The organism is Streptomyces sp. NPDC001536 (genome assembly GCF_042894505.1).
GTDB lineage: Bacteria > Actinomycetota > Actinomycetes > Streptomycetales > Streptomycetaceae > Streptomyces.
Genome location: NZ_JBIAVQ010000018.1, coordinates 57672 through 170268, shown reverse-complemented (window position 1 = coordinate 170268; position 112597 = coordinate 57672). Strand labels below are relative to the sequence as shown.

The 112597-nt window shown below is 69.5% G+C and carries 100 protein-coding genes and 6 pseudogenes (1 of these 106 running past the window's edge); 58 read left to right on the top strand and 48 right to left on the bottom strand.

The genetic code is table 11. The features are described 5' to 3' along the window. The first annotated feature begins 429 nt into the window (after window positions 1–429). Both ACFY0U_RS38290 and ACFY0U_RS38285 read left to right on the top strand, forming a co-directional pair. On the top strand, window positions 430–1590 hold the full coding sequence (locus ACFY0U_RS38290) for an LLM class flavin-dependent oxidoreductase (RefSeq protein ID WP_388643972.1): 1161 nt from the start codon (window positions 430–432) through the stop codon (window positions 1588–1590). Window positions 1591–2113: 523 nt separating this feature from the next. After that, complete coding sequence (locus ACFY0U_RS38285; protein WP_388643968.1) at window positions 2114–2980, top strand: GNAT family N-acetyltransferase; 867 nt, start codon at window positions 2114–2116, stop codon at window positions 2978–2980. Window positions 2981–3021: 41 nt separating this feature from the next. Here ACFY0U_RS38285 and ACFY0U_RS38280 read toward each other — a convergent pair whose 3' ends face one another. Further along, window positions 3022–3198 (bottom strand): hypothetical protein, encoded by a 177-nt coding sequence (locus ACFY0U_RS38280; RefSeq protein ID WP_388643966.1) that lies wholly within the window; start codon window positions 3196–3198, stop codon window positions 3022–3024. 268 nt (window positions 3199–3466) lie between these two features. Between ACFY0U_RS38280 and ACFY0U_RS38275 the strand changes: the two genes are divergently transcribed. Then, window positions 3467–6511, top strand: coding sequence for an FG-GAP-like repeat-containing protein (locus tag ACFY0U_RS38275; protein WP_388643963.1), 3045 nt, complete (start codon window positions 3467–3469; stop codon window positions 6509–6511). A 93-nt stretch (window positions 6512–6604) separates the two neighbouring features. Here the strand turns inward: ACFY0U_RS38275 and ACFY0U_RS38270 are convergent. Both ACFY0U_RS38270 and ACFY0U_RS38265 read right to left on the bottom strand, forming a co-directional pair. Next, window positions 6605–6953 (bottom strand): annotated as a pseudogene (locus ACFY0U_RS38270) (transposase); the annotation flags it as partial. A 41-nt stretch (window positions 6954–6994) separates the two neighbouring features. After that, window positions 6995–7801, bottom strand: a complete 807-nt coding sequence (locus ACFY0U_RS38265) for an SDR family oxidoreductase (protein WP_388643961.1) — start codon at window positions 7799–7801, stop codon at window positions 6995–6997. 63 nt (window positions 7802–7864) lie between these two features. Here ACFY0U_RS38265 and ACFY0U_RS38260 point away from each other — a divergent pair, with 63 nt between their 5' ends. From ACFY0U_RS38260 to ACFY0U_RS38250, 3 genes are all read left to right on the top strand, one after another. Further along, complete coding sequence (locus ACFY0U_RS38260) at window positions 7865–8650, top strand: helix-turn-helix domain-containing protein (RefSeq protein ID WP_388643958.1); 786 nt, start codon at window positions 7865–7867, stop codon at window positions 8648–8650. 228 nt (window positions 8651–8878) lie between these two features. Beyond that, window positions 8879–9283 carry an RICIN domain-containing protein gene (locus tag ACFY0U_RS38255; RefSeq protein ID WP_388643955.1) on the top strand — a complete coding sequence of 135 codons (405 nt, stop codon included), beginning with the start codon at window positions 8879–8881 and terminating at the stop codon, window positions 9281–9283. Between the two features lie 341 nt (window positions 9284–9624). After that, window positions 9625–10131, top strand: a complete 507-nt coding sequence (locus tag ACFY0U_RS38250) for a hypothetical protein (protein WP_388643953.1) — start codon at window positions 9625–9627, stop codon at window positions 10129–10131. Between the two features lie 61 nt (window positions 10132–10192). On the opposite strand, the pseudogene ACFY0U_RS38245 reads toward ACFY0U_RS38250, so the two are convergent. The 4 genes and pseudogenes from ACFY0U_RS38245 to ACFY0U_RS38230 form a co-directional block, all read right to left on the bottom strand. Further along, window positions 10193–10966: pseudogene (locus ACFY0U_RS38245) on the bottom strand (IS5 family transposase). A gap of 292 nt (window positions 10967–11258) precedes the next feature. Then, window positions 11259–12293 (bottom strand): SDR family oxidoreductase, encoded by a 1035-nt coding sequence (locus ACFY0U_RS38240; RefSeq protein WP_388643950.1) that lies wholly within the window; start codon window positions 12291–12293, stop codon window positions 11259–11261. Window positions 12294–12303: 10 nt separating this feature from the next. Beyond that, window positions 12304–12954 (bottom strand): DUF998 domain-containing protein, encoded by a 651-nt coding sequence (locus ACFY0U_RS38235; RefSeq protein ID WP_388643948.1) that lies wholly within the window; start codon window positions 12952–12954, stop codon window positions 12304–12306. 66 nt (window positions 12955–13020) lie between these two features. After that, window positions 13021–14070 (bottom strand): aldo/keto reductase, encoded by a 1050-nt coding sequence (locus ACFY0U_RS38230; protein ID WP_388643945.1) that lies wholly within the window; start codon window positions 14068–14070, stop codon window positions 13021–13023. A gap of 75 nt (window positions 14071–14145) precedes the next feature. On the opposite strand from ACFY0U_RS38230, the gene ACFY0U_RS38225 reads away from it, so the two are divergent. Next, window positions 14146–14682, top strand: coding sequence for a TetR/AcrR family transcriptional regulator (locus ACFY0U_RS38225; protein WP_388643943.1), 537 nt, complete (start codon window positions 14146–14148; stop codon window positions 14680–14682). A gap of 744 nt (window positions 14683–15426) precedes the next feature. Here ACFY0U_RS38225 and ACFY0U_RS38220 read toward each other — a convergent pair. The 3 genes from ACFY0U_RS38220 to ACFY0U_RS38210 are packed head-to-tail and all read right to left on the bottom strand — an operon-like array spanning window position 15427 to window position 18974. Continuing rightward, entirely contained in the window at window positions 15427–17304 is a 1878-nt protein-coding gene (locus ACFY0U_RS38220) for a M48 family metalloprotease (RefSeq protein ID WP_388643940.1), read from the bottom strand. Beyond that, window positions 17301–18065, bottom strand: coding sequence for a hypothetical protein (locus ACFY0U_RS38215; RefSeq protein WP_388643938.1), 765 nt, complete (start codon window positions 18063–18065; stop codon window positions 17301–17303). The genes ACFY0U_RS38220 and ACFY0U_RS38215 overlap by 4 nt, the downstream gene beginning before the upstream one ends. Before the next feature lie 42 nt (window positions 18066–18107). Then, entirely contained in the window at window positions 18108–18974 is an 867-nt protein-coding gene (locus ACFY0U_RS38210) for a hypothetical protein (protein ID WP_388643936.1), read from the bottom strand. A gap of 588 nt (window positions 18975–19562) precedes the next feature. On the opposite strand from ACFY0U_RS38210, the gene ACFY0U_RS38205 reads away from it, so the two are divergent. From ACFY0U_RS38205 to ACFY0U_RS38195, 3 genes are all read left to right on the top strand, one after another. Continuing rightward, window positions 19563–19856: a hypothetical protein gene (locus tag ACFY0U_RS38205; RefSeq protein ID WP_388643934.1), complete on the top strand. Its 294-nt coding sequence runs from the start codon at window positions 19563–19565 to the stop codon at window positions 19854–19856. Between the two features lie 295 nt (window positions 19857–20151). Beyond that, window positions 20152–21156 carry a TIGR03885 family FMN-dependent LLM class oxidoreductase gene (locus ACFY0U_RS38200; protein WP_388643932.1) on the top strand — a complete coding sequence of 335 codons (1005 nt, stop codon included), beginning with the start codon at window positions 20152–20154 and terminating at the stop codon, window positions 21154–21156. Beyond that, window positions 21147–22847: an alpha-amylase family protein gene (locus tag ACFY0U_RS38195; protein ID WP_388643931.1), complete on the top strand. Its 1701-nt coding sequence runs from the start codon at window positions 21147–21149 to the stop codon at window positions 22845–22847. Before ACFY0U_RS38200 ends, ACFY0U_RS38195 begins: the two co-directional genes overlap by 10 nt. Before the next feature lie 314 nt (window positions 22848–23161). Here ACFY0U_RS38195 and ACFY0U_RS38190 read toward each other — a convergent pair whose 3' ends face one another. Then, on the bottom strand, window positions 23162–23527 hold the full coding sequence (locus ACFY0U_RS38190; protein WP_388643928.1) for a VOC family protein: 366 nt from the start codon (window positions 23525–23527) through the stop codon (window positions 23162–23164). A gap of 93 nt (window positions 23528–23620) precedes the next feature. Here ACFY0U_RS38190 and ACFY0U_RS38185 point away from each other — a divergent pair, with 93 nt between their 5' ends. Then, a complete protein-coding gene (locus ACFY0U_RS38185) occupies window positions 23621–24586 on the top strand; it encodes a helix-turn-helix transcriptional regulator (RefSeq protein WP_388643926.1) in 966 nt (321 codons plus the stop codon). Between the two features lie 58 nt (window positions 24587–24644). Continuing rightward, window positions 24645–24812: a hypothetical protein gene (locus ACFY0U_RS38180; protein ID WP_388643925.1), complete on the top strand. Its 168-nt coding sequence runs from the start codon at window positions 24645–24647 to the stop codon at window positions 24810–24812. Window positions 24813–24992: 180 nt separating this feature from the next. Here the strand turns inward: ACFY0U_RS38180 and ACFY0U_RS38175 are convergent, their stop codons facing one another. Next, the gene (locus tag ACFY0U_RS38175; RefSeq protein WP_388643923.1) at window positions 24993–25643 is read right to left on the bottom strand and encodes a DUF7019 family protein; all 651 of its coding nucleotides are present in this window, start codon (window positions 25641–25643) and stop codon (window positions 24993–24995) included. A 26-nt stretch (window positions 25644–25669) separates the two neighbouring features. On the opposite strand from ACFY0U_RS38175, the gene ACFY0U_RS38170 reads away from it, so the two are divergent. Continuing rightward, a complete protein-coding gene (locus ACFY0U_RS38170; protein WP_388643920.1) occupies window positions 25670–29293 on the top strand; it encodes a protein kinase in 3624 nt (1207 codons plus the stop codon). A gap of 151 nt (window positions 29294–29444) precedes the next feature. Here the strand turns inward: ACFY0U_RS38170 and ACFY0U_RS38165 are convergent, their stop codons facing one another. Then, a complete protein-coding gene (locus ACFY0U_RS38165) occupies window positions 29445–29966 on the bottom strand; it encodes a hypothetical protein (RefSeq protein ID WP_388643917.1) in 522 nt (173 codons plus the stop codon). A gap of 46 nt (window positions 29967–30012) precedes the next feature. Between ACFY0U_RS38165 and ACFY0U_RS38160 the strand changes: the two genes are divergently transcribed. Then, complete coding sequence (locus ACFY0U_RS38160; protein WP_388643915.1) at window positions 30013–30549, top strand: dihydrofolate reductase family protein; 537 nt, start codon at window positions 30013–30015, stop codon at window positions 30547–30549. Window positions 30550–30795: 246 nt separating this feature from the next. Then, window positions 30796–31284: a GNAT family N-acetyltransferase gene (locus tag ACFY0U_RS38155; RefSeq protein ID WP_388643912.1), complete on the top strand. Its 489-nt coding sequence runs from the start codon at window positions 30796–30798 to the stop codon at window positions 31282–31284. Between the two features lie 101 nt (window positions 31285–31385). Here the strand turns inward: ACFY0U_RS38155 and ACFY0U_RS38150 are convergent, their stop codons facing one another. From ACFY0U_RS38150 to ACFY0U_RS38140, 3 genes are all read right to left on the bottom strand, one after another. Next, window positions 31386–32945: a mucoidy inhibitor MuiA family protein gene (locus tag ACFY0U_RS38150; RefSeq protein WP_388643910.1), complete on the bottom strand. Its 1560-nt coding sequence runs from the start codon at window positions 32943–32945 to the stop codon at window positions 31386–31388. A 6-nt stretch (window positions 32946–32951) separates the two neighbouring features. Next, window positions 32952–35015: a DUF4139 domain-containing protein gene (locus tag ACFY0U_RS38145; protein WP_388643908.1), complete on the bottom strand. Its 2064-nt coding sequence runs from the start codon at window positions 35013–35015 to the stop codon at window positions 32952–32954. A 577-nt stretch (window positions 35016–35592) separates the two neighbouring features. Continuing rightward, a complete protein-coding gene (locus ACFY0U_RS38140; RefSeq protein WP_388643907.1) occupies window positions 35593–35802 on the bottom strand; it encodes a hypothetical protein in 210 nt (69 codons plus the stop codon). A gap of 330 nt (window positions 35803–36132) precedes the next feature. Here ACFY0U_RS38140 and ACFY0U_RS38135 point away from each other — a divergent pair, with 330 nt between their 5' ends. Continuing rightward, window positions 36133–37422, top strand: a complete 1290-nt coding sequence (locus tag ACFY0U_RS38135) for a vanadium-dependent haloperoxidase (RefSeq protein WP_388643904.1) — start codon at window positions 36133–36135, stop codon at window positions 37420–37422. A 508-nt stretch (window positions 37423–37930) separates the two neighbouring features. Here the strand turns inward: ACFY0U_RS38135 and ACFY0U_RS38130 are convergent. Further along, entirely contained in the window at window positions 37931–38593 is a 663-nt protein-coding gene (locus ACFY0U_RS38130; protein WP_388643901.1) for a response regulator, read from the bottom strand. Continuing rightward, window positions 38568–39740 (bottom strand): sensor histidine kinase, encoded by a 1173-nt coding sequence (locus ACFY0U_RS38125; RefSeq protein ID WP_388643899.1) that lies wholly within the window; start codon window positions 39738–39740, stop codon window positions 38568–38570. The genes ACFY0U_RS38130 and ACFY0U_RS38125 overlap by 26 nt, the downstream gene beginning before the upstream one ends. Before the next feature lie 175 nt (window positions 39741–39915). Here ACFY0U_RS38125 and ACFY0U_RS38120 point away from each other — a divergent pair, with 175 nt between their 5' ends. From ACFY0U_RS38120 to ACFY0U_RS38095, 6 genes are all read left to right on the top strand, one after another. After that, the gene (locus ACFY0U_RS38120) at window positions 39916–42186 is read left to right on the top strand and encodes an MMPL family transporter (protein WP_388643898.1); all 2271 of its coding nucleotides are present in this window, start codon (window positions 39916–39918) and stop codon (window positions 42184–42186) included. 283 nt (window positions 42187–42469) lie between these two features. Continuing rightward, window positions 42470–45124, top strand: a complete 2655-nt coding sequence (locus tag ACFY0U_RS38115) for an RICIN domain-containing protein (protein WP_388643896.1) — start codon at window positions 42470–42472, stop codon at window positions 45122–45124. 216 nt (window positions 45125–45340) lie between these two features. Then, window positions 45341–47101, top strand: a complete 1761-nt coding sequence (locus tag ACFY0U_RS38110) for a S8 family serine peptidase (protein ID WP_388643893.1) — start codon at window positions 45341–45343, stop codon at window positions 47099–47101. A gap of 498 nt (window positions 47102–47599) precedes the next feature. Beyond that, window positions 47600–48163, top strand: coding sequence for a GNAT family N-acetyltransferase (locus tag ACFY0U_RS38105; protein ID WP_388643891.1), 564 nt, complete (start codon window positions 47600–47602; stop codon window positions 48161–48163). Between the two features lie 222 nt (window positions 48164–48385). After that, window positions 48386–48901, top strand: coding sequence for a hypothetical protein (locus ACFY0U_RS38100; protein ID WP_388643889.1), 516 nt, complete (start codon window positions 48386–48388; stop codon window positions 48899–48901). A 536-nt stretch (window positions 48902–49437) separates the two neighbouring features. Beyond that, complete coding sequence (locus ACFY0U_RS38095; RefSeq protein WP_388643886.1) at window positions 49438–50043, top strand: dihydrofolate reductase family protein; 606 nt, start codon at window positions 49438–49440, stop codon at window positions 50041–50043. 159 nt (window positions 50044–50202) lie between these two features. Here ACFY0U_RS38095 and ACFY0U_RS38090 read toward each other — a convergent pair whose 3' ends face one another. Continuing rightward, entirely contained in the window at window positions 50203–50775 is a 573-nt protein-coding gene (locus tag ACFY0U_RS38090) for a TetR/AcrR family transcriptional regulator (RefSeq protein ID WP_388643884.1), read from the bottom strand. Between the two features lie 232 nt (window positions 50776–51007). On the opposite strand from ACFY0U_RS38090, the gene ACFY0U_RS38085 reads away from it, so the two are divergent. Beyond that, entirely contained in the window at window positions 51008–51307 is a 300-nt protein-coding gene (locus ACFY0U_RS38085; protein WP_388643882.1) for a hypothetical protein, read from the top strand. Between the two features lie 271 nt (window positions 51308–51578). Here ACFY0U_RS38085 and ACFY0U_RS38080 read toward each other — a convergent pair whose 3' ends face one another. From ACFY0U_RS38080 to ACFY0U_RS38065, 4 genes are all read right to left on the bottom strand, one after another. Further along, on the bottom strand, window positions 51579–52646 hold the full coding sequence (locus ACFY0U_RS38080; RefSeq protein ID WP_388643880.1) for an alkene reductase: 1068 nt from the start codon (window positions 52644–52646) through the stop codon (window positions 51579–51581). 223 nt (window positions 52647–52869) lie between these two features. Beyond that, window positions 52870–54759 carry a propionyl-CoA synthetase gene (locus ACFY0U_RS38075; protein WP_388643879.1) on the bottom strand — a complete coding sequence of 630 codons (1890 nt, stop codon included), beginning with the start codon at window positions 54757–54759 and terminating at the stop codon, window positions 52870–52872. Between the two features lie 184 nt (window positions 54760–54943). Continuing rightward, window positions 54944–55855 carry an alpha/beta hydrolase gene (locus tag ACFY0U_RS38070; protein WP_388643878.1) on the bottom strand — a complete coding sequence of 304 codons (912 nt, stop codon included), beginning with the start codon at window positions 55853–55855 and terminating at the stop codon, window positions 54944–54946. Window positions 55856–56312: 457 nt separating this feature from the next. Next, window positions 56313–57152: an alpha/beta fold hydrolase gene (locus ACFY0U_RS38065; protein ID WP_388643877.1), complete on the bottom strand. Its 840-nt coding sequence runs from the start codon at window positions 57150–57152 to the stop codon at window positions 56313–56315. A gap of 66 nt (window positions 57153–57218) precedes the next feature. Here ACFY0U_RS38065 and ACFY0U_RS38060 point away from each other — a divergent pair, with 66 nt between their 5' ends. Further along, entirely contained in the window at window positions 57219–57890 is a 672-nt protein-coding gene (locus ACFY0U_RS38060) for a TetR/AcrR family transcriptional regulator (protein WP_388643875.1), read from the top strand. Between the two features lie 148 nt (window positions 57891–58038). Here the strand turns inward: ACFY0U_RS38060 and ACFY0U_RS38055 are convergent, their stop codons facing one another. Then, window positions 58039–58662, bottom strand: coding sequence for a TetR/AcrR family transcriptional regulator (locus ACFY0U_RS38055; RefSeq protein WP_388643873.1), 624 nt, complete (start codon window positions 58660–58662; stop codon window positions 58039–58041). A 150-nt stretch (window positions 58663–58812) separates the two neighbouring features. Between ACFY0U_RS38055 and ACFY0U_RS38050 the strand changes: the two genes are divergently transcribed. The 4 genes from ACFY0U_RS38050 to ACFY0U_RS38035 all read left to right on the top strand — a co-directional run bounded on the left by ACFY0U_RS38050 (window position 58813) and on the right by ACFY0U_RS38035 (window position 62523). Then, window positions 58813–59808, top strand: a complete 996-nt coding sequence (locus tag ACFY0U_RS38050; protein ID WP_388643871.1) for an NADP-dependent oxidoreductase — start codon at window positions 58813–58815, stop codon at window positions 59806–59808. A gap of 66 nt (window positions 59809–59874) precedes the next feature. Next, window positions 59875–60741: an alpha/beta hydrolase gene (locus tag ACFY0U_RS38045; protein ID WP_359817706.1), complete on the top strand. Its 867-nt coding sequence runs from the start codon at window positions 59875–59877 to the stop codon at window positions 60739–60741. Between the two features lie 31 nt (window positions 60742–60772). Beyond that, complete coding sequence (locus ACFY0U_RS38040; RefSeq protein ID WP_388643868.1) at window positions 60773–61579, top strand: strictosidine synthase; 807 nt, start codon at window positions 60773–60775, stop codon at window positions 61577–61579. Window positions 61580–61692: 113 nt separating this feature from the next. After that, window positions 61693–62523: an enoyl-CoA hydratase/isomerase family protein gene (locus ACFY0U_RS38035; protein ID WP_388315852.1), complete on the top strand. Its 831-nt coding sequence runs from the start codon at window positions 61693–61695 to the stop codon at window positions 62521–62523. A 316-nt stretch (window positions 62524–62839) separates the two neighbouring features. Here ACFY0U_RS38035 and ACFY0U_RS38030 read toward each other — a convergent pair whose 3' ends face one another. Further along, the gene (locus ACFY0U_RS38030) at window positions 62840–63553 is read right to left on the bottom strand and encodes an SDR family oxidoreductase (protein ID WP_351613369.1); all 714 of its coding nucleotides are present in this window, start codon (window positions 63551–63553) and stop codon (window positions 62840–62842) included. 167 nt (window positions 63554–63720) lie between these two features. On the opposite strand from ACFY0U_RS38030, the gene ACFY0U_RS38025 reads away from it, so the two are divergent. The 4 genes and pseudogenes from ACFY0U_RS38025 to ACFY0U_RS38010 all read left to right on the top strand — a co-directional run bounded on the left by ACFY0U_RS38025 (window position 63721) and on the right by ACFY0U_RS38010 (window position 65982). Continuing rightward, window positions 63721–64323 carry a TetR/AcrR family transcriptional regulator gene (locus tag ACFY0U_RS38025; RefSeq protein ID WP_388643866.1) on the top strand — a complete coding sequence of 201 codons (603 nt, stop codon included), beginning with the start codon at window positions 63721–63723 and terminating at the stop codon, window positions 64321–64323. Then, window positions 64320–64607, top strand: a complete 288-nt coding sequence (locus ACFY0U_RS38020; protein WP_388644022.1) for an iron-containing alcohol dehydrogenase — start codon at window positions 64320–64322, stop codon at window positions 64605–64607. Before ACFY0U_RS38025 ends, ACFY0U_RS38020 begins: the two co-directional genes overlap by 4 nt. After that, a pseudogene (locus ACFY0U_RS38015) lies at window positions 64565–64906 on the top strand (iron-containing alcohol dehydrogenase); the annotation flags it as partial. The gene ACFY0U_RS38020 and the pseudogene ACFY0U_RS38015, both read left to right, overlap by 43 nt. Before the next feature lie 65 nt (window positions 64907–64971). Then, complete coding sequence (locus ACFY0U_RS38010) at window positions 64972–65982, top strand: enoyl-CoA hydratase/isomerase family protein (RefSeq protein WP_388643864.1); 1011 nt, start codon at window positions 64972–64974, stop codon at window positions 65980–65982. A 257-nt stretch (window positions 65983–66239) separates the two neighbouring features. Here ACFY0U_RS38010 and ACFY0U_RS38005 read toward each other — a convergent pair whose 3' ends face one another. Together ACFY0U_RS38005 and ACFY0U_RS38000 are read right to left on the bottom strand one after the other, a co-directional pair. Further along, window positions 66240–67253, bottom strand: a complete 1014-nt coding sequence (locus ACFY0U_RS38005; RefSeq protein WP_388643862.1) for an NADP-dependent oxidoreductase — start codon at window positions 67251–67253, stop codon at window positions 66240–66242. Window positions 67254–67836: 583 nt separating this feature from the next. Beyond that, complete coding sequence (locus tag ACFY0U_RS38000) at window positions 67837–68415, bottom strand: TetR/AcrR family transcriptional regulator (RefSeq protein WP_388643860.1); 579 nt, start codon at window positions 68413–68415, stop codon at window positions 67837–67839. Between the two features lie 264 nt (window positions 68416–68679). Here ACFY0U_RS38000 and ACFY0U_RS37995 point away from each other — a divergent pair, with 264 nt between their 5' ends. From ACFY0U_RS37995 to ACFY0U_RS37980, 4 genes are all read left to right on the top strand, one after another. Then, window positions 68680–69471, top strand: coding sequence for an SDR family NAD(P)-dependent oxidoreductase (locus tag ACFY0U_RS37995; RefSeq protein WP_388643858.1), 792 nt, complete (start codon window positions 68680–68682; stop codon window positions 69469–69471). A 73-nt stretch (window positions 69472–69544) separates the two neighbouring features. Beyond that, window positions 69545–69973, top strand: coding sequence for an ester cyclase (locus tag ACFY0U_RS37990; RefSeq protein ID WP_388315834.1), 429 nt, complete (start codon window positions 69545–69547; stop codon window positions 69971–69973). 168 nt (window positions 69974–70141) lie between these two features. Further along, complete coding sequence (locus ACFY0U_RS37985; RefSeq protein WP_388643856.1) at window positions 70142–70957, top strand: oxidoreductase; 816 nt, start codon at window positions 70142–70144, stop codon at window positions 70955–70957. A 447-nt stretch (window positions 70958–71404) separates the two neighbouring features. Beyond that, a complete protein-coding gene (locus ACFY0U_RS37980; protein ID WP_388643853.1) occupies window positions 71405–71914 on the top strand; it encodes a winged helix-turn-helix transcriptional regulator in 510 nt (169 codons plus the stop codon). Between the two features lie 15 nt (window positions 71915–71929). Here the strand turns inward: ACFY0U_RS37980 and ACFY0U_RS37975 are convergent, their stop codons facing one another. Further along, window positions 71930–72535: a CGNR zinc finger domain-containing protein gene (locus tag ACFY0U_RS37975; protein WP_388643852.1), complete on the bottom strand. Its 606-nt coding sequence runs from the start codon at window positions 72533–72535 to the stop codon at window positions 71930–71932. 67 nt (window positions 72536–72602) lie between these two features. Here ACFY0U_RS37975 and ACFY0U_RS37970 point away from each other — a divergent pair, with 67 nt between their 5' ends. Then, a complete protein-coding gene (locus tag ACFY0U_RS37970) occupies window positions 72603–73487 on the top strand; it encodes an alpha/beta fold hydrolase (protein ID WP_388643851.1) in 885 nt (294 codons plus the stop codon). Between the two features lie 251 nt (window positions 73488–73738). Here ACFY0U_RS37970 and ACFY0U_RS37965 read toward each other — a convergent pair whose 3' ends face one another. The 3 genes from ACFY0U_RS37965 to ACFY0U_RS37955 are packed head-to-tail and all read right to left on the bottom strand — an operon-like array spanning window position 73739 to window position 77148. Beyond that, a complete protein-coding gene (locus tag ACFY0U_RS37965) occupies window positions 73739–75214 on the bottom strand; it encodes a class I adenylate-forming enzyme family protein (protein ID WP_388643848.1) in 1476 nt (491 codons plus the stop codon). A gap of 35 nt (window positions 75215–75249) precedes the next feature. Continuing rightward, entirely contained in the window at window positions 75250–76173 is a 924-nt protein-coding gene (locus ACFY0U_RS37960) for an alpha/beta hydrolase (RefSeq protein WP_388643846.1), read from the bottom strand. 6 nt (window positions 76174–76179) lie between these two features. Next, complete coding sequence (locus tag ACFY0U_RS37955) at window positions 76180–77148, bottom strand: enoyl-CoA hydratase/isomerase family protein (protein ID WP_388643845.1); 969 nt, start codon at window positions 77146–77148, stop codon at window positions 76180–76182. A 261-nt stretch (window positions 77149–77409) separates the two neighbouring features. Here ACFY0U_RS37955 and ACFY0U_RS37950 point away from each other — a divergent pair, with 261 nt between their 5' ends. After that, on the top strand, window positions 77410–78093 hold the full coding sequence (locus ACFY0U_RS37950) for a TetR/AcrR family transcriptional regulator (protein WP_388643843.1): 684 nt from the start codon (window positions 77410–77412) through the stop codon (window positions 78091–78093). Between the two features lie 39 nt (window positions 78094–78132). On the opposite strand, the gene ACFY0U_RS37945 is transcribed toward ACFY0U_RS37950, so the two are convergent. Beyond that, window positions 78133–79029: a short-chain dehydrogenase/reductase gene (locus ACFY0U_RS37945; RefSeq protein WP_388643840.1), complete on the bottom strand. Its 897-nt coding sequence runs from the start codon at window positions 79027–79029 to the stop codon at window positions 78133–78135. A gap of 107 nt (window positions 79030–79136) precedes the next feature. Here ACFY0U_RS37945 and ACFY0U_RS37940 point away from each other — a divergent pair, with 107 nt between their 5' ends. The 3 genes from ACFY0U_RS37940 (at window position 79137) to ACFY0U_RS37930 (ending at window position 81337) form a co-directional block, all read left to right on the top strand. After that, a complete protein-coding gene (locus tag ACFY0U_RS37940; RefSeq protein WP_388643838.1) occupies window positions 79137–79634 on the top strand; it encodes a winged helix-turn-helix transcriptional regulator in 498 nt (165 codons plus the stop codon). Between the two features lie 108 nt (window positions 79635–79742). Then, complete coding sequence (locus ACFY0U_RS37935) at window positions 79743–80276, top strand: SRPBCC family protein (protein ID WP_388644019.1); 534 nt, start codon at window positions 79743–79745, stop codon at window positions 80274–80276. Then, a complete protein-coding gene (locus ACFY0U_RS37930) occupies window positions 80276–81337 on the top strand; it encodes an LLM class flavin-dependent oxidoreductase (protein WP_388643836.1) in 1062 nt (353 codons plus the stop codon). Before ACFY0U_RS37935 ends, ACFY0U_RS37930 begins: the two co-directional genes overlap by 1 nt. 64 nt (window positions 81338–81401) lie before the next feature. Here the strand turns inward: ACFY0U_RS37930 and ACFY0U_RS37925 are convergent, their stop codons facing one another. After that, window positions 81402–82031 (bottom strand): TetR/AcrR family transcriptional regulator, encoded by a 630-nt coding sequence (locus ACFY0U_RS37925; RefSeq protein ID WP_388643833.1) that lies wholly within the window; start codon window positions 82029–82031, stop codon window positions 81402–81404. Between the two features lie 100 nt (window positions 82032–82131). On the opposite strand from ACFY0U_RS37925, the gene ACFY0U_RS37920 reads away from it, so the two are divergent. Together ACFY0U_RS37920 and lpdA are read left to right on the top strand one after the other, a co-directional pair. Then, complete coding sequence (locus ACFY0U_RS37920; protein ID WP_388643831.1) at window positions 82132–83310, top strand: saccharopine dehydrogenase NADP-binding domain-containing protein; 1179 nt, start codon at window positions 82132–82134, stop codon at window positions 83308–83310. A gap of 184 nt (window positions 83311–83494) precedes the next feature. Then, window positions 83495–84907, top strand: a complete 1413-nt coding sequence (gene lpdA / locus ACFY0U_RS37915; protein WP_388643828.1) for a dihydrolipoyl dehydrogenase — start codon at window positions 83495–83497, stop codon at window positions 84905–84907. Between the two features lie 542 nt (window positions 84908–85449). Here lpdA and ACFY0U_RS37910 read toward each other — a convergent pair. Further along, window positions 85450–86277 carry an SDR family oxidoreductase gene (locus tag ACFY0U_RS37910; RefSeq protein ID WP_388643827.1) on the bottom strand — a complete coding sequence of 276 codons (828 nt, stop codon included), beginning with the start codon at window positions 86275–86277 and terminating at the stop codon, window positions 85450–85452. Window positions 86278–86340: 63 nt separating this feature from the next. On the opposite strand from ACFY0U_RS37910, the gene ACFY0U_RS37905 reads away from it, so the two are divergent. From ACFY0U_RS37905 to ACFY0U_RS37895, 3 genes and pseudogenes are all read left to right on the top strand, one after another. Then, entirely contained in the window at window positions 86341–87567 is a 1227-nt protein-coding gene (locus tag ACFY0U_RS37905) for an acyl-CoA dehydrogenase family protein (protein WP_388643825.1), read from the top strand. Between the two features lie 165 nt (window positions 87568–87732). After that, on the top strand, window positions 87733–88197 hold the full coding sequence (locus tag ACFY0U_RS37900; protein WP_388643822.1) for a MarR family winged helix-turn-helix transcriptional regulator: 465 nt from the start codon (window positions 87733–87735) through the stop codon (window positions 88195–88197). A 98-nt stretch (window positions 88198–88295) separates the two neighbouring features. Continuing rightward, window positions 88296–88438 (top strand): annotated as a pseudogene (locus ACFY0U_RS37895) (IS3 family transposase); the annotation flags it as partial. Window positions 88439–88690: 252 nt separating this feature from the next. Here the strand turns inward: ACFY0U_RS37895 and ACFY0U_RS37890 are convergent. From ACFY0U_RS37890 to ACFY0U_RS37875, 4 genes are all read right to left on the bottom strand, one after another. Further along, complete coding sequence (locus tag ACFY0U_RS37890; RefSeq protein ID WP_388643820.1) at window positions 88691–89494, bottom strand: hypothetical protein; 804 nt, start codon at window positions 89492–89494, stop codon at window positions 88691–88693. 279 nt (window positions 89495–89773) lie between these two features. Then, entirely contained in the window at window positions 89774–90490 is a 717-nt protein-coding gene (locus ACFY0U_RS37885; RefSeq protein ID WP_388643817.1) for a GAF and ANTAR domain-containing protein, read from the bottom strand. 226 nt (window positions 90491–90716) lie between these two features. After that, a complete protein-coding gene (locus ACFY0U_RS37880) occupies window positions 90717–91373 on the bottom strand; it encodes a hypothetical protein (RefSeq protein ID WP_388643814.1) in 657 nt (218 codons plus the stop codon). Further along, on the bottom strand, window positions 91370–91795 hold the full coding sequence (locus ACFY0U_RS37875; RefSeq protein WP_388643811.1) for an STAS domain-containing protein: 426 nt from the start codon (window positions 91793–91795) through the stop codon (window positions 91370–91372). The genes ACFY0U_RS37880 and ACFY0U_RS37875 overlap by 4 nt, the downstream gene beginning before the upstream one ends. A gap of 668 nt (window positions 91796–92463) precedes the next feature. On the opposite strand from ACFY0U_RS37875, the gene ACFY0U_RS37870 reads away from it, so the two are divergent. Continuing rightward, entirely contained in the window at window positions 92464–92997 is a 534-nt protein-coding gene (locus tag ACFY0U_RS37870; RefSeq protein WP_388643809.1) for a hypothetical protein, read from the top strand. 126 nt (window positions 92998–93123) lie between these two features. On the opposite strand, the gene ACFY0U_RS37865 is transcribed toward ACFY0U_RS37870, so the two are convergent. Further along, window positions 93124–93249 carry a hypothetical protein gene (locus ACFY0U_RS37865; protein ID WP_388643806.1) on the bottom strand — a complete coding sequence of 42 codons (126 nt, stop codon included), beginning with the start codon at window positions 93247–93249 and terminating at the stop codon, window positions 93124–93126. 167 nt (window positions 93250–93416) lie between these two features. Between ACFY0U_RS37865 and ACFY0U_RS37860 the strand changes: the two genes are divergently transcribed. Then, window positions 93417–94244 (top strand): NAD(P)H-binding protein, encoded by an 828-nt coding sequence (locus tag ACFY0U_RS37860; protein WP_388643804.1) that lies wholly within the window; start codon window positions 93417–93419, stop codon window positions 94242–94244. A 25-nt stretch (window positions 94245–94269) separates the two neighbouring features. Here the strand turns inward: ACFY0U_RS37860 and ACFY0U_RS37855 are convergent. Continuing rightward, window positions 94270–94428 (bottom strand): annotated as a pseudogene (locus ACFY0U_RS37855) (IS5/IS1182 family transposase); the annotation flags it as partial. A 297-nt stretch (window positions 94429–94725) separates the two neighbouring features. On the opposite strand from ACFY0U_RS37855, the gene ACFY0U_RS37850 reads away from it, so the two are divergent. Continuing rightward, window positions 94726–94986, top strand: coding sequence for a three-helix bundle dimerization domain-containing protein (locus ACFY0U_RS37850; protein ID WP_388643802.1), 261 nt, complete (start codon window positions 94726–94728; stop codon window positions 94984–94986). Window positions 94987–95222: 236 nt separating this feature from the next. On the opposite strand, the gene ACFY0U_RS37845 is transcribed toward ACFY0U_RS37850, so the two are convergent. Genes ACFY0U_RS37845 through ACFY0U_RS37835 form a run of 3 tightly spaced genes read right to left on the bottom strand, consistent with a single transcriptional unit; the run spans window position 95223 to window position 97877 of the window. Then, window positions 95223–96236 carry an NAD(P)/FAD-dependent oxidoreductase gene (locus tag ACFY0U_RS37845; RefSeq protein WP_388643799.1) on the bottom strand — a complete coding sequence of 338 codons (1014 nt, stop codon included), beginning with the start codon at window positions 96234–96236 and terminating at the stop codon, window positions 95223–95225. Further along, window positions 96233–96772, bottom strand: a complete 540-nt coding sequence (locus tag ACFY0U_RS37840) for an isoprenylcysteine carboxyl methyltransferase family protein (RefSeq protein WP_388643798.1) — start codon at window positions 96770–96772, stop codon at window positions 96233–96235. The genes ACFY0U_RS37845 and ACFY0U_RS37840 overlap by 4 nt, the downstream gene beginning before the upstream one ends. Before the next feature lie 37 nt (window positions 96773–96809). Beyond that, the gene (locus ACFY0U_RS37835; protein WP_388643795.1) at window positions 96810–97877 is read right to left on the bottom strand and encodes a type III polyketide synthase; all 1068 of its coding nucleotides are present in this window, start codon (window positions 97875–97877) and stop codon (window positions 96810–96812) included. A 148-nt stretch (window positions 97878–98025) separates the two neighbouring features. Here ACFY0U_RS37835 and ACFY0U_RS37830 point away from each other — a divergent pair, with 148 nt between their 5' ends. After that, entirely contained in the window at window positions 98026–98895 is an 870-nt protein-coding gene (locus ACFY0U_RS37830; RefSeq protein WP_388643794.1) for a UbiA family prenyltransferase, read from the top strand. A 547-nt stretch (window positions 98896–99442) separates the two neighbouring features. Here ACFY0U_RS37830 and ACFY0U_RS37825 read toward each other — a convergent pair. The 5 genes from ACFY0U_RS37825 to ACFY0U_RS37805 form a co-directional block, all read right to left on the bottom strand. Next, the gene (locus tag ACFY0U_RS37825) at window positions 99443–102769 is read right to left on the bottom strand and encodes a S8 family serine peptidase (protein ID WP_388643793.1); all 3327 of its coding nucleotides are present in this window, start codon (window positions 102767–102769) and stop codon (window positions 99443–99445) included. A gap of 135 nt (window positions 102770–102904) precedes the next feature. Continuing rightward, window positions 102905–103954, bottom strand: coding sequence for an ABC transporter (locus ACFY0U_RS37820; RefSeq protein WP_388643790.1), 1050 nt, complete (start codon window positions 103952–103954; stop codon window positions 102905–102907). Then, window positions 103951–104895 carry an ABC transporter ATP-binding protein gene (locus ACFY0U_RS37815; protein WP_388643789.1) on the bottom strand — a complete coding sequence of 315 codons (945 nt, stop codon included), beginning with the start codon at window positions 104893–104895 and terminating at the stop codon, window positions 103951–103953. Before ACFY0U_RS37815 ends, ACFY0U_RS37820 begins: the two co-directional genes overlap by 4 nt. Next, on the bottom strand, window positions 104888–105331 hold the full coding sequence (locus tag ACFY0U_RS37810; protein WP_388643787.1) for a GntR family transcriptional regulator: 444 nt from the start codon (window positions 105329–105331) through the stop codon (window positions 104888–104890). The genes ACFY0U_RS37815 and ACFY0U_RS37810 overlap by 8 nt, the downstream gene beginning before the upstream one ends. A gap of 685 nt (window positions 105332–106016) precedes the next feature. Continuing rightward, window positions 106017–106175, bottom strand: coding sequence for a hypothetical protein (locus ACFY0U_RS37805; RefSeq protein ID WP_388643785.1), 159 nt, complete (start codon window positions 106173–106175; stop codon window positions 106017–106019). A gap of 238 nt (window positions 106176–106413) precedes the next feature. Here ACFY0U_RS37805 and ACFY0U_RS37800 point away from each other — a divergent pair. The 8 genes and pseudogenes from ACFY0U_RS37800 to ACFY0U_RS37765 form a co-directional block, all read left to right on the top strand. Continuing rightward, window positions 106414–106679 (top strand): annotated as a pseudogene (locus ACFY0U_RS37800) (IS630 family transposase); the annotation flags it as partial. 232 nt (window positions 106680–106911) lie between these two features. Further along, window positions 106912–107217, top strand: coding sequence for an MSMEG_0570 family nitrogen starvation response protein (locus tag ACFY0U_RS37795; RefSeq protein WP_388643783.1), 306 nt, complete (start codon window positions 106912–106914; stop codon window positions 107215–107217). Continuing rightward, the gene (locus tag ACFY0U_RS37790) at window positions 107214–108527 is read left to right on the top strand and encodes an MSMEG_0569 family flavin-dependent oxidoreductase (protein ID WP_388643781.1); all 1314 of its coding nucleotides are present in this window, start codon (window positions 107214–107216) and stop codon (window positions 108525–108527) included. The genes ACFY0U_RS37795 and ACFY0U_RS37790 overlap by 4 nt, the downstream gene beginning before the upstream one ends. 16 nt (window positions 108528–108543) lie before the next feature. Then, window positions 108544–109359 (top strand): amidohydrolase family protein, encoded by an 816-nt coding sequence (locus ACFY0U_RS37785; protein ID WP_388643780.1) that lies wholly within the window; start codon window positions 108544–108546, stop codon window positions 109357–109359. A 44-nt stretch (window positions 109360–109403) separates the two neighbouring features. Beyond that, the gene (locus tag ACFY0U_RS37780) at window positions 109404–109925 is read left to right on the top strand and encodes an MSMEG_0572/Sll0783 family nitrogen starvation response protein (protein WP_210590169.1); all 522 of its coding nucleotides are present in this window, start codon (window positions 109404–109406) and stop codon (window positions 109923–109925) included. Between the two features lie 10 nt (window positions 109926–109935). Next, window positions 109936–111042: an MSMEG_0568 family radical SAM protein gene (locus ACFY0U_RS37775; protein ID WP_388643777.1), complete on the top strand. Its 1107-nt coding sequence runs from the start codon at window positions 109936–109938 to the stop codon at window positions 111040–111042. Further along, complete coding sequence (locus ACFY0U_RS37770) at window positions 111012–112559, top strand: MSMEG_0567/sll0787 family protein (protein WP_388643775.1); 1548 nt, start codon at window positions 111012–111014, stop codon at window positions 112557–112559. The genes ACFY0U_RS37775 and ACFY0U_RS37770 overlap by 31 nt, the downstream gene beginning before the upstream one ends. After that, on the top strand, window positions 112556–112597 hold the start of the coding sequence (locus ACFY0U_RS37765; RefSeq protein WP_388643772.1) for a carbon-nitrogen hydrolase family protein. It continues 807 nt past the right edge of the window; 42 of the gene's 849 nt are visible here — the first part of the coding sequence; its start codon is at window positions 112556–112558; its stop codon lies off the right edge, out of view. The genes ACFY0U_RS37770 and ACFY0U_RS37765 overlap by 4 nt, the downstream gene beginning before the upstream one ends.

Below are 112597 nucleotides of genomic sequence, written 5' to 3'. Positions count from 1 at the left end.
CGGCGGATGTCGTCGCCCTCGTGGCCGACAGGCGGTCGGGACGCCGTTGTTCGGCCCAGCCCGAGCCCGCGGTGGGCCGGGTACCGCGTAGAACATCCGTGATCGCCGCCCTGGCTGGTAGCAGACCATTCCTGCCATCGACACCCGGCCCGATCCTCGGGCATGGGTCGCCGGGGCAGCACGCCCGTGGTGCGGGTGCGCGGAACGCCCAGCCTGGCCCGAGGGCAAGGCCGAGATGCTGCGTACTGCTGCCGCAACCTTGAGTTCCGACAGGGGGCGACGCGTCGCTGTAGGAGTGGTCGCACCAGGCGTGCTCAGGGGCGGTTTCCGGAATTGGGTGAACGGGATGATCTATGGGTGTTCGTCAGGCGATCATGGGTACGGTTGCGGAATTTCGTGTTCCGTATGTGATGTGAGGAGCAAGTCCCCATGAAGGTAGACGTCTTCAGCGAGATCCAGGACCCCCGCCCCTGGCAGGACGAGGATCACGAGCACCGGCGGCTGGACCAGGCGATAGAACAGGCCGTGCTGGCGGACGAGTTGGGCTACGGCTGCTGGTGGCAGGTCGAGCACCACGGCGCGGAGGAGTTCAGCCTGTCGTCCGCGCCGGAACTTCTGCTCGCGGCGCTGTCGCAGAGAACGTCGAGGATCCGCCTGGGCCACGCGGCCGTGTTGGCCCCGCGTGAGATCAACCACCCCATCCGGATTGCCGAACGCGCCGCGATGCTGGATCAGTTGAGCGGCGGGCGAGCCGAGATCGGCCTGACCCGTTCCACCCCGCCGGAGTGGCGCCTGTTCGGTGCGGACCCGGCGACGGTACGGGACCGGACGAGCGACGCCTTCGACGTCGTACCGCGGATGTGGACGGGGGACACATCGGTGAGCGGCGGAGTGCGGGTGATCCCGGCCCCGTACCAGAAGCCGCACCCGCCGCTGTGGCAGGCCGCGTCGAGCCCGGCGTCCTTCGAGGAGGCGGGCCGGCGCGGGGTGGGGGTGCTTGGTACGACGCTCTGGGAGCCGCTGGACCGGGTGGCGCGGCTGGTGGGGCTGTACCGGGAGGCGGCGGCCGCGTGTACCGACCCGGTTGGTGCGTTCGTGAACGACCAGGTCGCCTTCTTCACGTTCGTGCACTGCGCGGAGACCGACGAGGAGGCGATGCGCACGGGCGCCGCCGCGGCGGCCGCCTGGTACACGGCCCGCGCTCTCACGTTCTTCGAGGCCGCGGACGCCTTCATGGAAACGATGGCCAGAGAGCAGGCCCTGATGTCCGACCCGTCCGGCGGGGGACTCGCGGGAGAGTTCCTCCGCAAGGAGGCCTCCTCCGGGGCCGGCCCCAGCGCGGCCATGCTCGTCATCGGCCGCTTCCTCCAGGGCGAGCGGGTACCCGACGACGAGGTCTACGAGGCCCTTGCCGAACAGGACTCCTTGATCGTCGGCAGCCCCGAGACCTGCCGCAAGAAGCTCCGCGCCTACGCCGACCTCGGTGTCGACCGGCTGATGTGTTTCCATCAGGTGGGAGCTCTTCCGCATGAGAGTGTGATGCGGAGCATCCGGCTGGTGGGGGAGCTGATCCCGGAGTTCGACGCCTGACGTCGACCCGTGTACGAGGAGAGGCCACCGGTGGCCAGGCCAGGTCATGGTGGCCCTCCTCTCCCCTCCTGGTGCCGGCGACATGGGCGGCCCGGCCGCGGGTCGCTAGAGGCCCTAGCGGCGTGCGGACCACCGCTGTCTGCTGCTCCAGGCGTCGGTACCCGCCGCCGGCGCCACGGCCGAACCGCTGGCCGCAGCCAGTGCCACCAACGGCTCTCCCGACATCCCCGGCCCCCTTCGCCTCATGCCGACATCCCGACCGCAGCGCCGGGCTCGGCCCCCAGCACGGCCTCTACGACACCCGTAGGCCGGTGAGGCCGTCATCCCGGCCCCGCGGCGCAGGGGTAGGCAACCTCGAGACGCTGCCAAGAAGAAGGGCGTCGCGGCTCTGCAGGTCCGTACGGAGGGCGAGCGTCTCGTCGGCAGGACCGGACTCGCCATCGACCTCCCACGACCAACACCTTGAGGCGCCGGGTCAGTTAATCGGTTGCACGCCGGCGAGACGGCGTGTCTGATCCCGGCTATGACGATGGTGCTGAAGACGCCGACGGTGGACGCGGTGCGCGAGGCCATGGCGGCGCTGCGGGAGTGGCAGCACGACGAAACGCCGATGCAGCTGCATCCCGGCGACATCGGCTGGAACTACCGGTTCGGAAAGGCCGAGACGGCCGCGGCGGTACGGACCTGGAGCCGCGACGGACGGATTCTCGCCGTCGGGATGCTGGATACACCGACGCTCGTGCGGATGGCGGTCGCTTCCGACGCCTTCCATGACGAGGACCTGGCGCGGCGGCTCGTCGAGGACTTCTCGCTGCCCGAGCGCGGCGTGCTGCCCGAAGGGGCGGTGTCCATCGAGGCGCCGCAGGGCCTGCTGCTCCACGACCTGCTGACCAAGGAGGGCTGGGGCGTCGACGATCCGTGGACGCCGCTCTTCCGTGACCTCACTGAAGCCGTGGAGGACCCCGGCGTACCGATCAGGGAGATCGGCCTTCAGCAGGCACAGGACTTCGCCGACGTCCTGCGGTCCGCGTTCAACACCACGAAGCCCACGCGCGAGTACCGGCACAAGATGTCCGAGGCGCCGTTCTACGCCGACGCCCGCTGCCTGGGTGCTTACGACGACCAGGGCAACCCCGCGGCGGTGGTGACGGTCTGGTCGGCCGGTCCGGGCAAGCCGGGACTGGTCGAGCCGATGGGCGTCCACTCGGACCACCGTGGCCGCGGCTACGGGCGGGCGATCACGGTTGCCGGGGCGGCCGCCCTGCGGGAGATGGGCTCGTCAAGCGTGCGCGTGTGCACGCCGAGCTCCAACGTCGGCGGCGTCGCCACATACAAGGCGGCCGGCTTCGCGGCGAGGCCGCAGATCGCCGACCGGATCCGGAAGGTCTGACGTCGGAATCTGCGGACCATCTCACCGAGCCGCAGCACCTCCTACAGCGGCCGTGCGCGCCAGAGTCTCGTGCGGCAGTCGTACGAGGCTCTGCTCTGCCCGCGGATGTCGTCGAGGACGACGAAGTAGCTCACCAGGTGCATCGCGGGAACGTCCGGCTTGCGCAGCCGGTAGAGCCGATCATCGGTGTGGGCCGCGGACGGGCCTACCGACCTCAAGGGTGCGCCGCACTCCGCTGCAACGGCTACGGCAGAACGGCTCCCACTGACCCGCCCTGCCCACCGACCTCGCCGCCCCATCGGCGAGAGTGGCGGCAGGGGGAGTGCCCGGCACGGCTGCACAGGCTGGTGTTAGCCTCATGCGGCTGTGCTTGGGGGACGGCTGGGGGGCCGGGGACATTCCAGCGTTCTTGTGACGTGCGCCTGTTGGGCCGCCGTCGTCCCGTCATGCTCTGCCTTTTCCCGACCAGAGGCCCAGGAGCCGACGTTGGCCAGACGTACCACTACCCGCGGGGTCATAGCCGCACTGGCGGTCCTCGCCGTGACCGCCGGAGGGATCACCGGCACGGCGACCGCCTCCGCCGGCACCGCCCTCGCGGCGGAGAAGGTCTTCCAGTCCAACCGTTACGCCCCGCGCGCGGACCGGATCCGCAGCGCGGGGCCCAGTGGCTATCTGCATGCCCAGGAGGGCCGTTCCGGCTACTTGTGGACGTCGTACGGCACTGGCGCGACGACCGAGCTGGGCGACCTGCGCTTCCTGGAGATCCCCGGGTACCTGGGCTCGTCGTCCGACGTCGTCGCCGAGGTCGTCTCGCCCACCGAGAAGGTCGTCCTCAGAGACATGGCCGCCGGTACCAGCACGGACGTAGCCCTCACCCACGGCACCTACCAGGCCACCTTCGGCACTCACGTGCTGACCCAGGCCCGGGACACCGACGGCAACCGCACGCCGTGGCTCTACGGCGCGGGCGCACCCGCCGACGGCACCCCCGTCGAGGGATGGCCGACCGGCATCACCACCAACTTCACCGTCCTGGGCGGCGACAGCACCACCGCCGTCCTCAACTACGCGCAGCCCAACGGTGTGCAGCACCTGATGCTCGTCGACCTGGCCACCGCGAAGGTCACCGGCGACGTGGCCCTGAACGTCCTGCCGACCGGCGTCGCGCTGAGCGCGGACCGGCTGGTCTGGTGGTCCGGTGGCTGGTCGGCCCATGTTCTGGACCGCGCCGACCTCGCCGCCCCCGGGACGGCGCTGAAGCTGCCCGGCACGGAGGGCACCCCGTCCGTGGGCATCGCCGGGAACTGGCTGGTGGTGGCTCGTTCCGTGCCGGCGAACCCGCAGGACTGGGTCGACAAGTCCGGCGAGCGGCTGATGGCCGTGCCCCTGACGGGCGGTGACCCGGTCACCCTGCTCCGGCACGCGAACACCTCCCTCGTCACCGCGCCGGACGGCGGCCTGCTGGCCGTGGGCGGCACCGACTCCGGCAGCTGGGCGGTACGCCGGGTCGCCGACACGGGGGCGGCCGCGCCGACGCTGACCGGGCTGACCGCTGTTCCGCCCGTCGCCGCGAGGATCGACCGGCTGTCGCTTCAGAACGGCACGCTGGCCACCGACGAGGCCGACGCCAGTTTCATGGGCGCGTACTACACCCGGCCGATCGCCGCCGACGGCACGCCGGGCGCACCCACCTGGCAGGCCTGGGACGGCAACAACGTGGGCCCGTACGCCACCGGTGACGGCCGCGCGGTGACGTTCACCGCCGACTCCGACCCCACGAGTGGCTCGTACGTCCAGTCCGTCTTCAAGAACGACGCGGCGGGCTTCTTCCGGGTGCCCTCCACCTCCGGAGCCCTCCTCGACGTCACCGGCCGCTACGCGATCGTCAACGGCTCCTCCCCGGCCAAGCAGTACATCGGGGACCTCGGCGTGTACTCCGATCTCCAGCCCATCGTGACCCGCTCGGTCACGGCCGCCTCCGTCTGGGGCACCAAGGTGTGGACGCCGGGCTCCGGCACGGGGGTCGTCACCGCGAAGGACCTGAAGACCGGCAAGGTCACCGACACGATCGCCACCGGCGCCCCGTGCGCGGCCAAGGAGCTTCAGGTGGTGGGCCGTTGGATCTACTGGTCCTGCGGCCCGACCTCGACGGCCGGGGTGTGGGACCGTACGGCGAAGAAGAACATCGCACTCCCGTCCGGCGAGGCCCTGCTCGGCGACGGCTATGTCGTACGGCACGACACCGCGGCCGGCGCGCTCCTGCTCACCTCCTTCGCCGACGGCACCGCGGACACCCGGAAGATCGGCGACCTCGCGGCGAGCGGCTCCAGCCGGCGCGGGGTGACCTGGACCGTGGACAAGTTCGGCGGTCCTGCGGCCTACGTCGACGCGGACCGGCGGATCCACCTGGTGCCCAGCGGGACCGCCACCCAGGCTCTCGGAGTGATCGAGTCCGAGGTGACGAGCAGCTTCGGCGGCGAGTCGTGGTGGCAGTGGCGCGGGCTGCTCTCCAAGCCCGCCGCCTCCTGGAAGGCGACGCTCACCAGCAAGGCCACCGGCGCGTTGGTCCGCACGCTTTCCGGCGGCGCGGTGTCGGGCAACCTGACCGCGCGGTGGGACGACCGCGACGGGAAGGGCGCGTACGTCCCCAACGGCACCTACACCTTCAGGCTGACGGCCCAGCCCGCCGACGGGTCGGGGCCCGCGTTGACGGTCACCAAGACGGTGCGCGTGTCCTACGGAGCCGTCGTACGCCGCGACTTCACCAACTACGACACCTGGTCGCCCGACGGGATCGGCGACGTGCTGACCCTCAGCCCGTCCGGTGTCATCAGCTACCGTCCGGGCAACGGGACGGGAGGCCTCGGCAAGGCCATGTCCGCCTCGGGCTGGCCCTCCTCGGTGACCCTGGTCCCGTTCGGTGACCTGAACGGCGACCGACAGAACGACGTCCTCGTCCGCTTCAGCAGCGGTGAACTGCGGGCGTACCGGACCTGGCGAGGCCAGGCCTTCCTCACCAACACCCCGCGCACCTCGCTCGGCAAGGGCTGGAACCAGTACGACGTCCTGACCTCGCCGGGGGATGTGAACAGCGACGGACGGCCCGACCTCATCGCCCGCAACCGCACCACCGGCGCCGTGTACCTCTACAAGGGCACGAGCGCGGGGAAGCTGTCGGCGCGGGTGAAGCTCTACGACAACTGGAAGACGTACAAGAAGATCGTGGGCGTCGGCGACTTCAACGGCGACGGCCGCGGGGACCTGTTGGCCCAGGACAAGTCCAACACGCTGTGGCGGTACGACGGGAACGGCACCGGCGGCTTCAAGGCGCGCGTGAAGCTCGCCGCGAACTGGGGCTCGTCGTACAACGTCGTCGTCGGCGTCGGCGACATCACCGGCGACGCCCGAGGGGACATCATCTCCCGGGACACCTCGGGCGCGATGTGGCGCAACACCGGTAACGGCAAGGGGTCGTTCGGGGCCCGTACGAAGATCGCGACCGGGTGGCAGGGGTACAAGAGCGTGTACTGACCGGACTTCAGCCGAGGCCCGTCGACTCCCGGGCGACCATCGTGCGGAAGTCGTGCGATGGCCGCCCGGTGAGGCGCGCCGTAGGTCTCGTAGCCGCGGGCCGGCCCAACGTTTGGGTATCGGGGTGAACCCCCTGGTCCCGGTCTTGCGGTAGCCGCCGTCCGCCCCGGTCTTGCGGATCGTGGGGTGGTCGGCGGCGACCTGGTCGAGCAGGCGGGTGACGGCATACCCGTGTGCCCTGGCTCCTCGTAGCGGGCACGCTGCTGGAGGTCTTCACGCTCTGCGAGTCGGTCACGCAGGCCGAGGGCTCGGCGTCCCGGCCCTCCTGCGCGCGGACCAACTCCCGTAACAGACCGTTGAGCTGGGCGAAGATTCTGTCCTGCTGCCACTTGGCGAAGTAGCCGTAGACGGAGTTCCAGTGCGGGAAGTCGTGCGGCAGGTGATGCGCGCAGGTCCTGGATGCCGCGGAGTGCTTAGGGCCGGTCATGCCCGGGACGCGAGGTACCGCCAGTCGTTCCACGTGTCGAGCCGCTCCCTGTATGCCGCCTCGACCACCGGATAGGGGTAGGTGCCGAGGAAGAGCCGCAGGGGTGGTGCGTCGGTATCGACGAGTTCGAGGACGGCGGCGGCGGTGGCTCGCGCGTCCTGAGGCGTGCGGGCGGATGCGCCGGCCCGGCGTGCGGCGCGGACGGGTTCGTACGCGGGGAGCGGCTCGGTGTGCACCGCCGAGGCGCCCGACCAGTCGGTGCCGTAGGGGCCGGGTTCGACCAGGGTCACGTTGATCCCGAACGGAGCGATCTCCTGGGCCAGGGCCTCGCTCATGCCCTCCAGGGCCCACTTGGACGCGTTGTACAGACCGAGCGTGGGGAAGGCGGCGAGGCCACCGAGGCTGGAGACCTGCAGAATGTGGCCGCTGCCCTGGGCCCGCAGGTAGGGCAGGGCCGCCTGCGTCACCCACAGCGGGCCCAGCAGGTTGGTGTCGAGCTGGGCGCGAGCCTGTTCCTCGGTGGTTTCCTCGACCATGCCGAACAGGCCGTAGCCCGCGTTGTTGACGACCACGTCCAGGCGGCCGAAGGTTTCCGCAGCCTGGCGCACCGCGGCGGTCGCGGCGGAGCGGTCGGTCACGTCGAGGCGGAGCGGGAGGATGTCGTCCCCGTGGGCATCGAGGAGGGGCCGCAGGGTCTCGGGGTCGCGTGCGGTGGCGGCGACGCGGTCGCCGCGGTCGAGTGCGGCTTCGGCCCAGATACGGCCGAAGCCGCGGGACGCGCCGGTGATGAACCAGGTCTTCATGACATGGAGCCTGCGCTGTCCGCGCATCGGCAGCCAGCACCCCCGGAGGGTTACCCTCGCACCATGGCGGCCGACAACCTTCTGGGAGATTTCCTCAAGGCCCGGCGCGGGCGGGTCGCTCCGGCGGACGCGGCGGTGGCCGGCACCGGACGACGCCGGGTGGCGGGGTTGCGCCGGGAGGAACTGGCCCGGCTCGCCGGAATCAGCGAGCCGTACCTGGTCCGGCTCGAACAAGGCGTCGACCGGCAGCCCTCGTCCCAGGTGCTGCGCGCCCTTGCGCGGGCGCTGGAGCTGGACGCCGACGCCTGGGCACACCTGCTCGCACTCGCCGGCCCCGGCCCCGTGCCGCCATCGCGGACCGAGGTCTCGACGGACGTGCACCGGCTGCTCGACGCGTGGGCGGGCCGCCCTGCATACGTGCGCGACCGGTGCTTGGACGTGCTGGCGGCGAACAAGTGGGCCCGCGCGCTCAGCCCGATGTACGAGCCCGGGCGCAACCTGGCCCGGGCGGTGTTCCTCGACCCGGCGTCCCGCCGGCTCTTCCCCGACTGGGCGGAGGTTGCCGCGCAGACCGCGGCGGCCCTGCGCGCCGAAGCCGACCTGCGCGACTCCAGAACCGTCCGCCTGGTCGCCGAGCTGGAGACGGACGAGGAGTTCCACCGTCTGTGGGTGCGGCACGAGACGCGGCCCGCCCGTGACGAACTCAAGCGCTTCGCGCATCCAGTCGTTGGCAGCCTCGCCCTGCGAAGGCAGGCACTCACCATCGGCGGGGCCGAGCAACAGGTGATCATCGTGTACCAGGCGACAGCCGGGAGCGCGTCCGAGACGGCCCTGGCGCGTCTTCTGTGACGCACCAGGCGCTTTTGCCGCTATCAGGGAGCCTCGACCTCCGTTCTGGCGTGACAGAAGGCCTGCTGAATGAGTACTTGTGACACGTCGGGTGCCTCGCCGGTGACACACCAGGCCGCTTCGGCTGTTCCCATCCGCCGGCCCACCCGGCCCCACCGGTGACAACTCCCGAGCTCCCAGTCAAAGGGTTGAGCCCACTCTCGTCATGCCGCTGAAGCGGACGGGGCGTTGATCACGCGAGTTTCGGCAGCAGCAGCCTCGGCGGCCTGCGCCTCGGCCTTCTCCACGCCAGCTGACGCGATCGGCTACGGTCCGTTCGAGAACCTCGGAACCGGCAAGTGCCTGGCTGTCCCCCACGACAGCAGTGCCGACGGTATCGGTCTGATCCAGTGGACCTGTAACAGCGGCAGCGAACACCTGCGGGAGCTGACGAAGGTGCCGGGCGGAAACAATGCCCGGTTCGTCATCGCGAAGTGGCCTGGCTCGAAGTGCCTGGCCATACCCAACTCCAATACGGCCAACGGCACCCAGGCCATTCAGTGGACGTGTGACTACCACGACAGCGATCAGATAGGGATCTACGACAGCAGGCCCGCGAACTCCAGGGCCAGCTCGATGCGCTCGCCACGGTGACCACTCACCTGTACGCCGAAAACCTCACCCCTCACCACCACAGCCCGTCCGCCACTGCCGCAGGCCCAGCAGGGGCGCTGTGCCGTCCCATGCCGACCGAATGACGCGGCGGCCTCGCCGGTTGCCCGACGCCCTCCGGCTGCCTTGCGCTTGGCAGCGCCGCCGGGTGCGCTGACAACGGCTAACACAATGAAATAGCAGAGGGCGGCCCCCGCAACTGCCAAACGAACTGGGCGGTCTACTGACGGGTGAGGTCGTCATCGATGGTTGTGTTGGATGCCAGGAGATCAGTCTGCCTTTGCGCTGTACCGTCTTCGGAGACGATCAAAGGGAGGGGCACGGTGACCAATGATCTCCAGTTCAGTTGGGAACTGAGTGGCAGCGGGTGGGCGACGTGTCTGATCAAGGACGACTCTTCGGAGCGGAAGGACATCGTCAGCTACTGCACAGATGCTCTTGCCGACTTGCTTCGCGGTGTGGTGGGTCTGTACGGCCCCACACCTGTCCAGCGCTTCTCCTTTGACCTTGAACCGGCTGAAGTGAGGTGGGTACTGCGAGGCACGGGTTCGGACGTTGATCTGGCGATCTACCGCTTCCCTGACATGTCCGCGAGCTTTGATGCGCCTGACCAGGAAGGCACGCTCGTCTGGGGATCCACACAGTCGCGAGGCCTTCTTGGTCATGTCGTCATGGAGGCCGCTCAGGCAGTACTGCAGGTTCACGGCGAGGACGGCTATCGGGCGAAGTGGGTTCAGCACTCCTTTCCCGTCGCTGTACTGCAAGACCTCCGCCGACTGCACCTTCAGCACGACAGGTGTGAACTGCAGCATGGTGTTGCCATCTCATAGGACGCTGGATGCTTCCCTGGGCAGATCTGCACGGCAACAGCGCCCAGCCGCTCGATGACCTCTATCGGCGGCAGCGCAATACGCCGAGCTGCCGGTGAGTGATCAGGCAGCAGGCGAGTTTGAGGAATGCCTCGTGAATGTCGGCTCGCCGTTCCCATCGGATGCGCAGACGTCGGAAGCCGTCCAACCACGCGAAACTCCTCTCCACGCCCCATCGGTAAGCGCCCAGACCGGTGCCGTGCGGGGTGCCGCGGCGGGCGATCGCTGGCACGATGCCGCGGGCGCGGACCTGGTCGCGGTAGATGTCGTGGTCGTAGCCCCGGTCGGCGAACAGCGAGTCCGGCTTGCGGCGGAGCCGGCCGCGGACCGGCGGGATCGCATCGAGCAGCGGTAGGAGTCGGGTGACGTCGTTGCGATTGCCGCCAGCCGACAGGACCGCGAGCGGGGTGCCGTGCCCGTCGGCGATGAGGTGATGTTTGGAACCGGCTCGGCCGCGGTCGACCGGTGGGGGGCCCGTGTGCTGCCCCCCTTTTAGGGCCCTGACATGGGACGAGTCGACCACGCAGCGGGACCAGTCCAGCAGCGGGGACGAGGCATTGAGTTCGGCGAGCAGGACCTCGTGCAGTCGCTGCCGGACTCGGGCCTCGTTCCAGTCCCGGGCAGGTACTCCCACTGGATTCCGGTGTGCAGCACATACAAGATCCCGCACAGCACTTCCCGGTCCGGCAACGGCTTGCGGCCGGTCGGGATACCGGAACCTGCGCCCACGCTGCGGCAGCAGGGGCTCCAGGTGATCCCGCAGCTCATCCGACACGATCCGCGGCGCCGTCCCCACACAAGGCCCGAACGCTCAACTCCCGCGCCGGACACGGCCATCAGGACCGATCCACCTCATTGTGTCAGCCGTTGTAATGGCAGCCAGGGCCCGAGTCGATGATCACGCAGGCGGCCACCACCCTGATGACCAGGCGCATCACCCGCCGGACTTACCACCGCACCGGCCAGCAGCCCTCCCGAGGGCACGAACGAGAGTGATCACCATGGTCCGGCCGACGGGCAAGGCCACCTTTCCCGGCCGCGAGGCCAACGCCGTCGCCCGGTCGACGGAGGGCTGCCGGGGCGGTCTGTTACGCGGCGGTTTTCGTCCCGATGCCGTGGGCGAGGAGGCTCTCGGCGGTATCCGCGATGGTGTCCTCGATGGGGCGCGCTCGCCACCCGAGGAGCTTCTTCGCTTTGGCGCTGGTGGCGTCGAGATCCCGGCCGAGCTGGTGTTTGAGCAGGCGCAGTTCCGGGTTCACGATGCCCAGTGTGCGGGCGACCCACACGGGCAGTTCACGCGTCGGGGCCTTCGCGGCCCGCTCACCGAGGCGGTCGTGCAGGGTGTGTGCGATGTCGATGACGCGCAGGCTGTGCCCGGCGATTGCAAGGAAGCGTTCGCCGGCGGCTGCCGGATCGGTCATCGCGCGCAGGTGGAGATCCGCGACGTCCCGTACGTCGACGAAGCCCATTCCGAAGGGAGGGCACGCGGGGACCTGTCCTTCGAGCATCCTGCGGACCAGTCGCAGGGACGGCGGGTCGTCCAGGCCGAGCAGGGGGCCAAGGACCCCCACGGGGTGGACCGCTGCCAGTTCCAGACCGCCGCCTTCGTCCTGGATGAACTGCCAGGCGGCGCGTTCGGCGAGTGTCTTGGAGCGCTGGTAGGGCGGGATGTCGCTGTCGACGTTGGTCCAGTCCTCCTCGGTGAACGGGGTCGTGCGCGGGGGGTGCCCGATCCCGACGGCGCCGAAGGCGCTTGTCAGGACGACCCGGCGCACACCGGCGTCGCGGGCGGCGCGCAGCACCCGCAGGACGCCCTCGCGTGCCGGGACCACCAACTCGTCGTCGTTCGCCGGCGTATGGCGCAGTGTCGGCGAGGCGACGTGCAGGACGAACTCGCAGCCGGCGACGGCGGCATCCCAGCCCTCGGGCTGTTCGAGGTCGGCGCGTACGACCGTGAGGCGGTCGTCGTCGAACGGTGTGGCCGCGTGCAGCCAGGACCGTAGTGCCGGTTCGCGCCGCAGGTCGCGGACCGTGGTGCGGACGGTGTGCCCGGCATCCAGCAGGGCGTGGATGCACCAGCTCCCGATGAATCCGGTTCCTCCGGTGACCAGTACCTGTGTCATCTGTCTCTCCTCAGCTCTCGGCTCGTGCGGTAAGGGGTGCCAGCGGGTGCGTCGCACGGTGGCGCTGGGTGGCGGCCACGCTGCTGCCGAGGAGGGCGTGGCCGATCATGATCGGGTAGATGACGGCGCGCTCGAACAGGCCGATGTTCCACATCCAGCCGGTGAACACGTCGGTCATGAAGAGGGGGAACGCGATCAGTCCGGCGGTGCCGAGCGCGGTGCTGGCGATCGAGCGGCCCCTGGTGAGGCCGATGCGGGTTCCGCTGGTTCCGACGGCGATCGCCATGATGTTGCCGGCGAGCATGACGCCCTGCGCGCCGAAGGTGTGGAAGGCGATCAGGCCGTTGTCGACGTTGGTGTTGGAGCCCTGGACGATGCCGACGAGTGAGACTCCGACGCCGGCGAGAACGGCGAGGCTCATGATGATGATCGGGCGGGTGCCCTTGCGCGGGTCGAACAGGAGGAATGTGCCGACGATCAGGAGGGCGCCGTAGATCACCCAGCCGGTGTCCATGACGGCGCCGAGGGGGGAGTTGGCGACCTGGCCGAACGCGGTCTGCGGAGGACCGGTCAGGCCGAGGTGGCTGACCCAGTTGTACAGGGGTGAGTACGGCGGGTCCTGCCAAGCGGCGGCGGTGATGAACTCGGCGACCCAGGACACGAGTGGGCCGAGAAGGATGAGGAGGGCTCCGGCGCGAGCAGGGGGCGCCGGAGCGGACGATGGGGTTCATGCGAGAGCCATTCCGGGAACGCGCTGGCGGATGGCCTCCATCTCGGCCTCGTCCGAGACGCCCTGCCAGTCGTAGCGGGGGGTGTACGGGGCCTCCAGGGCGCGCACTTCGTCGTCGGTGAGCTCGATGTCGAGGGAGGCGACAGCCTCGTCGATCTGCCGGATCGACCCGGCGCCGACCAGCGGCGCGGTGACGACCGGCTGGCGTCGCAGCCAGGCGAGCGCGACCTGTGCGCGGCTGACGCCGTGTGCGGCGGCGACCTGCCCGACGGCGTCGACGATCGCGTGGTTGGATGCCTCCTCGGCCGGCGAGTAGAGCAGGTCCGCGTAGGCTGCGTCCGTCTGGGAGCGCACCGTCGAGCGGGCGTCGTCCCACGCGCGGGTGAGGCGGCCGCGGGCCAGCGGCGACCAGATGATCGTGCCGACGCCCTCATCCAGGCACAGCGGGATCATCTCGCGCTCCTCCTCACGGGCGAGGAGGTTGTAGTGGTCCTGCATCGACACGAACCGTGCCCAGCCGTTCTCCTTCTGCAACCGCAGCGCCTTCGCGAACTCCCATGCGTGCATGGACGAGGCGCCGAGGTAGCGGACCTTGCCGGCCTTGACGAGATCACTGAGCGCTTCGAGGGTCTCCTCCCAAGGGGTGGAGTGGTCGTTGCGGTGGATCTGGTAGAGGTCGATGTAGTCGGTGCCCAGGCGGCGCAGTGAATGGTCGACCTCGGTCATGATCGCCTTGCGTGACAGGCCGCGGCCGTTGGGTCCCAGCCGCATCGGATGGCGAAGCTTGGTCGCGATCACCACCTCGTCGCGGTCTGCGAAGTCCTTCAGGGCGCGGCCGAGGATCTCCTCGCTGGAACCGTTGGAGTACATGTTCGCGGTGTCGAAGAAGTTGATCCCCGTCTCCAGCGCGTGCTTGATGAGCGGGCGCGCGTCCTGTTCGCCCTTCGACCAGACGGGGTGCCCGCGGTCGGGCTCGCCGTAGGTCATCGCGCCGATCGCGATCGGGGATACGTCGAGGCCGGTGGTGCCGAGCTTGATGTATTGCATGACGCTCCGTAGAGTAGGTGGAGAGCTCTCCGGATAACGTAACGGAGAACTCTCCACTTAGCAAGGTGAGGTCCCGTGGTCCGCTCGGACGCCCGTGAGAACAGGGCGCGCATCCTCGCCGCCGCACGCGAAGCGCTCGCGGCGGACGGCAGTACGTCGATGAACCAGATCTCCCAGCGCGCGGGAGTCGGCGCGGGCACCCTCTACCGCAACTTCCCCACCCGCGAGTCGCTGGTCCTGGCCGTCTACCAGGACGAAGTGGCACGCATCACCGGCACCGTGCCCGACCTGCTGGCCCAGATGCCGCCGCTGGAAGCGCTCCGCCACTGGACGACCGACCTCGTCGAGGCCATGCGCAGAAAGCACGGCCTCGGCGACGCCCTGGGCCCGGGCGCGCACCAGGCGATCAGCGAGCAGAGCTACGGTCCGGTCATCGCCGCGATCACCCAGCTCCTCGACGCAGGCAAGAAGGACGGGAGCATCCGCCCGGACGCCGACCCAGGAGACTTCCTCCAGCTCACCGGCGCCCTGTGGCGCGCCGCGGCCGGCCCCGAGGACCGGGCGCCCCACATGCTCGCGCTCATCCTCGACGGACTCCGCGCGCACCGGTGAACGACGCCCACGCGACAGGGCCCGTCAGATGAACGACTCTTCTGCGGAATCGGATTTATCAAGCTGGCGCTGCTTTGCCCTGTCGGACGTCGGCGATCGACAGCAGCTGAGCCCTGCCGGGTGCCGTGATCTGCTGAGGTGGCCGGCTCTCCGGGTCGATACCGAAGCTCTCCAGGAGGCAGCGCTGCGAAGGCCAGGCCCCGTCCGGGCCGGACCTCTGCCCTGGACTATTCAGCACTGTGCGGATTCCGGGGCGTGATGAGTACGGGCACGGGGGCGTCTGACGGCACGTCGGGCGTGGTGTACGGCCGAGTCGGAGCGTCCGTCGATGCACCTGATCCCACTGCGAGCCGGGGAGCGCCAAGAAGTCGCCCTCGCCGCACTGCGAGAGCTGTGCCCTGGTGAGATTCGGCGGGGACCTCGACTACGCGAGCGGCTGGTTCGTTGCCGACTGCTGCGAGATCTTCGGACGCAGGGCCGTGTGCACCAACGTGGTTGTCTTCGAGGAGGCGGCCCCGACGGCGTACTGCTGGTGGATCATTCCCTCGACGAGGCGACGACGGCCACGCGCGCGACGGTGAACCCTCCGGATCAGTGACCGCCACGATCCAGGGCGGTCCACCGCGCGCCCGGCCCGGACGTGCGCACCGCCCGTTCTCACCCCGATGCCTGGCTGAAGCGTCGGGAATCCGGATCCGAGAGCCGGGACCGCCCCGCCGGACAGCGGGCACCGGCTGATTGCACTCATTGCTCTTCGAGTTGCACGGCCAGCCGGGCGGCGGCGGTGACGGTGGAGTCGAACTCCCGGCAGGCGACCACGGCGTGTGTGACGCCGGTCGCCGCGCGGATCAGGTCGAGTCGTGCGGTCTTGCCCGCCTGTGCGTGCAACCGGGCGTCCAGCCAGGTGGTGGTCGTGCTGACGTCCGTGGTCCGGGTGTGTTCGCCGTGCAGGAGGCGTGTGCCGTCGTGCACCGCAGTGGTGCGCAGTTCGGGAAGGCCAGTGTCCTCGGTGGCGAGTGTCCCGTCGGGGCTCAGTGTCCAGCGGGCATGGGCGAGGCGGTCCGCGATGTCTTGAGCCTGCGTGAGTGACCCGGACAGCGGTTCGACCGAGGTGACGCGGAGTGTGCGGAAGGAGCGCATCCGGGTGTCGGCGGGTGCGGCGGAGCCCGTGGTGTCCGGTACCCGCGGGGCGTCGAAGGACGGGAGTCCTTCGGGTCGGCCGGGAGCCGCGGGCCTCGAAGGGCTGGGGCACGGCGTCGGCAGAGTGGGCCCTGCGGCTGTGCTGCCGCCTGCCGGAGGGGCGGCCGTGGCATCCGGGGCCCGGGAATCGGCCTGGGAGGGCGCGCCAGGTTTCGGGCCGGCCGGGAGGAGGCCGAGGACCAGGATCAGCAGGGGGAGCAGGGCGGAGGTTGCGTACACGGCGGGTGAGAGGGTGCCAGCCGCTCGCCCACGCCACCCCCACAGCCGTGCCCACACGCCGGCAATCAGGGGCCAGACGGCGAGCGCGACCAGCACCGCCCACCACGTGGGGCCCCAGGTGAGCTGTTCATGGGAGAGTGACACGGCCTTCCAGGTGGCGTCGCCGGATGACGGGTCGCCGAGCAGGTGGTAGGCCAGTGCGGCGCCGAACAGGTCCAGCAGGTTCTCGGTGAGCACCGCCGCGGGCCACAGGAGGACGAGCAGGAGCTGGGTCACCGGCTGTTCGGTACGGGTGGTGAACCACAGGCGCATGCGGACGGGCGGGTGGTAGAGCCGGGCCAGAGCGTCGCGGGGGGAGTGCGCCAGAGCGTTCAGTGCCCGCTGTTGCGCTGCCCGTACGGCTGTCCCGGCCGCGTACCGGTCGGCTGTCAGTTCCGCCGACCACAGGGCGCTGACCACGATCAAGAGGATCTTGGGCACGCTCAGGACCACCAGGACGATCTGAGCGGACATCAGGGGAGTGGCGGCGTTCCCGGAGGCGAACAGCAGTGCCACGGGCAGCAGGCCGAACACCGCGAAGACGTACGGCCAGGCCCTGACCAGGCCGGTGAACGGGCTGCCGAGCCCGGCGACATGCTGTTCGCCGTACCGGAGGTGGCCGATCTCGTGCAGCAGGACTGCTTCGGCCGCCTCCCGGTCCCTCTCCCACAGGCTGACCAGCGGGCTGAAGACGCCGACCCGTGTGGTGCGCCAGCCACTGGGATAGACGCGGGCGAGCTGGTCCCGGCGCACGGTGACCCGCAGTTCGGTGCCGGGCGCCCGGTCGGTGAGGAAGCGCCGCATCTGGTCGTAGACGTGCGGTGTGCCGTCCGGCTCGTGGTCCGGCGGCTTCAGCTTGTAGCGCCGTTCGACCCACCGTGTGCGTGGTTGGGGCGGGACCACAGAGAGCGCACCTGCCAGGAGGAAGACCAGGGGGAGCAGTTGTACGAGGGTCAGCGCCAGAGCCGTGAACAGGCCGCGGCCGCGGCCGTGCTGGGGCCCGGTCCAGGACGCCGTCCAGATCAGCCAGTCGACCAGGAACGGGACTTGTATGGCGAACAGCGCCAGGGTCAGCCAGAGCCAGGGCGGCGGTCCCCACAGCCGTGTGGCCCGGCTGGCGGGCGTGGTTGGGGCTGGGCGGCGAGCGGGGTCCGCCGGGTTCATACGCCGCCCGTCTCCTCCGGCGTCGTGGGAGGCCTTCCCTGCATCGGGTCGGCTCCGGGCACCGTGCGGCGGCGCAGCAGGCCGAAGACCGCACCGGTGCGACGGCGCACGGGGGTGAGCAAGCGCGGGGTTCTGCGTACGGCCGGTTCGGGCGGCTCGTTCGCGACCAGGGCGTCGAGGAAGGCCGCGACGCCTCCGCGGTCCTCCGCGGCCAGGAGTTGGGCGGTCAGCTGGGCCACCAGTTCCTCGGCCGTGGCGGCGTCGACTCCACGGGCGCGCAGCCGCCCGCACATGCGCAACGCGGCCAGCACGGCCTCGCCGGAGGGCTGCGGCGGCGCGCCCGGAGTCCGGCTGTCCGCGTTCTCCTCGTCGGTGGGCCCGGTGCCGCCCTCTTGCGCCTGCCCGTCGGCGGCGTCCGCGCCAACGGGACCCGTCGTCGGGCGCTGGTCCAGCCCGGTGCGCTGCGCCCGCAGACTGACCAGCAGGGCCGCCGCGGAGACGGCATTGGCGAACTGCTGGCTGGCCAGGGCCGCCTTCACCGCGTCGGCGGCGTAGGCCAGCGCGTCCAGCAGCTCGGGCAGCAGGGTGGCGATCTCGCCGCCGAACCCACCGGGCGCGAACCCTCCGGTCCGGAACAGCTCCCGGCGCCCCGTGCCTCCGGCGGCGTAGGCACGGGTGATCTGCGCGGCGAGAACGGTTTCGTCAGGAGCCGCCCATCGTGCTATCTGCACGCCCCAGCGGTCGAAGTCCTCACCAGTCACAGAACTCTCCGTCCCCCGTTGCCGTGCGTCCCCTCGCGCGGATCACGTCGAAGCCCCGGCGAACTCGAAACGGAACTCCAACTGGCCGTCGCCGGTGCTGCCTTGCGCTGCCAGGTTCGCGCTGCCGCCCTCGACCTCACCGTCAAGCGTCGTGCCCTCGGCTACGGCGTGCGGGTATCCGCCCGGCAGTTCGCCGAGGTCGGAGCGGCAGGGGACAAGGAGACTGGGCCAGTTGAGCAGGTTGAGGGCGACGGCCTGCTCGGTGTGGGGGTCGGTGAGCCGTCCGCTCAGTTCCCCGTCGTCCCACGCCAGCTCCCAGTAGGTGAGCAGCAGGTTCGGGTCACGCGGGTTCCCCGCCAGATCCTGGCTCGAACCGGTACTGACGGCCGACGACCAGAACGACACCGCGCCCGCCTCGGAGGGCTGCCCCACGGCGAGCAACAGGGAGAACGGGTTGGTCTCGGTCTCGCCCCCGCCGGTGCGCGGGCGGGCGAGGTCCAACGTGGCGTTCATGGAGTACGTCTTGGTGTCCGCGAACCGCCGTGAACCGTCGGCGCTGCAGTAGTCGTACACATCGACCGTGACCTGCGCCGTCCCGCTGTACTGCTTCCCCCACAGTGCGGCAGCGCCGGTCGGCTCACTCGGCACAGTGTCGGCCGTGGAGGGCACGGGGGACGGAGTCGCGGTCTCGACCGTAGGGGAATCCGTGGGCACGACGGTGGGTTCGGTGGTGGCGGGTGACGGTGGGGCGTTGTCCGCCGCGGACGTGGACGAACCTTCCGGCTCCGCTGAGTTGGACGATCCGTCAGCCGAGCAGCCGGTCAGCAGCACACCGAGCAGCCCCGCGCACACACCGGCCGCCACTACGGCGCGGGCGCACCGCACCCCCGCCCCAGAAAGGAATGTCACAACGCCCCCCTGCCCCCACCGGGTCTTCAAACGCGACGACCCGGGGCAGAGATGCTACGGTGCGCAATCGTTCAACTACGCATGATCAGTGCTTCGTTACCGTTCCGTGCTCGACCATCCGGCCCGTCCACTCTGTCGCTTGGTGCGACATGGTTGCCCAGCGCGAGGCACACCACCCTCGAGTCCGCGCGTGACTGCTGAGGCTGCCCTGCCCATGTCCGCCGTCGGCCGGCGAGTCAGGGCAACGCTGCGCCGCCCGCAGGAAGGACGTCCCGCGGGTACGGGGAGCAGAGGTTGCGGGTCTCGAGGATCTGGTTGGCGGCTGCGGCCGTCGCCGGACTCGCCGTCGTCACGCTCAGCGACTTGTTCGCCTCTTCGGCCTCAGCGTCCTTTTGGACCGGGTGGCGGGGACGACGTTCGGCAGCGCCGAGAGCCTGACGGAGGTGAGGGTGGGCGTGGGGCAGTGCACGGCCGCCGACGCGCTGCGCCTCGCCGCCGTTGCCGCCGTGTAGATCGTCGTCCACTACCCGCTGCGACAAATCCCCCTCAGGCTGATCGAGAGGAGAAATAAGGGGTACACGGCCGCGCATGGCACCGAAGAACGATCACTCCAAGCTCCTACGGGCGGTACGGCAGATGCGCCGCATCCGAGCCTTCTACGCGCTGGGCGCTCTTCTCTGGGCGGCGACGGCCGCCTGGGGAGGCTGGCAGAACCCGGGCAGTCGGCAGATGTGGGTGCCCGTACTCCTGTTGGTCGTCTTCGCCGGGCTGCTGTCCGCCACCACCCTGTGGCTGCGGCAGCACCGGTCCGAGGACGCCGACCGGCCCGCCCACCACGCGGCTCCACGGAGGCCGGCGGTCCGTCGCCACGCGAGCGCCTGACACGCGGACCTGCGCGCCCGGGGTCTGAGGACCCGCGGCGGAGCTCGGCCGGGCACGAAGCCGTCGGCGCCGAGGACGACGCGGTCGCCGACGCGTGGCGCAGACGGTTCTCGCCGGAGCGGGCCTCCTGAGGCCGGCCGAGGTCGCTCCCCGTGGACGTCCTCCGAGGGCACCTGCCGAGGCCCCGTGCCCGGCAAACCCACCACGCGCATCGTGCGGCGCGGGAGTTGCGACGGCGCCGACACCCGTGGGGCCGGCGCCCGCTGAGGGGCCGCCCGGGGGGTAGTCGCTTGCCATGACTGTCTACGGATTACACGCCTCGCACGAGCAGACTCCGCCCGCGAGTCTGCTCGACGCCGTGGTACGCGCGGAGCAGGCGGGCTTCACCGCCGCCATGTGCTCGGACCACTTCTCGCCGTGGAGCGTGCGTCAGGGGGAGTCCGGCTTCGCCTGGGCATGGCTCGGAGCCGCCCTCCAGGCCACCGACCAGGTGCCGTTCGGCGTGGTGAACGCGCCCGGCCAGCGTTACCACCCCGCCGTCATCGCCCAGGCGATCGCCACGCTCGCGTCCATGAACCCGGGCCGGTTCTGGACCGCGCTCGGCACCGGAGAGGCCTCCAACGAACACATCACCGGCGCGGGTTGGCCCCGCAAGGACACCCGGTCAGCGCGCCTGCGGGAGTGCGTCGACGTCATCCGGGCGCTGCTGCGGGGCGAGGAGGTCAGCCACGACGGGCTGGTGACCGTGGACCGGGCCCGGCTGTGGACGCTGCCGCCCGAGGAACCGCCGCTGGTAGGAGCCGCGTGCAGCACCGCCACCGCGGCCTGGTGCGCCGAGTGGGCGGACGGACTGATCACGGTCAACGCCCCGCCCGAACGCCTGCGCGCGATCATCGGCGCGTACCGTGACGCGGGCGGCCGTGGACCCCTCCACCTCCAGGTGCACCTGAGCTGGGCGCCCGACGAGGCCGAGGCGCTCGCCCTCGCGCACGACCAGTGGCGGACCAACGTGCACGCCCCGCCGGTCAGTTGGGACCTCGACTCCGCGGAACTGTTCGACGCCGTCAGCGAGCACGTCACCCCCGAGCAGGTGGCGCAAACGGTCAACGTCTCCTCCGACCTCGGCCGGCACACCGCCCAGCTCCAGGAGTACGCCGACCTGGGGTTCGACGCGGTGATGCTGCACCACGTAGGCCGGGAACAGACCGCGTTCATCGACGCGTTCGGCGCCGAAGTGCTGCCGCGCCTCGACGTGACCCGCCCGATCCCCGCCACGGCCAAGGAGTACCGATGCGTCTGACCCGCACGTCCGACCTGTGGTGGAAGAACGCGGTGGTGTACTGCCTGGACGTCGAGACGTACCAGGACGGCAACGGCGACGGCATCGGAGACTTCGCGGGGCTCACCCAGCGCATCGACCACCTGGTGCGCCTCGGCGTGACCTGCGTGTGGCTGATGCCCTTCTACCCCACGCGGGAGCGCGACGACGGCTACGACATCACGGACTTCTACGGCGTGGACCCGCGCCTGGGCACCCTCGGCGACTTCGCCGAGTTCGTCCGCACCGCACGCGACCGCGGCATCCGCGTGATCGCCGACCTCGTCGTCAACCACACCTCCGAGGACCACCCCTGGTTCAAGGACGCCCGCTCCAGCAGGGACTCCGCCCACCGCGACTGGTACGTCTGGAAGGACGAGCCCCCCGAGGACGGCCCCCAGGGCGTGGTCTTCCCCGACGCGGAGGACAGCCTGTGGGAGTACGACGAGGGCAGCGGCCAGTACTACCTGCACCGCTTCTACAAGCAGCAGCCCGACCTCAACGTCGCCCACCCCGAGGTCCGTGACGAGATAGCCCGCATCATGGGCTTCTGGACCCAACTCGGCCTGTCCGGCTTCCGGGTCGACGCCGTGCCCTTCCTGCTGGAGACCGACGGACAGAGCGACGCGGAGGAACTGCCCGACCCGCACGAGTACCTCGCCGACCTGCGTGCCTTCCTCGGACGCCGCAACGGCGAGTCGGTCCTGCTCGGCGAAGTCAATCTGCCCTACGACGGCACCACCCGCTTCTTCGGCGACCCCTCCTCGGACCGCGGCGACGAACTCACCATGTGCTTCGACTTCGTCGCGATGCAGCAGATGTACCTGTCGATGGCACGCCACGACGCCAGGCCGCTCGCCGCCGCACTGCGCGACCGCCCCGCGGCACCGCGCGACGCCCACTGGGCCATGTTCGTGCGCAACCACGACGAACTCACCCTCGACAAACTCAGCGACGCCGAACGGGCCGAGGTGTTCGCGTCCTTCGGCCCGGAGAAGGACATGCAACTGTACGACCGAGGGCTGCGCCGCAGGCTGCCGCCCATGGTCGACGGCGACCGCCGCCGCGTCGAACTGGCCTACAGCCTGCTGTTCACCCTGCCGGGCACCCCCGTGCTCTTCTACGGCGAGGAACTCGGCATGGGCGAGAACCTGGCCGCGGAGGGACGCCAGGCCGTACGCACCCCGATGCAGTGGACCCCGGAGAAGGCCGCCGGGTTCTCCACCGCCGAGCCGGACGCCTTCCCCAACCCGTTGGTGGACGGCGCGTTCGGTCCCCAGAAGATCAACGTGTACGAGCAGAGCCGCGATCCTGCTTCCTTGCTGAGCCGCATGCGTCTGTTCATCGAACGCTACCGGGAGGCCCCCGAACTGGCCTGGGGCGACTACCGTTTGCTCACGACGGGGGAGGACGCCGTGCTGGCGCACGTCTGCCGCGACGGTGACGGCACCGTGCTGGCCGTACACAACTTCGCGGACCGGCCTCACACCGTACGGCTGGAACTGGCCGAGGCCGGATCCGGCGGACGGTTGACGGACCTGCTCGACGAGGCGCACACCGGTCTCAAGGCAGGCGAGGACGGCATGTTCCACGTCGACCTGCCCCCGTACGGCTATCGGTGGCTCCGCGTCGGCACCCCGGCGGACGACCCCGAAAGCATCGCCTCCGGCTGACAGGCCGCTGTCGAAGAGCCTCTTGCCTGTCTTCGCAGGTCAGATGAGCGTGACTGGCTGAGGGACGTAAGGTCAGTCTCGTTGGTGACGCTCTCGCGGCCGTGTCCGGACTCCGGTGCGGACTCGACGGCCGGTCTTGCCATTCCGCATCACCGTGTAGCCGCCGGCGATGGGACGTGTCTGGCACCGCTTCACGTGCCGCCTACGGCCCTCGACGCTCAGGGGCGCATTCGCGTGGCGCACTCGTCGTCCCCTCGAAGTCGGACGACGTCAGGCGCGACACCTGTCCTGCGCGCCTGCCGACGTGCGGCCTTTCAGTCCCGCGGTGCGACGCGGATACGGTTCCCGTCAGGATCGGCTGCGAGGAAGGTCAGCCCGAACCCCGCATCATGAGGCTCGCGCAGGATCGTGACTCCCTTGGACTTCCACCTGTTGAAGGTCGCGTTGAGCTCGTCGGGTCCACCGTCGATGGCCAGGCAGATCTCACTGGCGCGCGGGACGTCCGGTGACAGATCCTCGAACTGGCCGGACCACAGACCGAGGTCAGCGCCCGGCCCCAGGGCGAAGGTGATGTATCCCGAAGTCTCGAACGAGGGGCTCATGCCGAGAAGGTCGCCGTAGAAGCGAGCTGCGGCGGGAGCGTCGTTCACGTAGATGATGGACACGACGGATGTGGTCATGGTTGTTCCCTCTCGCAGGTGGTAGGTACGCGTCCACCAGCCTGACCGGGATATGCGCCGCATCGTGTCGCAATTCGCTGAGAAAATCGGTGGGTGACCCCAGATCGCTTCTTCGCCCTGATGCTGCTCCTCGAATCGCGGGATGCCGTGACCACACAGGAACTCGCCTCAGCGCTCGGAGTGTCCCTTCGCACCATCAACCGAGACCTGAACTGGCTCCGCGACGCCGGTCTGCCGGTGACCGCACACCGGGGCCGCCTCGGAGGCGTGACCATGCTCCCCGGCTCCGGGCTCGACCTCACGCGACTCACACCGGGCGAGCGTGATCATCTGTCGCTCACCGGGCTCGATGAGAGGCAACGTGCGGAGCTCGACGCATCGGCCGAAGGCCGGCGCGCGCTCTCCAAGATCGCCGCTACACAGGCACGTCGAGGTGATGAGCTCTTGCCGCTCACCGACGTCGTGCATGTGGACAGCCGTCCCTGGGGTCAGGCACGAGCTTCCGGTACGAGTCCGGCTTCGCTGATCAGCGCGGTGCGGCGAGGCCGCCGGCTACGGATCGAGTACGCCAGCCCACGCGAGTCATGCCCACGCGGCCTGGTCGTGGATCCCTATGGGCTGTTCGCCAAGGCCGGCATCTGGTACCTGGTCGCCGACTGTGCACGAGTGCCACGGATGTACCGACTCGAACGCATCACGACGTGGAAAGAAGCCGACCAGCCACGGCGGATCCGCGATAGCCAGACCCTGGCAACCGTCGCTGCAGGGCTCATTGATCAGTGGGAGCACAACCATGCGATAGAGGTCAGCGCCACCATCGACCAGACTCAGATCGAGCGGGCGCAACGGATCTTTGGCCAACGACTCGTCCCGGACGACCATGAAGAATCCGCCACCGGCCGCAAGGTGACGATCCGCTTCCTGTATCTGGAGGACGTGCGAGCCCTACTGCCGTTCGGGAGCGCCATCACTGTGCACGGCCCCACCGAAGCCAGGGCTCACCTCCGCGACCTCGCCACCGACCTCGCCCACCACTACGCGCCGTCACCAACGCCCTGACCCACAACACGCTCGAAGCTCGCGGCCGTTGTCAGTGCCTGGAGCTACGGTCCACAGCATGACGTCGGCATCCGACTTCAAGACTGGGCGCTGGCTGCTGGGGGTCGCCGCGTGGTGGGCGCAAATCGGCGCCCTGGACATCCGGGCGCTCGATGTTCTGCAGCGCCTGTGCGAGGCCGCCCGGCGGTTCGGGACCGAGATCCAGGTGCAGGCCGTCCGCTCCTGACGCCTGGAGGGGACCCAGCTCTCTGACGCCGGCGAACTGGCGAGCTTGTGACGGCACGGGCTGACCGTGGGCGGGTACGGGGGCAGCTCCCCGTCTCCTCACGGGCCGCGACCACGTCGGGACGCAACCGAAGACCGTTTGGGTCTTGCGGAGTCGGCGGTGGAAAGCGGTGGCGCACGCTCAGTCGATGAGGGCGAGGTACAAGGGCGAGCCGAGGAGCACCGGTTGGCCCTCGATTGTGCCGTGGAGGAGGCGCTTGGCGACAAATTCGACGTTCTGGGCCGGCCCGGTGAGCCTGTCGACTGCCCGGCGGACGGTGGCCAGCGCGGTCAGGTCTCCGCGGTCGAGGCGGTCGCCGGGCTGTTCGGCGGCCTCCACGAGGATCTCGTCTTCCAAGTCGGAGGCCAGTCCGTCGAGCAGGGGAGGTAGGTGTGACCACGCGGGGTCGGCTTGGTCGATGTTCGGTACGGCTCCGAGGAGGTGCCGGCCGGATCCCCCGAGCCCGATCACCGTCTGGTCGGTGAGGCCCCCGGCGAAGACCATCGAGGCGGCTCCGGGGAAGCGGCCCCACTGCACCGGGAGCAGTCCCCCGAAGAATTGCCCCGGTTCGTCGATGGAACCGATGTCGCCGTGGTCCTGCAGGTGCCGCAGGACCCGCTCCAGCCGGGCGGTGCGGTTGTGCGCGGGCTGCTCGGCGGTCTTCTTGAACGACAGCACCGACAGGCTCACCCCGACCTCGGATCCGCGTTTGGTGGTGTAGGCCGGGTCGATTTGCGGCAGCAACATGTCGATCTTGCTGTCGCTGATGTACAGGTAGTAGTGGAATGACACTCTGTGATGCTATTAGAGTTGTCATGGTGACGGGGGTGACTTGGCGGATCGGTGACGAGGTCGAGGGCCTGTACCGGGTGACCCAGGTGCACGCGCACGGAGGGATGGGCCTGGTCTACCGGGTCCGCCACCTGGGCTGGGACGTCGATTTGGCCGTCAAGAGCCCGCGGCCGGCCCTGTTCCGGCACCCGGCCGGCCGGGAGCAGTTCGTGGCCGAGGCCAGGACGTGGATGTCCCTGGGCCTGCACCCCCACCTGTGCAGTTGCTTCTACGTGCGCACGGTCGGGGGCATTCCGCGGATCTTCGCCGAGTACGCCGCCGGCGGTAGCCTGCGTGACCTGCTCGACCACGGCCGGCTGCGCGACATGGTGCCGGAGGAGGCGCTCGGCTTCCGGCTGGACCTGGCGATCCAAGTGGCGTGGGGGTTGGAGCACGCGCACCGTCGCGGCGTCGTCCACCAGGACGTCAAACCGGCCAACGTCCTGCTCGATGCGGACGGCACGGCCAAGGTGACCGACTTCGGCCTGTCGAAGTCGCGGGCGATCCTGGCGGTCGAGGAGGGCGCCGCCGAAGGGCACGGGGGCGTCAGCGTCGTGGTCACCGCGGGGGGTTACACCCCTGCGTACGCGTCCCCGGAGCAGGTGGCGGGCCGACCGCTGGGCCGTCGCACCGATGTGTGGAGCTACGCGGTGACCGTCCTGGAGACGTTCATCGGAGCGGCTGCCTGGGGTGAGGGACCGAACGCGCCGGTGGCGCTGGCCGAGCTCCGCGCTGCCGTCATGCCGGACCGCCTTACCCGGCTGCTGGAGCGCTGCCTGCACCACGAGCCGTCGCAACGCCCCGGCAGTATGGCCGAGATCGCCGAGGAGTTGCGCGACCTCCATGAACGGGCAGTCGGTCCGTATCCGAGGCTGGCCCCTGCCGAGGCTGCCCTGCGCGCTGATGAGCTGAACAACCACGCGCTGTCCCGGCTCGACCTTGGAGAGGACACGCATGCCGAGCGGACCCTGCAGGAGGCGCTGGGGATCGATCCCTCCCACCTCGAAGCCACGTTCAACTCGCTCACCCTGCGCTGGCGCCGCGCCGAGATCAGCGACGAGACGGCGGTGGCGACCATGTCCGTCGCCCGCGCCGCAGCCCCCGACCGGTGGGAGGGCGCCTATTTGCTGGGCCAACTCCACCTGGAGCGGGGCGACCTGGACGCCGCGCTCCCCCTCCTGCGGGAGGCGGCCGCTGCCGCCGGCGGCGAACCGGAGGTGAGTGCGGCTCTGAGGCGGGCCGAGGCAGGGGAACTCGGAGACGGGCTGGAGGAGCACGTCCTGACCCGCAGGGGCGTGCGGACGCGGGAGGAGTACCGCGAGGAGCAGGCCACGGCCGCCTCCATCAGCACCGACGGCCGGGTCGCCATGACCGCCCGCGTGATTCGTGCCCCGGTTCCGCGCAACATCCGAACCTACCTGTTCGGATACCGCCGGCCGCCCGATCGGTTCCCGCTGCAGGTCTTCTGTCTGCCTTCCCAGGACCCCCGGGTCATCGAGAGCGGGGAGGTTGTCACGACCCTCGACCTCGGCGACGACGGGCGGCTCGCCGCGTGGGGGACGCAGACCGCCGTGCGGGTGTGTGATGTCGAAGGCGGGCGCCGCGAGCGCGTGCTGATGGAGCACCAGGGGCGCATCAGCGCGCTCCGGTTCGGCCCGGGTTACCGGCTACTGGCGGGCGCGGCCGCCGCTCCGGGTTCCTGGCGGAGCCGGGTTCTGGTGTGGGACGTCGCCTCCGGTGAGCTCCTGCGCGAACTGACAGGGCACTCCGATGGTGTCCACTCGCTCGCGTTCTCCGCCGACGGATCGCTGCTCGCCTCCGGAGGGGACGACCGCACTCTCCAGGTGTGGGACCTCCGCGCTGGACGGTACGAACGGATCCTCACCGGTCTCGACCGGCTGAACGCGGTCGGGATCGACAGCAACGCCCGCACGGCAGTCACCGGCGGGGACGAGGCCCTGCGCGTGTGGGACCTGGACACCGGGGAGTGTCGGCACGTGCTGGACGGCGCGGTCGAGGAGCTCTGGCTGCACGACGCACTGGTACTGACCGCTGCCCGCAGCGGCGAGATGCGACTGTGGGACACGACGGACGGCCGCTGTCTGCGGACGTTCGACGGCCACCGTGACGAAAGTGCCCGGCTGCTGTTCGCCAACGAGGCCCTGCGCATACCCGTCCGGATCGACCCGGGCGGGCGACGGGCCCACTCGGTCAGTAACAACGACACCGTCAGGTCCTGGGGGCTGCCGAGGGGCTACCAGGCGCCGCTGCGCATCTGCCGCCCCCGATCGTCCGCCCGTGTGCAGCAGCTCGACGACCGGCTGCGGACCCTTCTCGCAGCGAGTGAGTCCGCAGTTGCCGAAGGGGATCTCGCCCAGGCCCTGACCAGCCTGTCCGAAGCCCGTACCGTTCCGGGCTACGAACGGGACGCTTCCGTGGTGACTGCATGGCGCCGACTCCTGGCCGGCGCCGAGCGCGTCGGCCTCAGGGCCGCCTGGCAGGCCAGGACCATCACCCTCCCGGGAGAGACCGGGCTCTGGTATCAGGACATCGCGGTCAGCGGGGACGGGCGGCGCGCTTTGTCCACCACGCCCGAGCACACCATGGTCCTGTGGGACCTTGACACCGGTCGGGCCGTCCAGACCTACGCCGGGTCCGAGAGCAGCGGGAACGGCGTCAGCATCCTCGCCATGACGGTCGACGCGGCTCACGCGGTCGTGGGTGATGCCTCGCGCACCATCCGGCTGTGGGACCTGCGGATCGGCACCCCGGTGCGGGACCTGGGTGAACCCTTCTCAAGCCGGATGTCGGTCGCCGTCGACCGCGCCGGCCGCACGGCTCTGGTCGAACGCGGTGACGGGGTGCTGCGCCTGTGGGATCTTGCTGAGGGCCGCGAACGGCGCGCGTTCCGCGGGCCGACCCGCATCGAGCACTACACCGAGGGCCCGCCCCGAGGCGAGCTGGAACAGGTCAACGCGGTCAGTGTGAGCGCGGACGGCCGCGTTGTCATGGCCGCCCTGCAATACTCGGGCGTCATCTACTGGACGGGTAACCGTCGGCGCTGGCGGCGCCTCAAGGACTACGCCGACCGTGTCGACACCGTGCAGGTGAGCGCCGACGGCCGCTTCGCCGTGACCGGAGGCTGGGACGCGACGGTCCGGTACTGGGACCTGGCCACGGGAAGGTGCCTACGGTTGATGGTCGGCCACACCCATCCCGTGCTCAGCGTCGACCTCACCGCCGACGGCCGGTTCGCCTTCTCAGCAGGTATGGACGAGGCGGTCCGCATCTGGGACGTCACCACCGGCCACTGCGTCTACGTCCTGGAAGGGCACACCGCACTGAAACGGGTGCGCGTCTGCGAGGACGGCACCCGTGCGGTCTCCCTCAGCTGGGACGGAACACTCCGCGTCTGGGAAATCGACTGGGAACTGGCTGTGCGGGAACCAGCCGACTGGGATGAACGCGCACAGCCCTACTTGGACCAGCACCACGACAGCGAGACCTTCGAGGAGTTGCTCACACGCCTTCAGCGAGCTGGCCTGGGCTGGATCCGCCCGGACGCAGTCCGCCAGAGACTGGACCGGCGCCAGACCCGCCGCCGGTGGTGACCGGACGGGCGCGACCGACCAGGGCCCGTCCTTGAGCCACACAGTCTCCCGGTACCTGTCGCTCGCGCTGTCGGACATAGACGAGCCCTACGGCCAGTTGAAGCTCTGCTACATGGGGGACTGGCAGTCGGCTCGGTACCGGAACCGAGCGTCAGCAGGCGGAGATCGAGCCGGGGTGGCAGCGCGGCCGATTGCAGAGGAAGCAGCCGTCCCAGAGCGGGAGCGCGCTGAGGACGCGGTGGCGCACGCACGAGGCCATCGCGGCCTCGTCCGGGTCGGGGAAGCCGCGTACGGCGCTGCTGCCGGCGGGCGGGGCGAAGGACTCCACCATGATCGTGAAGCGGTGCAGATATTCATGCGCGCGGGGCGGGTGGTAGCCCAGCTCGCTCCAGCGGTGTCCGCTCGCCGCGAGTGCCGTGGCGCGCAGCACGAAGTCCTTCGCGCGGGCGCGTTCCCGCTCCGTCACACCCCAGTCGAACTCCGCCAGGTCGAACCCGACGGCACCGCGCCCCATGACGTTCTGGTCCTGCAGGGTCAGCAGCGCCGCGAAGCGGAAGTCCCACTCTTCGGAGGCGAGATCGGACACGGCCAGCGTCAGCACGTCGATGAACGCCGCCGTGGCGCCATTGGACAGATCCAGGTCGTGGCCACCGCCGGAGAAGATGTTGCTCACCGACCTATGATGCGATCCCGGCCCTCCACCTGCTTGGGGAAGACGCATGACGGATGCGAGCACCGGCAAAGTGGTCGTGAACAGGGCGATGTCCCTCGACGGGTTCATCGCCGGTCCCGGCCACACCATGGACTGGATCTTCGAGTACATGACGTCGGCGACAGTCCCGGAGGTCATGGCCGCCACGGGCGCCATGCTCATCGGCCGGGGCACGTACGAGGTCGGCAAACGCATGTCCGACGAGAACCCCGAGTACGACGGCGGGACGCAGTTCGTCCTCACCCACCGCCCACCCGACGAGCCGGACCCCAACGTCACCTTCCTCACCTGCGACATCGAGGAAGCCGTGGCCACGGCACGTCGCGCCGCCGGCGACAAGAACCTGGAGATCCTCGGCGCCGACCTGGCCGCCCAGTGCCTGCAACGCGGCCTCGTCGACGAGATCCTGGTGTACGTGCTGCCGGTGCTGCTCGGCGACGGCGTCCGCTTCACGCCGCCGGGCCTGGACCGGATCGACCTGGAACCGTTCAGCAACGTCCAGTCGGGCGGGGTCACCATGCTGCGCTTCCACGTGCGCAAGTAGGCACGGTCGCAACTACTGGCCTGCTGTCATTGCCCCATCCCGTGGGGCAATTCCCACTCTCGCCGAGGAGTCGGCTGTACATCCTGGCTACCTGCACCCGTCCGTCGCCTGCTCTGGGCCGGGCGCGGGTTCGCCCGCTCCATCCGGCTCGCGCCGCGTTCTGGTTCCCGGGAGCGGTGCAGGAACGCCTGCCCGAGCAGCCGACCCGCCGCAGGAACGCACTTCCCGGTGCGAAATACTCTCCCGATGAGATCACGCACTTCCCCGATCAGCCAGCCGATCACCATACGGAGGGCCGTCGCGCGGGATGCCAAACGGCTCACACGGCTCGTGCGTGGCTCAGGAGCCTACGAGGGCAAGTACGCGGCGGCGGTCGCGGGCTACCGGGTCGGACCTGACTACATCGAGGCCCACCGCGCCTTTGTGGCCGTCGGCGCCGACGAGCAGGGCGGCCGGGTCCTCGGCTTCTACTCGCTCGTCCTCGCGCCACCGGAGCTCGATCTGCTGTTCGTCGCCGACGAAGCGCAAGGACGGGGTATCGGGCGGCAGCTCGTGGCGCACATGCAGTCCGAGGCCCGTGCCGCCGGCATTGACCGTCTCAAGGTCGTGTCGCATCTTCCCGCCGAGGACTTCTACCACCGCGTGGGTGCGGTGCGGACCGGAACCGCGCTTGCGAATCCGCCTGCCGTGCCATGGGACCGTCCCGAATTCGAGTTTCGCATTGCTTCGGAATGACGTGATGTGCACCTTGGCCGAACAGGTAGAAGTTGCCCGCCTGATCAGGGAGGCATGAGAAGAAGCCGCAGGCATGCGGCGATCTTCCTGACGGATCAGTCTCAGAGACCGGTGACCTTGCCGCTCGCCGAGAGTTCGTAGACGAGGGTGACGGCGCGGCGCCCGTTCGGTGGCAGGGCTACGTCCCAGCGGGCGATGCCCTCGGCGTCGACCGCGTCGGGGGCGGGGGAACAGGCCTCCTTGCGCAGCCTCACCTCCACCGCAGAGACCTCGGAGACCGGGATCCGTTCCCGCAGCGCCACCACCTGCTCGCCCTCTTCCCCGGGGGCGGAGAAACGGGACAGGTGCAGGCGCACCGTGCGAGTGACGGTGGTGCGCTGGGTCATGGTGGTGGTGTCGCGGTGCTCCTCCGTGTCGCGGAGCACTCGATAGTCGTCGTGGCTGCCGAAAGCGAGCTCGAGGGGCGCGCCGGGAGCGGTGAAGTCGAGCGTTGCGCGGGCGCCGAACCCGCCGACGCCGACAAGGTCCACCGGGCCTGCCAGGAGCGCGTGACCGGTCGGGTTGTCGCAGCGCACCACGTGGGTGACGAGAGGAGACAGCTCCGGGGAGCAGGTGTATTCGCTGCTCGCGGCCGTGGTGGCTGTGGAGAGCGGCACCCGGTGGGCGTGGCCGTCCGCGGGGACGGAGACGGGGGCGGGGGAGCGCAGGACCCGCGTGCTGCCGCCGTCGTCCACTCCCGGCAGGCCGAGCACCGGCGCCGGGCCCAGCTCCGCGATCTCCTCCTCGCGCAGTTCGACGGCGACCGTGCGGCGCTCCTGAGGGGAGCGGTCCGTGAGCGTCAGGCGGTCTTCGTCGAGACGGGGCGGTTCGGTGGACAGTGCCGTGCGGGCCGTCGACAGGGTCAGGCGTACGTCGGACCAGTCCTCGCCGGTGCGCTGCCAGACCATCGCGTCGCTTTCCAGGGTGAGCGAGTCCCCGTCGAGTACGGCCCGGTAGGCGGGGCGCCACAGCGCACACGCGGTGAGGTGGGTCAGCCGCAGCCGGGCCGGGCCGGCGACGGCGGCCTCCACGGTCAGTTTGACGTGACCGACCATTTCGGCGGGACGCTGTTCGGAGAGGTCGACGGCGTGTTCGGCCGCCTGGAGTTCAGTGGTGAGGACCTTGAGCCTGGCCTCGGTAGCCCGTAGGTGCTCGCCGTGGGCGTCGCGCTCCTCGTCGACCCGGTCCAGTTCGGCGCTCCAGCGTGCGGTGTCGGTCTCTCCGTGGCCGGTGCCTTCGCCGATCTCCCGCACCAGGTCTGAGGCGAGGCGACCGAGGAGGCCGAGGCGGGCGCGCAGTCGGTCCCGTCGCCGTTCCAGCGTGGCCTGTTCTTCTGCGATGTCGTGAACGCGCAGGCGCAGAGCCGAGTCGTCGGCGCCGGGCAACGGCTCTCGCGGCGTCCATGTGCGGACGACTCTGGCGTCGAGGACGCTCGCCCGGTGGTCGCCGGTCAGTTCGGCGTGGAGGGTGCGGTCGACCGCCAGGGCGCTGATCGGCCCGAGGCGCAGTCGCTGGACGCCGGCCCGCAGGTCGAGTGTGGCGGATCGCTCGATCTGGGCGCGGTCTTCCAGACAGGTGACGGCGGTGACGGGAAGGGGGATCGGCTCGAGGTCCGTGGACATGATCTGTCAGCTCCTGCGGTTGCCGCCGACCAGGGCCTTCGCGGCCGGGATGCGGATCTCGTAGCCGCCGTGGCGGGCGGCGGTGGCTCCGGCGGGCAGGTCTACGCGCCACACGCGGGTGCCCGGGCCGAGGTGGTCGGGCCCCTCGTCGTCCTGGGGAACCGTCCAGTCGGCCCGTTCCTCGATCCGGACGTCGGCTTCGGAGGTGACCGGTACTTGTTCGCGGACCTCGACCGTGACGGGTCTGGTGAGACGGTTGGCCAGCTCCACGTGGACACCGTGGTCGAGCACGCTGATGTTGTTGCGCAGTCCTGCCGTCGACTCCTGCAGGCTCGTGCGCCGGGTGACCTGGATGCCTTCCGCCGGTCCCAGCCCCATCCGACGGACGCCGCCCGGGGCGAGGGTGGGCAGGGCGGCGGTCAGAACGAAGTCGTCGTCGACGCCGACCTCCACGGGGCCTGCGAGCAGAGCCTGGTCGGTCGCGTTGGACAGCACCAGGGTCTGGTACACCCGCTGCTCCACCGACGGCACACAGACGTACTCGGTGCGCAGACCGACCGGGATCTCGGTCACGGTGACGGTGTGCCAGGTGCCGTCCGAGGGAATGTCGGCGCGGGCGACGGCGTCGTAGCGGTGGTCGAAGGATCCCGCTGATGCGCGGGGCCGCGCGGCGTGGCCGGGCAGTGGCAGCGCGGCCACCGCTTCGGCCCGTCGGCGGTGTTCGACTGCGACCGGGTCGAAGGCCGCGGCGGGGAACAGCAGGCCCCTGCGGCCGGCGGACTCGTCGGGACCGTTGAGGACGAGCGCGGCGTAGTCGAGTTCGGCGCCGCTGGGTTGCGGAGGACCGGCGACCGGCGCGGGTGGCGGGGGGCCCGACGGTGCTGCCAGTCGTGCGGCGGGAGCAGCTGCGGGTGCGCCGCCGAGCGCAGGTCCGCTGGGTCGGGGCCGTTCCGCTTGTGCGAAGGCGGGCATCGGGTCGGCTGGTGCGAAGGCGGGCATCGCTTCGAGGCCGCCAGGGGCCGCGGGCGCGGGTGGTGGCCCGCCGTAGGCCGGTGCGGCCGTGGGCAGGGGGACGGGAGGAGGAGGTACGGGGGCGCCGGTGGGGGCCGGGGGAGCGGACCCGACAGTTACCGGTAGGGCGGGCGGAGTCTGGCGTGGGCCCGCCGCGTCGTACGGTGCGAAGAGGTCGGCGAGTCCGGCCGGGGGTTCACGCCACCCGGCCGGTCCGGGAGCGGGCTGGCGGCGTCCGATCCGCAGCGAGCGCAGGCGCGGCACCTCTGTCCGGCGCTTGAGGTCGGCGGTGGCCAGGGCGATGCGCACCCCGGTCCAGTCCTCGCCGGTGCGCTGGGCCACAGAGGCGCGCAGTACGAGGGCGCCGCTGCCGTCACCCTGACGGTAGGAAAGCCGGTAGGCCGGTACCCACACGGCGCCCGGGACCGCGTACTCGATCTCCAACTGCACCTCGCCGGTTCCGTCGAGGCTCAGGGCCGCGCAGACCGTGGTCTGCGGCTGTCCTGACGGCGCGTCGGTGGAGGCCCGGTTGCAGCGGTCCACGGCGACGGCGAGATCGTGCTCGAGGCGGAGCAGCTCCTCCTCCTGCGCGGCGAGGCGGTCGTGGAGGGCCGTCAGCCGCTCGTCGACGAAGTCCGCGAGCGTCAGCCAAGCCTCGGCAGGGGTGCGGCGGTGCGGGTCCTCACGCTTCCGGGCCGGGGGGACGGGGTGGAGATCGGTCATCTCCTTGATCCGCTGGAGGAGCCGGTCGCGCCGCCCTCGGGCCGCGGCGCACGCGTCGTGAACCTGTTCCATGGTCTGCCGCAAGCCGTCCGAGGGCCCCGGGCCGGACGGCTCGGCGATCACCTCCACGCGCACCTCGGTGACATGTACACCGGAGTCGCCCACGACGCGGGCACGCACCGAGCCGGCGTCCAAGGAACGGGGCAGCCCCGTCACCAGCACCCGGCCGCCCGACGGCACCGTGCCCCGCGCCAGACGGCTGCACAGTGCACCTTGCGCGTAGACCACGACCGCGTCGAGGGCCGACGCCCATCGCGGTGCCTCTTCGGACTTCATGCGCTCAACCCCCGTCGTGTCCGTGCCGGGCGAAGCCTACTGACTTCGTCGGGGCGTTGTCGGGGGTGGTGACGGGTTGGTTTCGCTCATGATGACGGACAGCGTTTGCCGATGTCTTTGGGCAGCAGGCGGTGACCACTGGGCCTCGACATATCGACGAGCTTCAGGTCCTGATCGACGCGGTCACCACCGGAGAGGGAGGGACTCGTCCCCTACATCCGGATTCGACGAACTACCGGTATTCAGGCCCCAGCGTGGAGGTAAGCGGCCCATAGGACAGGGAGGGCCCACGCCGCGCGACGTGTGTCGAGGGCTCCGTCCTCGGTGCGCAGTCGTCAAGGCATTCGAGTAGGCGTCGCAATCGTTCTTCAGCTGCTGGTGGATTGCCCGCCGGGACGTAGAAGTTGACCAGGCGTTTGGCGGCCCGCGGTGTTGGGAGCAGCTTTCCCAGTTGAGCCATGAAGGCGACTTCGCTGGCTCCAATCGGCGAGTTGCCGTTCGCTGCGTCCGCAGCATCTCGCGGTCCCGCTTCGCCTGTTGCGGGTCGGGAGCGGCACTTGATGCTTCGTCTTCGTTGTCACTGGCCAGGCTGGTGCACGGGTGGGCGATGGGAGAAGTCCTGATTGCGCAGCCAGGGAAGGTAGTCGTGGGCGAAGAGGGTCAGCTCGTCGCCGCCCTTGCCGGCGGTGGCCAGTTGGATTCTGGCCATGACCCACGGGTCGGGCAGGTCCTCGGTGATGCCGGTGTACGGGTCCCCTGACGCGCAGACCCACCAGGATGCCCGCACCTTGCCCTCCGAAGGACGACGATGCGACGTCGGTCTATCCGGCCTGCCACGCCCGCCTTCGCTCCGCGCCGACCGCGCCCAGAGGCCCCCGGACTTCCTGCCCGCGCCCTCGGTTCCCGGCGACCGACCTCGCCGCCACGGCCGACCGGTCCGCCCGTAGAGCGCTCCGGCCGTGTGCTCCCGGGCGGAGCCCGCGCATGCGTCGCCGAGGTGACGGACATCCGGGTGTGAACGCTGTCGGAGTGTCGATGGTTGTCGATGTAACGACAAAACTGACCCCTGCCTAATAGGCTCGGACAACCTGTCACCGACAAGCCCATGGAGGGCCTCGTGACACATCGTCCGCTCGCCGGATCATTAAGAGGGTTACGCCGTATCGCGGTCCTCACCGTATTCGCCCTGACCGTCCCACTGACGGCCACCACCGCCGAGGCACACAGCGGCGTGAAGACCGCCCCGGGCAATCCCGTCATCGCCTGGAACATCCACGCCCAGACCGCCATCTACGACACCGCCAAGCAGTCGCCCACCGCCAGCACCCGCAGCTTCGCCATCGTGCAGGGCGCCGTGTACGACGCGGTCAACGCCGTCGCCGGTCGTCCGTACGAGCCTCTGGTCAGCGCGCCTCGCAGCCGCCCCGGGGACTCCACCGCCGCTGCCGTGGCCGCGGCCGCACACGACACGCTGCTGTGGCTCTTCCCCGCGCAGGCCGAGTCGCTGAACGCCCGGTACGACGATTCGCTGGCCGCGATCCCCGACGGCCGCGCCGAGGACGGCGGGGTGGCCGTCGGCAGGGCCGCCGCCGCGGCGATGACCGAGAGTCGCCGTGACGACGGATTCGACCCCACCGCGCCGTGGACCGTCGGCACCGAGCCGGGCGAATACCGGCTCACCCCGCCCGGCTACGTCAACGTCGGCGCCTGGGTGCCGAACTTGAGGCCGTTCGTCGTCCCTGACGCCGGCGCCCACCGGGTCAAGCCCCCGCCGGCCCTGACCAGCGCCGCTTGGGCCCGCGACCTGAACGAGGTCAAGCGCCTTGGCGCGGCCACCAGCACCGTCCGCACCGAGGACCAGACCGAGGCGGCGATCTGGTGGGACGACCCCCAGATGGTCGAATGGTCGATCACGCGACAACTCGCCGACGCGCACCGGCTCAGCAGCCTCCGGACGGCCCGGCTGCTCGCCATGGTGTACGTGGCTTCCGCGGACACCCTGATCGCCTGCTACAAGGCCAAGGCGCACTGGAACTTCTGGCGCCCAGTGACGGCCATTCCGCTCGCCGGCACCGACGGCAACGCGGCCACCGATCCCGACCCGGACTGGACGCCGCTGCGGGTCACCGCCCCATCGCCGGAATACCCGTCGGGCCACGCCTGCTTCACCACGGCGGTGATGACGGCCCTGGGGTCGTTCTTCGGCCGTGACGCCCTCACGTTCGCCGCGTACAGCCCTGCCTCCGGCACGACCCGCGACTACGACAGCCTTCGGGCGGCGACAGCCGAACTCCTGGAGGCGCGAATCTGGGCCGGTGTGCATTACCGCTTCGCCTCCGAGCACGGGCACCGGCTCGGGCTGGCGGTCACCCGCGACGTCCTCAACCGCGCCTTCCAGCGGCGCTGACGCGGCTGTCCCTTCCAGCACCGCGGGGAGGACAACTCGGGACAGCACCGACACGGGGACGGGTCGCGGAGAAGATGGCTGGCCTCCGGTTAGGGAATGGTGGTTGTTGCGGGCACGGTTCGACGCTGAACATCCAACGGAGTTCCTCATGCGACAGAAGGATCTTGGTCGGTCTCATGTCTATGGGGAACTCCGTTGCCGCGTCGGGCTTTCGCCGGACAACCACCCAAGTCGGGGCAGAATTCACGGAGCCAGCGCCCTTACAGACTGGCTCTCCCACCCCGCCACCTGCGATATCGCGCTGAGTCGGCATTGCTCTGGCCAGCGAGAATGAGGAATGCCGAGGCCCTTGTTCCCGCCGCCCGCACCCCTGTGCGTCCTGTGCCGCGTATCGAGGCGTGCAGGTGGAGACCAGGCCCGAGCCGCCCGGCTCACCGTCCCAGTTCCGGCCCCCTGATACGCCATGATGTCCGAGCGGGGACTCATGGGACATGGCTCGGCACCCGGCTCAGGTTCCGGGGAGGATACGGCGCGTTTCGTAGGCCCACATCGCGATCTCGACCCGGTTGCGGGCGCCGAGTTTGGCCATCAGGCTCGCCAGATGCGTCTTCACCGTGCTGAGGCTGATGCGCAGTGCGTCGGCGATCTCGGTGTTGGTCAGTCCGCGGGCGACGGCGAGGAGCACCTGCTCCTCGCGGGCGGTCACGGGGGAGACCGGCTGGGCCGCGGGCCGGCCGGCGGGCAGGTCCGCGAACGCCTGGAGCAGACGGACGGTGACGCTGGGCGCGATGAGTGCCTCACCGTCGGACGCCGACCGTACGGCCTGGGCCAGAAGGTCTGGTCCCGTGTCCTTGAGGAGGAATCCGCGGGCGCCGGCACGCAGTGAGCCGTAGACGTACTCGTCGAGGTCGAACGTGGTGATGACGACCACGGCCAGCGGGTCGGCGACGCCCGGGCCGGCGATCAGCCGGGTGGCCTCGAGCCCGTCGATCACCGGCATGCGGATGTCGAACAGGCAGACGTCGGGGCGCAGTTCGCGGGCCAGACGTACCGCCTCCCGCCCGTCGGCGGCCTCGCCGACCACCTCGATGCCGGGCTGGGCGTTCAGGATGATCCGCAACCCGGTGCGGATGATCGTCTGGTCGTCAGCGACGAGGACGCGAATGGACACCGCTCTCGCTCCTCGCTCCCGGCAGTTCGGCTTCGACATGCCAGCCCCGGTCGGTACCCGGGCCGGCTCGTAGTGTGCCGCCGAGCAGCGTCGCGCGCTCGCGCAATCCGGTAAGTCCGTATCCCTCGCGACCCCGGCCGGTGCGCCGGCCGTTGTCGCGCACGCTCACCCGTACCGTGTGCCGTTCCGCGGCGACCCGGACGACGAGCTCGGTCGCGTCGACCGCATGACGCAGCGCGTTGGTCACCGATTCCTGCACGATCCGGTAGACGGCCGCGTCCACGGCCTGGGGCAGCGCGTCCAGTTCGCCGTCGAGCCCCAGGTCGACCCTGAGGCGACCACCCGGCGTGCGCACCAGGCGCTCCAGATCCGCGACTCCGGCAGGGGGCGCCAGCTCGGCGCCGACCCCGCGGTCGCGCAGCGCGGCGACCATGGCGCGCATTTCCTCCAGCGTGCGCGCCCCTTCCTCCTCGACCCCCTCCAGCGCCTTGACGGCGGCGGACGGGTCGGCGCCCGCGAGCACCCCGCCCGCCTGGGCGATGATCACCATGGCCGACACGTGGTGGGCCACCGTGTCGTGCAGTTCCCGGGCGAGCTGCTCGCGCTCGCGGGAGCGCACCTGGTCCAACTGCCGCTCGCGAGCGGTCACCCAGAACCGCACGGCAGCCCCGAACACGCCGGGCAGCAGCAGGAAGACGAAGCCCACGACGCTCTCGACGACCGGGGTCTCGTCCGTGACGGAGCACAGCGCGCCGGCCGTGAGGATCACCGCGCCGCCCAGCACGATCTCGCGTCCCGATCCCCACCGGGGCAGCGCGTACACCAGCACGAGCACGACCGCGCCGGTGTACAGGCCGACGGGCTCGCGCGGAGCGGCGACGAGCCAGGCCACCTGAAGCAGGATCACCGAGCCGAACGCCAGCGTGACCATCGTCAGGGGGCGGGTCCGGCGCCACAGGGGCAGCAGGCACAGCCCTACGGCGAACACCACCGCCACCGGCCGCCACACGACGTTCTCGCGCAGGGTGGCCTCCAGCACCACACCGGCAAGGCCCGCGGCGAGCAGCACCCAGTCCCGCCACACCCGGGCGGGCGCGTCGGGCGGACGGGGTTCGGTCCACAGGGTTCGCAGGTCTTCTCGCAGCACGGTTCTCAGCCTAGGGACCGCGGCGTGCCGCGCATCGGCCGAAAGGACGGGATGTCACTCCGCCCCGGGGCCGACGGATCCGCGGCCCGCGGGCCGATGCTGCGGAGCGCTGTTGCGACGAGCCTCGGCATCGGCGGCCGTACAAGGACGGCCGACGAGGTGGTTGGAGGACCCGATGCTCTCGAAAGCCCTGTTGCGCCTGGGCGCAAGCGCCGCCCGCCATCCCTGGCGGGTGATCGCGGCATGGGTGGTCGCCGCCACGCTCGCCGTCCTCGCCGCCGTCGCTTTCGGCGGGCGGAATGCGGACTCGATGACGGCTCCGGGACTGGACTCCCAGCGGGCCGCGGAACTGATCGAGCGGGCAGGCACCGGCCAGGAGGGGATGACCGCCCAGGTGGTCGTCACCCCCCTCGACGGCGCTGAGACGTTCTTCGACGACGATGGCGCGCGCACCGCTCTCACGCGGCTGCGGGCCGAGGTTCAGCGGCTGCCGCACGTGCTCGGCACGAGCGACCCGGCGGGGGCACTCGACGCGGGCGGGGACACCGCCGTGCGCGGCGGCCTCGTCTCGGCCGACGGGCGGATCGCGGTCGTCCGGGTGCAGTACCCCGACCAGAACCGGCTGTCGGCCGACGACCTCGACGCCCTCGTCGATCTCGGCGACCGGCTGCGCGCCGAGCTGCCCTTGCGCATCGAGATGGGCGGGAACCTCTTTTACGCCTTCGCCGACCCCGACGGCGGCGCGAGCGAGCTGATCGGCCTCCTCGCCGCGGCCGCGATCCTGTTCCTGGCGTTCGGTTCGCTCGTCGCCGCCGCGCTGCCGATCGGCATGGCGGTCTTCGGACTGACCGTCGGGGTCGCCACGATGACGGTACTGGCGGGGGTGACAGAGGTCCCCACCTTCGCACCGATCCTGGGCAGTATGGTCGGGCTCGGAGTGGGCATCGACTACGCGCTTTTCGTGCTCGCCAGGCACCGGGAGTATCTCGCGCGCGGGCTCGATCCCCGCGAGGCGGCGGGGCGAGCGGTGGCAACGGCGGGGCGGCCGGTGGTCTTCGCAGGCGGCACCGTCGTCGTGTCGATCCTCGGCCTGGCGGTCGCGAACGTGCCGTTCATGACGGTGGGCGGGCTCGCCGTCTCGATCGTCGTTCTGATCATGGTGCTCGCGTCGGTGACGCTGTTGCCGGCCTTCCTCGGCGCGGCGGGCCCGCGTCTGGGGCGGGCCGGCCGGATCGGCCGGGCTCTGCGGACCAGGAAGCCGGGCCGACTCGCACGGCGGCGGGACCCGGCGGCAGGCGCCGCTCACGCCGTCGGATGGCGGCGCTGGATCGGGCACGTCAGCCGGCACCCGGTGCCGTACGCGGTCGGCGCGGCGGGGCTGCTGCTGACCGCGACGCTGCCCGTGCTCGGCCTGCGCGTCGGCCTGCCCGACGACGGCTCACTGCCCCACAGCCGTACCGAGCGCCGGGCCTACGACCTCGTCGCCGAGGGGTTCGGCCCGGGCACCAACGGTCCCCTCGTCATCGCCGCCGACCCCACCGGTGATCCGGGAGTGCTGGACCGACTCGTCGGGGCGGTCGCGGCGGATCCGGGCATCGCATCCGTCGCGCCGACGCACATCGACCGGGCCACCGGCATCGCGACCCTCGTGGTGTTCCCGACCACCAGCCCTCAGGACAAGGCCACGGCCGACACCATCGCCCGGCTGCGCACCGACGTGCTGCCCACGGCGATCGGGCACGGCCCGGCCAGGGCCCACGTCGGCGGCGCCGCCGCGAGCCTGTCCGATGTGGGCCAACGCACCAGTGAGCGTCTGCCGGTGTTCGTCGCCGCCGTGCTGGCGATGTCGTTCCTGCTGCTGATGCTGGTCTTCCGCTCGATACTCGTACCCCTCAAGGCGGTACTGCTGAATCTGCTGAGCATCGGCGCGGCCTACGGCATCATGGTCGCGGTCTTCCAGTGGGGCTGGGGAGGCGCACTCATCGGGCTGGAAGCGACGGTTCCGATCGTGTCGTTCATCCCGATGTTCCTCTTCGCCATCCTGTTCGGCCTGTCGATGGACTACGAGGTGTTCCTCCTCTCCCGCGTACGCGAGGAGTACCTGCGCACCGGCGACAACGGCACGGCGATCGTCGAGGGCGTCTCGCGCACCGCCCGGATCATCACCTCGGCCGCCCTCATCATGGTGGCGGTCTTCCTGTCCTTCGCCGTCGCCGACGACCCCTCCACCAAAATGTTCGGGCTCGGCCTGGCCACCGCGATCTTCATCGACGCCACGGTCGTACGCATGGTGCTGGTACCGGCGACCATGACACTCCTCGGCCGGGCCAACTGGTGGCTGCCGAAGTGGCTGGACCGGATGCTTCCCCGCGGCCCGGTCGGCACCGACGACACCGACGCGGAATCCACGGGTGAGGCCCCGCGTCCACGGCTGGTCGACCGTTGACTCAACTCCTGCCCGCCCTTGGTGAGGCCACCGCCGACGATCAGCAGCCCGGCCCACAGGGCTGGTAGCCAAGCGCCGACGGAACCCCAGCCGGCACGGCAGCTCCACGTAGGGGGGTTGCCCGGTGTGTTGGGGGACAGGCCCGTCGGGGATCTGATGGAAAGAAAGTTCCCGGCTCACGGCAACCTTGTGCATGGCCTGTGACAACAAGGGAGCGGATCCGGCCCGTCCCGGTGCCCGGATCCGCTGACCTCGTGAACGGCCTGCAAGGAGAACACCCTTCATGAACAACCCCACGACCGGTGGGCGCCGCGGACGTCACCGCCGCCGCTGGACCGCGACCGGTCTGGTGCTCGGCGTGCCCGCCGTCCTCGTGCCGTACCTCCTCTACGCGCAGGAGGACTCGCAGGCCGCGACGGTCGACGGCACCGCCTACTACCGGCTGGCCTCCGTACGCAGCGGCAAGGTACTGGACGTCAACGGGTACTCCACCGCCGACGGCACCCGTATCCAGCAGTGGACCGATCAGAACACCGCCAATCAGCAGTGGAGGCTGAAGCCCGCCGGAGACGGCTACTACGAGCTGGTGAACCGCAACAGCGGCAAAGTGCTGGGCATCGCGGGCGATTCGACCGCGCAAGGGGCCGTCGCGGAGCAGCAGACCGACAGTTCCGCCACCTCGCAGGAGTGGAAGATCGAGGAGGTGAGCGGTTCCGACGCCGTCACCTTCGTCTCCCGCAGGAGCGGGCAGGTCCTGGACGTTTCCGGGGGCTCCACGGCCGAGGGCGCGGCCGTCGTCCAGTATCCCGGCAAGGGCGGCACCAACCAGCAGTGGAAGCTGGTGAAGGCGGCCGAGACCCGGACGGCCGGGGCCGGTACGGCGCAGACCACGGCGGCGGCTGGACCGTATGTGTGGAAGAACGCCCAGGTGGTGGGCGGCGGTTACGTCACCGGGCTGGTGTTCAACCCACGCGAGAAGGGTCTGCTGTACGCGCGCACCGACATGGGCGGCGCCTACCGCTGGGACACCGGGGCCGAGCAGTGGATCCCGCTGACCGACTGGATCGGCGAGAAGGACTGGAACCTGCTGGGCATCGACTCGCTGGCCACCGACCCCGTCGACCCCAAGCGGCTCTACCTCGGGGCGGGCACCTACACCAACGACTGGGCGGGCAACGGCGCGATCCTGCGCTCCACCGACCGGGGCCGCACCTTCAAGCGCACCGATCTGCCCTTCAAGCTGGGTGGCAACGAGGACGGCCGCGGGGCGGGCGAACGGCTGGTGATCGACCCCGCGAACCACGGCACCCTGCTGCTGGGCACCCGCAAGAACGGCCTGTGGCGCAGCACCGACTACGGCGTGACATGGCGTCAGGTCTCCTCGTTCCCCGTCAAGGACGGGGCGAGCAGCGGCGGGGGCATCTCCTTCGTGACGTACGGCAAGGCCGGCAGCAGGACGGTCTACGTCGGTGTCGCCGACAAGTCCACCTCCCTGTACCGCTCCACCGACGGCGGCAGCACCTGGCAGGCGGTCCCCGGGCAGCCCGCCGGCCAGTTGCCGCAGCACGGCGTCGTCTCCGGCGGCGGCTCGCTGTATGTGACGTACACTGACGCTCTCGGGCCCAACGGCGTGACCGCGGGTTCGGTGTGGAAGTACACGCCTGCGGGGGGCGCGTGGAAGAACGTCTCCCCGTCCAGCGGCAGTTACGGGTTCTCCGGTCTGGCCGTCGACCCGCGCAAGCCGTCCACGGTGATGGTCACCACCCTCGACCGTTGGTGGCCCGAGGACGAGATCTACCGGTCCACCGACGGCGGTACGACATGGAAGGCGCTGGCCGACAAGTCGGTGCGGGACGCCTCCGCTGCCCCGTACGTCGGTACCGGCGTCGGGCACTGGATGACTGCCCTGGCCATCGATCCGTTCAACTCCGGGCATGTGCTGTACGGCACCGGCAACGGCATCTGGCGCAGCAAGGACGCGGGCGCCTCCGACAGCGGCGGGACCAGCCACTGGACCGTGGGGGCGCGCGGTCTTGAGGAGACCGCGCTGATGGACGCGATCGCCCCGCCCGGCGGCGCCACCGTCATCACCGCCATGGGCGATCAGGGCGGTTTCCGCCATGGCTCCCTGGCCAGGGTGCCCGGCGGGCGGCTGAAGAACCCGCTGATGAGCAACAGCACCGATATCGACTTCGCCCAGTCCAAGCCCTCGGTGATGGTCCGCGTCGGCCGTGGCGGGGCGCAGGACGGCGCCTACTCCACCGACGGCGGCAGCAGTTGGAAGGGCTTCGCGGCGGAGCCGGTGGCCGGCGCCCAGGACGGCCATGTCGCGCTCTCGGCGGACGGCTCCGCCATCGTCTGGACCCAGGCCGGCCAGGACCCGTACCGCTCGACCGACAAGGGAGCGAGCTGGTCGAGGGTCGGCGGCTTGGGCACCGGCGCCGTCGTCGTCGCCGACCGCTCCTCGGCCAAGACCCTGTACTCCCTGTCCGACGGCAAGCTCTTCGCAAGCACCGACGGCGGCACGACCTTCACCGCCCGTGCCGGCAACCTGCCCTCCGGCCGACTCACAGCCACCCCCGGCATTGCCGGGGACTTGTGGATATCCGGCGCCGACAAGGGGCTGCTGCACTCCACCGACGGCGGCCGCACTTTCACCACGCTGAGGTCCGTGCAGTCCGCCGCCGCCCTCGGCTTCGGCAAGGCCAAGCCCGACACGTCCTACCAGGCCCTGTACCTGATCGGCACCGTCAAGGACGTCACCGGAGTCTTCCGCTCCACCGACAAGGGCGCCACCTGGGTCCGCGTCAACGACAAGGCCCACCAGTGGGGGAGCATCGGCGGCGTAGGTGTCATCACCGGCGATCCCGACACCTACGGGCGCGTCTACGTCGGCACCAACGGCCGCGGCCTGCAGTACGGCGACCCCTCGTCCTGACCGGCGGGCCTCAGCGGCCACAGCACCAGCACGTCTCTTTTCAGCCACGCCCTTGCAACGTCCCTGCACAGAAAGGTACTTCCGTGCAGGGGCATGCACCTGACATCTTGCATCCACCACTCGTTTCGTACGGCCCGGCCGGTGCTCTCGTCGGCCGGGCCGTCTTCGGAGGACGCATTGATACCCCACATATCCAGACGACCGAGACGCACATTGGTGCTGGCTGCCACGCTCGGCGCCGCCCTCGCGTTCGGCGCCCCAGGCGCCGTCGCGGGTACGCTCCCGGTCGTCCCCTCCACCGCGCCGGCCGTGAAGGGCCACGCTCCGGCCGCCACGCCGGCTTCCCAGAGTGCGACCTGGGTGGCCGGCACGCGCGCCTACCTCGTGATCACCGCCCCCGGTGACAGTTCGGCGGTCCGCTCCGCGATCGAGGCCAACGGCGGCACCGTCTTTTCGAGCTTCGACGCCATCGGCGTGATCGTCGCCCACTCGGCGTCCAGCACCTTCGCCGCCACCATGCGTGGCGTCGCCGGCGTGCAGCAGGTCGGCGCCACGCGCACCTCCGACGTCCCGGCCGACGCCTACACGCCGGCACTCCCGGCGAATCCGGCCCAGGCCTCGACACCGGCCGGAGAACCGGTCCGCGCCGACATGAGCCAGATCAAGGCCGACCAGGCCTGGGCCGTGAACCCGGGCTCCGCCTCCGTCACGGTCGGCGTCCTGGACACCGGTGTGGATGACCAGCACCAGGATCTGGCGCCCAACTTCAACGCGGCCGATTCGGTCTCCTGTGCCTACGGCAAGCCCGACACCCGTGCCGGCGCCTGGCGGGACGTCGACACGCACGGCACCCACGTAGCGGGCACCATCGCCGCGGCCAAGAACGGCAAGGGTGTCGTCGGCGTGGCACCCGGGGTGAAGATCGCCGCGGTCCGGGTCGCCGAGCCGGGCACCTCTCTATTCTTCGCCGAGAACACCATCTGCGGCTTCGTCTGGGCCGGTGACCACGGCTTCAAGGTCACCAACAACAGCTATTACACGGACCCCTGGCAGTTCAACTGCCCGGACAACATCGACCAGGCCGCCATCATCGAGGGCGTCAAGCGCGCCCAGGAGTACGCCGAAGGCAAGGGCTCCCTCCAGATCGCCGCCGCAGGCAACGAGAACTACGACCTCGCCCACAAGACGACCGACTCCGCGAGCCCGAACGACTCGACGCCGGTCACCCGCACCATCACCAACGCCTGCCTCGACATCCCGACCGAGCTGCCGGGCGTGGTCACGGTCGCGGCCAACGGCACGGGCGTCACCAAGGCCTCGTTCTCCAACTACGGACAAGGCGTCATCGACATCGCGGCGCCGGGCAGCAACGTGTACTCCACCGTCCCCGGCGGTCGCTACGGCAGCAAGAGCGGCACCTCGATGGCCACCCCGCACGTCGCCGGCGTGGCGGCGCTCATCGCCAGCGCCGACCCGGGCATCACCCCGGCGCAACTGCGCGCCAAGCTGGCCGCCCAGGCCAACGACATCGCCTGCCCCTCGGACAGCCGCTGCACGGGCACGACGGCCAACAACGCCTTCTTCGGCGAGGGACAGACCGACGCCCTCAAGGCCGTCGGGGCCACCCCGCCGCCCGGCCAGTACTTCGAGAACCTCGCAGACTTCACCATCAACGACAACGCGACCGTGGAGAGCCCGATCGCCGTAACCGGTGTGACCGGCAACGCCCCGGCCACCCTCAAGGTGGGTGTGGACGTCAAGCACACCTACATCGGTGACCTCAAGGTCGACCTGGTGGCGCCGGACGGCACCGTCTACACGCTGCACAACCGCGCCGGCGGCAGCGCCGACAACATCGCCCAGACCTACACCGTGAACGCCTCCTCGGAGGCCGCGAACGGCACCTGGAAGCTGCGCGCCAACGACAACGCCGCCTCCGACACGGGCAAGATCGACGCCTGGAACCTGACCTTCTAGGCACAGCCCGGCAACGCCCGCGTACCGCACGCACAGCGCCGGCGACAGCTCCCCGCCCGCAGCCGCGGACAAGGCGGGCTGCGGTGTGTTCGGCGAGGGGTGCGAACTCCTGGGCGGCAGAGGGCACATGGGCCTCGGCGGCGGTGTACGCCGCAGCCGGGGCCACCGTGCCGGAGGCGTGATCGCCGATGGCAGGTTCGTGACCTCGAGCGATGACGGCAGTTGGCCGCGAGGAAGCTGCTGACGTCACAGCTGCCGCCTGCTTGCCCATCGCCGACTTCAACAGCGACAAGTGTCTGGTCGCACAGGGGACCAGCAACGGCTCGACGGCATTCCAGTACGACTGCCTGTCCTATGTGGACCAGTACTGGTGGCCCGTACCCAACACAGCACAGCTACCACACCGACGGGCGGAGAGGGGCTAGCGAGTAGCCGCACGACCATGACGCGAGCCTGATCGGGTAGGAGCCCCCGCGACGTGAGTGCTGGTATCGGGCGATGTCGGCCTGGCAGGATCGGTTCGTGATCGAAACCTCGGTGACTGTGCGCGACCTCGTTGTCGGTGACTGCCACGCTGTCCATGCCTTCGCCAGTCTGCCGGAGGCGTGCCGATACCAGGCGTGGGGGCCGAACACCGAGGAACAGACGCGGGACTTCGTCCAAGGCGTGGTGGAAGCCCGGTTGCAGTCCCCGCAGACGAGATTCGTGTATGCGGCCTGTCTCGACGGTGAACTCGTCGGGATCGGCGAGCTGAAGGTCCGTAGCCTGACCCACCGCCAGGGCGAGATCTCCTATCTCGTCCACCCCCGGGTATGGGGGCAAGGCGTGGGCACAGCCATCGGCGAGGAGCTTCTCGGCGCAGGGTTCGGGCTGACAGGACTGCACCGGATCTATGCGACCTGCGATCCTCGCAACATCGCATCAGCCCGGGTGCTGACCAAGCTCGGCATGACCCACGAGGGCCGACACCGGCACACCACACGGATCAGGGACGGCTGGCGTGACTCCGAAGTCTTCAGCATCCTCGACCAGGAATGGGCACACCGGCCCGCGCCCGAGTGATCGGGGTGCCCGCGCGACCTGATCCAGTTCTTCTCTGCGCGGGATCTCGAAGGACAACCAAGTGAACTGATCGCCGAGTTGGCCAGGCCGTGGACCGCAGTCCGAGACTCTGAGCTCGCCAAACGGCGTGGCCATGGCTGCTGCGCTCTCCCCGCTAGAATCCGCATCGGCGTGAAGCTCAGGGGAGGGCGTGTGTCGCGGGTGGTGGTTGGTGGCCAGCGCATGGAGATCGCATCCAGGCGGGTTGGCAAGACAGTCTGCTGGGTGATCGTCCTGATTTTGTGGCTGGTGTTCTGCGCCGACCTTCTGCGTGGAGTCTGGCACTTGGAGGCCTGGCGCCGCGCCGCCTTCTGCACACTGGCGGCAATGGGTAGCTACTGGGTATGGCGTTTCGGCCTGTGCGCCTACCTCAAAGCAAGCCCGACCGCACTGACGGTGAGGAACCGCTTCTCCAGGTGGCACGTCCCCTTCAGTGACATCGCCGACGTGACGTGGACAGCTGGTCAAGGGCCTGAACTTACGCTGCACAGCGGTCCTACGGTCCGACTCAACGCCTACGCGGGTTGGCCTGCAGGGCGTCTCGGTCGGCAGATGATGACAGACCTCAACGACGCACGGCGCAGGAGTCCGAGCGGCGTGGCAGAGATCAGTAGCAACCAACGAGCCAGCGGTATAGCCGAGTTGCTCCTTGTATCCGTCTGGGCGGTGTTCTATGTCCTCGTCCAGACGGGTTCGTGAGGTCGCCAGCGCACGCCTGCACGCATCAGATGGTGCCCGGCTGGCCGTACTCGGTTGTGGCCGCGCTGAGAGTGAGGAACGCGAGCTCTTGTCCGTTTCGTGGTTGAGGTGGGGGATGTGCAGGTCGGTCTCGTGCCGAGTGGCGGTCCTCCGGCGCGTCCCGCCGTCAGGGCTGTCGTGCCGCCTGGTTCAGGTGGCCGGCTGCGACCGGTCCACTCGACGGCTCGTCCGGTACACCGCCCGGACGTCCCGTGTCGCGGTGATGTCGTGCGCCGGGTTGCCGCCGACGGCCAGCATGTCGACGAGGCCGAGGCCTGTCCGGCCTTGCCGAGTGTGACGCAGCGGGCGTTGTGGCTGCGCGACACCTGCGGCATCTCGACGCTTGCTACCGGCCTTCCGGGCTCCTCCGAAGCAGTGCCGCTCCGCCGACCTGAGCCACAGCAGCGTCATGGTTTTCTCGCTGCTTCACAGCGCGGCCGATGAGTTTGTGGCTCCTGGCCGGTCCAAGCTCATGACACCTAGGAAGGGACACCACCATGTCGGAGCTTCTCGTTGACTTCATCACCTCCCTCGATGGCTACGCATCGGGCGAGGGGTGGCCCGGGTTCTGGGGCCTGGAGGGTCCGGAGTACCTCGGATGGCTCGGTGAGCAGCCGGAGGCCACCTACCTGATGGGAGCGAACACCTACCGCCTGATGTCGGGCTTCGCCGCAGGCGGGCTCCCGGACGGCCAGGACGAGTTCAGGCCCGAAGAAGAGGCGTCCGTCGACGAGCTCACGCAAGCGTCCAAGGTCGTGTTCTCCTCCTCACTCAAGGAGCCACTGACGTGGGCCAACTCCACGCTCGTCCGCGACGACGCCGTCGAGGCGGTCCGTGCCATGAAGTCGAACGGCTCGGGGCTCCTCAGCACGATCGGCAGCCTCAGCCTTTGCCGGTCCCTGCTACGCGCCGGACTCGTCGACCGCTTCCGGGTCGTGATCTTCCCGGTGATCACCGGGGCCACGGGCGAAGAACGCATCTACGACGGCTATCCGGACGTTGCCCTCGAGATGACCGAGCACCGCACCTTCGACGGCCGCATCCAGCTGGTCGAGTACAAGCCCAGCGTGCTCGAGCACCCGCCGCTCGGCGCCCCTGCGTGACGTCGGCCCCGTCCGCCGGTCTGGACAGCCCGACCGCGGGCTTCGACCGATGGGGTGCCTCTATGTCTTTGGTCAAGCGGGGAGGGCCTTGCGCCGATACTTCCCAGACCTGGGCGACGTGAAGGTGGGCCCACGAGCCCAGGCGACCGCCCGCTTTCCTCAGCGCATGAACGCCAGGGCGTTCTCGATTCCTTGCTCGAGCACGTCGTCGGCGAACTTCTGGTCGGAGAGGGCACGGGAGAGTTGCAACGACCCCACCATCATGGTGTAGAGGCCGATGGCCTTGCCTCGAACGGACTGCGGATCCGCAGGTGCAAGACGGGCGGCGATTTCATCCACGATGGCTCGCGCGCCGTCGGTGTATGCCTGCTTGGTGGCTTCCCCGCAGCGTCCGATCTCGTCGAGCAGGGCGGCAGAGGGACACCCGGTGTCTCGCTGGTCGCGGTGCTCGGGCGACAGATACTCGCGGATGAGGTCCTCGAGTCCCGGGATGCCGGGTCGTAGCGTGGTGTACTGCGCCACCTGAGCGTTCAGTTCCTCGGAGACAACGGTGGCGATCAAGGCGTCCTTGGAAGCGAAGTGTGCGTAGAAGGCGCCGTTGGTCAACCCGGCGTCGGACATCAGCGTGGAGATGCCGGATCCGTCCAGTCCGTCCTGCTTGAATCGTCGGCCGGCCGTCTCGATGATCCGCTGCCGCGTCACCTGTTTGTGCTCTTTGGCGTAGCGCGCCACTGGGATTCTCCGTTCGCTCCGTGAGGCCTCTTCCCGCGCCTAGCCTAATCCATGGGCTGACATACGTAATATTATGATAGGTAGCCAGATCTGTGCCTCATGGAGCACATGGGTCACGACCGCAGGCAGACGCCCGGTCCCGGCTGGGCAGTGACTTACCTCGGTGGCGTCAAGTGCTCCGCGGAACACTCGACGATGACGCGAATCGGTGCGCTGCTGCAGTCGGCCGATCGTGGAGTGCAACCGCACCCAGATCGACAACGGACATACCTACCTGCGGGAGACGGTCTTCGGTGACCCCGAGGAGCCCCGGCGCGGTGCGGCACTCGCCATCGTCGCGCAGGCCGAGGAGGCCATGGCCGCCGCGCTGTGCCGAGACGAGCGGATCACGGAGGGTGACGCCGCGACGCTGGCACACATCGCGTCCGCCGTGACGTTCCTCAGCACGGTGGCGAGCGTGAACATCGGCCTGAGCGTCGAGGGGATCGCGCAGGCCATCCGGAGGCGGGTCGGCCTCCTGCGGCCTGGCTGAAACGCGGCTGGCACCAGGGAGCTTGGTGGGCTCGGCCAGCTGGTGGGTTCAGGCCGTCGGGGTGTGGCCGCTCCGCCCGGCCGCGGGCTTGGTGGGGCGGGACCTCGGTGTGGTTGCCGTAGCGGAACATGGAGCGTCAGCGGCGGTTGTGTGTGGCGGGCTGCGGCGCGCGTCAGTGGTAGCCCGTGGTTCCTCGGGTCGCCCGGCCGTCGTACGCCGCAGCTGTGTCGAGGCGCCCGAGGGCGGTGATTCCCTCAGGTGCCGGCCTTTGTCAGGTGGTGAGGGTGGGGTAGTCGGTGTAGCCGGCTGCGCCACCGCCGTAGAAGGTGGCAGGGTCGGGGGTGTTCAAGGGTGCGCCGGCGCGTACGCGCTCGACCAGGTCAGGGTTGGCGAGTGCCATCGAGCCGACGGTGACGACATCGGCCAGGCCATCCGCGATGTCCTTGGCTCGGGTGGCCATGTCCGTGCCGCCCCGGTTGAGGAGCAGCGTCGTCGGCCACAGCTTCCGGAGGGTGTGCAGGAGTTCCTCGTCGCCGCCGTGGCCGATGTGCAGGTAGGCGAGGTCGAGGGGGGCGAGGGCGCGCAGGAGGTGCGGGTAGAGCTCGTGGGGGTCGCTCTCCACGAGATCGTTGATCTGGAAAGGGTTGCCGGGAGAGAGCCGGATGCCGGTGCGGCCGGCGCCGATCTCGCCCGCCACGGCCGCAGCGACCTCCACCGCGAAACGGATGCGGTTGTCGAGGGAGCCCCCGTACCGGTCGGTGCGCTGGTTGGTGCTGGGGAAGAGGAACTGGTTGACCAGGTAGCCGTTGGCCCCGTGGATCTCGACGCCGTCGGCGCCGGCCGCGATGGCGGCCGCGGCGGCGCGGCGGAAGTCGTCGACCGTCGCGGTGACTTCCTCCGTGGACAGTTCGCGCGGTACCGGCATCTCCTGGAGTCCGGACGGGGTGAACGTCTGGCCCGTCGGCTTGATCGCGGACGGCGCCACCGGCTGCCGGTGGTGGGGCGTGTTGTCCGGGTGGGCGATGCGCCCGGCGTGCATGAGCTGGATGACGATACGTCCCTCGGCCGCGTGTACGGCATCGGTGACCTTGCGCCAGCCCGCGATGTGCTCCTCGGTGTAGATGCCCGGGGTCGCCGGGTAGCCCTGGCCGTCGGCGGAGGGCTGGGTGCCCTCGGTGATGATGAGCGCGTGCGAGGCGCGCTGGGCGTAGTACTCGGCGTTGAGCTCGGTCGGCACGCCGTCGAGGGTGGCCCGGCTTCGGGTCAGGGGGGCCATGGCGAGCCGGTGCGGCAGGGAGATCTCTCCGGCGACGGTCGGGTTCCACAGGGCGTTGAGCATGGGTGATTCCTCGGATGATGAGTGGTCGATCGCTGAAAGCAGGGGGAGACGCCGCGTGGGCGTGATGAACCGGGGTCGGCATTCCTGCCTCCGGGCCCGATGGCGCACCCGTCATGACCCCTGCCGGCCGATCGATGTCGGCGTGATCTATAGAAGTACGAACATAATACTATGTGTGTGTGCGAGCCGCCGCAAGGGGGCGGCCGTTCTGCGAGTCAGCCGTTCACCGGGTGTGGCCGGGGCGGCGGAGAACAGGGCGCAGGGCCTCGATGACGCCGGGGTCGTCCACCGTGGACGGGATGGGTTCGTCGTGCCCGTCGGCGATGCCGCGCATCGTCTTGCGCAAGATCTTTCCCGAACGGGTCTTGGGCAGGGCGGCCACGACCGCGACCTCCTTGAGGGAAGCGACGGCACCGATGCGTTCACGCACGAGCTGGACGAGTTCGGCCTCGACCTCGCCCGGTTCGCGGTCGACGCCGGCCTTCAGGACGACGAAGCCCCGCGGTACCTGTCCCTTGAGGGCGTCGGCTACGCCGATGACGGCGCATTCGGCGACGTCGGGGTGGGCGGCCAGGGCCTCTTCCATGCTGCCGGTGGACAGCCGGTGCCCGGCGACGTTGATGACGTCGTCGGTGCGGCCCATGACGAAGACGTAGCCGTCGTCGTCGATGTGACCGCTGTCGCCGGTGAGGTAGTAGCCGTCGTAGGCGGAGAGATAGGAGGCGATGTAGCGGTCGTCGTCCTGCCAGAGCGTGGGCAGCGCGCCGGGCGGCAGGGGGAGCCGTACGACGATTGCGCCGTCGACGCCTGTGGGCACCGGTTCGCCCGAGGGGTCGAGGACGCGGACGTCCCACCCCGGCAGCGGGCGGGTGGGGGACCCGGGCTTGAGGGGAGCCGCCTCGATGCCCACAGGGTTGGCGACGATGGGCCAGCCGGTCTCGGTCTGCCACCAGTGATCGATGACCGGGATGCCCAGCAGATCGCTCGCCCAGTGATACGTCTCGGGGTCGAGGCGCTCGCCGGCGAGGAAGAGATGGCGCAGGCCGGTCAGGTCGTAGTCCGCGGTGAGTGTTCCCTTCGGGTCCTCCTTGCGGATGGCCCGGAACGCGGTGGGCGCCGTGAACATGGTCTTGACCTGGTACTCGGCGGCGACGCGCCAGAACTGGCCCGCGTCCGGTGTGCCGACCGGCTTCCCCTCGTACAGGACCGTCGTGGCTCCGACGAGCAACGGTGCGTAGACGATGTACGAGTGCCCGACGACCCAGCCGACATCGGAGCCGGTGAACATCGTCTCGCCCGGACCCACGTCGTACACGGCGCCCATGGACCAGTGCAGGGCGACCGCGTAGCCGCCGCAGTCACGCACGACTCCCTTGGGCTTTCCGGTCGTGCCGGACGTGTAGAGGATGTACAGGGGGTCGGTGGCGGCGACGGGAACGCAGTCGGCCGGCGGTGCGGCGGCGACCAGCTCCCCCCAGTCGAGATCGTCCGGGCCCAACGCGGCCGGCTCCTGCGGGCGTTGCAGGATCACGCACTTCTGCGGTTTGTGGACCGCGAGTTCGATCGCCTGGTCCAACAGCGGCTTGTACGCGATGACCCGCTCGCCCTCGATCCCGCAGGAGGCGGAGACGACCACCTTGGGGGCCGCGTCGTCGATACGGAGGGCGAGTTCACGCGGGGCGAACCCGCCGAAGACGACCGAGTGGACCGCGCCAATGCGTGCGCAGGCCAGCATCGCGACGGCTGCCTCGGGGACCATCGGCATGTAGATGACCACGCGGTCGCCGTGTCCCACGCCGAGCTGTGCGAGGGCTCCGGCGAAGGCCGCCACCTCGCCCCTGAGTTGTTCGTAGGTGTAGGTGCGGCGGGTGCCGGTCACGGGGGAGTCGTAGACGAGCGCGGGTTGCTCGCCCCGGCCGGCTTCGATGTGCCGGTCGAGCGCGTTGAAACAGACGTTGAGCCGTCCGTCGGGAAACCAGCGGTAGAAAGGTGCGCCCGAGGAGTCCAGAGCGCGTTGTGGAGCGACATCCCAGTCGATGCCCTCCGCCGCCTTCAGCCAGAAGCTCTCCGGGTCCTCGGTACTCAAACGGAAGACGTCCTCGTACGTTCCCATCGCGCACTCCTTTGTGGCATCGAGGGACGGTGGTGGGGCTGCTCGCGGAACGGTGTCGGACACAAGTACCGCATGCCGACAGGCATGGTCGAGCAGGATGCCGGAAACCGGCGGACCGATCGCCGGCATGGCGGTGGTGCGGCGCCCGGCCGTCGACAGGCCCGCCGTCAGGTACCGCTTCTGCTCACGCGCCGAGGTGCTTGCGCAGCCATTGACCCATCTGCTGGATCGCCTGGTCCACCTCGGGTACGCGCCCGGCGCCCAGGACGAACGAGTGCTGCCCTTCGGGCAGCGGGTGCACCTCGGAGGTGACCTTGAAGTCCGCGAGGCGGCGGCCGAGTTCGGCGCCGTCGTCGGCGAGGGTCTCGTACTCGCCGTAGTGGACGGTCGTGGGCGGCAGGCCGGTCAGGTCGGCGTTCGCGATGCTGATCGCGGGGTCGGTGAAGTCCACGGCGGGATCCTGCAGCCAGGCTCCTCGGAAGAGTTCGAGGGTGCTCCTGCTGAGCATCTTGTCGTTGTCCTCGTTCTCGTCCACCGACGCGTTCTGGATGGTGAGGTCGGTCCACGGTGAGACGCTGACGATCGCGCCCGGGGTCGCCTCCCCCTTCGCGAGCAGGCGCAGCGGGAGCATCACCGCGAGGGTGCCGCCGATCGAGTGGCCCGTGCTGCCGATGTTCCGCGGCTCGTAGCCCTGCGAGAGCAGCCAGCGGTAGGCGGTCTCGGCGTCGTCGAGCTGCGCGGGGTAGGGGTGTTCGGGCGCCAGGCGGAAGTCCACGACGAGGGAGCGGGCTCCGGCTGCCTTGGCGATGTGGCCGGCGGCCTTGCGGTCGGAGTGCATGGAGGCGGTGACGGATCCGCCGAAGTGGAAGTGGAGCAGTGCCTTGTCGGGGTCGGCGCCCTCGGGGATGGCCCACAGGGCGGGGACGCCGCCCGCGTCCACCTCGGCGTACGTGACGCCTTCCGGCTCGGTCGACGCCTTGTGGTTCGAGTCCACGATGTCGCGGATGACGGCCAGGTCGAGACCCGGTGTCGACGACTTCGCGCTCACGCTCGCGAGGAACTCCGCGAACTCGTGTGCCTCAGGGCTTACTCCCATGGTGGTACTCCTTCTCGGACGGGTGCGGTGCGAGGGTTCCCTCGCGGAAGCCGGGTCGCTGTGGTGGTCATGACGCTATCGGCTGGGTATGTGAAAGTAAACTTAGCTGGGGTCGGCGTCGCCCCATGGGTGCGCGGAGGCCCCTTGAGGGGCATCGGGCGTGGACGCTTCAGGGCGACTGTCGGTCCGGTCGCAACTTGTGGACCGGACCGTTCGGGGGGCGACGAGTGCGTGCAACGCGCCCGTGGCGGTGGGGGGCGGGCGCGACGGCCCGGTGGCCGTGCGCCGTGCCCGAATCGCGCGGGGTTCGCCTGTCGCGGCCTGCGGCGCCGGCAGGCCTGCCGGAATCGAGCAGATGGTCAAACCGGCGAGATCGGCGACGATCCGGCTGCCGGACTGTCTTCCGTGCCGTCATCGCGGACCAGGCGTCAGCGACTGCGCCGAAGCCCCGCAGGTGTTACTCGTCGAGGAACTGAATGGCGTGCTTCAGGAAGCGCTCGGGGTACTGGAACTGCGCTCCATGCCCGGCATCGGGGTAGATCAGCAGTTGCGCGTTGGGGATGTTCTGGGCGAGGTGCCAGGAGTTGATCGAGGCGATCATCACGTCGTTCTCGCCGTTGAGGACCAGCGTCGGCTGGGTGATCGCGTTCAGGAAGGCATAGGGATTCTCGCCCGGCAGCGGTTCCGCGTAGGCGACAACCGCTTCGAACTGGGCCTGCGCGACTGCGGGCGAGCTCGGCGGGTCCTGGTCGGCCCGCTGGTGGCGGCGCTCCCAGAAGGCCTTGCCCGCTTGCTTCGCGGCTTCCGAGCGGCCGAAGAACAGGAAGAGGAAGTCCTCCAGGGTGGGGACCGGGTTCAGGGCGTACTGAGGCACCTCGGGGTCGCTTGTCGGGTCCCCGCCGCGGAGGCCGGTGCCGAGCAGGAGGAGCTTGCGTACCAGCTGGGGGTGGCGCAGCGCGACCTCCTGCGCCTGGTAGCCGCCGAGTGAGAAGCCGAGCAGGTCGACCTGCTCCAGTCCCAACGCCCGGATGACGGCGGCGATGTCGTCGGCCATGTCCTCCATCCGGTTGCGCGGCGTGCCGGACGACGAGGCGATGCCGCGCCCGTTGAACAGGATGACCTCACGGCCTTCGGCCAGGCCGTCGGTGAGCAGCGGGTCCCAGTTGTCCATGCCTCCGCGGAAGTGCTGGAGCAGGAAGATCGGAACGCCGGAGGGCTTGCCCCAGCGTCGGTAGGCGAAGCGGTCGCCGTCGACCTCGATGTACTGGGTCGGTGCGGTCACATGGGTGTCACTCATGGTCTGGCCTTTCTGGATCAGGTAGCAATAGGATGACGATCGTAATTTAAAAAGTCAAGGCCTTTGATGTCGATCGACATCTATGTAGGCTTGACCGCCGAGCGTCAATCGAAGAAGGGGCGGCCGATCGTGCGGGTCACCAAGGCGCAGGCAGAGCGCAACCGTGCCCACATCGTCGCCACAGCCGCCAGGCTGTTCCGCGAGCGCGGCTACGACGGTGTCGGTGTGGCGGAACTGATGGCGGCCGCCGGGTTCACGCATGGCGGGTTCTACAAGCACTTCCGCTCCAAGGCCGACCTGATGGCCGAAGCGTCCGCACGCGGGCTCGCGCAGACCGCGGCACGGGCAGAAGGCGTGGACCCTGCCGAGTTCGTCGAGAACTACGTCTCCCGCGAGCATCGCGACGGCCGGGGTGACGGCTGCACCATCGCGGCCCTCAGCGGCGACGCCGCACGCCAGCCGGCGGACATCAAAACAGAGTTCGCAGCCGGGATCGAAAGCCTGCTGACGGCCCTTCAGGCCCAAAGCGCCACGGCGGGGGATGCGGACCAGCGCGCGACCCGCACCATGGTGATCGACATGCTCGCCCACTCGGTCGGAGCGGTCATGTTGTCGCGGGCATGCCCGGACGGTTCTCCGCTGGCGGACGAAATCCTCGATGTCTGCCGCAAGGAAATTCTCGCGTCATTGACACACGGCAACAGCGACCAGTCGGAGGCGCGGGGCCCGGGAGCCTGACCGCAGCCGAGTGGTCTTGCCGAGTTGCGCGGCGCGGATCGCGGTGACGTACCCGTTGTTCCGGCGCCGAGGGTGACGACGCCGTAGTGCGCGCTCATGACGTGCCCCCTTTCCAGGGTGTTCGATGGGTGGCGCGTGGAGCGAGTGGTCATGCGGCGCGGTGGTGGGGCGCCAGGGTGGCGTGGATCTGGTCGCGGATGTCGGCGAGCACGGCTTCGTCGCTGCGGTGCAGGCACACGGTGGCGGTCGTGCTGATGTGCATGATCGCGGTGATCACCCGCGCCAGCGTCGCCGCGTCGGCGGCGCCGATGTGCTCGTCGCGGGTGAGCAGGCCGGTGATGCCGTCCTCGAGACGGGCGGCAAGGGCCAGGCCCGCTTGCCGGTAGGGCTCGGCCGGGTCGCCGAAGACGAGTTCGTGCAGGTACGTGCGGCCGTTCTCGATGTGCTCCCGCACGCACTCCACGACGGGACGGATGAGAGTGATGACCCGCTCCAGCGCGCCCTGTCCGACGGCGGTGTTCGCGGCGGCGAGGCCGGAATCGACGGCGTCGGCGAACTTCTCGTTCTGCACCATGATCAGCAACTCGGCCTTGGTGGACGCGTACAGGTAGAGCGTCCCGATCGCGACATCGGCCCGACGGGCGACCTGCTGCGTCGTGACCTTGTCGACGCCGTGTTCGGCGAACAGCTCGCGGGCTGCGGTCATGATGCGCTCGCGCTTGGCCTGTTTGGCCCGCTCACGGCGCCCGATCGGCATGTGACCGCTTCCCATGGGGACCTCCCTTGACAATGTTTCTGAGTGGACTCATAGTTGAGTGTACTCGGATTGGTCGGGCGGGGCGAGACCCCCGGATGCCGCGCCGGGTTGGTCGGTCCTATCGCAAACGTGGATAAATAAGACAAATTCTAGGAGTGGCGCCCCATGCGAGCGTTCGTCATCACCAAGTACAAGGAGCCGCTGCAAGAGGCGGACGTCCCCGAACCCACCGTCGGGGAGCACGATGTGCTCGTCCGGGTGGAGGCCGCCGGACTGAACCCGCTGGACGAGAAGATCCGCGCCGGTGAGTTCAAGCAGATCCTGCCCTACAAGCTGCCGCTGATCCTGGGCAACGACGTCGCGGGCACCGTCATCAGCGTCGGGACGGCGGTTCGCGGCTTCAAGCCCGGAGACGAGGTCTACGCCCGGCCCCACCAGGACCGCATCGGCACCTTCGCCGAACGCATCGCCGTAGCGGAGGGCGACCTGGCCCTCAAGCCCGCCTCGATCAGCATGGAAGAGGCCGGCTCCCTGCCGCTGGCGGCGCTCACAGCGTGGCAGGCGCTGGTGGAGCGCGGAAACGTGCGCCCCGGGCAGAAGGTCCTCATCCACGCCGGCGCCGGCGGAGTCGGTTCGATCGCGATCCAGCTCGCCGCGCACCTCGGTGCGCACGTCGCCACAACCGCCAGCGGCTCCAACGCGGACTTCGTGCGCGCGCTCGGCGCGGACACCGTGATCGACTACCGCACCCAGGACTTCGAGCAGCTCGTGACCGGCTACGACCTGGTGCTGGACAGCCTCGGCGGGGAGACCCTCGAGAAGTCCCTGCGGGTGCTCAAGCCCGGCGGCAAAGCCATCGGGATCGCCGGTCCCCCGGACCCCGCGTTCGCCCGCGAGGCCGGCCTGAACCCGCTGATGCGCCTGGCGGTCGCAGGCTTGAGCGGCAAGATCCGCAGGCAGGCCAAGAAGCTCGGCGTGACGTACGAGTTCCTGTTCATGCGCGCCAGCGGCGACCAGCTCCGCCAGATCACCACCCTCATCGACCAGGGCGTGGTGCGCCCGGTCGTGGGAAAGGTGGCCGGCTTCGACCAGACCCCGCAGGCGCTGCAGGCCCTGTCCCAGGGCGGCATCCGCGGCAAGGCCGTCATCGGCAACAGCTGACCCGCCGCAACCGCGACGGGCGACACGAAACACACAGCGACACAGAACACGCAAGGAGAATCCGTCATGAGCAGCACCGACACCCCGAACGAAGCCGTCATCACCTCCTACGCGAAGGCCCCGGCCCGCACCGTCAGCGCCGGCGGCGTCACCTACGCCTACCGCGAGCTGGGACCGAAGGGCGGCATCCCCGTCGTCTTCTTCGTCCACCTCGCCGCGACCCTGGACAACTGGGACCCCCGCATCATCGATCCCATCGCGAAGGGCCGTCACGTCATCGCCTTCGACAACCGCGGTGTCGGGGCGTCCACCGGCCAGGTGCCGGACAGTGTCGAGGCGATGGCCGACGACGCCTACACCTTCATCAGGGCGCTCGGGTACGACAAGATCGACGTCTTCTCGTTCTCCCTCGGCGGCATGGTCGCCCAGGCCCTGGTGGTGAAGCACCCCGAGCTCGTCCGCAAGCTGGTCCTCACCGGCACCGGGCCCAAGGGCGGCAAGGACATGGACAAGGTCGCCAGAGTCACCTACTGGGACATCCTGCGCGCCACCTTGACCCGCTCGGACCCCAAGGAGTTCCTCTTCTTCAACCGCAACGCCACCGGCAAGCCCGCCGCGCGCGCGTTCGTCAACCGGCTCAAGGAGCGCACCGTCGACCGCGACGCGGACATCAAGACCAAGGCGTTCCAGACCCAGCTGAAGGCGATCAAGAAGTGGGGGCGCTCCGCCCCCGACGACCTGTCGACGATCACACAGCCCACCCTGATCGCCAACGGCGACAACGACCGCATGGTGCCGTCGGTCCTGTCGGAAGATCTGCACCGGCGCATCAAGGGCAGCGAGCTGATCATCTACCCCGACTCCGGGCACGGCGGCATCTTCCAGTACCACCAGGAGTTCGCCCCCGTAGCGGTCGAGTTCCTGGCTCGATGACCACCACCTGACCAGGAAAAAGGGCAACATCATGAGCACGTCACCGGCCGCCGCGCCCCTGGTAGTGAAGAAGGCTCTCACCTCCTCGATCATGCTGTGGGTGCGCACCGACCAGCCCCGCCAGACCGGCATGGACCACTGGAAGGGCCCGCACTCAGGGATCATCTCCGCCACCCCGGGCCTGGAGGAGTACCGGCAGATCCACCTCGCCGAGCACAACACGGGCCTGTGGCCGCCCATCGACGGCGTCCAGACCGCGATCCCCGCCGACCGGAAGATCGACGGCGTCGCGGAAGTCACCTTCCAATCGGCGCTTGCACCCCTGAAAGGGCGCAAGCAGACGAAGCTGGCCTACGCCGACGAGATCAACGTGTTCCGCCGCACCCTGCTCTACGCCGGCCCGCCGAACTCCTCTCGGTGGTACGACGTCGCAGGCCCCGGAGAGACGGTCGGTGCCCGCGCGCTGATCTACCTTCGCCGCAGGGACGGGGTCGGCGCCGGAGCCTTCCGGAAGTTCGTCAACGAGCAGCTCGCCCCGGCGCTCGCCGGCACCGGAGTGCTGACGGAGCTGCGCACGCAGACGTTCCTGCCCTGGATCGAAAAACTCTGGGACACCCCGGACGTCGCCCACGACAACCCCCGCGACCAGCACTTCCACGCCTCGGTCAGCCTCGGGTTCGCCGACACCGCAGCACGGGACGCCTTCTTCACCGGCAACCTGGTCCAGGACCTGGCCGACCGGCTGGCATCGCAGGTCTCCGCGATCCACGCCTACGACGTCACCGCCGCCCTCACCTACGTCAAGAACGGCGACATCCTCCCGCACTACGAGGAGTGAGCGGCGCGGCCTCTGCTCAGCCAACGCATCCGCGCCACGCTTCCCCGCCCTCCTCGCGACCCCGTCGCCGTCTGACACCCCTCACACATCCGAATCCGTATCCGGAGCCAGCCATGAGCGAGCACAGCACCATCCAGTACGAGCGCACCTCACCGCAGATCGCGAAGATCACCTTCGCCAACCCGCCCGTCAACCTCATCACCGGCGAGACCGTCCTGCGCCTCATCGAGATCGTCGACGAACTGGCCACCGACCCGGACATCCAGGTCGTGGTGTTCGACAGCGCCACCCCCGACTTCTTCTACAACCACTTCGACCTGGCCGCCGCCGCCGACTTCCCCGCCCCCGAGGACCCGGAAGCGGTACCGGCATGGACGAATCTGGTCCTCGAACTCTCCAGGGCGCCCTACATCACCATCGCGGCCATCCGGGGACGCACCCGCGGTGGCGGGAACGAGCTCGCCCTCGCCCTCGATCTGCGCTACGCCAGTCGTGAGAAGGCGATCTTCGGACAGCCCGAGGTCGGCAGCGGACTGCTGCCCGGCGGTGGCGGCGCCGAACGCCTCCCTCGCGCCATCGGACGCGACCGCGCCCTGGAAGCCATCCTCACCAGCGACGACTACGACGCCGACACCGCCGAGCGCTGGGGATGGGTGACCCGCGCCCTCCCCGACAGCGAACTCGACGCCTTCGTCGGCACCGTCGCCGCCCGGCTCGCCTCCTTCGACCGCACCTCACTCGCCTCGGCCAAAGCCCAGATCAACCGGGCCTCCCTGCCCCCGGACGCGGACCTGGTCGCCGCGTACGGCGAGTTCGCCCACTCCCTCACCCTCCCCGGTTTCCTCACCCGGGCCGCAGGCACGCAGGCCCTCGCCGAACAGGCCGGCATCGACTTCGAATACCGTCTCGGACACCACATCGGCGTCGCCAACCAGCAACGCTGACACCCGGCAGGAAGCGAGCACGGGCGCAGCAGATGCCGCGGCCGTGCTCGTTTCGTCGCGAGTCCCATCTGGGTCGTCGTACGCCTGCCCGATGGGGGACGATGGCGCGAAGCCCGGTCACCATCGAGGACGACCGAGGGATCCGGGCGCGGCCTGTACGCCGACAGGCCTGCGGGTGGTGTGGGGAAATGTCCTTGGTGGTCGCTGGGCAAACTGGACCGGATGGTGCTCGACGAAGCGCTCGCCGGGTATGGCCTGCGCCCGTGGCCCGACAGCCGCGATGGTCGGTCCTCACGATCGGGACCGAAGGACAAGTTCAGGCGTTCGTGCCGCGCAGATCCGGGTAGAGCGCCTCGACCGGGCCGCTCAGAGCCGCCTTGACCCCCTGGGTCAACTCGTCGGCCAGGACCTCGTACTCGCCGGCCTCGACCGCGTCGTAGACCGTCGTCACCAGCTGCGTCGGCAGCATCTTGGGTCCCTCGGCGTGCGCGGCCATGTCGGTGTCGACGTAGCCCATGTGCACACCCGTCACGTGGACGCCCATGGGTGCGAGCTCGATGCGCAGCGAGTTGGTGGCCGACCACAGTGCGGCCTTGGACGCGCTGTAGGCGCCGCCGAAGGCGTACCAACTGGCAACGGAGTGCACGTCGATGAGGATCGACCCCTGCTTGGCGGCGAGGATCGGTGCGAAGGCGCGGGCGAGGAGGACCGGTCCGAAGAAGTTCGTCTCCATGTTCGCCCGGATGTCCGCCTCGGTGACGTCCAGCAGGCTCGCGCTCGGCGGGGTGGCGCCCGCGTTGTTGACGAGTACGGTGACGTCCGCCGCGGCGGCGACGGCCGCGTCGATCGACGCGCGGTCGGTGACGTCAAGGGTCAGGGGGACGATGCGTTCGTCGTCCCAGGCGCGGGGGGAACGGGCGGTGGCGTAGACCTTGGCGGCGCCGCGAGCCAGGGCGTCGTGGACGAAGTGGGTGCCGATACCGCCATTGGCGCCGGTGACGAGGACGACTGCTCCATCGAGGGAGGGCATGGGTGTTCCTTCGTTCCAGGGGGATGTGAGGTGCGTGGCTCTGCACGGACGGAGCAATGACTGCTCGCCCTGCCATGGGAGAATGAGCACAGCCATATTCGAGCCCACGCAGTACCGAGTGTAATCATAACTGACTACAGTCAGAAACTATTCCGGAGGACACCGCCATGTCTGTCGCCCCCCGACCGGTCGGACGGCGCGAGCGGAACAAGCAGGAGAAATTCGACCGCATCGTCGCGGCCGCCACGGAGCTGTTCGCCGAACACGGCGTCGACGACGTCACGACCCAGCAGATCGCCGACAAGGCCGACATCGGCACCGGGACCCTGTTCCTCTACGCCAAGACCAAGGGCGAACTCCTCCTCCTTGTCCAGAACGCCAAGTACGCCGAAGCGCTTGAGCGGGGCCGGGCGGACGCCGAGACCGTCCCCGGCGTGCTGGACGCGGTGATGGCGATCGTCCGGCCGATCGTCGAGTGCAACCGCATCCAGATCGACAACGGACGCACCTACCTGCGCGAGATGGTCTTCGGCGACCCCGAGGAGCCCCGGCACGGCGCGGCACTCGCCATCGTCGCGCAGACCGAGGAGGCCGTCGCCGCCGTACTGCGCCGAGACGAACGGGTCACGGAGGGCGACGCCGCCAGGCTGGCACACATCGTGTCCGCCGTGATGTTCCTCAGCATGGCGGTGAGCGTGAACATCGCCTTGAGCGTCGAGGAGATCCTGCAGGACATCCGAGGTCAGGTCGACGTCCTGCTGCCTCACTGAACGCCGGCACCGTCCCGGATCCGACGACCGACTCGCTCGAGGCGGGCTTGGCCGTGGTGCGGGAACCCGGGGCGGATTCGGCGATCGGGTTCGGCAGTGGCAGCCCGATGGATACCGCCAAGGCCCTCGGTCTGCAGGGCGTCCAGGCCGGCAGGATGCGGGACTATCAGGCCCCGCACACCATCCTCGGCCCGGCGCTTCCGGTGATCGCGGTCCCGACCGGGCAGCGGCTCGGAGGCACGTTGCCCACGGTCTGCCGAACGCGATGCTCTTCCCCGCCGTGACCGCGTTCTCCGTACCCGCCGCCGAGAGCCGGTGCGCCGACTGCGCCCGCGCCCTCGGAGCCGCCACCGACGGCGACAGTGACTCCCTGGCCGCCGAGAGGTTCGTGGGGGCGCTCCGAGCCCTGTGCAAGGATCTTGAGGTGCCCACCCCAAGGGCCCACGGCATCGACAAGGACGAGTGGTTCCGCCTGGTGCCCCTCATGGCCGAGCAGGCGCTCGCGTCCGGGTCCCCCGCCAACAACCCCGTCGTACCCACCGTGGAAGAGATCCAGGATCTCTCCGCGCAGATCTACACCTGACCCCCGGCGAGTGAGGAACATGATGGCCACGACAGCAGGTCCGCACGGATGGCGAGGCGCCGACCGTGACTGATACGGCAGCCGTCGAGATTCTCGCCGATGTCCATCGGGGCGTCGGCCGCATCCTGCTGAACCGGCCCAAGGCGCTCAACGCCCTGACGACAGGCATGGTCGCCGCCATCGACCGTGTGCTCGCCGCGTGGGAGGACACACCGCTGTCCGCTGTGCTGATCGCCAGTACCAGCCCGAAGGCGTTCTGTGCCGGTGGAGACATCCGCACGATCCGCGAGTACAGCCTCGCCGGGGATGCCGAGGCCAGTGAGCGGTTCTTCGCCTCCGAATACCGGCTCAACGCCCGGATCGCCGAGTATCCCGTGCCGGTTGTGTCGCTCATCGACGGCCTGTGCATGGGCGGCGGTCTCGGTCTGTCCGTCCACGGCAGCTTCCGCGTCGTCAGCGAGCGCGCGGTGCTGGCGATGCCGGAGACCGGCATCGGGTTCTTCCCGGACATCGGGGCCAGCTACTTCCTGCCGAGGCTGCCCGGCGCGATCGGCATGTACCTGGGACTGACCGGACACCGGCTCGACGCGGCCGACGCCCTGTACACGGGGCTGGCCACGCACTTCGTCCCCTCGGACGGGCTCGACGCGGTCGGAGAGGCCCTGGCCGACAGCCCCGGCGACCCTGTGGACGTGGTCCTGAACCGCCTTGCCGGCCGTTCCCCGGTCGCGGGCAGCGCGCTGGCGAAGGCGCGCGGGGACGTGGACTGGGCGTTCGGTGCGCCGACCCTCGGTGAGATCGAGAAACGCCTGCGCCACCTTGACACCCCCTGGGCGGCAGCCGCGCTGGCCGCCATGGAGTCCGCCTCTCCGCAGAGCCTGGAGATCACTCACACCCTGCTGGCCCGGGGCAGGCAGCACGCGCTGCGAGAGTGCCTCGACGCCGAACTCGCCCTCACGCGCACGATCATCCGTACGCCGGACTTCCTGGAGGGTGTCCGCGCGGCCCTGGTCGACAAGGACCGCGCGCCCAACTGGCGACGTGCGTCGCTCGGTGGGCGGACACAGCTGTCCTGAGCATGGCTGCCCACGCGTGCGGGGCGGTCCGTCCGCCGTGATCACACATCTGAGACGTCACGGGAGTGAGGGCTTGACCACGGCTCGGGGCGTCATGGAACGGTGGGGGGTGTTGTGTCACAGGACGTACGGCATGGGAGACACCGAGACGATCACAGGCAGGTTCTCCCTGACCGCGGTCGCCACTGGATCCCCGACGGCGACGTCTCCCACCAGTGACCGATCCAGACGGAGGGGCCGCCCGGGCCGGACTGCTCTCAGTCGTTGTCGGGGGCCATCGAGACCACGACCTTGCCGGCCTTGGTACGGCCCTGCTCGACGTACGCCATCGCATCGAGCGTCTGGTCGAACGGGAAGGTGCTGTCGATGACCGGGCGGAGTTTCCCGCTGTCGTAGAGGGCGCCGATTTTGCGGAGCTGGGAGCCGTTGGCCTGCATGAAGAAGAACTGGTAGCGCACGCCCAGCGCCTTGGCCTGCTTCCGCACCTTGCGGCTGAGCACGTTCATGACCAGGCCCAGAAAGGAGGGGGCGCCGAGCTGCTTGGCGAACGCGGCGTCCGGCGGGCCGACGACACTGATGGCCAGGCCGCCGGGCTTCAGTACGGTCAGCGACTTCTCGAGGTTCGCTCCGCCCACGGAGTCCAGCACGAGGTCGTAGCCGGACAGCACCTTCGAGAAGTCTTCCTTGGTGTAGTCGACGACGACGTCGGCGCCGAGGCTCCTGACCAACTTCTCGGTGTCGGTGTTCGTGGTCGTCGCCACCGTGGCGCCGAGGTGCTTGGCGAGCTGGATGACCGTCGAGCCGAGGCCACCGGCACCGGCGTGGACGAGCACCTTCTGCCCCGGCTTCACATGGGCCTTGTCGACGAGAATCTGCCAGGCGGCAAGGGCCACCAACGGCACCGCGGCTGCCTCGTCGAGGGTGAGGGAGGCCGGTTTGGGTGCGACGTCGTCCACGTCGATCGCGATGAACTCCGCAAAAGCTCCGATCCGCAGGTCGCGCGGACGGGCGTAGACCTCGTCGCCGACTTTGAGGCCGTGTACGGCGGAGCCGACCCGGGTCACGACGCCGGCCACGTCGTGCCCGAGTACGAACGGACGCTTGTACTTGAGGAGCTGCTTGAACTCCCCGTTGCGGACCATTTTGTCCAGCGGGTTGATGCTGGCGGCGCTCACTCTGACCAGGACGTCCCGGTCCCCGACCGTGGGCTCGGGCACCTCGGCGGCGCGTGCGCCGTCCTTGCCGTACTTCTCGACGACGAATGCCTTCATGTCGGCCGTCTTTCTGCGTGGGTGTTCCGGTGGGCTATGTGATTCTTCGCGCAGGTCCGCGTGCGTGCCCGTTGTCGCGTGCGGTCGGGTTGATGTGCCGGTCATGACGCTACCTGCTGAGTATAGGAAAGTAAACTCAGCTGGGGCTGGGCATGCGAGGTTTCATACGGTCCGACCTGCTTCAGCGGCTTCGAACGCGCCCTCGGCTGTCCTCGCAATCTCCTCGCTGGGCTGCTCCGGATGCTGGTGGAGGAAGGGAGACCGCCGAGACCTGTTGCCGCGCCGACCCGGAAGGTCCGGCCTTGCCGGCGCGGGGCTGCGGATGCTGCCCCCGGCCCCGCATTTCGCATGAGGCTCGTCGACAGGGCTGAGCGCGGTTGCGTCAAGTGTTCGTAGCGGCTCAGCCCGCCGGGTGTGGCCGCACCGCCTGGTCGCGGGCTTGGTGGTGCTGGGGGCGGACCGCGGTGCGGCTGCCCGCTGCGGGGCATGGAGTGCCGGCGGCGGCTGTGGGCGGGGGAGCGGTCCGGGGGCGCAGGGGCTCAGGTCCGCTCACCTGTGGCGTTGGCGAGTCGAATGGTCCGTTTCAGGATTCCAGTTCAAGGCCCTGTGGCGCAGTCAGGGCCTTGTGGGTCGACTCCAGGATCTTCTCCGACAGTTCTGTGCCCGCCGTGGCCCGGGCGAGCAGGATCGCGCCGACCAGAGTGGCCACCACGGGGAGGCCGTCGGCGGCATCGGTGGACATCCATGAGGCGAATTGCCGGACTCCGGTTGCGTACGTTTCGCGCACCTCCTCGGCTGTGGGTTCGCGAGCCACGTCTCCTGCGAATCCCGCGGTGGGGCAGCCAGTGCCGGGCTGGTCACGGTGCTCGGCCGACAGGTAGAAGTCCACGAGGGCGCCGCGAGCGGTGTCGTGATCGCCGTGGTCTTTGTCGAGCGACGCCAGGAGTGCGTCCAGGTCTCCGAAAGCGGCCTGAGCCGCCTCGGCCACCAGAGCCTCTTTCGAGGCGAACTGCTTGTAGAAGCCGCCCGTGGTCAGCCCGATGGACTTCATCAGATCGGCGACGCTGATGCCGTTCACGCCGCGTTCCCGGAACAGCTTGGAGGCCGCGGCGACCGCACGCCTGCGGTTCTCGAGCGCTTGTGCCTGCGAAACCCGACTCATCACTCACCGGCCCACGTTAGATAGTTAAGTGCATCTATCGTACGCGAAGCGCCGGTGCCCGGCCGTGACGCCCTCTTCCTGTACGGCTCCTTCTCACTGGCGCGAGGTGGGGGCTTGTGGATCCGCTGCGGTCTCCGGCCGCGGGCGGTGGTTGGCGGGATGGCGGGCGTTGACCGGACCGCTTTAGATAGCTACCGTAATCTAAAGCGAGGTCGAGGCTCTGGCCCCTCTGCTCATCCGTCAGCCCAGAAATGAGATCCCCCTATGACCACGCAGAACAAGACCGCTGTCGTCACCGGCGCGTCCGCCGGCCTGGGTGCCGCTTACGCGCAGCGGCTTGCCGACCGGGGCTACGACCTGATCCTGGTGGCCCGCAACGCTGCGCGGCTGCAGACGTTGGCGTCGGACATCCGCAGCCGCACGGGCCGTGCGGTGGATGTCGTCGCCGCAGACCTCACCGATGCGGCGCAGATCTCCGTGGTCGAGGAGCGCCTGCGCACCGACGCAAGCATCGAAGTACTGATCAACAATGCCGGCGGTGGGCTCTTCACGCCGCTGGTGACCTCCGACTCCGCGGCTTCCGAAGCGCTGATCAACCTCAATGTGACCTCGTTGACCAGGCTGACCACCGCGGTCCTGCCGGGCCTGACGGCCCGCGGGCGCGGCACCGTGGTGAACATCTCCTCTGCGCTGGCCCTCAACATCCTGCCCGTCAGCGCCGTCTACAGCGGCACCAAGAGTTACGTGCTGACCTTCACCCAGGCCCTGCAGCAGGAGCTCGCCGAGAGCCCCGTCGTGGTGCAGGCCGTGCTGCCGGGCGCTGTCCGCACGGAGTTCTGGGACGGCTCCGGGGCCGACCTCGGGGCGTTTCCCGATGAGTGGATCATGAGCGCGGACGACGTGGTCGACGCGGCGCTCGCCGGCCTCGACGCGGGGGAGCCCGTCACCATCCCGTCGCTGCCCCAGATCAGTGACTGGGAGTCGTTCGAGAAGGCGCGTCAGACGCTCGTCCCGAACCTGTCACTGAAGGTCCCCGCCGATCGCTACCGCGGCTGACCACAGTTCGATCCGATTCCAGGGTCCGTCATCGGAGCGGAGCTGCTCCGCTCCATCTATATGGGAGAAGCACATGTCTGCCTCGAACGACAAAACCCAGACCTCCACCGCCGACTTGCACCGGCTTGCGGATGAGTACGTCAGGCGCGTCAACCTGCGTGACCTCGATGCCCTGTTCGACCTGTACGCGCCGGACTTCCGCTCCCATGCTGCCGACGGAACCACCACCGGCGTCGAGGAGACCCGCGCGGTGCTGGCGTCGTTCCTCGACGCGGTCCCCGACTTCGCCGCCACGCCGGTCCGTGTCGTCGCCGAGGACGATTGGTTCGCGATCAGCTTCATCCTCACCGGCACGAACACCGGGCCCTTCAACGGCACTCCCGCCACCGGCCGATCGATCAAGGTGCTGGAGCTCCGCATGTTCAAGGTGGTCGACGGGAAGCTCGCCGAGCACTGGGGCCTCATCGACCTGGCGACGCTCTTCGCTCAGTTGCAGTCCTGAGCGGGTTGCGTGGTTTCAGCTGGGTGAAGAAGCCCTGCTCGTCTCGAGCGGTCGAGGCGCAGGCTGCGGCTTGAAGCAGGCGCGGGGATGTCGGGGGTCGCGCTCAGGGCTTTTCCGAGCTAGACCCTTGGTAGTGCGACCGTAATATAAAGACTTCAGGAGGCAGCTATGACAGCAAATCGGCCGGTGGCGCTCGTGACGGGCGCGTCCTCGGGTCTCGGCAGGGCAACAGCACGCGCACTCGCCCAGGCGGGGTTCGACGTGGTCGGGACGGGCCGGAAGGCGCCGGACAGCACGCCGGGCGAGGGTGTGACGTTCCTCGCCCTCGACGTGACCAGCGACGAATCGGTGAGCAGCGTCGTCCAAGAGGTGATCGACCGGTTCGGGCGGATCGATGTCCTGGTCAACAACGCCGGGCTCGGCATCAACGGCGCCGCCGAGGAAATCTCTGTCGCCCAGGCGCAGCGCGTGTTCGATGTGAATGTCTTCGGCCTCATGCGCATGACCAGGGCCGTCCTGCCGCACATGCGCGGCCAGGGTCACGGGCGCGTCATCAACATCTCCTCCTTGGGCGGGTTCGTCGGCAACCCCTTCATGTCCGTCTACATCGCGACCAAGCATGCGGTCGAGGGCTACACCGAGTCCCTGGACCACGAGATCCGCGAGCACGGCGTTCGGGTTCTGCGCGTCCAGCCCGGCCCCCTCAACACCTCGTTCGACACGAACTCGGTGGAGGCCGACACCCCTGTGCCGGTATACGCCCACCAACGGGCCATCTACGACGAGGTGATTGAGGAGGGGCTGAGGAACGGCGACGATCCCGCCGTCATCGCCAAGGTGGTCGTCGCGGCGGCGACCGACCGAAACCCGAAACTGAGCTATCCCGCCGGCTCACAGGCCCGACGCCTCAAGGTGCTGCGTCGCATCCTCCCCGCCCGGACCTTCGACAAGCAGGTGCGCAAGTTCAATCGGATGGCCGGCTGACAGCCACGGGCCCCTGTCACCGGGTGGATCGATCGGCTCCCGCCTGGGAATGATCACGATGAACGTTGACGTCGCGCGCCCTGGACACGGAGGCATGGTCCGTGTCCTGGCACATGGCGAAGCGGGTGAGTGCTCACATCTGGGACTCCGGCCGCTGCCTGGCAAAGAGGCGGAAGCCGAGGCGAAGCGGGCGTAGAGCGCGCCGTTGGTGGGCGATCCGTTGCCGTGTCACGTGCTTCTGCTTGTGCTCTTTGGGGCAGCGCACCACAGGCTTCCTCTCGTCGCCATGTGAGCTCTGTCGGACCGATGCCTTGGAATCGAGCCTGGTCCATGGTCTGACTTGCGTAATGTCATGCCGTCAGACGATGCGAATGGTGAGGGGTGCCGTGCCGGGGGCGGCTAGCTGAGTATCTGAATGTAAACTTAAACTCGGTTAGAATCGCCCCCATGGATGCATGGACCGAAGTCCTTGAAAACACCGGCATGGACCCCCTGCTCGACCGGGACACGTCCAACTGCTCGATCGCGCGAACCCTTGAGATCGTGGGCGAGAAGTGGACGATCCTGATCCTGCGTGAGGTGTGGTACGGCTCGTCCCGGTTCGGGGACTTCGAACGCGTCCTGGGCTGTCCTCGTAACCTTCTGGCGACGCGGCTCCGGATGCTGGTGGAGGAAGGGATCCTGGCGACCGAGACGTACAAGGAGCCCGGTTCGCGGAGCCGGCCGAAGTATGTGATCACCCCGAAGGGCATGGATCTGGTGCCCGCCGTGATGGGGCTGCTGCAGTGGGGTGACCGCTACCGAGCCGACCCTGAGGGGCCGGCGGTACTGGCACGACACCGCGAGTGCGGCGGGCGCGTCGACGTCCGGATCAGCTGCGAACGAGGCCACCCGGTGCCGACGCAGGACATCGAGAGCGTGCCCGGCCCAGCCTTTCGTATGAGGTCGTCCGAGTGAGCTGAGGATTCCCCGTCAGCTTTCCGTCATCCGGCCGCTCTGTCGTGTACGCGCCTGGTGGAGGCGGACCTTGGTGCGGTTTCCGCAGCGGGACATGGAACACCAGCGGCGGTTGCGTGCCGGGGAGCGGTCCAGGAAGCGCAGGGCGCAGCGGTCGGCTCCACAGACACGCACGCGCCGGATCTCGGCGGAAACAAGCAGGTCGACGGCGTCCTGGGCGATGAGTGCCAGCGCGAGTGCGGGGTCGGTGGCGAGGGTCGTGGTGCCGGCGGGCTCCAGGCGGTCGTGGGTGATGACGAGTTGCAAGGCGGGTCTGGGGGCCGCCGCGGCGGATCGGTTGAGCAGCGTCACGTCGCCGGATGCGGGTAGTCGGCCGTCGGCGACCGCCAGTACGGCCCGGTCGATGCTCTCGCGCAGCCGTCGGGCGGACATGAGCACGGCTGCCGTGGCGGGATCGGCGGCTTCCGGCGCGAGCAGGAGGGCCTCCCGGAGCCAGCCCATCAGGTCGTCCGGTCCCCGGAGTGTCTCCTCCGGAGTGGTTCTCCACCGGTTTCGGAGGGTGTTGGCGAAGTCCAGGCAGACCCGTCCGCCGTCCCAGATCCACATGTCGTCCGTTGCCACGTCTCCATTCTGCCCGCTAGCTTAACCGTCTAAGACGGTTAGCTCGTGTCAGGAAGGCGGCGCATCCATGGGACAGCCGACAGCGACGACCGGAGTGACGCAGGTGGACGGGGTCCGCCTGCACTACGTCCGAGCCGGGTCCGGACCTCTGCTCGTCCTGCTCCACGGCTGGCCGCAGACCTCCGACTGCTGGCGGCCGGTACTGGCGGATCTCGCCGCCGACCACACGGTTGTGGCGCCGGACCTGCGCGGATACGGCCTGAGCGACAAGCCCGTCACCGGTTACGACAAGCGGCGCATGGCCGCCGACATGGCAGGCCTCGTCGAGGCGCTCGGCTTCGAGCGGGCCATGGTCGTGGGCCACGACCGGGGCGCCCGCGTGGGGCACCGCTGGGCGCTGGACCGCCCGGAGCAGGTCGAGCGGCTGGCCGTGCTCGACATCGTTCCCACCCGCGAGATGTTCCGCCGCCTGGACGCCTCGCTCGCCTCCGGGTACTGGCACTGGCTGTTCCACATGCAGCCCGATCTCCCCGAGCGCCTCGTGGGACCCGACATCCGCGGGTATCTCGAGTACTTCTTCGAGCGGTGGAGCTACAACCGACACGGACTCACCGCCGACGCGGTCGACGGCTACGTCCGCGCGTTCTCCCGCCCGGGCGCCCTGCGCGCGAGCCTCGACGACTACCGCGCCATGGAGGAGGACACCGCGCTCGACGACATGGACGCCGCCGAAGGCCGTCGCCTCACCATGCCGCTGCTGGCGCTGTGGGGTTCCGTGGGGCTGCCTGCCCGCCTGCCGACGCTGGAGATCTGGCGTGACTACGCGGACGACGTCACCGGTGCCGAGATCGCGGAGTGCGGCCACTTCATCCCGGAGGAGCAACCGGAGGCGCTGCTGGCGCATCTGCGCCCTTTCCTGGCCGGCAATACGAGCCGGCGAGCCCCACGGTGACGGAAACGGGCCCCCTCAGCTGATCGAACGCCGACCCGAGAGGCGGCTCGTGGTTCTCGCCCAGCCGCGGAAGGGCCGGCGGAATCAGCGCCAGACCGCGCGGGCCGTTCAGCCAGAAGATCCACTGCAGGAGAGATGCTCGGTGAGTGTGCGACCCCGACATGGCCCGCGCGATCGCACACAGCTGGGGGCGCCTTGAGTTGGGGTTATGGGCTGCTGGCTGGTGCGGCCCATAACCCCGACTGTGCTGATCAGGACCCTGCAAGGGCGGCAGCGTGGCCTGCCCGCAAAGAGACTTTGTCGATCTTGCCGACCGCGTTCTTCGGGATGGCTTCCACCACGACGTATGAGGCAGGGCGCTTGAAGCCGGTCAGGCTGCGCGCGCACAGCGCTTGGAGCGCCGCGGGATCGACGGTCGAACCGGGCCGGGGCTGAACGTAGGCGACCACCACCTCGCCCCATGTCTCGTCGGGTACGCCGATCACTGCGGCTTCGAGGACCGACGGGTCGCTTGCGAGCACGTCCTCGATCTCCTTGGGGTAGATGTTCTCCCCACCACGGATGATCATGTCTTTCGAGCGTCCGACCAGGGTCAGATAGCCCTCGGCGTCGAGGTGGCCCACGTCGCCCGTGTGCAACCAGCCGTCGACGATGACCCGGGCCGTGTCGTCCGGACGGCCGAGATAGCCGCGCATGATGTTGGGGCCCCTGACGACGACCTCGCCGTCCGTGCCCGGCGCCGCCTCGGTACCGTCGGCGTCGAGGATGCGGATCTCCTGGCCGGGAAAGGGAAGCCCCACGGTTCCTGCGCGACGGGGTCCCGCGACGGGGTTGATGGTGGAGCCGCAGGTTCCTTCGGAGAGCCCGTACCCCTCGACGAGGGGAAACCCGTACCGGGCCTCGAACCGGGTCAGCAACTCGGCGGAGGCAGGTGCGGCGCCGCAGACCGCGAACCTCACCGACGATGTGTCGGGCCGAACGTCGTCAGGGAGTGCCGCGAGCATGCTGTAGATCGTCGGGACGGCACTGAAGAAGGTGGGGCGCTCCTGTTCGACGAGGTCGAAGAAGTGGTGGGGGTCGAACCGGCGGCCCGCGATGACAACGCTGGCGCCGGCGAGGAGCGGCGTCAGGATGCTGACCACGATGCCGTTCACGTGGAAGAGCGGCAGGATCAGCAGGCAGCGGTCGCTCGGCCCCAGTTCGAGAGCCTGGCGTCCCATCTCCACCATGGCGTCGATGTTGGCGTGGTCGAGCATCACGCCCTTGGGTACCCCGGTCGTGCCGCTGGTGTAGATGAGCAGAGCCAGCGCGGACGGGTCCAGACGCGGTGCCTGGTCCCACTCCGGCGCCTGATGCTCGCGCAGTTCACCGACGGTGAGTGTGGCCAGGCCGGAAGCGGTCTCCGTACCGTCCTCGACCACGAGCAGGCGCGCACCGGAGTCCTTGAGCTGCCGGACCACCTCGACATCGGTCATGCTCGGGTTGACCGGCGTGATGGTGGCGCCGAGCCGCCAGGCGGCGAACAGCAGAAGGACGAACTCGACGCGGTTCGTCAGCTTGAGGGCGACGACGTCACCGGGACCGATGCCGAGATCGTGGAGCCGGCGCGCCGTCCGGAGGACGCCGCTCAGCAGCTGGGCGTTGGTGAGGGACTGCCGCCCGTCCGATACCGCGGCCCCGTGGGGGTCGAGCTCGGCTCGGCGGTCGGGCAGAGAAGCGAAATTCATGGCGAACGTACCTGTCTCGGTGTGATGCGATCCGGTCACGTCGTCGACACGGCGGGTGCCGGGTCCAGTTGGCGGGAGAGGAACTCGATCTGGTCGCGGACCAGTTCCTCGAACGTCTCGCCGGTATAGAAGTCGAAGTGACCGGCGTCGTACCGCTTGATCTCTCCCTGGGGCGCGGTGCGCGCGTACCGCAGGGTCTGGGCGGGAGGGGTGACGGAGTCGGTGTTGCTGACGCAGAAGAGGATCGGCATGGCGACCTTCTTCGCGGCCCGCCCGGGCCGGTAGCCGGCGATGGTCGGGATCACGCGTGCCGCGACCTCGTTGCGGAACGTCTTCCCGGGTGGCTGCAGCGCCTGGTATCCGGGGAGGGCGTCCGGAGCGTTCATGAGGGCCGGCGAACCGGGGGCGGCGGCGATCGGCACCATCGCGGGCGCCTTGCCGCGCACTCTGGCCGTCAGATCCCGGGCGAGCACCGGAGTCATTCTGAGTGAGGCGACCGGGCCGAGCGCGAGCGCGGAGGCGAGACCGTCGGTGAACGGGCACTGGGCCACGGCCGCGCGTAGTTCCGGATGCCGAGAGGCCACCGTGATGGCGTGGCCGCCGCCGAAGGAGCTGCCCCACACCGCGACGCGTGCGCGGTCGACATCGTGGCGTGTCTTGACGTAGGCGAGGGCGGAGTCCCAGTCGGCCAGCTGGCGCTTGATCGACAGGAGCTGGCGAGGGTGGCCGCCGCTGTCCCCGAAGTGTCGGTACGTGAAGGCAAGGGAGGCGATGCCGGCCTGTGCGAAACGCTCGGCGAAGGCGTCGAGGCGCATTTCGCGGGTGGCGCCCAGGCCGTGTCCGAGAACGACGACGGGCGGGGAGGTGACACCTGTGGGCAGGTAGAGCCAGCCGGCGCAGGTGCTGTCACCGGACGGGAAGGTGACGTTGTGCCGGATGAAGGGCTGCGGAGCGGTCATGTCGGCTCACTGTCCATTCGTCGAGCGGCGCCCGGGCACGCTGCCCGAGGCGAGCGCCTGCGCGTAGGTGCCCGGCCTGTAGAGCGGTAGCTCGCCGGTGGTGTCTGTCGCATCCAGGTAATCGAGCATCAGTTCCTGCCCCTCCTTCGACATCACTCTCGTGAAGAACTCGGCGCGTTCGACGTGCAGACCGTCCTCCAGCGACATCGAGCCGCCGAAATACACCGACCTCTTGGCGGCCTCGACGGACCCCTTCGACCGCTTGCCGAAGCGCTCTGCGAGTTCGATCGCCTGCGCGACCACCTTGTCCTGCGGAACGACCTGGTCGACTGCCCCGTTGGCGAGAGCCTCCGCGGGTGTGAAGGGCTTGCCTTCGAGGATCGCGGACAGGGAACGGTGGGTGCCGATAAGGCGGGTCAGCCGTTGGGTGCCGCCTCCGCCCGGGATGATGCCGAGGAGGATTTCCGGCTGGCCGATGAAGAAGTCCCCGTCGGCCATGACCCGCAGATCGCATGCCCAGGCGAACTCCGCGCCGAGGCCGAGAGCCGAACCGTTGAGGGCGGCGACGAAGAGGACACCGCTGCGGTTCATCCGGAGGAACGTGGTGTGCAGGCGCTCCAGTTGGAGGGCACCTCGCATCGGAGTCTTGCGCATCAAGGCGCTCAGGAGACGAGATCGGTCCACGTGCTTTGCCATGCGCACGACGGCGGCGGCTCCACGGCGGCCGACGGTAGGGCTGGCTGCGCCCTCTTCTTGAAGCCATCGGACCGCGGCATGGCTGACGAACCGTTCGGGATGCGCCCCGGTGAAGACGACGGCGCGAATGTTCGGATCGCGGTCGGCCCGGTCCACCAGCTTGTCCAGCTGGGTGGCGATGTCGAGGCCGAACTCCTGGTGCGGGCCACCGTCGACATGGACGACCAGGACGGTTCCCCGGTCCTCGATCTTGAGATGACCCTTGTCTTTGTACGGCATGAAGTCTGCTCCCGTGCTGAGTTCATGGAGGGGTGGGAAAGTGCGTGGGGACAGGTGCGGCCGCGTGTGGCAGTGACGGGGTCGTGTTCGCCCCGGGGGTTGTGTCCGCGCGGGCAGCATGAGACTGGGCAGCGCTTGACGACCGGTCCGGAGACGTACGCCGTGTCCGTGACGACATGTCGCCCACAATGTGTAACATTGCCGTGAAGAGTTAGATAACCAAGTTATTTTGAATGTGTCAACGGTGGAGGCAGGCGAGACATGGCAGGGCGGGCGAGGGTCGAAGACGCGCAGGAGCGACTTGTCCAGGCGGCCATCGGTCTGCTGGCCGAGCAGGGGCCGTCGGCCATCAAGGCGCGCACGGTGGCTTCCGCGAGCGGACTGTCGACCATGGTGGTCTACAGCCACTTCGGCGGGATCCCTGAGCTGATGAGCGCCGTTGCCGACCATGGGTTCAAGGAACTCGGTAGAGCTTTTGCCCAGGTGCCGGTGACTGAGGATCCGATCGCGGAACTCTTCGCCATGGCCTTGACGTGTCGTCGCATGGCCCACGAGAACCCTCACCTCTACGACCTGATGTTCGGTCTGTCCACTCGCGCGACATACCGGCCGCTGTCGGACGCGGACCTTCGCCTGAGTGGGCGCTCACCGGGATTTCGGGAAGCCCACGCCCATGTCGCCGCGGCGTGCGAACGGTTCGTGCGCTCCGGCAGGGGCCGGCAGCAGCGACCCGAGGTCATAGCCGCTCAGTTGTGGAGCTTTGTACACGGCTACATCACCCTTGAACTGGCCGAGCACTTCGTCGAGTTCGACGATGCGGTGACGCAGGTGCTGCTGCCGATGGGTGTGAACTTCTCCGTCGGCTTGGGGGACGGGCGTGAACGTGCCGAGGCCTCGCACGAGGCTGGCGTGCGCTTGTACGAATCCATCATCCAAGGCCTGTGAGAAAGGGGGGCGGCCGGGTGCCGCCCCTGGCGCTCCACGCTAGGGCGACCTGGTCTCCACGGCGGGGCTGTCGGTACCCGGCGCGAGTTGGTCATGCCTCCCCAATGCCTCGACCTCCCGTTCCAGGGACGGAACCGCGCGGGCCGCGAAACGCCGAGCCCAGGGCCAGGTCAGCGGCGAGTTCAGTGCTCCCTTGGCCCAGTTGGCCACGGCGACGGCGCGCGGGACGTACACACGGCTGCGTCGGCGCACGAGCCCGTCGACGATCGCAGCTGCCGCCCGGTCGGCGCTGGTGGTGACATTGCCCGGATAGGGCAGCCGTCGGCGCAGCCCCTGGAACGAGGGGAGGTCTGCCTCGGCCCCCCGGACGAGGTCCGTGTCGATCCAGGAAGGGTGCACGAGGCCGACCGTGACCCCGAGGTGTGCCACCTCCTGGCGGTAGGTCAGGGCGAGCAGCTCGACCGCGGCCTTGCTCGCGCCGTACGAGGCCATCGCGGCCAGCGGCATGAAGGAGAGCGCGGACGCCACGACCAGTACATGGCCCCGGCTGCGCTCCAGATGGGGCGTCGCGTACTTGAGGGTGCGGAACACCCCGTTCACATTGACGTCCAGGACCCGCTCGAACGACGCCTCGTCTGTCTGCCGCACCGTTCCGTACGCCACGACGCCGGCATTGGCGACGACGAGGTCGACGCCGCCCATGACCTCCGCGGCCCCGTCGATCGCTGACCGGAGGGCGGCGCCGTCACGCACATCGGCCTCGGACCATGAGGCGGCGGGGCCCAGATCGTCGGCGAGGGCGCGCAGCCGATCGGACTCCAGGCCGATCAGCGCCACACGAGCCCCTCGGGCGGCGGCCAGGCGGGCCACCTTCTCGCCGATCCCACGTGCCGCTCCGGTGACAACCAGCTTTCTGCCCAGCAAGTCACGTTTCATGGCGGCAACATAACTTCGTTATTTATGGAACACAAGGCATCGCGCACAGGTTCCGTACTCGTCGTACCTGCTGGGTCTCATGACTGGACGAACCTATGCTGGCTGTCATGAGGCGGACATCCTTTGCTCAGTGGCCCTGCTCGATCGCGCGGACCATGGACCTGCTCGGGGACTGGTGGACGCCCTTGGTGCTGCGCGAGGCGTTCTACGGGATCCGGCGGTTCGACGCGTTCCAGGAGTCGCTGGGGATCGCCCGCAACACGCTCACGGACCGGCTGCGCCGGCTGGTGGGGGAGGGGCTGCTGGAGAAGCGGCCGTACCAGGCGGAGCCGGTTCGCTACGACTACGTGCTCACCGAGAAGGGGCGCGACTTCTACGGCGTGCTGCTGGTGATGAATCGCTGGGGGGACCGTTGGCTGGCCGGTGAAGCGGGCCCGCCGGTGGCCATGCATCACGAGGTGTGCGGTCAGGAGACCCACGCCGAGGTGGTGTGCGCCGCCTGTGGTGAGCCGATGACCGCGGACAACACCCGTCCCCGGATGGGCCCCGGCTATCCACCGCATCTGGCCGAGCGGCCGGATGTGCGGGAGCGTTTCGCGGACTGACTCAGTGATTCCGCAGTACCCGTGCTCGCCATTGACAAGTGAGTCTATCTACGCAACTTTACTGTTCAGAAGCTCATCTGGATGTTCTTGGCGAGAGGCTGCGGGACGATGGAGTGGACGGGCGCCTGTTATGCGGACAAGCCGACGGTCGAGGTGCACACCTGGATCGCGGCCCCACCGGCTCAGGTATGGACGCTGGTGTCCGACATCGAGCTGATGCCGCGTCTGAGTCCCGAGCTGGAATCGGTCCAATGGCTGGACGGCCGGACAGGCCCTGCGCTGGGAGCCCGATTCGTCGGCCGGAGCAAGCACGAGGCGTTGGGGGAGTGGGCCACGACTTCCCACATCGTCGAGTACGAGCCGTTGAGAGTGCTCGCCTGGGCGGTCGAGGACGCCCAACACCCCACCGCGGTCTGGCGGTTCTCCCTGGAGCCGCAGGACGGCGGCACGCTGCTGCGGGAATGGATGCAGATGGGGCCTGCCCGTTCCGGCCTGTCCTTCGCCATCGACCGCATGCCGGAGAAGGAGCAGAAGATTGTCTTCGTGCGCATGCGGGAGTTCGAGTCCAACATGATCGCCACCATCGAGGGGATCAAGAAACTGGCCGAGAGCACCCGGACCTCGGGGGAGGCGAGTCACTGATGCGTACCTCCACCACGATCGAAGCCTCCGGGGCCGATTGGCGGGAGATCGTCGACTACGTCACCGAGGCGGAGAAGTTCGGTCTGGACATCTGCTGGGTGGCGGAGGCATGGGGCTCCGAGGCGCCCTCTCCGCTGGGCTACCTCGCCGCGAGGACCGAGCGCATGCTGCTCGGATCGGGAATCATCCAGCTCGGCACCCGCACACCGATGGCCATCGCCCGCACCGCGATCACGCTGTCCCAGATCTCCGACGGGCGCTTCCTCCTCGGACTGGGCCCCTCCGGGCCCCAGGTGATCGAAGGACTGCACGGCGTGCCCTTCGACCGTCCGCTGTCGCGGATGCGCGAGACGGTCGAGATCGTGCGGCGGGCCGCGTCGGGGGAGAAAGTCGCCTACTCCGGGCGGGAGTTCCAGATCCCCCTGCCGGGCGGGGAAGCCAAGCCCATGCGGCTGTCGATGCGCGCCGAATACGACATCCCGGTCTACCTGGCGACCCTCTCCCCGAAGATGCTGCACCTGACCGGTGAGATCGCGGACGGCTGGCTGGGCACCAGTTTCGTACCCGAGGGAGCCAAGGAGGCGTACTTCGACCACCTGGACCAGGGCCTGGCTGCCGCAAGTCGCAGCCGCTCGGACCTGGACATCTGTCAGGGCGCCGAGGTCGCCTTCGCCGAAGACGAGGACGCGCTGCGCGCGATGGTGGCCGGGCGCAAGAAGGAACTCGCCTTCAGCCTCGGCGGCATGGGCTCCGCGACCACCAACTTCTACAACAACGCCTACAGCCGCCAGGGTTGGGCCGAGGTGGCGGCCGAGGTCCGGACCCGTTGGCAGGCGGGGGACCGGGACGGCGCGGCCGGCCTGGTCACCGACGAGATGGTGCTGGCGACCACGCTGATCGGAACCGAGGACATGGTGCGCGAGCGGCTGCGGGTGTGGCGCGACACCGGTGTCGACACCGTTCGCTTCTATCCCGCCGGCGAGACCCTCGACGCCCGACTCGCGACCCTGGGCCGGGCCATCGACCTGGTCCGCGACATCGAGGAGGAGGCGGTGCGGTAGCGAGAGGCCGCGCGGGCGAGGAGGGCCGCTGCGCGTCGGCGCTGCGGACGGAGTCCCCGGCAGGTCAGCCGCGGGCGCTGACGCCGTCGGCGGCCAGGCCCGACATCAGCAGGGTGATCGCGCGGAACGTCCTGGTCAGGGCGTCTTCTGGATCCGCTGCGGCGGCGATGATCTGGTTGCCCTCGCACAGACCTGCCAGGAGCAGGCGGGCGACAGTAGCGACCGGAACATCCGGTTGCAGGTCGCCGCGTTCGGCCAGAACGGTCAGGAGCCGTTCGATCGGCGGTTGGGCGACGGTTTCGTTGATGTGCCGGTACTGCTCGCCCAGGACCGAGGGTGCCTGGGCCATCAGCTCACGGTGCAGGGGGTCGTCGATGGTCCGGCGCAGGAAGGCGTGCGTGAGGCCGGCCACCGCGGTGGTGGCGGGCTCGTCCGGCGTGGCGCGGACTGCCTCGGACGTCGCGTCGCCCAAGGCCCCGACCTGCTGAATCAGCTCCGTGTAGAGCTCGGCGAACATTGCCTTCTTGTCCGGGAAGTGGTGGTAGAAGGTGCCCTTGCTCACCTGCGCCGCCCCGGTGATGGCCTCGACCGATGTGCCCGCGAACCCGTTGTCGACGAACAGTCTGCGCGCGGTCGCCACCAGGTCCGCCCGGGTCTGCTCCGCGTACATCTGACGTCGGTTTGGGCCTCTCATGTGCGCCATCGTATATTCAATGACCCTGAGTCAATGAATGACTCAGGGTCATTTGCGGTCGTCATGATTGACAATGCCCTCCGGGAAGGCAGGCGGAGCCGTGGAGAAGAGCAGGATCGTGCTGCTGGGCGCGACGGGATACACCGGACAGCGAGTGCTCCGCGAACTGCTCGCACGAGGCGAGAAGCCGACCCTGGTCGGGCGAAGCCGAACCAGGATGCTGGCTCTGGCCGACCGGTTCGAGGCGGAGCTGCCGGTGGCCGAGGTGGACGTCACGTCGGCCACCGACCTCGCGCGCCTCCTGGAGCCCGGCGACGTGGTCCTCTCCACCGTCGGGCCGTTCATGCAGCTCGGCATGGCCACGGTCACGGCTGCCGCGCAGGCGGGAGCCCACTACTTCGACTCCACGGGGGAGGGGCCCTTCGCCCGCCGCGTCCTCGAGGAGCTGGACTCCGTCGCTGCCGCCCGCGGAGCGACGCTCGTGCCGGCGTTCGGCTATGACTATGTGCCGGGCAACCTCGCCGGCGCGCTGGCCCTGGACAAGGCGGGCGAGCGCGCACGCCACGTCGAGATCGGCTACTTCATCACGCGCTCGGGACACGGGGACGAACTGCTCTACCGGAGCACGCTGCGCGACGCCTACACCCTGACCACGGGAGGCACGCGGCAGACGCTGGTCGCTGCGGCGGCCGAAAGCGGCTTCGCCTACCGCCCCGCACGTCCCGGGCAGCCTTCCCGACTGATCGACGAACGTGCCGCCAAGCGTGTCCGCACCTTTCGCTACGCCGGAGTGAAGCGTTCGGTCATGACCGTCCCGGGCACCGAGCATCTCGGACTCCCGGCGGTCTTCCCCCGGTTGGAGAGTGTCGAGGTGGGTCTGGGCTGGCTCGGACGGTGGACCCGCCCGACACAGATCGCCGCCACCCTTCAGGCGCCCTTGCTCCGGTCGGCGAAGGTACGGGCCGCGCTGGCGCGATGGTCCGAGCGGCTCCCGGGAGCCCACCGCGAACCGGATCTCGACGGCCGTTCCCTGGTGATCGCCGTCGCTCGTGACGGGCACGGTCGGCCCCTGGCCACAACCGCCCTCACCGGGCCGGACCCCTACGAGATGACGGGCTCTCTCCTGGCATGGGGCGCGGTGCACGCGGCGGCGCCGGATGCTGTGCTCAAACCCGGCGTGCACGGACCGGTCGCGGCCTTCGGGCTCGACACCCTCAGGCTCGGTGTCGCCGAAGCCGGAGTGCAGGAAGTCGACGAGGCGTCGGCGCGCCGTCGCTGATTGCCGCACGGGCATAGATCATGTCATTGCAGCGCTGAAGCAGACGTCCAGGAGACTGCCTGCGGTTTCCCTGAGACGGGCAGCGGTGGAAGCCGCCGCTGTCGGGTTGAAGAACAGGTTGTTCGATCGGGAAACGGCCGGTCCCTCGCGGGGACCCGGCCGCCCCAGCGGAAAGGAACCTTCCATGGATGAACAGGGCGAGCGCTTTGACGTCGTCGTACTCGGTGCGGGCCCCGGCGGCTATGTCGCCGCCATCCGGGCCGCCCAACTGGGCAAGCGCGTGGCGGTCGTCGAGGAGAAGTACTGGGGCGGTGTCTGTCTGAACGTGGGCTGTATCCCGACCAAGGCCCTGCTGCGCAATGCCGAACTGGCGCACATCTTCACGCGTGAGGCGAAGACCTTCGGCATCAAGGTCGAGGGTGAGGTCTCCTTCGACTACGGGGAGGCCTTCCGCCGCAGTAGGAAGGTCGCGGACGGCCGGGTCAAGGGCGTCCACTACCTGATGAAGAAGAACAAGATCACGGAGATCAGCGGCCGCGGCACGTTCGTGGACCCGCACACGCTCCAGGTCGCCGACTACGACGGCAACATCCGCACCATCGGCTTCGACGACTGCATCATCGCCACCGGCGCCACCCCGAAGCTGCTGCCGGGCACCCGCCGCACGTCCCGGGTGGTGACCTTCGAGGAGCAGATCCTCGCCGAGGACCTGCCGCAGTCCATCGTGATCGCCGGCGCCGGCGCGATCGGCATCGAATTCGCCTATGTCCTGAACAACTACGGTGTGAAGGTCACCATTGTGGAGTTCCTGGACCGCGTGGCACCCCTGGAGGACGCAGAGGTCTCCGCGGAACTGGCCAAGCAGTACCGCAAGTTGGGCATCGACGTCCTCACCTCCACGCGGGTGGAGTCGATCGACGAATCCGGTCCGCAGGTCCGTGTCACGGTCACCGGCAAGGACGGTGCCCAGCAGGTCCTGGAGGCCGACAAGGTCCTCCAGGCGATCGGGTTCGCGCCGAACGTCACGGGCTACGGCCTGGAGAACACCGGCGTGCGCGTCACCGAGCGCGGCGCGATCGACGTCGACGGCCGCTGTCGCACTTCCGTGCCGCACATCTACGCCATCGGCGACGTCACCGCGAAACTGATGCTCGCGCACGCCGCCGAGGCGATGGGCGTGATCGCCGCCGAGACCCTCGCCGATGCCGAGACCATGGAGCTCGACTACGCGATGATCCCGCGCGCCACCTACTGCCAGCCCCAGATCGCCAGCTTCGGCTACACCGAGGCCCAGGCGAGGGAGCAGGGGTACGACGTCCAGGTCGCCAAGTTCCCGTTCACCGCGAACGCCAAGGCCCACGGCCTCGGCGATGCGACCGGCTTCGTGAAGGTGATCAGCGACGCCAAGTACGGCGAGCTCCTCGGCGCCCACCTCATCGGCCCCGACGTCACCGAACTGCTCCCCGAGCTGACCCTGGCCCAGCAGTGGGACCTCACCGTCCACGAGGTCGCCCGCAACGTCCACGCCCACCCGACCCTCGGCGAAGCGGTCAAGGAAGCCGTCCACGGACTCGCGGGCCACATGATCAACATGTAGCAGGACGCCGTCCCTCGAAATGCGGTGTGGGGATGCATCGGGGGTCTGCCGCGTTGCCGACCTGCGCGCGAGACAGTCAGACACAGGAGACGGTGGGTTGGTTGGACCCGGTGCAACGGCGCGGGGGCGCAAACGTGCTCGGATCGGTTTAGCGCCCTTGAGCTACCAAGGGGTGCCAACCCCTTGCCTGGCACGTCCCAAGGAACCAGTTTGCCCCGGGGGCGTGCCAGGCCGGAGACGTGGCCCCTGTGGTTGCCGGACGTGCAGCATCTTGCTTTGAGGCAGCATGGGCCGGTGGTCAGGGTTCAGCGGCGGGGGGCTGGGTGAAGGCCGGAGGACGGATGTGCCACGGCGCTCGGGCCATCGCGGATGAGATCGTTGGCCATCTCGCACCCGAGGATCCCAAGCCCGCACGCGGCAGGGCTCTCGGACTCTTCGTGATGATGGCGGGGGCGCTGCAACTGTCCCGCGTCGCCTTCGGCTCGAAGGGCCGACGAGGTCCTTCAGAACGCCCTCGCGTTCATGTGCCGAGCGGCGGGGGATCAGGCCGGATCGACGAATATGTCGAGCGCGAGATCACCCTCGAAGCCGGCAGGGCTGTAGGCGGACAGGTCGGTGATGCCCTCCTCCGAGAGGACCTCGTCGTCGATGAACAGGTTGGCGGTGCACTTCCGCGCGTCACGCGTGACGATGGCGTACGCGGCCTCAGCCATGATCCGCGGACTGCGGGCCTGTCCGGCGCCGCCGACCACATTGCGCACGGCGGCTGTGTCGATCAGGGTCCGCGGCCACAGCGAGTTGGCGGCGATGCCGTCGGCGGCGAGCTCCTCGGCGAGCCCGATGGTGCACAGACTCATGCCGTACTTCGACAGCGTGTAACCGAGATGCTTCCCCACCCAGTGCGGCGCGAGGTTCAGCGGCGGGGAGAGCGTGAGGATGTGCGGGTTGCTCGCCTTGCGCAGATGTGGGATCGCTGCCTTGCTCAGCAGGAACGTGCCACGCGTGTTGATGTCCTGCATCAGGTCGTACCGCTTCATCTCCAGCTGCTCCGACGACGACAGGTCGATCGCGCTGGCGTTGTTGACCACGATGTCGATGCCGCCGAAGGCGCTGATGGCCGCGTTGACGGCGGTGCGCACGTCGTCCTCTTCGCGGACGTCGCCGACCACGGCCAGCCCCTTGCCGCCCGCGCGCTCGACCTCGTCGACGGCGGTGTGGACCGTGCCTTCGAGCTTGGGATGCGGCACGGCGGTCTTGGCGAGCATCACCACGTTCGCACCGTCGCGGGCCGCGCGCAGGGCGATGGCGAGTCCGATGCCGCGGCTGCCTCCCGACATCAGGACGGTCTTGCCGGCCAACGTCCGAGTCATGGCTGAACCTCCAAAATAGATTGTCGAACGAATGATACGCAGTACTAATGATATCTTCCACGCATGACTTCGACTCCCATACGCCAGATCGACCGGCTCTACCACGAGCTCCTGGCCCCCAAAGAGACACAGTCCGTCCGCGCTGCCGTGCGCCGGATCGCAGAGCAGGAAGTGGCTCCGCACGCCGTGGCGATCGCGGGGGGCGACGAGCGCACGGACGGCTTCCCCCGGCACGTGTTTGACGGGCTGGCGTCGGCGGGGGTCTTCCGGATCCCCTTCCCCAGCGAGGTCGGCGGCGACGGTCTGACCCACCCGGCGACCGCCACCGCCGCGGCCATCGAGGAACTGGCCTACTACTCCAGCAGCGTCGCGGCCGTCTTCGATGTGCACTGCATCCTGGCGGGCAACGCCCTGCGGCAGGGCACGGAGGAGCAACAGCAGCGCTGGCTGCGAAAGGTCGCGGAGGGCTCAGTGGTCGGCGCGTTCGCCACCACCGAGCCGGACGCCTCAAGTGACCTGTCCCCGCAGGCGGTTCAGACCGAGGCGATACGCACCGAGGCCGGCTGGGTGCTGAACGGCCACAAGCGGTGGATCTCCAACTCGCCCGTCGCCGGGTTCGTGGTGGTTCTCGCCCGCACCGGCACCCGGCTGAGCATGTTCATCGTCGACACGGCACTTCCCGGTGTGGAAGTCGGCCTTCCCGACCGCAAGATGGGCAACCGCGGCCAGCTCACCGCGGACATCCGCTTCACGGATGTGCACCTGACCGACGACGACCTCCTCGGTGGCTCCGAGGGACACGGACTGCGTCATGCGCTGTCCACTCTGACCTACGGCCGGATCGGCATCGCGGCTGCCGGGGTCGGCATGGCGCAGGCCGCCTTCGACCACACAGTGGCCCACCTGTCGACGCGACACGCCTTCGGCAAGCCGGTGGCCGCCAACCAGCACTGGCAGTTCCTGCTCGCCGAACGGGCCACCGAGATCGAGAACGCCCGCACCCTGTACACCAAGGCCGCCCTGCGCCTGGACGCGGGCAACCCGTCCCCGGAGCCCGAGGCCGCGATGGCGAAGTACTACGCCACCAAGTTGTCGGTGGACATGGCGCGCGACGCCGTCCAGGCCTTCGGAGGCCTCGGCTTCGCCCGCGAACTGGGTGCCGACGGCAGCCCCGGCCCCGTCGAGGCGATCTACCGGGACAGCAAGATCGGCGAGATCTATGAGGGTACCAACGAGATCCAGAAGTGGGTCATAGCCCGGCAGATCTTCGGTCGGGCCATCGTCGGCTGACCGCCCAGGACACGCCGGTGCAGTAAGCAGACTGGCAGTGGGGCATCCCGTCGGCCTTCAGCGGTCCCGCCGCCTCGGGCTTTCTCGTACGATGGACTGGACCATACGTATGACTAACCATGGGCGGGATAAACGATGTCCGAGGCTCCGCTGGTACCAGGGACAGTGGCCGAACACACCATCTGTCTGCTGGTCAAGCTCGGGCAGGTGGCGTTCAGGATCGCTGAGGACGGTATCGGCGGGACCGGTCTGCGAGTGCGGCACTACAGCGTCCTGCAAGCTCTTGCGGACAACGGCGCCATGCCGCAACTGGCACTTGGTTCATTCCTGCGCATCGACCCGGCGACGATGGTGACGACTCTCGACGACCTGGAGCGCACCGGATACGCCGAGCGGACGCGGGATCCACAGGATCGTCGCCGCTACGCCGTGGACATCACCGCCGAAGGCCGCAAGGTTCTTGCCGACCTCAACCGCACACTCGTCGATCTCGACGGTGAAGTCCTCGCAGACCTGGGTGCCACGGAACGAGACTCGCTTCACGCCCTGCTGGGCAGCCTCGCGGGAAGTCCCACTCTGACCTCCCTGTTCGACGCCACCCGGGAGCAGAATGGAGCGAGACGGGCTTAGCGGCTTGGGGGATCGCACCTGGGTGCGGCGGTACGCCCCGGTTCTGGCAAAGTCCCGGAAGGGCGGCCGTCGAGGTCGCACGGGGCCTGGCCCCCGTGATGAAGGTCTACGTGCCCGAGTTGAAGGCTGACGCGGTCGCGCTGAACCTGTCGGACCCGAGCCATACCTTCGAGGGCAAAACCTGGGGATCAGCCGGGTGGCGCTGCGCAACTGGGTGCGGGCCGAGCGGGCCCGCCAAGGTGAGGGTGGCACGACGAGCGCGAACACGAAGGATGTCCCGGTGAGCGAGGCCACGAGGCAGGAACTGGAGGCCGAGATTGCGGGAACCGCTGCCAGTCATTGAGGACCACCACCGCGCCTGGGGCGTGAATCGGTTGTGCACTGTGCTGGAGGTCGCCCGGTCCAGCTTCTACAAGTGGCGGGCCAGCCATGCGGCCCGCGCCTCGCGTGAGCGGGCGGACGCGGCGCTTACATGAAACGACTACTTGACCGATCACCGGCCTCGGCGTCCCGTGTCCTGCTCCACGGCCCAGGTCCGCAGCCGGGTTACGGCCTCTTCCCGTGACAGCGGGCCGCGTTCGAGATGCAGATCTTGCAGATAGCGAGTGGCCGCACCGATCAGTGGGCCTGGGGGTATGCCGAGCAGCTCCATGATCGCCTTACCGTCCAGAGCCACCGGTACGTTGGGGAGCCTTCTGTATTTCTCGAGTTCCGCAGCGGCACGCGCTGTGCTCTCATGCTCTGCCAGCTGCTCCTGATGCCACTCGTCGTAGGCTGCCGCCCATCGAGCCCTCCGGCCGGCCGACTGCCAGCCGTCCATGTCCTGTTCCCAGCCAAGCCCCACTTCCCGGAACAGGTCGTGGAATTCCGTCTCTTCGGAGCTGCTCGGAACGACATCGAGGAGGGCGAGCGCGGCATTGATCGGCCAGTCTTCCCGTGGACCGGTGAAGTCCGAGGTATGGGCCGGACCCCACACCTTCGCGCCGGTTCGCCACACGGCAGCGGTCTGGTATCCGTCTCCTCCGTGGAACTCTGCCTCCACACAGGCGATCGGACCGCCCCGGGACCAGTAGCTCAAGGTCTGCTCGAGGGCTGGGGACATCACCGTGAAAAGTTGACCAGGCCCGGCGCCATCGTGACCGGCAAGCAGACCAGTCAGCTCCTCGAGGAGCTGTTTGGTGACGGGCACCAGCCCCAAGCGCCGGCGGAGCGGGGCGACAACCGCTTCCCGAATCCCGCCAGTCCGGCTCCTGAGCAGGTCGAAACTTCCCATGACGGCGTTGAGCTCGTACGGCATTCCCGCAGGGTAGCCGCACAGCCGCTCGATCTTAGAGCGCCCTGAGGGAGGCGCCATTTCAGGCGCTTGCTGGTGGGGCGGCCGTCCCGGCGGAAGCGCGGGGTCGCACGGCGGATGAGCATACGCAGTGGTGCAGGCACGGTGTGAGGGTGAACGGCTCGTCGCATGTGGGTAGTTCGCATGCCGGTTCCTCGTCGTTCGGTGACCGGTCAGTCGGCGTCGGCGTGTTCGGCCTGTGCTTTGGTGGGGGGTGGTGCGCTGGAGTTCGGTCGCGGGTGGTCAGACGATCAGGCCGTTGAGAGGTTCGGTGCCGTCGATGAAGGTCCGGGCGAGGTCGGACAGACGGCGGTTGTGGGCGCGGGCGTAGGCCCGCAGCGCGGAGAAGGCCTGTTCCATGTCGATGTCGAGGCGTTCGGCGAGTCTGCCCTTGGCCTGTTCAATCAGTAGGCGGCTGTTGAGCGCGGTCTGCAGCTGTTCGTTGAGGATCGTGCTCTGGTGAGTGTCGCGTTGTTGCAGGAGGCTGATGGTGGCGACGTCGGCCACGGCCTGGGCGACGAGTGTGGCTGCCGCATCGAAGGGACCGGCGTCGGAACGGAAGAGGTTCAAGGCGCCGACGACCTCGTTCCGCAGGCGCATCGGCACGGCCTGGACTGCCGCGAACCCGCCCTGGTGAGCTTGCGCGGCGAAGCGCGGCCAGCGGTGGATCTCCGTGGTCACGTCGGGGACAGAGATCAGCGCGCGGGTGCGGAAACATTCCAGGCAAGGGCCTTCGTCGTGCTGGAGCTCGAAGAGCTCCAGCAGGCGCACCTGTTCGCTGGAGGCTGCCATCATCTGGAGTTCGCCGTTCTGGTCGGCGAGCAGTACCCCGGCCGCACTCACACCGAGCATGCCGACACAACGGTCGGTCAGCAGGCACAGGAAGTCCATCAGATCGAAGTCGGTGACCAGGTTGTCGGCCAGTTCGACGAATGTCTTGGAAAGTAGCTGCTGATCCATCGTGCGCACCTTCGCGTGGGGACTGGCCTGCGCCGGGGAAGACGGGCTGCGTCATCAGGTGTCATCGTGGCTCTGGTCCTGGTTGCTCTGATCCTGGTTCGTGTCCGCGGGCCGAGCGTCAGGCTCTGGATCCCGGCCGGCCAGCCCAGGCCTCACAGGGCACACCTGCCGCCCGTCGCTCAACCACTGGTCCTCACTCGCGTGCCTCCTCCTGGTTCTGCTGTGGTCACTGAATCCGTGCATGGTGCGCGAGGTCTTCCGGCTCCACCGGCGTCCGTTCTCCGAGGGGAAGGACCAGGGCCCGCAGCACCGTGGGGCCCGGTGACCGGTAGACCATGCCGATGTCGCGCCATCCTCGTGACCGGAACCCGGCACAGGCCGCACGATGGGTCCGGTCCACCAGGGTTGCGCCGAGCAGAGCCCGGTGGTCGGCAAGCAGCTGCTCCTGCAGAGTGTCGGCCAGGCCGTGGTGCCGCTCGGAGGGACGGACCACTATCCCGCTGACGGCGAAGACCTGTCCGGCCGTGGTGAACTGCTCGACGTCCCGCGGGAGCGGTTTACGCAGTCCGTTCCACCAGGACCCGTCACGCGGCACGGCGAATCCGAACGCGCACCCCACCAAGTCCGGTGCCTGCGCGGTCAGCATGGCGAACCCCGGTCGCCAGGTGTCACGTGTGAGACGGCGCAGGAAGTCCTTCCGGCGGTGGTACTCCCAGCCGGGTGCCGTGGCGCAGGATTCCGCGTACAGGTCCGCCAAGTCCTCCCGCACGCCCTCGGCCTGCCAGCGGTTGAGACGGCGCAGGCTCAGGGGTGTCCTGCGCGGGACGGGCCGCCGGTGGTCTGCGCGTTGCCGCGGGCCGCTCGGCCCGGGTGGGGCCGTCACAGCACACCGCCCGGGAGAGCTGACAGAGCCGGAGGGAGCCGGTACGCGGCCTGGTCCATGGGGGAGAGCCACGGAGACGGCCGGCTCCCGGCGAAGGCGTCCGGGAGGGCGAGGAAGAGGGAGCCGGATCCGGTGAGGGCGATGAGCCGCTCCAACGCCGGGCTGGGGTGGTGCAGTTGCAGAGACCCTCCGGCCGCGGTGGTGCGCGACAAGGCGTAGAGGAAGGCGTTGAGGCCGCTGCAGTCGCAGAAGCTCACGGCGGTGACATCGACGTCGATGGCGTGGATGCCGTCGCGCAGACACCGTTCCAGGGACGCGTATACCAGCGGCGCCGAATTCAGGTCGATTTCACCGGTCAGGGTGACCAGCGCCCGGTTGGCGGTGTCGTGCCGGTGAACGCTGAGGGTAGCTGGGCTGCTCATGGGGGTGCCTCGGTTCACGAGACCGTGCCGGGCTCCCGGTACGGTCGTACGGTCGTGCGGGCAGGTGAATGACCGATCCAGCAGCCGGTGTTCCGGGGCGTTGGACCCAGCCGGTTCCTTCGGGGATGCGCGGGGCGAGGGGACGAGCGATCCGCTCGCCCCAGGCACGTGCGCCAAGCAGCGGTGGCCCGCCGGGGTCTGGGACGTCCGTGCCCAGCGTAGTCGTGAGGACGGTCCCGCGGTCGGCCCGGGAGAGGGGTACCACGATGTTTACACGGTGGTGATCGGGGGCTCCGATGCCGCCCCGCCCTGCCGCCCTCGACATCTGCCGGCCAAGCGATACGACCGCCTGGTCAACCTCCCGCCGGAGGCCAGCCGTAGGCGCACTGTCCGCACGGTCCGGGGCGGCACCTGGCTGCCTGGTGAGGCCCGAGCACCTGGCAGGAGCTCAGTTGCTCTGCTCCAGGGAGGCGCGCGTTGCACGCAGGGCTCGACAGCAGGGATGTGCCATGCCCGGGTTCGGCGGCGGAGCGCATCGAGCGCACCGTGACGTGATTCTTCCGTCGGCCGGTGGCCGCCCGTGGTGAGTGCCACCCCGAGGTGACCGACGGTATCTCTGGCCCGCCTTGCGGACCGGCTCCCCCGGGAGACCGTGTACGGGCGTCCTGATGCTGGCCCTCACCGGTTCTGTGCTGCTCGTCGTCGACGTGGTGCTCGGCCGGGTCGAGGGGGATCGCGGGCAGTGTGACGCTGTTGGTGTGCGGCGGTCTGTGGGTGGTGTTGCCGCAGTTCGTCAGGCGGCACACCGCACGGTTCGAGGCCCGGGCCGTTTCGAAGCCGCCGGCCGGATGGGGCTGAGTGCTTGCGTCAGCACAGAGCCGCCGCGGTTGGCCGGTGTGGTTCACCTACCGGATTTCCTGCGGCGGCTGTGCTTCCCGCGGGGAGGACAGTGTGGCCGGGGCGTACGTCGACATGTGCAGCAGCCGTTCGGTGATCTCCCGGAACTGCCTCGGCTCGACCCGTATTTGCTCGCTCTGCGCTTCGGTGTTCTGGCCCTGTCAGCCAGATCGCAGGGGCTGCTGCTCTGTGAGGGTGTTCGTGAAGTGGGCGGCGATTACGAGGTCGCGCGGATTGGCGTGGTGGGGTCCGAGGGAGTAGTACAGGCACAGATCTGGCGATCACGGAGTTGCGACGCTCTGTGATCACTGAAGCCTGGGCCTGCGCTTCCGTCCTGGCTGACCGGAGCTCTTTCAGCTTCGACGGCTACGGGGCTGCTCCTTGGCGTCGTACTCCTGCCGGGCCTGCTCCACCTTGCCCAGGTTGACCGATCAGTCGGCGAGTGCTGCGAACAGCGGCGCCAGGCTGCGTTCCAGCTCCACAAACCGATGCCGCCCGTATTCATGGAGCGCCCACAGAATCGGAGTGGTCCAGCGGCTGAAGACGATGTCGACCACCGGCGCGATCGGGCACGCCTACTCGGGGGCGATGTCGCAACGAGCCGCCGGAGTCGTGTTGTGGGTCACAGTGAGCCCTTCTTTCCATTACTTTCCTTTAGGTACCTACTATCCCCGTGCCGGTAGCTTCCGTTGGGCCCACAGAGGACTCGTCAACGGGAGCGAACATGATTGTTGTTACTGGAGCAACGGGCAACGTCGGACAGCCGCTGGTGCGGGCGCTCGTCACGGCCGGTGAACAGGTGACGGCGGTGTCGCGAGGGATCTCCGCACGGGACATGCCGGCGGGGGTACGGCATCATCAGGCCGACCTGGCCGAGCCGGAAAGCCTCGCGCCCGCGCTCGACGGCGCCCACGCACTGTTCCTGCTGACCTCGGGCGACTTCGTATCGTCCGGCGGCAGCGTCAGCGACGTCCTCGATGTCGCGCGGGCGGGCGGGATCGGCCGGGTTGTCCTGCTGTCCTCCCAGGGAGTAGCCACGGGAAGCCACCCCTCGACACTGGAGGACCCCGTCACGGAATCGGATCTGGAATGGACACTGCTGCGACCGGGAGGTTTTGACTCCAACACGTTGCAGTGGGCCGAGATGATCCGCGCGCAGCGGATGGTTGGCGCGCCGTTCGGTGACGTCGCGCTGCCGACCATCGACCCGGCCGACATCGCCGAGGTCGCCGCCGTGGCATTGCGGGACGTCGGCCACGTCGGCAGGGCGTATGAGCTGACCGGGCCGGCGCCGATCTCACCTCGGCAGCAGGCGACGGCGATCGCCGACGCGCTGGGCGAGCCGGTGCGATTCGTCGAGCAAAGCCGCGCGGAGGCTCAGGCACAGATGCTGCAATTCATGCCCGAGCCGATCGTGGAAGCCACCCTTGACATCCTGGGCACGCCGAAAGCCGCTGAGCAGCGGGTGAGCCCCGACGTCGAGCAGGTCCTCGGCCGCCCGCCCCGCACTTTCGCCGAGTGGGCTGCGCGCAACGTCGCAGCCTTCAAATAGAGAGGTCGCGCAGGTAAGCATGTGCTCATGGGCGGCGGTTCGGGCGTTCGTCCCAGCGGTGGGTCGTCCATGCCCGACGGATCAGGCTGCGCACGGTGATGATGGTGTCGGCCAGGTCGAAGAAGGCGTCGATGACAGTGGCCCGGCGTTCGCAGCAGCGGGCGAGGCGGTGAAAGGCGTTTTGCCGGGTTCCCCGGCCGGCGCCGATCAGTCGCGTAAATCCCGCACCGGAGTCGGCATCTTCCTCCTCGCCAGAGCTGCTGATGCTGTGAACGAGGCACCCGGGACTGGTGACATCGCGAGCCCTCGGCCGCCCGGCCCGCGGGCCGGGCGATCCGAGATGGCGAGTCGATGAACAGATCTCGTGGGCCGTTCCACGGACACGATCCGTGCAAGTGTGGGGAGTAGACAGGTCGGCACCGAGCACCCGGACACTGAACGGATGCCGCGGTCGGCCATCTGCGACAGTGAGGAGCGCCCCATGGGCGCGAACACGCCCGAAGCGGCGGTACCCGACACCATTCAGGAGCTGACGGACCGACTGACGGCCTCCTACGCCCACCTGCTGACGGCTGCGACCGTGCGGGACGTGGTGCAGGACTGCTACCAGCCACTCAGCAAAGCCCGTATCCCCAACTACGTGCCGATCCTCGTCGAGCACAACAGCCGCACCAAGCTGCGGCAACTCGCCCGGAGTTCCGATGGCACGGTTCTCCTTGGTGGGCACTCCGACGGGATATGAGGCCACTCCACCACAGGGCCCTACCGAAGGGTTCAAGTCGCCCTGACCCGCTCGGCACAGGCACGGCGCTCACAGCAGGACACTTGGCACATAGGCCCGCTCGAACAGCTGCTGAACGGTCTTGAGGAGCACTCGAACCTCCGATGTTGTGACCCGCCTCTGGCGACCTTCGCCGACGCGGAGAGCGCGCACACGGTTGGTTCTATTTGCTTTCAGTATGAAACGGGGGGTGGCTGCTATTGCAGTGCGTAGACCGCGGCTGAGAACAGCGGAGGCATCCGGGAAGCTGCGGGGACGATGAGGCGGGCGGTGCCGGGACGGCGGCTTGCGGCCAGCAGGGCCCCGGTCAGTAGTCGGTGGCGTCGGGTCAGCCGGGTCCAGGCGCGTTCGTACTCGTCCGCTCGCCCGGCGGCCAGGCAGCGGACGGCGGCGCCGGCCGTCGCCAGCGAGAGGGCGATGCCCTCACCGGTGAGGGCATCCAGGTAGCCCGCGGCGTCGCCGACGAGCAGGACACGGCCGCAGGTTCTGCGCCGCACCCGCTGCCGCAGTGGTCCGGCGCCGCGTACCTCCGTCGCGGCCGGACCGCGCAGTGACGCGGTGAGGGCCGGGAAGCCGGCCAGGTGCTCGTCGTATCCGCGACGGCTGCGGCTGAGGACCGCGACGCCCACCAGGTCGTCGCCGACCGGTGTCACATAGGCCTCGCCGTGCCCGGACCAGTGGACCTCCACGAAGTCGGTCCACGGCTCGACGCGGTAGTGGCGGCGCAGTCCGTAACGGCCGTGGGGGCGGCCCGGCAGTTCCAGCCCCAGACCGCGGCGCACCGGGGAGTGCAGGCCGTCGGCTGCGATCAGCCAACGGGCCGTGGTGCCCGCGGCGGTGACCGTGTCCGCGCTCTGGTGCACCTCGCCGACCTTGCCCGGCAGCATGCGCACGCCGAGGTCGAGAGCGCGGCGGTGCAGCGCGGAGTGCAGCGTCGTACGCCGGATTCCCAGACCGTTGCCGCCACGGAAGGACGCGTCGGCGCGGGTGGTGCCGTCCAGGTAGCGGATGCCGCGCAGTTCGCGACCGGTGACCTCAACTCCCAGTGCGCGCAGCGTGGCAACACCACTGGGCATGACGCCTTCCCCGCAAGCCTTGTCCACGGGCCCGGTGCGGGGTTCGACGACGACGGCCTCCAAGCCGGCGAGCGCGGCGTGGATGGCGGCGGCCAGACCGGCCGGTCCGCCACCGGCCACCAGTACGTCGATCACGCCGGAGCGGGCGCGGTCGGCGTGGTCGCGGCGGTCAGCGCCCGGTTCTCGCAGCGGATGCGCACGGTGAGCAGAGCGGCGTTGAGTACCGTGAACACGGCCGCGGTGACCCAGGCGGTGTGCACCAGCGGCAGGGCCACGCCCTCGGCGACGACGGCCACATAGTTCGGATGCCGCAGCCACCGCCACCGGTAGGGGCCGCCCGTCACCAGCGGCAGGCCGGGTACGACGATCACCCGGGTGTTCCACCGGGGCCCCAGGGTGTGGATGCACCACCACCGCAGCGCCTGGGCTCCCGCCAGCACGGCCAGCATGGGCCAGCCCAGGGCTGGTACGAAGGGCCGGTCGGCCAGCCACACTTCGGCCGGGCAGGCGGCGAGCAGGCCCGTGTGGAGGGCGACCATGGCTGGGTAGTGGCCCTGTCCGGTCTCGGTCGCGCCGCGGGCGGTGCTCCACTGTTCGTTACGGCGGGCGACGACGAGCTCGGCGACGCGCTCGACGGCGACGGCGGCCACCAGCAGTCCGTACCAGATCATGTGTCCTTAAGTCCTTCGTGTCCTTCGGCGGGATGAACTACCAGCGCAGCAGGACGAGTTCGCAGGCGAAGCCGGGCCCCATGGCCAGCAGTACACCTGGGGTGCCCGGTGGCGGGCGGCGTTGGGCCAGGGTGTCGCGCAGTACGTGGAGCACCGATGACGAGGACAGGTTGCCGACGTCGGCCAGGTGATGCCAGGTCACATCGAGTGCGTCGTCGGGCAGGTCGAGAGTTTCGGTGACGGCCTCGAGGACCTTGGGGCCACCGGGATGGCACACCCAGGCGGTCACGTCCTTCGGCTTGATCCCGTGGTCGCCGAGGAACCCCTCGACGTCATCGGCGAGGTAACGGCGTACGACATCGGGGACCTGTGGGTCGAGGACGATCTTGAATCCGGTGTCCTTGATGTCCCAGCCCATGACGCGTTCGGTGTCCGGATACAGGTGGCTGCGGGTGTCCACGATCGTCGGGCCGGCGATCTCGTCCGGGTGGCCCGGACGCTGGGCACCGCGGGCGACGACCGCGGCGGCGCCGTCACCGAACAGACCAGTGGCGACCAGGTTGGCCATGGAGGCGTCGTTGCGCTGGAAGGTGAGTGAGCACAGTTCGACCGACAGCAGCACCGCCACCTGGTCGGGCCGGCCCAGCAGGTAGTCGTGCATACGGGCCAGGCCGGCGGCACCGCCGGCACAGCCCAGCCCGAACAGGGGCAGCCGTTTGACGTCCGGCCGCAGTCCGAGGCGGCCGACCAGGCGTGCGTCGATGGAGGGGATGGCGATACCGGTGACGGAGGTGAAGATCAGCAGGTCCACGTCGGCCGCGGACAGACCGGCCATGCGCAGTGCGTCTCGAACGGCCTTGGCGCCCAGGTCGGTGGCGGCGGCGACGAAGACGTCGTTGGCGGCGCCGAATCCGTCCAGTTCTCCGTACTGTTCGAGCGGCAGTGTTATATGGCGCGAGTGGACCTTCGCGCTGCGGTGCAGCCGGTCCAGGACGCGGCGGTCGCCGCCCTGCGGCAGGCAGGTGCGGGCCACCATGTCGGTGATCTCGGACTGGGTGCGACGGTGCGGTGCGAGGACACCGTGAACGGCGGCGATCCGCGTCATGTGGTTCCCGTCCGGTGACCGACTGGGGCGAGTTGCTTCCCACGTGTTCCCCGGGCCGTGACTTCGACACCATGGATCGCCCGTCCGGCCCTGCGTCCCGGGGCGCGTGCTCGAGCCGGGCGGGGCCTGGGCGCCTACGATCGGCCGGGTGGGCACTCCCGAGCAGTCGACGGCCGACGGCCCGGCCGCGAGCTGGGCCGGCCGGTTGAGTGGCCTGGCCGGATCGTGCCATCCCGGACCTGTCGTGGCGGTCACCGCCTTGATGGCCGCTCTGGCCGGCACCGCCGGCCAGAGCGCCGCCCGTAGTGTCCTGACCGCTGCCGCCGTGCTGACCGGGCAGTTGTCCGTCGGCTGGTGCAACGACGCGTTCGACGCGCGCCGGGACATCGCCGCCGGCCGCCACGGCAAACCCGTCGTCGACGGCACCGTCGGTGTCACGGAGGTGTGGGTGGCCGCGTACGCCGCGCTGGCCCTGTGCGTACCGCTGTCGTTCGCCTGTGGCCTGTGGGCGGGCGCCGTTCACCTGACCGGGGTGGCGGCCGCGTGGGCGTACGACCTGCGACTCAAGTCGACAGCATGGTCCTGGGCGCCGTACGCGGTGGGTTTCGCCGCGCTCCCGGCGTTCGTGGCACTGGGGCTGCCGGGGCAGCCGGGGCCGGCCTGGTGGGTCGTCACCGCCGGGGCGTTGCTGGGGGTCGGCGCCCATCTGGGCGATGTGCTGCCCGACATCCGCGGTGATCTGGCCACGGGCGTGCGGGGATGGCCGCACCGGCTGGGCCCGCACCGCGCGCGGCTGCTGCTGCCGGTGCCGCTGGTGGCCGCGTCCGCGGTGCTGGCGCTGGGGCCGGCCGGACCACCCGGCGGATGGGGAATTGCGGCACTCGCGGTGGTCGGCCTGGTCGCGGTGGCGGGGACGGTGTTGGGACGCCGGAGGGAGCGAGCGGCGTTCGCGGCGGCGGTCGTCGTGGCGGTGGTGGACGTGGCGTTGCTGGTGCTGCGCGGCACCGGGATCGCCTGACCGGGCCGCGACCACGGCACGGCCGACAAAGCTGCCGCTTACCGCATGGCCGTCCAGGCGTCAGTGATGACTGGCTGTCCCAGTCTCTGTGCGAGCCACTGCGCAGACACTGAGTCGTGATCGCAACGGAGCCGTCACGGCCGGTGAAGGGGCTGTTCGTCAACGAAAGCTGGACGTTGACTGGAGGTGTTCAACGCGGTCGTCACCCATTCGGCATGACAACCGGCTTGGGGCCGGGCGGCCTGAACACCACGCGATGGACGGGTCCGTGCGGGCCACGAGCAGCCCACGGTCTGATCGGTCGCCACGACCCGGTCGAGATCAGTGACAGGGCGGACCCGCCGAGCCGACGGGCAGAGCGCTTCCGACCGAGCCCACGGACAAGACCGCACCGACGGACCCCATGGTCAGGACCGGTCCCACGGAGCCGATCGACGACACGGAATCGCGGGACCACAACGACAGCACCAAACCAGTAGAGCTACAACCGATCGACTGTTCGGACAGACTTCATGGGGTCATCCTGCCAACGTGCTTGTGCGACCACCTACTTGGTGGTCCGGTAGGCCCGATGGATCGTCTGCTTCAGGGTGTTGCCGTCCGCGTCCGTGAGGGTCGCGCGCAGGGAGACCGTGCCCGCCTTCGGCGGGTGGCGCAGGTCGAGGCGCTTGCCGTCGACCACCTTCGCCGGGTGCCAGGTCCGGCCGTCGTCGTACGAGACGGAGAAGGCCAGGTTGCGGGCGGTGCGCGCGGTGGCCGCGCCCTCGACCGTGAACGGGACAGAGAAACGCGTACCCGCCTTGGCCGTGCTCTCCGTGGACAGCCGGGGCGTGAAGCGGACCACCGACAGCGGCAGCCGCTGCCCGGCACCGGTGACGTGCGCGGAGGCGAAGGTCCACTCGGCGGTGACCCGGGTGGAGACCGACGAGAGGGAGGTGGGGCGGGAGACGTCCGTCGTCAGGCGGTACGTGCGCTTGGCGGCGGGGAGTTCGTACGAGACCCCTGCCAGGTCGGTGTCCGCGGCGAAGATCTTCGTGCCGCCCGCGTAGAGGGTGCTCCTGGCCTTGCTGTAACGGGAGTCGCCCACGTGCCCGGCGCCGTCGGAGAAGAGCGGAAGGTACGCCATGAAGGTGTCACCGACGCGGACCGCGCCCGGACGGTCCTCGTTGCCGGTCAGCGGGCCCGTGAGGTGCGGGCCGAGGACGCCGGTGTTGAAGCGCTCGGTGTACTGCTTGCCCGCGCTGTACGCCCGGGGGTTCGCGGTCCACTGGCCGGCGTCGTACACGGTTTCGCCGTCCGCGTCCGTGCCACTCGTCTGCCAGAGGGCGTACCGCCATTTCACGCCCGGCAGGACGTACTCGGTGAGGGTGGCGGGCAGGGAGAACTCGGTCGGGTGGAAGTCGAGCCAGAAGCCGTCCCCCGGTGTGAGGGGCGCGGCGACGAGCGACCCCTTCTTGCCCTTGGCGGGCGCACCGGCGGGGATGCTGACCTTGGCGAACTGCGAGCGCTTCAGGTTCGCGGTGAATCCGGACAGATCGCCGGTACGGTTCATCGCCGGCCGGTAGTGCGTACTGCCGTGCGTCCAGGTGCCGTTGTACTGCGCGAACGCCTCGTTCGCGGGCAGCCGGGCGCCGAACTGCCCGACCCGCAGCTTGGCGAAGCCGCCCATGTAGTACGTGCTGACGCTCCGGTTCCCGTCGATGTCGAACCCGTAGTTGAGGGTGGCGTCGGTGTGCTTGGCCTTGGCGTCCGGCACGGTGATCCGGACCGGCTTGGCCTTGCGGGCGTCCATGACGAGGGTGGTCTCACGGGTGAGCGAGAACTTCGGGTTGAGGAGGAGGGCCAGGTCCCCGGACTCGGGGGTCGCGCCCGTGTCGATCCGGCCTTCGAGGTTGTACCGGCCCCTGGGCAGCCGCACGGTGAACTCGCCGTCCGTGTCGTCCGAGTAGTCGTTCCAGATCTGGTTGTCCAGCCCCTGCACCCCGGTCTGGGACCGCCCGGTGGGCTTCCCCGTGAGGTCGAGGTGCTTGACGGTCAGGTTGTACGACTCGACCTCGCGCTGTACGCCGACACCGGTCCGCACGGTCGTGCCCGCCCCGTCCGTCGCGGTGACCGAGCCGCCGAAGCCGCCGTCGGCCGTGCCCGCGCCGCTGTCGACGGTGACCTGGGCGGTCGCGGTGGCGCCCGCCGGAACCGTGAGCTGCTTCGGCGAGACCTCGAACATGCCCTCGGCGGCGGGCTTTCCGTCCTCGCCGTACGCCTCGGTGGTGAGGTCGAGGATGAGGGGGTGGTCGCCGTCGTTGCGGTAGGTGACCGTCTTGGTGACCGGCTTGTCGTCGGTGTGCGGCCACTGCTGGGCGGGGAAGCCGAGGGCGGCCGGGTTTGTGGTGAGTTGCTGGTCGAGGGCTCGGGGGAGATCGGTACGGCCCGTGCCCTGCGCGAACGCCGAGACACCGGCGGTCGGCTTGGCGGATGCGGTGAGCGCGGCCTTGATACGCTCTCCGGTCCAGTCGGGGTGGCGCTGGGCGAGGATCGCGGCGGCGCCCGCGACATGCGGGGTCGCCATCGACGTACCGCTCATCGAGACGTAGCCGTCGGCGGCCGGGTCGCCCTCCGTGCCCTGGGCGGCCTTCGCGGCGACGATGTCGACGCCGGGGGCGGTGAGGTCGGGCTTGAGGGAACCGTCCGCTGTCGGGCCGCGGCTGGAGAACTCGGCCATGGCGTCGGTGCGGTCCACCGCGCCGACGGTGAGCGCGGCGGCGGCGCTGCCCGGCGAACCGACGGTGCCGGCGGCGGGGCCCTCGTTGCCGGCGGCGACCACGAAGAGAGCGCCGGAGGAGGCGGACAGGTCGTTCACGGCCTGTTCGAGGGGATCGTCACCGGGGCTGTCGGGACCGCCCAGGCTGAGGTTGATCACCTTGGCGCCCTGGGCGATGGCCCACTGCGCACCGGCGATGATCCCGGACTCCTCGCCGTAGCCGCTGTCGTCGAGCACCTTGCCGCTGATCAGCCGGGCGCCCGGTGCGACCCCCTTGTACGTGCCCCCGGAGTGCGCGCCGGCCCCCGCGACCGTGGACGCCACATGCGTGCCGTGACCTACCCGGTCGACGGTGTCCGCCGACTCGGAGAAGTTCTTCGCCGTGTCGATACGGCCCTTCAGATCCGGGTGCGTGTCGTCGACCCCGGTGTCCAGCACGGCGACCTTGACGCCCGTGCCGTCGTACCCGGCCGCCCATGCCTCGGGGGCGCCGATCTGGGCGGTGCTCTTGTCGAGGGCTGCCTCGACCTTGCCGTCCAGCCAGATGTTCTCGACCCGGTCGGCGGCGGCCGACCTCTCCCGCGCCGTCCCCCCGCTGCCGGTGAGCGTCTCCCACAGGTCGGCGCCCTCGGACTTACGGGCTTTCAGCGCGTCCCCGTTGACGCTGGGCAGGTCCCGGCTGACCCGGGCTCCGGCGGCGGACAGCGTGCTCGGTGCGAGGGTGCGGCCCTTGGCGTACGTCACGATCAGCGGGAGGTCGGGGCGGGCCGCGTCGTCGTATCCCCACTTGACCAGCTGCGTCACGTCGAACAGCCGCCGGTCGGCGGTGCCGTTCGCGAGCAGCCGCTCGGCGTCGCGCGGGACGACGTAGGTGCGGTCGGCGTTCCGCGCTATTCGGAAGGCGGTGCCTTCCCGGCCCTTGCCGGGCCGCACACCGGTGACCTGCCCGGTGGCGTCGAGGGTGACCCGGTCACCGGTGACGAGGGTGACGGTCCTGGCCTTGGCGAGGGCGCCGGCCGTACCCGCCGTACCGCTGTCGGACGGTGCGGCTCCGGATTCCGGGGCGGCTAGCAGGGCGGCGGCGGTGACCACGGCGAGAGCGGAAGCCTCGCCCACTCGCCTCTTACGGTGTTTCAAGGCATGCCTTTCTCTCCGGACTTTCGGGCATGGCGAAGCAGCCCGGCGGACCGGACGAAGAAACAGAGGGCGGGAAGGGGGCGCCCCGCTGAAGGGGGCGCGGGGTACCGGGACTCAGACGAGCCGCTTACGGCCCCAGAAGAAGAGGAACGCCACGACACCGGCCGTCAGGGCGAACAGAATCGACGCGCCGAACCACTGCATGCTGTTCATCTGCGACATCGGGAGGTACTCCACCGACCAGCCCACGACATCGGCCTTGTCCAGGCACGCCTGCCGCGCCGCGTCGGTCTGCGATCCCGAACAGGTGCCGAATCCCACCAGATCCCCGCTGCCGGTGACGAACGAGTAGTCGATCTCGTAGGCGCCGCGGGGGAGCGACGGGTACCCGTTCTCGCCCATGACACCCTTGTTCGTCGTGATCGTGACAGCGTTGCCGAGCGACACGATGGAGTAGGACCAGACGACCTGGACGGCCACGGTGAATCCGAAGGTGACGACCATGGCCATCAGCGTGCGGCGCAGCACCACACCGATCGCGACCCCGCCGAACACGGAGAAGAGGGTGAGGGCGACGGGCGCCGGGCCCGTGTTGTTGAAGGCCTCGCTGGACATCCAGTCCATGACCGAGGGCTCGGACTTGACGGGGTTCCACCACCAGCCGAACACCGCTGACAGCACGCCCGTGCTCACCACGACCACCAGTCCGGCCAGCGACAGCTTCGTGACGAGCCAGCGGGTCCGGCTCTTGGACTGGGCGGCGACCAGCTTGGCCGTGCCGCTCTCCAGGTCACCCGCGATGAGCGGGGCGCCGAGGAAGACACCGAGCAGGATGGGTATCGCCTGGAGACCGGTGGAGACGGGGTTGAACGCGCTGGAGTACTCCTGGAACTGATTGCCCGCCTCGTCGAGGCTCTTGCCGGGATAGCCGTAGCCGTCGAGGAAGTCGACCAGCTGGCCGCGCTGGTAGACCATCCAGGCCACGGAGAGCGCGGTGGCGGCGAGGATCGTCCAGAACGCGGCCCGGTGCTGACGCCAGACCAGCCAGGTCATTCCGCTGAGGCGGGGGCGCCGGGTGGCCTCCGTGGTGGTCGCGTCCATGGTCCCGTTCTTGCCGTCGGTCGGGGTGCCGGTCGGGTTCGAGGCGCTGGTGAAGGTGCTCATGCCGCCACCGTCCCGGTGCCGAACGCGTACCCCTGGACCTGGGCGGTGGGGGTGATCAGCGGTGGTGCTTCGGGGGAGCGGAGATAGGCGAGCAGGAGTTCCTCCATGTTCGGGGCGTCGGTCTGCCAGGGGCCGGTGACCGGGCCCTCGGGGCGGACGAGGGCGGTGAACTGCCGTCCGCTGATCCGGGACTCGACGAGGGTGTGGTTCCTGAGGGTGACAGGCAGACCGTCGCCCTCCCTGACCCCGGTGACCAGGGTGTGCACGGACATCAGCTCGTCCACGTCACCGGCGAGACGCACTCCGCCGCCGGAGACGACGACGAGGTAGTCGCACACGTTCTCCAGTTCGGCCAGGACGTGAGTGGACATCAGCACGGTGGTTCCGCGCTCGGCGGCCTCGGCGAGGAGGATGCCCATGATCTCGTGGCGCACGACCGGGTCGAGGTCCGACATCGGCTCGTCGAGCATCAGCAGGTCGGGGCGCTTTCCGAAGGCGAGGGCGATGGCGACCCGGGTGCGCTGACCACCGGAGAGGGTGCCGATCTTCGCCTCGAAGGGCACATTGCCCGCGCGGATGATGTCCTCGGCGGCGCGCTGGTCCCAGCCGGGGTTCAGCTCCCGGCCCAGTCGCAGGGTCTCCGCCACGGTGAAGCGGCGGAACAGGGGCTTCTCCTGGGCGAGGAACGCGGTACGTCGGCCGGACTCCGCCGAACCCGGCGCCTCGCCGAACAGGCTGATCGAGCCGTTCGTCGGTTCCAGGACATGGGCCGCGATGTTCAACAGTGTGGTCTTGCCTGCCCCGTTGGGTCCCACCAGGCCGCAGATCCGGCCCGCCGGGAGCCGGAAGGAGCAGTCCCGCAGCGCCCAGCCCCGCCGGTATCGCATCCCCAGTCCGTACGCCTCAAGCGCCGGCTCCCCCGGGTACATACCGTCACTCATCTGTGCTCCTAATTGTCGTGGACCCCGTTGCCGGCGCGTTCCCGGCGGCGTACTGCTTCTGCATCGCCGACGTGACCAGTGCGGCCACGTCCTCCTGCTCCAGACCGGCCCCGGCCGCCTTCGACATCCACTCCACCAACTCGGCGTACAGCGGCGAGTCGGTCCCTGCCGAGGGGCGGGCCAGCGTGCGGCGTACGAAGGTGCCCTGGCCCGGTCGCGGTTCGACCAGGCCCTCGCGCTCCAGCTCGCGGTACGCCTTGAGGGTGGTGTTCGGGTTGACCGTGCTGGTCTCGGCGACCTCCTTGGCGGTGGGCAGCCGGTCACCCGGCACCAGGACGCCCAGCCGCAGCGCCTGCTTGGTCTGCTGCACGATCTGCTGGAAGGCAGGGACCCCGCTCCGCCTGTCGATGCGGTACTCCATGATCACCACCACCATTCCACTATCTGATTAGTGGAATGATGATGGAGGGGTGCGAGGGCGGTTGTCAACGCCGACCGGGGGCGAGGAGGACGGGGGCAGGGTTGTCCGAAGTGACCGGAGGGGCTTCTCGGACAACGTTTCGGTGGCCGGCCTGGGTCCAGGCCTTCATCCGGGAGCCGGAAGACGAATCACCGAGAACGCCCGACCACCCGACGGCCGCCCCCACAGAAAGTGCCTCCGGCGTACACCCTTGACCGGGCGCTCGATCACGCCGTGCAGGACATCGACGCGAAGATCGTCCGTACCGACGGCAAAACCAGCCCGTCACTGGCCTTCACCGGAGCCGTCCTCGCCGGACTCGGCACGGTCTCCGACATCCGTGTGCCGCTGCCTGCGACGGTGGTCCTCGCTCTGGCCGCCGCCGTGCTCCTCCTCTTGGCGGTCCGGCTTGCGAGGCGACGACGCGATCCGGGCCGGCCCGCATCCGCGTCGTGTCGGTCGTGGCCGCGCGCGAGTTTGTGTTCCTCCTGGGAGTGCGGTTGCCGGTCACGGTCACAGCCCGGGCGGCGGGCCACTTTGGTCCGTGGGTGTGACGAACCGGCAGGTCACTTCCACTTGGGCGAGTTCCGCGTGCGGTCGGTGATGGGCCAGGTGCCCGCTGACAGCTGACTGAGGTCGGAGCGATCCTCGCCAGCCTCGTTCAACGGGTGATGGGCTCGCTGTGGCCGAGTCCCTTTCCTGTGACCTCGCTCGCGCCGGGGACGTGGAAGTTCTCGCCTTCGACGTCGAGGTGGGGCAGGGCCCGGTCGAGGCGGCGGGGCAGCCACCAGGCGCGGTCGCCGAGGAGGGCCAGCCCCACTGGAAGACCGCCACGGTGGCACCGAAGGCCGCGCCGAGGGGCAGCAGGAATCCCACGGTCGCTTTGACGGGGATGGCGATGGACCGGAGCGTGACCATCAGGAGCAGCAGGGAGAGACCGATCACGACGATCGCGAAGGGCACCCACTCGGACGCGAAGTCTTCGGCCACGGCTTGCCGTGGTGGGACGGCTATGGCGAGTCCGTGAACCACAACAGGTGCGCTACCGGCGCACGTTGATGCTGCTGGCTTCGGCCGGCGAGAACCGGGTGCCGGTGGTCGTCCAGCTGGTGCAGGCCGACGAGGACACCGTCCGGGGTGTGATCCACCGCTTCTGCGAGATCTGCCAGGACCCGCAATGGGTGGAGGCCGTCCCCGCCAACTCAGCCCTGACGGCGAGGACTTCGTTGTCCAGACGGCCACCACCCGCCCCACCGTGCTCGGCCGGCCTTTCACCCGCTGGTCCCTGCGTGAACTCGTCGCCTACCTGCGGAAAGTCCACGGGAGCAGGTCGACTGAAAGGCGGGGTTCGCCTCTGCCCGGTCCCTAAACGCCCTGAATGACGCCCGAATTTGCCTCAGAGGCAACTCTGCGTATGCGCATCCCTACCCGCCGTGAGGACTCCGTAACTCCGCCTTATTCCGGATGACCTCGTCCCGCAATTCCCGCTGGCTGAAGTGGTCGTCACAACCAGCGGCGAGGTGGCAAAGCCTCGGCGCCTCGCACGGAGGACTTTCATGCCGGAGCTGTATTTCCATGTGCGCTGGCCCGACGGAGAGACCCAGCGTTGTTACTCACCTTCCACGGTAATTCAGAACTACCTCACCCCCGGTGGCGTGTACGAGCTCGGCGACTTCCTCGAGCGCAGCCGGACGGCGCTCGGTATCGCGAGCGACCGGGTGCGCGAGAAGTACGGGTTCGCGTGCACCGGTGCGTCCGACCAGCTGGCGCAGATCGAGGAGACCGCGGCCGCGTACGCCTCCCTCGACGGGGCCAAGGTCGCCGTCGAGGCCCTGAGCAACGCCGACGGGAGCACACGGTGAGTGTGCCGCGGCTGGCCGGGGCCCACTTCCCGGTGGCGGTCATCGGTGGCGGTCAGGCCGGTCTGTCGGTCAGCTACTGCCTGCGCGAGCGCGGCATCGAGCACGTCGTCGTCGAGCGGGACAGGGTCGGCCACGAGTGGCGCGAGCGCCGCTGGGACTCGTTCTGCCTGGTGACCCCCAACTGGCAGTGCAAACTGCCCGGTTTCCCCTACCAGGGGGACGACCCCGACGGCTTCATGGTCCGCGACGAGATCATCCGCTACCTGGAGGAGTACGTCGCCTTCTTCCAACCCCCGCTGGTGGAGGGCACCGCCGTCACCGGACTGAGCCGGGGCGCCGGCGGCGTCTTCGAACTGGACACCGGCAAAGGGAAGTTCACGGCCGACCAGGTGGTCGTGGCCACGGGCCCCTACCACACCCCCTCCGTTCCGCGTATGGCCGAGCGGCTGCCCACCTACGCCGAGCAGATCCACTCCTCCCGCTACCGCAACGCGGACCAGCTCCCCGAGGGCGCCGTCCTCGTGGTCGGCACCGGGCAGTCCGGCTGCCAGATCGCCGAGGACCTGCACCTCGCCGGACGCCAGGTTCATCTGGCCGTCGGCAGCGCGCCGCGCGTGGCCCGCTTCTACCGCGGCCGGGACTGCGTGGCCTGGCTCGACGACATGGGCTACTACGCCAAGAGCATCGACGAGTTCGACGACGCGGGTGCCATCCGGATGCGGGTCAACCACTACGTGACCGGACGGGACGGCGGCCGTGACATCGACCTGCGGACCTTCGCCCGCGACGGGATGCGGCTGTACGGCCGGCTGACGGGCATCGACGGCACGCGGCTGGAGTTCGCCGACGACCTCAAGGTCAACCTCGACCGGGCGGACGCCGTGGCCGAGGGCATCAAGGACGGCATCGACGCGTACATCACCGCACAGGGCGTCGAAGCCCCCGTCGAACCCCGGTACGTACCGGTGTGGGAACCCTCGGAGCAGCCGGCCGCACTGGACCTGGAGGCCTCCGGCATCACCTCCGTCGTCTGGTCCACCGGTTTCACCCGCGACCACCGGTGGGTCGAGATACCCGCCTTCGACGGCCGCGGCTACCCCATGCACTGGCGGGGCGCCACAAGTACCCCCGGCCTGTACTTCCTGGGCCTGCCCTGGCAGTACTCGTGGGGCTCCGGACGCTTCGAGGCGGTGGGCAGGGACGCCGAGTTCCTCGCGAACCACATCGACGTCTCGCGCCGTATGGCCGACGTCTGCGGGGCCCTCACGGGTGCCCCCAGCGAACTCGCCTCCGCACTTCCGATCGGCTGAAGGAGGCACAAGGACCATGGTCTTCGACGCACACCGCCACATCGGCGTCCTGCCCGCGTATCCCTTCTACGGCGGACCGCCCGTCAACCCCGACACCACCGCCCGCGCCACGGTCAAGCAGCTCGTCGCGGACATGGATGCGGAGGGCACCGAACGTGCCCTGGTCATCCCCAACTACGGCGTTCCCGACCCCGCCATTGCCTTCTCCTTCAACGAGCTGGCGATCGAGGCCGCCCAGAGCGACGACCGGCTCCGGGCCGGCCTGTGGGTCTCCCCGCGCCCGGAGGACTCGGAGCGAACCGAGCTCGCCCTCGCCCTGGCCGGCGAACGGGGCGTGAAGGCGCTGAAACTGAGCTTCCTGCTGGGCGGGCGCCCCGCCGACCCGGCCTGCCGCCCGATGCTGGACCGCATCTTCCAGGAAGCCGAACGCAACAACCTCGTCGTCCACGTCCACACCTCGCCCGGCGCCGCCTCCGACATCGACGAGGTCGGCAACCTGGTGGACTGGTACGCCGAGCGGGTGCCCGTCCATCTCGTCCACTTCGGCGGCGGGATGAGCGGCCACATCAAGCTTGTCGGCTCCCGGTTCTTCGACTGGATCGATGCCGGAAAGCGCGTCTACACCGACCTCTCGTGGGCCATCGGCTTCACTCCCCGCTGGCTGGCCCAGGAGATCGAGCGCCGCGGTATCGGCCACGACCGCGTGCTCTTCGCCAGTGACCAGCCGTGGGGCGACTTCACGGGCGAGTACGCCCGGCTCGCCGAAGCGACCGGTGGCGGCGGACTCGGCGAACTCGTCTTCAAGGACACGTTCGCCGCGCTGTACGACTGACCGGCCTCCACCCTTCCAGGTTCCGTACGCACAAGGAGACAACCATGTCCGAAACCGTCGAACTCAGCGAGATCGAGCAGAAGTCCCTCAGCGAGATCCCCCACCCGTCCCTGCCCGAGGGCACGAGCATCTACGGCTCCACCAAGGTCTTCCCCGACTACAAGGCCGAGGACGGCGAGACCTACTTCACCCTCGTCCACGGCATCGCCCACGAGTCCTCGGTCTCCTTCGTCGCCGTGCTCCAGGCCACCCGCGCCCTGCGCAAGGGCTTCGAGACCGCCATCTACTTCTACGGCCCGGGCTCGCTCAACTGCCTGGCCACGCGCGGCTTCCCGACCGTCGGCAACTCCGCCTTCCCCGGCGAGCACAACATCAACAACCAGCTCAAGACGTTCATCGCAGAGGGCGGCAAGGTCTTCTGCTGCCGCTTCGGCCTGTCCCTGCACGGTGCCCGCGAGGAGGACCTCATCGAGGGCGTCATTCCGACCCACCCCCTGGACGTCCAGGACGCGCTGATCCACTACGCGCGCAAGGGCGCCATCATCAACTCCACCTACCAGCTGTAAGGGGCACGCCGTGAGCGTTGGCACCGGTACGACCAGTACGGCGGTGGATGTGCGGATCATGACTCGCGCCGAACTCGCCCTGCACGGAGTGGCGTTGGATGCGCCCGTGCGGCGGCCTGACGGTGCGGGACCGAGCGACGACGGACACGTCCTGGTCGACGGTGCCAACGCCGCGCTGCCCACCAACCCCGACAGCCCCTACTTCGTACGCGACGGCAAGGTGTGGCTCGGCGACGAGGCCGGGACACTCACGGACACCGGCCTGACCCTGACCGCCGTGAGCCGTCCGAAGTTCTACGACCTGACAACCGCCGACGGCACCCGTTACGAGCAGATCGCTCGCCTGCACGGCTCCGACGTCCTCGCCACCACCGTCGTCCAGACCTGTATCCGCTACGCCGTGTCCGACCGCTGCCGCTTCTGCACCATCGAGGAGTCCCTGCGCTCGGGCGCCACGGTGGCCGCCAAGACCCCGGCCCAGCTGGCCGAGGTCGCCGAGGCCGCCGTGCGGTTGGACGGCGTGCGGCAGATGGTCATGACGACCGGCACGACCAACGGTCCCGACCGGGGCGCCCGCAATCTCGTACGGTCCGTGCGGGAGGTGCTGAAAGCCGTACCGGGGCTGCCGATCCAGGTGCAGTGCGAACCGCCGGCCGACCTTTCCTGGATCCGCGCGCTCCACGATGCCGGAGCCACCGCCATCGGTATCCACGTCGAATCCCTCGACGACGACGTGCGGCGGCGCTGGATGCCCGGCAAGTCCACCGTCCCGATGGCCGAGTACGAGGCCGCGTGGGACGAGGCGGTACGGGTCTTCGGGCCCAACCGGGTCTCCACCTACCTGCTCGTCGGGCTCGGTGAGGATCCCGACGAACTCATCGCGGGAGCCAGGAAGTTGATAGACCGGGGCGTGTATCCGTTCGTTGTCCCCTTCCGGCCGATGGGCGGCACTCTCGCCGCCCGGGACGGGATCGAGCCGCCCGGTGCGGAACTGCTGCGATACGTCACCGAGGGCGTCGCGGCGAAGCTGCGCGCGGCAGGGATGAGCGGCGCCGACCAGCGGGCGGGCTGTGCGGCCTGCGGGGCGTGCAGCGTGCTGAAGACGGCGGGCGGGTGATGTCCGTGCACCTCGACGGATCCCCGGCCCTGCCCAGGGCGGACGCGCCGGTCGACATCCTGGCGCTCCTCGGCGACCGCAGCACCCTCGCCCGCCGGCCCGGGTTCCACATCGAACAGGCCGCTGACAAAGGCGAGTTGGCTGCCTACCGTCGACTGCGCCGGGACGCCTTCGTCCACGAGCAGGGCCTGTTCACGGGTCACGACCTCGACGACCGGGACGCCGACCCCCGTACGCTGGTGCTGGTCGCCAAGGACGACGCGGGCACCGTCGTCGGCGGCGTACGGCTCGGTCCCGTCGCCGACGGCCCCGACATCGGCTGGTGGGCCGGCGGCCGGCTCGTCGTCGCCCCCGGCGCCCGCGGCCCGCACGGCATCGGCGCCGCACTCGTCCGGGCGGCCTGTGCGCGGGCGGAGGCCGAGGGTGTGCTGCGCTTCGACGCGACCGTCCAGGTCCGCAACGAAGTCCTCTTCAAGCGGCTCGGCTGGCGCCGGGTGCGTGCGACGACGGTCGCGGACGCCCCGCATGTGCTGATGCGGTGGCCGATCGAACGGATCGCGGATCTCGTGGCGGCCACCAAGTCGCCCCTCGGGCCGCTCCTCGCGGCCCTCCCCACAGCGGCGGCCCGTACCCTCGGCCAGGACCCGGTCGGCGGGGCCCTGGAAACGGGGGCGCGGGCCGTCCCCGGCACGCCTGGCGGCGCCGGATTCGTCGGCGACGACGGGGCGCCTGTTCCCGGTACGGATGTGATCGCCGCCTGCGACGCGATCGTGCCATCGATGGTCGAGCGGGACCCGGAGTGGGCGGGCTGGTGCTCTGTCCTCGTCAACGTCAACGATCTTGCGGCGATGGGCGCTTCACCGGTCGGGTTGCTTGACGCGGTGGGCGCTCGGGACGAGGCCCACGCCCGACGGATCCTCGCCGGACTCGGGCAGGCCGCACAGGCGTACGGCGTGCCCGTGCTCGGAGGGCACACCCAACTCGGCGTACCCGCCGCCCTGTCGGTCACCGCCCTCGGCCGCACGGACCATCCGGTCCCGGGCGGCGGCGGGCGTCCCGGCCATGCCGTACGGCTGACCGCCGACCTCGGCGGGAACTGGCGCGCGGGATACCGGGGCCGTCAGTGGGATTCGTCCACTCATCGTCGTACGGACGAACTGCGCGCCATGACCGGCTCGGTGGCCACCGTCCGGCCGGCCGCCGCGAAGGACGTGTCGATGGCGGGGATCGCCGGCACGCTCGGCATGCTCGCGGAGGCGAGCGGCTGCGGGGCCGTCCTCGACGTGGCCGCCGTGCCCCGGCCGGGGACCGCGACGACGGGCGACTGGTTCACGTGTTTCCCCGGCTTCGCGATGCTCACCACCGACGAGCCCGGCAGCCCACCGCTCCCGGCGGGGCCCGCGACGGGCGCCGTGTGCGGGGAGCTGACAGATGGACAAGGCGTCGGGCTGCGCTGGCCCGACGGAGAGATCACCGAAGCGGTCACCTCCACGGTGACCGGGATGGGGACCGCATGACCACCCTGCGTATGGCCGCCGTGGCCGCCGAGTTCGGC

Excerpts from the sequence above, each read along its gene's own strand:
- ACFY0U_RS38290 (WP_388643972.1), top strand. The coding sequence starts at position 430 with ATGAAGGTAGACGTCTTCAGCGAGATCCAGGACCCCCGCCCCTGGCAG.
- ACFY0U_RS38285 (WP_388643968.1), top strand. The coding sequence starts at position 2,114 with ATGACGATGGTGCTGAAGACGCCGACGGTGGACGCGGTGCGCGAGGCC.
- ACFY0U_RS38265 (WP_388643961.1), bottom strand. The coding sequence starts at position 7,801 with ATGAAGACCTGGTTCATCACCGGCGCGTCCCGCGGCTTCGGCCGTATC.
- ACFY0U_RS38260 (WP_388643958.1), top strand. The coding sequence starts at position 7,865 with ATGGCGGCCGACAACCTTCTGGGAGATTTCCTCAAGGCCCGGCGCGGG.
- ACFY0U_RS38240 (WP_388643950.1), bottom strand. The coding sequence starts at position 12,293 with ATGACACAGGTACTGGTCACCGGAGGAACCGGATTCATCGGGAGCTGG.
- ACFY0U_RS38230 (WP_388643945.1), bottom strand. The coding sequence starts at position 14,070 with ATGCAATACATCAAGCTCGGCACCACCGGCCTCGACGTATCCCCGATC.
- ACFY0U_RS38220 (WP_388643940.1), bottom strand. The coding sequence starts at position 17,304 with ATGAACCCGGCGGACCCCGCTCGCCGCCCAGCCCCAACCACGCCCGCC.
- ACFY0U_RS38205 (WP_388643934.1), top strand. The coding sequence starts at position 19,563 with ATGGCACCGAAGAACGATCACTCCAAGCTCCTACGGGCGGTACGGCAG.
- ACFY0U_RS38200 (WP_388643932.1), top strand. The coding sequence starts at position 20,152 with ATGACTGTCTACGGATTACACGCCTCGCACGAGCAGACTCCGCCCGCG.
- ACFY0U_RS38195 (WP_388643931.1), top strand. The coding sequence starts at position 21,147 with ATGCGTCTGACCCGCACGTCCGACCTGTGGTGGAAGAACGCGGTGGTG.
- ACFY0U_RS38190 (WP_388643928.1), bottom strand. The coding sequence starts at position 23,527 with ATGACCACATCCGTCGTGTCCATCATCTACGTGAACGACGCTCCCGCC.
- ACFY0U_RS38180 (WP_388643925.1), top strand. The coding sequence starts at position 24,645 with ATGACGTCGGCATCCGACTTCAAGACTGGGCGCTGGCTGCTGGGGGTC.
- ACFY0U_RS38160 (WP_388643915.1), top strand. The coding sequence starts at position 30,013 with ATGACGGATGCGAGCACCGGCAAAGTGGTCGTGAACAGGGCGATGTCC.
- ACFY0U_RS38155 (WP_388643912.1), top strand. The coding sequence starts at position 30,796 with ATGAGATCACGCACTTCCCCGATCAGCCAGCCGATCACCATACGGAGG.
- ACFY0U_RS38150 (WP_388643910.1), bottom strand. The coding sequence starts at position 32,945 with ATGTCCACGGACCTCGAGCCGATCCCCCTTCCCGTCACCGCCGTCACC.
- ACFY0U_RS38145 (WP_388643908.1), bottom strand. The coding sequence starts at position 35,015 with ATGAAGTCCGAAGAGGCACCGCGATGGGCGTCGGCCCTCGACGCGGTC.
- ACFY0U_RS38120 (WP_388643898.1), top strand. The coding sequence starts at position 39,916 with ATGCTCTCGAAAGCCCTGTTGCGCCTGGGCGCAAGCGCCGCCCGCCAT.
- ACFY0U_RS38115 (WP_388643896.1), top strand. The coding sequence starts at position 42,470 with ATGAACAACCCCACGACCGGTGGGCGCCGCGGACGTCACCGCCGCCGC.
- ACFY0U_RS38105 (WP_388643891.1), top strand. The coding sequence starts at position 47,600 with ATGTCGGCCTGGCAGGATCGGTTCGTGATCGAAACCTCGGTGACTGTG.
- ACFY0U_RS38100 (WP_388643889.1), top strand. The coding sequence starts at position 48,386 with ATGGAGATCGCATCCAGGCGGGTTGGCAAGACAGTCTGCTGGGTGATC.
- ACFY0U_RS38095 (WP_388643886.1), top strand. The coding sequence starts at position 49,438 with ATGTCGGAGCTTCTCGTTGACTTCATCACCTCCCTCGATGGCTACGCA.
- ACFY0U_RS38080 (WP_388643880.1), bottom strand. The coding sequence starts at position 52,646 with ATGCTCAACGCCCTGTGGAACCCGACCGTCGCCGGAGAGATCTCCCTG.
- ACFY0U_RS38075 (WP_388643879.1), bottom strand. The coding sequence starts at position 54,759 with ATGGGAACGTACGAGGACGTCTTCCGTTTGAGTACCGAGGACCCGGAG.
- ACFY0U_RS38070 (WP_388643878.1), bottom strand. The coding sequence starts at position 55,855 with ATGGGAGTAAGCCCTGAGGCACACGAGTTCGCGGAGTTCCTCGCGAGC.
- ACFY0U_RS38065 (WP_388643877.1), bottom strand. The coding sequence starts at position 57,152 with ATGAGTGACACCCATGTGACCGCACCGACCCAGTACATCGAGGTCGAC.
- ACFY0U_RS38060 (WP_388643875.1), top strand. The coding sequence starts at position 57,219 with ATGTCGATCGACATCTATGTAGGCTTGACCGCCGAGCGTCAATCGAAG.
- ACFY0U_RS38055 (WP_388643873.1), bottom strand. The coding sequence starts at position 58,662 with ATGGGAAGCGGTCACATGCCGATCGGGCGCCGTGAGCGGGCCAAACAG.
- ACFY0U_RS38050 (WP_388643871.1), top strand. The coding sequence starts at position 58,813 with ATGCGAGCGTTCGTCATCACCAAGTACAAGGAGCCGCTGCAAGAGGCG.
- ACFY0U_RS38045 (WP_359817706.1), top strand. The coding sequence starts at position 59,875 with ATGAGCAGCACCGACACCCCGAACGAAGCCGTCATCACCTCCTACGCG.
- ACFY0U_RS38040 (WP_388643868.1), top strand. The coding sequence starts at position 60,773 with ATGAGCACGTCACCGGCCGCCGCGCCCCTGGTAGTGAAGAAGGCTCTC.
- ACFY0U_RS38035 (WP_388315852.1), top strand. The coding sequence starts at position 61,693 with ATGAGCGAGCACAGCACCATCCAGTACGAGCGCACCTCACCGCAGATC.
- ACFY0U_RS38030 (WP_351613369.1), bottom strand. The coding sequence starts at position 63,553 with ATGCCCTCCCTCGATGGAGCAGTCGTCCTCGTCACCGGCGCCAATGGC.
- ACFY0U_RS38025 (WP_388643866.1), top strand. The coding sequence starts at position 63,721 with ATGTCTGTCGCCCCCCGACCGGTCGGACGGCGCGAGCGGAACAAGCAG.
- ACFY0U_RS38005 (WP_388643862.1), bottom strand. The coding sequence starts at position 67,253 with ATGAAGGCATTCGTCGTCGAGAAGTACGGCAAGGACGGCGCACGCGCC.
- ACFY0U_RS38000 (WP_388643860.1), bottom strand. The coding sequence starts at position 68,415 with ATGAGTCGGGTTTCGCAGGCACAAGCGCTCGAGAACCGCAGGCGTGCG.
- ACFY0U_RS37995 (WP_388643858.1), top strand. The coding sequence starts at position 68,680 with ATGACCACGCAGAACAAGACCGCTGTCGTCACCGGCGCGTCCGCCGGC.
- ACFY0U_RS37990 (WP_388315834.1), top strand. The coding sequence starts at position 69,545 with ATGTCTGCCTCGAACGACAAAACCCAGACCTCCACCGCCGACTTGCAC.
- ACFY0U_RS37985 (WP_388643856.1), top strand. The coding sequence starts at position 70,142 with ATGACAGCAAATCGGCCGGTGGCGCTCGTGACGGGCGCGTCCTCGGGT.
- ACFY0U_RS37980 (WP_388643853.1), top strand. The coding sequence starts at position 71,405 with ATGGATGCATGGACCGAAGTCCTTGAAAACACCGGCATGGACCCCCTG.
- ACFY0U_RS37970 (WP_388643851.1), top strand. The coding sequence starts at position 72,603 with ATGGGACAGCCGACAGCGACGACCGGAGTGACGCAGGTGGACGGGGTC.
- ACFY0U_RS37965 (WP_388643848.1), bottom strand. The coding sequence starts at position 75,214 with ATGAATTTCGCTTCTCTGCCCGACCGCCGAGCCGAGCTCGACCCCCAC.
- ACFY0U_RS37960 (WP_388643846.1), bottom strand. The coding sequence starts at position 76,173 with ATGACCGCTCCGCAGCCCTTCATCCGGCACAACGTCACCTTCCCGTCC.
- ACFY0U_RS37955 (WP_388643845.1), bottom strand. The coding sequence starts at position 77,148 with ATGCCGTACAAAGACAAGGGTCATCTCAAGATCGAGGACCGGGGAACC.
- ACFY0U_RS37950 (WP_388643843.1), top strand. The coding sequence starts at position 77,410 with ATGGCAGGGCGGGCGAGGGTCGAAGACGCGCAGGAGCGACTTGTCCAG.
- ACFY0U_RS37945 (WP_388643840.1), bottom strand. The coding sequence starts at position 79,029 with ATGAAACGTGACTTGCTGGGCAGAAAGCTGGTTGTCACCGGAGCGGCA.
- ACFY0U_RS37940 (WP_388643838.1), top strand. The coding sequence starts at position 79,137 with ATGAGGCGGACATCCTTTGCTCAGTGGCCCTGCTCGATCGCGCGGACC.
- ACFY0U_RS37935 (WP_388644019.1), top strand. The coding sequence starts at position 79,743 with ATGGAGTGGACGGGCGCCTGTTATGCGGACAAGCCGACGGTCGAGGTG.
- ACFY0U_RS37930 (WP_388643836.1), top strand. The coding sequence starts at position 80,276 with ATGCGTACCTCCACCACGATCGAAGCCTCCGGGGCCGATTGGCGGGAG.
- ACFY0U_RS37925 (WP_388643833.1), bottom strand. The coding sequence starts at position 82,031 with ATGAGAGGCCCAAACCGACGTCAGATGTACGCGGAGCAGACCCGGGCG.
- lpdA (WP_388643828.1), top strand. The coding sequence starts at position 83,495 with ATGGATGAACAGGGCGAGCGCTTTGACGTCGTCGTACTCGGTGCGGGC.
- ACFY0U_RS37910 (WP_388643827.1), bottom strand. The coding sequence starts at position 86,277 with ATGACTCGGACGTTGGCCGGCAAGACCGTCCTGATGTCGGGAGGCAGC.
- ACFY0U_RS37905 (WP_388643825.1), top strand. The coding sequence starts at position 86,341 with ATGACTTCGACTCCCATACGCCAGATCGACCGGCTCTACCACGAGCTC.
- ACFY0U_RS37890 (WP_388643820.1), bottom strand. The coding sequence starts at position 89,494 with ATGCCGTACGAGCTCAACGCCGTCATGGGAAGTTTCGACCTGCTCAGG.
- ACFY0U_RS37885 (WP_388643817.1), bottom strand. The coding sequence starts at position 90,490 with ATGGATCAGCAGCTACTTTCCAAGACATTCGTCGAACTGGCCGACAAC.
- ACFY0U_RS37875 (WP_388643811.1), bottom strand. The coding sequence starts at position 91,795 with ATGAGCAGCCCAGCTACCCTCAGCGTTCACCGGCACGACACCGCCAAC.
- ACFY0U_RS37870 (WP_388643809.1), top strand. The coding sequence starts at position 92,464 with ATGCTGGCCCTCACCGGTTCTGTGCTGCTCGTCGTCGACGTGGTGCTC.
- ACFY0U_RS37860 (WP_388643804.1), top strand. The coding sequence starts at position 93,417 with ATGATTGTTGTTACTGGAGCAACGGGCAACGTCGGACAGCCGCTGGTG.
- ACFY0U_RS37850 (WP_388643802.1), top strand. The coding sequence starts at position 94,726 with ATGGGCGCGAACACGCCCGAAGCGGCGGTACCCGACACCATTCAGGAG.
- ACFY0U_RS37840 (WP_388643798.1), bottom strand. The coding sequence starts at position 96,772 with ATGATCTGGTACGGACTGCTGGTGGCCGCCGTCGCCGTCGAGCGCGTC.
- ACFY0U_RS37835 (WP_388643795.1), bottom strand. The coding sequence starts at position 97,877 with ATGACGCGGATCGCCGCCGTTCACGGTGTCCTCGCACCGCACCGTCGC.
- ACFY0U_RS37820 (WP_388643790.1), bottom strand. The coding sequence starts at position 103,954 with ATGAGCACCTTCACCAGCGCCTCGAACCCGACCGGCACCCCGACCGAC.
- ACFY0U_RS37815 (WP_388643789.1), bottom strand. The coding sequence starts at position 104,895 with ATGAGTGACGGTATGTACCCGGGGGAGCCGGCGCTTGAGGCGTACGGA.
- ACFY0U_RS37810 (WP_388643787.1), bottom strand. The coding sequence starts at position 105,331 with ATGGTGGTGGTGATCATGGAGTACCGCATCGACAGGCGGAGCGGGGTC.
- ACFY0U_RS37795 (WP_388643783.1), top strand. The coding sequence starts at position 106,912 with ATGCCGGAGCTGTATTTCCATGTGCGCTGGCCCGACGGAGAGACCCAG.
- ACFY0U_RS37785 (WP_388643780.1), top strand. The coding sequence starts at position 108,544 with ATGGTCTTCGACGCACACCGCCACATCGGCGTCCTGCCCGCGTATCCC.
- ACFY0U_RS37780 (WP_210590169.1), top strand. The coding sequence starts at position 109,404 with ATGTCCGAAACCGTCGAACTCAGCGAGATCGAGCAGAAGTCCCTCAGC.